The organism is Anaerovorax sp. IOR16 (assembly GCF_017168145.1).
Lineage (GTDB): Bacteria > Bacillota > Clostridia > Peptostreptococcales > Anaerovoracaceae > IOR16.
The window spans coordinates 1-115,343 of the sequence record NZ_JADQTL010000002.1; the positions used below are offsets into that span (position 1 = coordinate 1).

The following is a 115,343-nucleotide window of genomic DNA, read 5'->3' on the forward strand; positions in this document are numbered from 1 at the left end:
ATTCACCATGGTCTAAAATAGGTTCAGAGACGTGGATGCCCTCTGGGGAATTAGTTATAGTAATCGATATAGATTTTTCATTTCCCAGTATTTCATATGCTTGACTTTTTCCTGTAACTGAATGTTTTGATATGTTTTTATAAGTTACTTGTTGATTATTAAAAATATTTTGATAAAGCTTCATTGCAATTGGTGATATTTCATTCGTTATTTCTTTGCTGGTGAACGATTCCTCCGTTTTTATATCAGAATCATTTAAAACAGCAAAAGAGTTTTGTTGATTGATCATTTCTACAATTTCAAGTATTTTTTCTTCACTGCAGCGGTTGAATTCTTCAGCCGTACCCGAATATGCAATACTTCTTGATGGTTGCGCAGAAAGCGTTTGCAGCGAACGATCAGACGAAAGAGTTCCCTCTTGTACTATGCTTTTTTTAGGCATTTCACTCATATCATTTCTGTCTTTCTGAGTAATTGGTGTTTGATCATTTTCTGCAATCTTTTCATTTGTAATCGCTCCCAATGCCATTTCTTGCTTTATTTCATCTTCTTCTAATTCTTCTAAATTCTCTTCTTGAATAGTACCATATTTTTCATCAGCTTCTTCAAGTACTTGATCTGTTTCTTTATTATTATAATCCTTTAATGATAGATTTGCAGGCATAGCTAAGTTTCCGTCCTTTAAGAAGAGGACAGAAATGAACCCTACAAAGAATACTGCAGCAACTGCACTCCAGCGTTTCAAAACTGTAATCTTTTTTCTCTTTTTCTCAATTTGAAGCGCATGTTTCAATCTCGAATTAAATTCATCCGGTACAGGAATCGGAGGAAGATCATGAAGTAAGTCTATGATTTCATTTAACTGTTCATCCTGATTTTTTGAAAGAATTGATTCATCAAAATCATTTTTAATTGTCATTTTTATTCCTCCTTCCTTTTTCTTTTTATATGTATATTTAGACGAAATTTTTTTCATTATGTTCCATAATAACTTGTTTTAATCGTTTCCTTGCACGATTGATTCTTGATTTAACCGTTCCTATCGAGCAATCTAATATTTCCGTTAATTCCTGATACGAGAATCCTTGAATATCACGTAAGACAATAATTTCTTTTTGATCCGGATGTAACGTTTCGATACAATCGAGCAAAAACTGAGATTTTTCTTTACGCTCCAAAGCTTCCCATGGAGTCGGCCCGGGATCCGGTACCTTAACAATAGGTTCTTCTTCCTCTTTCTCATAGATTGTGGTCACAATTTTAAGATTGCTGTTTTTTCTTAACATATCATTGCATGTATTGACTACAATACGATAGACCCACGTATCAAAGCTACTTTCACCTTTAAATTTCCCTAAATGGCGAAAAACCTTAATAAAACTTTCCTGCAAGGCATCCAAAGCATCCTGCTCATTACGCATATATCGCCATGCAATATTATAAGCCTTTGTTTTGCAGCCCTCTATGAGCAATTCAAAACTCGTCTCATCGCCGGTCTTTGCCCGCGTAATTAGCTCCTTCTCCCTTTTGTCCACCTTTAAACTTCTCCATTTTCCCAATCAATTATTTAATAAAATCACAAGCTGCGTTTAATCCATATGCGGACTTTGCCGTTAAAACAGCTCGATTAATTGCTTTCGCCATAACCTCCGTTGCCAATGCCCCAACTGCATCCGGAAGTACTTCCACTTCACCCGTTGCCAATGCAAAGACGGTATCTCCATCGGCCATAGTATGAACTGGACGGATGGATCTTGCTAATCCATTTTGTGCAATTGAAGCCAGTTTATTTGTCTGTGACTTTGTTAATCTTGCATTTGTTACAATACATCCGATTGTTGTATTTCCGTTAAATATATTCCGGTTTTCTTCATATTGCGCATACATAATTTCTTCAGTATTTCCAATTGTCTTATGATCTTCACTTAAAATACCGGCCAATCGTTTGCCAGTATTCAAATCAATTATATCACCCAAAGCATTGACAGCTACAATAGCAGCAACCTGCAATCTTCCAATTTGAACAGCATAGGTACCGAGTCCGCTTTTCATCATATTCGCCGGTCCAAGGAATTTACCGACTGTAGCGCCAGTTCCTGCACCTACATTGCCTTCTTTCGGAGTATCTTTTGATGCATTTTTACATGCTTCATAGCCCATTGCCTTATCCGGTCTGCACTTTGGATCGCCAACGACTAAATCAAACAAGGAAGCACCACAAACAATCGGGACATACCCAACTTGTACATCAAAGCCCTTGCCCTGTTCTTCTAAATACTGCATCGCACCTCCTGCAGCATCCAGTCCATAAGCACTGCCCCCGCTCAACATGACTCCATGAATCTGTTCAATCATATTAATCGGTTTTAAGAGCTCCGTTTCTCTGGATGCCGGGCCTCCGCCTCTTACATCCACTCCGGCGTAAGCACCATCTTCACATAGAATAACAGTACATCCTGTCCCACCAGCTTCATTTTGCGCATGCCCTACTTTAATCCCTTTAATACTCGTTATGCTAATCTCATTCATTATTCCTTCCCTCGCAATGCATGTTTCAGTAAAACCATCGAAGTTACTGTGCCAACACCACCGGGAACCGGAGTAATCGCAGAAACGTACTCGTTTACTGATTCAAAATCCACATCACCACACATACCTTCTTGGGTAAAATTAATTCCAACATCAATGACCGTTGAATCACTCTTAAAATACTCTTTACCAAAAAATTTTGGTTTTCCAATACCTGTAATTACAATATCCGCTTGAGAAGTCATGCGAATCAAATCTTCTGTTTTTGAATGACAAATCGTAACGGTTGCATCTTCTTCTAAAAGCAGCAATGCTAATGGTTTACCAAGAACCATACTTCGATTTACAATCACAACATGTTTACTTTTTAGAGGAATGTCATAAAATTTTAAAAGTTCCATAACAGCTTCCGGTGTACAAGGAGCAATGCGTGTAAGATCACCCAAAAGTAGTTTTTTCAAATTTAAGGGATTCATACAGTCAATGTCTCTTTCCGCAGAAATCGCTTCACCTATAATACGTTCATCCAAGTGTTTTGGAAGAGGTCGAAAAATTAAGATTCCTAGAACGCTGTCCTGTTTATCGTAATGTGTGATTTCTTTTATAAAATCATCCTGCGTAATACTTTCCGCTAAAGAAACTACTTTCGTACCCAGCCCGATTTCCCTGCAATTTTTAAGAATCCTTTGTTCATAAGAAATATCATCCGGATTATTTCCAAGTCGAAATATAACAATTTTCGAATCTGAATTTTTTTGATTTAATTTTTTACATTGCTCACTTAAATCATTTTTAATTTGTGCTGCAGCTTTTGCTCCTTCTAATTTCATAGTCCCTCCTGCAATCGATTTTCTACATACATATAAATTTCATCTGCCAAAGAGGTCCCTTCTTCCACCAGATGGTTCATTTTATTTTTATATACTGCTTTTTTTTCTATATCATTAAGTAGGTTTAAATTAATTTGTACATTTAGCTTTGCACCTAAAATTGCTGCTCTCAAACAGGCAGCACCTACGCCGGCATCACTTAAAACCAATGCACTGCCTTTTAGTGCATATTCTTTCATTAGAACAAGTGCTTTATTTGCCTCTTCTAAAAGTTCCATTGGTGCTTCAATAGCAAAAATCAATGCCTCTTGAAGTTTCTTATTTTTAATTTCTTTTTCTACTTGTGTTCCAGCTGGCAAACCATATGCGTCAGCCAAAGGTGCAAATGCAGATGCATCTTTTTGTACTAAAAGTTCCAAGTGCTCTAACAATTCTTTGGAGGCGTTCAGCAATGACTTCATTTCTTCTTCTACCGCAGCATACTTTTGTTTTCCTACGGTAAGGTTACCAACCATCATTCCCAATGCCATACCAATGGATCCAACCAATGCGGAAGCGCCACCACCACCTGGCACTGGTTTTTTGGATGATAAATTTTCTATAAATTCTATACAACTGCTGTCTAACATGATGCCTCCTTATATTTAAAACAATCCGGTAATGGTTCCATCTGCACTGATATCAATACGTTCCGCTGCCGGACGTTTCGGAAGTCCAGGCATAGTCATAATATTTCCTGTTAAAACAACTAAAAAGCCAGCTCCAGCTGAAACTCGGACTTCTCTCACTGTAATATCAAAATCTTCTGGTCTGCCTAATTTTTTCGGATCATCCGATAATGAATATTGTGTCTTTGCAATACAAACAGGAAGTTTATCAAAACCAAATTTCTCAAGCTGCTCAATATTTTTTTGTGCATCTTCTGTAATGCAAATTCCTTTTGCTCCATAAACTTTTTTTGCAATCGCCTCAATCTTTTCTGATATAGAAGCATTTGCATCGTAAGCAAATTGAAAGTGATTTTCTTCCGTTTCCATCATAGAAAGAACTTCCTCTGCTAATGCAAGACCACCTTCTCCGCCTTTTGCCCATACCTCAGACAATACTGCTTTTACTCCAATTTTTTTACAATCTTCTTCTATACAAATCAATTCTTTCTCCGTATCGGTTGGGAAACGATTGATTGCAACTACCGCAGGTAAACCATAAACTTGCTTCATATTTTCTACGTGTTTTAAAAGGTTTTTAATTCCTGCTTTGAGTGCTGAAATATCTTCTTCATTTATATTTTCCTTAGGGCATCCGCCATGAAGCTTTAAAGCACGTGCCGTAGCAACAACAACAATTGCATCCGGATGAATTCCGCAGCTTCTACACTTGATATCCAAGAATTTTTCTGCTCCAAGGTCCGCACCAAATCCAGCCTCAGTAATTACATAGTCTCCAAGCTTTAAAGCTATTTTTGTTGCAATGACACTATTACATCCATGTGCAATGTTTGCAAACGGACCACCATGAACTAAAGTAGGCGTATGCTCTAGGGTCTGTACTAAATTTGGTAAAATAGCTTCCTTCATTAAAGCTGCAACCGCACCTTGACCATGTATTTGATTTACCGTAATCGGATTCCCGTCCATATCATATGCAACAAGAATTCGACCGACTCTTTCTTTAAAGTCTTCTAAATCTTCTGCTAAACATAAAATTGCCATAATCTCTGACGCGGCTGTAATATCAAAACCATCCGATCTAGGTACCCCATTCGCTTTACCGCCGAGCCCATCTTGTACATAACGAAGCTGACGATCATTCATATCCATGCATCTCTTCCAAACAACTCGATTGGAATCTATATTTAATTCATTTCCTTGATGAATGTGATTGTCTACTAATGCAGCAATTAAATTGTTCGCTGTTGTAACCGCATGAAGATCTCCTGTAAAATGCAAATTCAGCTCTTCCATAGGAACGACTTGCGCATAACCGCCGCCTGCAGCTCCGCCTTTGATTCCAAAAACAGGTCCCAAGGATGGCTCTCTTACTGCAATGACCGTTTTCTTTTCCATTCTTTGCAGCGCATCACCAAGACCCACTGTTGTAGTCGTTTTTCCTTCACCTGCAGAGGTTGGATTGATTGCAGTTACTAAAATCAATTTTCCATTCTGCTTATTCTTCGAAGCATTGATGCGATGGCAATCTAATTTTGCCTTATATTTACCATAACCCAGCAAATCATCTTCTGTAAGCTCTAGCTTTTTCGCAATTTCCGCTACAGGTTTCATTACTGCTTCCTGTGCAATTTCAAGATCACTTTTATAATTCATTTTCCCCTCCCATGCAATAACCATAATACATTTATTTTACAGTTTTTTGTCTTAAAAAGCAAAACAAAAAATAGAAAATCCCGAATGTGTCGTCAGGCCAATAATTCACGCCCTATCTCATGATAGGTGGGTTATCTGTTCCGAACCGCTGCCTTCCACTCAAAGGAGGCTTGACATTAGTATCGAAAACTCGAAGTCCCGTGAACAAATTGTAGGTTAAATTACATAACCTTAACGAACACCTCAGGATCCTACTTTTATTATATTTTATCTAAGAAAAATTATGCAGTTCATCTGAAATCTTTCTTGACTCTAGTATAGCAGATTTTGCGTGAAAATCAACTATTCCTAAAGAATTTAGCTGTCCAATTTCAGGTAAATTGGAAAAAATCACAACTTTCGTTATTTAATAAACTAACGTTATTCATATAAATCAATCGTACAATTTGTATAAACTTTTTGAACGTCATCATTGTCTTCTAATATGTCAATCATTTTTTTCAAATTTTTAATATCATGTTCTTCTGTTGGTGTTGCTTCAATAGATGGCACTAATTCAATATCCGCTTCTACAAATTCATATCCTGCATTTTTTAATGCATCACATACATCATTAAATGCATCGGTTGAAGTTTGAATCTCAAAACTGTCATCATAAGTAGCCATATCATCCATGCCTGCTTCTAATGCAGCTTCCATCAATTCATCTTCGTCAGTGGAGTCTGTTTTTTCAATGGTAATGATTCCTTTTCTGTCAAACATATAAGAAACGCAACCAGGAACACCCAAATTACCGCTGTATTTATCAAATGCGTGCTTAATTGCTGCTGTTGTTCTGTTTTTATTATCTGTCAAAACATCAACGATAACTGCAACACCACCTGCACCATATCCTTCAAAACTTCCGTTTTCATATGACTCTCCAGCCAATTCGCCGGTACCTTTTTTAATCGCTCTATTAATATTATCATTCGGCATATTAATGCTTTTTGCTTTTTCAATGGCATGCTTCAAAGAAACATTGTAATCAGGATCTCCTCCAGCCTTTGCTGCAACGGTAATTGCTCTTGCATATTTTGTAAAGACAGCAGCTCTCTTTGAATCCTGAGCGGCTTTTCTGCCTGCGATTGTTCCATGTCTACCCATGATCTTCCTCCTCTTTGGTTTTTCGCTACAGGACATTATACCACAAGCTTCCGTTAAAAAAAAATCAAAATTTATTTTTTTTAATGTTTTTTCTATCCAATACGTTCAATAGAGTTCTCATCCACCAAATCATCTTCTGTTTTTTCCATATTACGAAAAGCGGTTGCCATCATTAGCTTAATACGGTTCAACTGATTGACATCACTTGCTCCCGGATCATAATCAATTGCCGCTATGTTCGCCATCGGATGATAATTTCTCAATGCTTTCAACATGCCTTTTCCGGTCACATGATTTGGTAGACAAGCAAATGGCTGCAGGCAAACGATATTTTCTACTCCACTGTCGAGCAGTTCTACCATTTCCCCGGTAAGCAGCCAGCCCTCTCCGCATTGATTACCAAGAGATGTAATTTTTTGTGCTTTTTCTGCCATTTCTTTGATATACAATGGGCCATGAAAACGCCTGCTTGCATTTAAAATTTTTCGAGCAGGTGAACGTAACCATTCAATCAATTTAATACCAATCATTCCTAAAAGCATTGATTTATAAGAACCATTCAAGTAATGATAATTAAATTCTTTGCTGTACATACCATACAAGAAGAAATCAATCAAATCCAAAACGACAGCTTCGCCGCCTTCAGACTCAATAATACCTACAATATCATTGTTCGCCGTCGGATGATATTTTACTAAAATTTCTCCTACCACCCCTACCTTCGGTTTTTTCATATTATAAAGCGGAAGATTGTCAAATTCACTTACCATCATACTTAAATTTTTTCTAAACTTTGAAATGCTCCCTTTCACTATGTTTTCTTTCGCAATCTTAGACCATTTCTCATAAAGAGCATTTGCAGATCCTTTCACCTTTTCATAGGGTCTTGTTGCATAAAGAACACGCATCAATACATCTCCATAAACCAAACCCATTCCTGCACGCTTAAGAATGCCTGGAGTAAATTGAAATCCAGGATTTTTTTCCAGTCCGGAAATATTCGCAGATACCACCGGCACTTGTTCCATTTTTAAATCCAGCAATGCCTTTCTTAAAAGAGAGATATAATTGCTTGCACGACATTGCCCGCCAGTTTGGGAAAGAACCACTGCTGTTTTATTCAAATCATATTTTCCTGATTTTAAAGCATTAATAATTTGACCTAAGGTTACAATGGTTGGATAGCACGCATCATTATTTACATATTTTAATCCTTCCTCTACCGCATGCTTATCAACCGATGGAAGTAACTCCACCTTATAGCCACCATACCCCATAGCTTCTTCTAAAAATTGAAAATGAATCGGAGACATTTGAGGAAGTAAAATGGTATAATCTTTTTTCATAGATTTCGTAAATATTTTTCTCTCAAAAGCTTGTTCTTCCATACTATGTCTAATATGATTTTTTGTACGTTCCTCCATCGCTGCTTTCAAAGATCGTATACGTATTTTAGCAGCACCTAAATTTGTACCTTCATCAATTTTTAAAGCCGTATATAACTTATTTTTTATTTTTAAAAGTTCTTCCACTTCATCCGTCGTGACAGCATCCAATCCGCATCCAAAACTTGTAAGCTGAATCAATTCTATGTCATCGTTTCTTCCTGCAACCTCTGCGGCTTTATAAAGTCTCGAATGATACATCCATTGATCCAAAATTCGAATCGGGCGATAAAGGTTTGTAAAATGAGAAACAGAATCCTCTGTTAACACAGCCATACCAAAGGAAGTAATTAATTGATCAATTCCATGATTAATTTCAGGGTCCAAATGATAAGGTCGTCCTGCTAATATGATTGCTTTTTTATTATGAGATTTAATATATTTAATTGCATAGGCACCTTGCCGTTTGATATCATCCTTAAAACGTTTGTCTTCCTTTCTCGCTTCTTTCACTGCTTTTCGAATTTCCTCCATTCCCAAATTCAAATCTCTTAAAATGGTATAGAGTCTTCGAAGCAAACGTTCATCATTATCATACGGTAAAAATGGATGAGAAAAATATACACCTTTTTCTTTGAATATATCATCCATATTGTTTGCAATGACTTCTGGATAGGTTCCTACAATCGGACAATTATAGTGATTTGGCGCCTTTGGATCTTCATTTCGTTCATAATTAATATTCGGATAGAAAATCCATTTTACTCCTTGATTCACTAACCATTTTATATGACCATGAACCATTTTAGCAGGATAGCAAACGGTATCTGAAGAAATCGATTCCATACCCATCTCGTAAAGATGTTTTGAGGATTTTGGTGAAAGTACTACACTAAATCCTAACTGTGTAAAAAAAGTAAACCAAAACGGATAGTTCTCATGCATGTTTAGTACACGTGGAATTCCTACTGTTCCCCTTGGTGCATATTCCTCAGAAAGAGGCGTATATGAAAACAGCCTTTTATACTTATATTCAAAAAGGTTTGGAAGGCTGGAATGCTGCATCTCTTTTCCAGCGCCCTTCTCACAACGATTACCGGTTATGAATTTGGCACCGTCATTGAATTTATTTATGGTTAGCAGACAATTGTTTTCACATCCATTACAACGCGTATGAGTATTTGTTACAGTAAAACAATTCATTTGATCCAAGCCGATAATAGTAGATTCGGTACCTGCAACGTAATTTTCCTTTGCAATTAATGCAGCACCAAATGCTCCCATAAGTCCGGCAATGTCCGGCCGAACAACTTCTTTTCCCATTATCTTTTCAATGCTGCGAAGGACTGCATTGTTTAAGAAAGTACCACCCTGAACAACAATTTTATCGCCAGCTTCTTGTGTATCCCGCAGCTTAATTACTTTATATAATGCGTTCTTAATGACCGAGTACGAAAGTCCAGCTGAAATATCACCAATCGTAGCCCCTTCTTTTTGTGCTTGTTTCACCTTCGAATTCATAAAAACAGTACACCGAGTTCCCAAATCAACTGGTTCTTTTGCAAATAAAGCCTCATTAGCGAAAGATTCGACTTCCATATTTACCGATTTCGAATAAGTTTCAATGAAAGATCCACATCCTGAAGAACAAGCTTCATTTAACATAATATTATAAATGGCATTGTCCTTTATCTTCATGCATTTCATATCTTGGCCACCAATATCCAAGATAAATTCCACACCCGGCAAAAACTCCTGTGCCGCCTTATAATGCGCCATCGTTTCAATTTCGCCCATATCAATGCCAAAAGCAGCTTTTATCAGTCCCTCACCATATCCGGTAACGGTAGAGTTTGCAATGTAAGCACTGTCCGGAAGCTTCTCATAAATTTCACGCAGCAAACGCAACGTTGCTTCGAGAGGCTTTCCTTCATTATTCTTATAAAAAGAATAAAGCAGGTTTTTATCTTCATCAATCAAAGCTGCCTTCGTTGTGGTAGAACCAGCGTCAATTCCCAAATACAATCTTCCTCTTGCTTTTAAAAGATCTCTTCTTTTTATTTTATTTCGATCATGGCGTTCTTTAAACTCTTTAAAATCATTAAAATTCTTAAATAGCGGTGTTAAATGCTTGGTCTCTGACAAGCTATTTTGACCGTTTTTTTCCATTCGATTTAAAATAGCTTTTAAGGAAATCGTTTCATTTTTTGCAGACAAAATTGCAGCACCTATTGCAACATAATATTTTGAATCGTCCGGAAAAATAATATGCTCTTCTTTTAAGTTTAAAGTCTCAATAAAACGTCTTCGAAGCTCAGATAAGAAGGATAGAGGTCCGCCCAAAAAAGCAACGTTACCTTCAATGCTTCTTCCGCAGGCCAACCCGCCAATCGTTTGGTTTACAACGGCCTGGAAAATAGAAGCAGCCAAATCCTCTCGGCTTGCCCCTTCATTAATTAAAGGCTGAATGTCTGTCTTTGCAAAAACACCACAACGAGCTGCAATCGGATAAATCAGTTTATGATTCGTTGCAGCAGTATTTAAGCCTTGTGCATCGGTATTTAATAAAATAGCCATTTGATCTATAAATGCACCTGTCCCACCCGCACAAGTTCCATTCATGCGTTGCTCAGTGGTATTCCCATAAAATGTAATTTTTGCATCCTCACCACCGAGCTCAATTGCAACATCCGTTTCTGGAATAAAAGTTTCGACAGCTTTGCTGCAAGCAATCACCTCTTGCTCAAATGGAATACCAATCACATTTGCAAGTGCGAGACCTCCTGAACCGGTAATGCATACGGTTGGATGAATATCCGGCATTTCCTGATGTAAAAATCGCAAAAGTTCCTGTACCTTATCAAAGACATTCGACATATGTCTTTCATAACGGCGAAAGATAACATTCTTTTGCTCTCCTAATAGCACCACTTTTACGGTTGTGGATCCCACATCAATTCCCAATTTCATAAATGACTCCGTTCCTCCTATGTAAACCGCCATTTTGTCAGTAAATTTTAAAAAAGTATCAGTTTCTTCATATATATATATGATTGAGTATTATACCACAAACATGATTTAAAAAATAGCCATTCCTTTTCAACACTTTTTCTGAAAATGCAATTTTTCTTGTAAAAATAAGTAATTTCAAAAAGAATCGTTTCAAAACATGATACTTTGCTATATAATATTCTTATTATGAAAAGTACTATTAAAAGAAAAACTTATGCGGCAATTTATCGATTGCTTGATCGAGTCAGCCCCCTTTCCGAGGACTGCGGCACATTATGTCAAGCAGCCTGCTGTACCTGCGGTGGAGACAGCAGTACAGAAAATGGATTGGATTTTGATATGGGTATTTATCTGCTTCCTGGAGAAGAAAAGCTGTTTACTAGAAAGGAAACCTGGCTGAAATGGAGTGTAGAAAATGCAGAGGATTATGATTTCCCAGACTCATGGTATGGTAAAATATATTTTGTTCGTTGCAACTGTGCGCCACATTGTCCAAGAGAAAAGAGACCGCTTCAATGTCGTTTTTTTCCATTGGCACCTCATTTAACAGATGAAGATGAATTGGTACTTATCCATTCCGACGCAGAACTCCCATATACATGCCCACTCATTTCTAAAAACGTAGAGCTTACTCCTTCGTTTCTCAAGGCAACCTATACGGTTTGGAAACGATTGATTCAAGACCCTTTGATTTATGATTTAGTAAAATGGGATTCTTGTATAAGAGAAGAAATTTCTATTATGTATCAAAAATAAAAAGAATCTTAATCGACAACAAAATATGTTGTCGAAATAAAAATAGCATCAGGGAAGCCTGATGCTATTTTTCATAGTTATGTTTTTAATTTAATTCGTAATATTTAGCAATCGATGAATCGCACTTGCCGCTTCTGCACGAGTCATTGTGTTTTTTCCATTAAATTTTCCATGTTTATCACCTGATAGAATACCAAGTCCTTTGCATAAGGTTGCATATCCTCGGTAAGAATAATCTACCTTATCTTTAAAAACAGATTGGAATAACTCAGGATGTTCAGCCGCTTTTTCTAAACGAAGAAAACGAATCATAATCTTTGCAGCTTCCTGTCTGCTTAAATTTGCATTCGGATTTTCTTCTCCTTCTTTTAGAATACCATCGCGAATCAATTCTTCATATAATTCTTCATCTTCTAAGTTCCTATAGTATGGATATAAATAAATCAAAAAGTCTTTTTGGGTAATTTTATTATTAGGCAAAAATTCTTCCCCATCCAAATAAAATCCATTTTCCTTTAATTGATTGACTACGGATTCGCACCAATGCCCTTTTATATCCGAATATTCCGGAACACCCTTATCTTCTTTATATGGTTTCCCCATCCAATCTAAGCGTGTACCTGTTTCTGGTTGAATCAAACATTCTTCATCGACAAAATCAAAATTATAGACTAACAACGCTTTATTTTTCTCAACTTTTTCATAATTTAAAGAAAATGGAGATAATTTTTTATATGCTTGATAAGCTTGCTGCTCATCCATTGCTTTTTCGATTGACGGAAAAGCTACATTGTCGTACCATTCAGAATTATATCCAGTTATTTTTCCATTATCTCTGTTTACAGTAATCCAAACATAATTATCAAAAAAGTCAATGCCATTTACTTGGCGATAATATCTGATATTATAATAGGAACTTTCTTCGTTGTATTCATTTTCAGCTCTTTTTACTGAATCCAATTTATCCTTTGGTAAAATTTTAGAAAGTAAGGATTCTGCTTTAGAAAGTGCATTTTGTTCGTTAATTTTCAGATTACCCTTATAATTATTTACATCATAATAATAGTAGGATAAAATTTCCCCAGTCTTAGCATCAACGCTTCCATTTGCATTCTCATAGGATAAATTCCAGATATATTGCCCTTTATTTGGATTCCTATCAGCTACATGCAAACTAGATTTAAAAGTAGATGAATAACCAATATCTCCAAAAGTATTTTTTAAAATAGAATCAGCTTCTTCTTTTGATATTAAGCCAGAAATGTTATCTACTTGCTCCTGTTCTTTCGGAGTAAGTCCTGCATCATTTTTAAGTTCGGCATCTTCAGTGATTCCTGATCTACCATAATGTATTATCGGTAAATAAATCTTAACGGCCTTTCCAGTTTTCGCATCCAATGCTTGATTTTTTTTCGCCGTATTTACATAAGCCGGAAAAACATTTAATGTATCTTTTTTCCAGTCATAATAAGAATAATAGTTTAAATCCATTCCGAATTCTTTAAAGTAAGCCTGATCTGCTTCTTCTTTTGACAACATCCCCTCTTTTGAAGGAATTTTATCAATTTGAAATGGTTCAGAATCTCTAGAAAACGAAGTTACCTGACCGTAATATTTATCAATGATAATGGAGATATCAATAAAACGCAACGGTACATCATTTACATATGGCTGAAAAGTATAAAGCAAGTCATATGTTCGCATCTGATTCTCTATCTCATTAACCTGTCGAAAATCTTTTGCATATTGTGGAATCACTTTCTTTAAAAAAGCAAGTGCCGTTTTTTCCCCCGCTTGTCTTGTTATCTTCGACAACCCTTTTTCTTCTTTTTCTTCATAGAATCGATACCTTATAAAATTACCTTTATTATCTACAGAAGCATTTAAATGTCCAGTATCTTCCTTGTCACTCCAATTGAGATTCCATATTGTAACTGTCGTTTTATCCTCACGCTCCTCCTGATAGGATGACTGAGAAAATTCTGTAAAATCTTCTGGTATGTTTATAATCGATTTTACATAAAGAATAGCATTTTCCAATTCTTTACTTTCTGAATCTGCAGCAAATACCGAAATTGATGAAGTAAACAGTAATGATAAGGTTAATAATATACTCAAAGTTTTTTTCATTTTACACACTCCTTTTTAAATATGTCCTGTCTTCACTTCTATAAAATAAGACGACCTTTCTGGAAAAAAGTTCCCATAAAAAAAATATTTTTTTCAAAAAATATCTTCCCTTTTATAGTTTCTTGAAAGCATATTAAAAAAATGATATAATTTTATTTTAAAAACAAGAAAATGGAGTATTAACTATGAGTATAAAACAACACAATTTATTGCAAGAGATGAACCAAATTAAAGAAAACAAAATGGGAACCATGCCAGTTGGAAAACTTATGTTTTCAATGTCTTTGCCTGCCATGTTTTCTATGATGATTCAAGCATTATATAACATAATTGATAGCATTTTCGTTGCAATGATTGGAGAAAAAGCCTTAGCAGCAGTCAGTCTTGTATTTCCAATACAAATGCTCATTATTGCTGTTGGCGTTGGAACCGGCGTAGGCCTAAACTCTTTAATTTCCCGACGATTGGGCGAAAAACGATTTGAAGAAGCAAACAGTGCAGCTAGTCATGGTATTGTGATATCCTTTTTCAGTTGGTCGATGTTTGCCATTTTCGGCCTTTTCTTCTCCGGTTCATTTGTACGTTTCTTTACAGACAGCAGCCTTGTCGTCGATTATGGTATTTCCTATTGTACCATTGTCACTGTTTTTTCTCTTTTTATTTTTATACAAATTTCAGTAGAAAAAATTATGCAGGCAACCGGTAATATGCTATTCCCTATGATATGCATGCTAACCGGTGCCATAACTAATATCATTTTGGATCCAATTCTAATCTTTGGTCTATTTGGCATGCCAAGGTTGGAAATTACAGGCGCAGCTGTAGCAACTGTTTTCGCTCAATTTGTAAGTATGTCTTTGGGGTTAATCTTTCTTTTTACCAGAAAGTATGACGTCCATGTAAAAATAAAAGAATTTCGTATCGACTATAAAACTGTTAAAAATATCTATGCAGTAGGACTTCCTGCTATGATTATGCAAGCAATTGGGTCAGTTATGCTTGTTGGAATGAATGCGATTTTAATCACATTTTCTGAAGCAGCGGTAGCCGTACTCGGTATATATTTCAAACTACAATCCTTTATCTTTATGCCTGTATTCGGATTAAATCAAGGAACTATGCCTATCCTTGGTTATAACTATGGAGCAAAAAATCGTGAACGTTTAATTAAAGCCTTTAAACTTGCGTTATTGACTGCAATCAGTATCATGACTATGGGTACGATTATTTTTCAATTATTTCCAACACAGCTTATTATGTTGTTCAATGCAACGGAAGAGATGTTAGGTATTGGTGTACGTGCTTTACGTATTATCAGCCTCTGTTTTATCCCTGCTGCAATCGGAATCATAACTTCGACACTATTTCAAGCAATTGGTCATGGATTTTTAAGTCTATGGGTTTCGTTGCTCCGTCAATTGATTTTAATACTACCTCTAACTTGGTTTTTATCCCATTATTGGGGACTGAATTATGTTTGGTTTTCTTTTCCGCTCGCTGAAATTTTTTCCTTAGCCGCCAGTATTATTTTTTATATCAAGATTTATAATAAGGAAATTAAACCATTCAACGATTTAAACACTTGATTCCATCTATAAAGATATATCTAAGATTACTGGACAATGGTCACTTCCAAAAACATCCATACATAAAGTTACATCCCTTATCTTATCCTTCAAACGTTCTGAAGTTAAGAAATAATCGATTCTCCATCCAGCATTGTTTGCTCTTGCATTAAAACGGTAAGACCACCATGTATACATTTTTTCTTCTTTAGGATATAAATAACGATATGAATCGATAAAACCTGCATCCAGTAATTCTTGGAATTTTCCTCTCTCTTGATCAGAAAATCCTGCATTTCCACGATTTGATTTTGGATTTTTTAAATCAATTTCCTCATGTGCAACGTTCAAGTCTCCACATAGTATCACCGGCTTTTTCTTGTCCAATTTTTTTAGGTAAGCCCTTCTCGCATCTTCCCATTCCATCCGATAATCAATTCGTGCAAGCTTATCCTGTGCATTTGGAGTATATTCAGTCATTAAATAAAAATCATCAAATTCCAACGTTATTGCTCTTCCCTCAGTATCATGTCCATCCGTATCAATATGATATTGTACCGATAATGGCTTTTTTTTTGTAAAAATCGCAGTGCCAGAATAGCCCTTCTTTATTGCACTGTTCCAATACTGTTCATAATCCTTTAGTGGAACGTCAGCCTGTCCCTGTTGCATTTTTGTTTCTTGAACACATACCATATCAGGATTTTCTCTTTCAATGAATTCCAAAAATCCTTTCCCCATACATGCTCTTAATCCATTTACATTCCAAGTTATTATTTTCATATATAAATGATTCTCCTTTCATTCCATTAACTACTTCATTCTATCATAAGTGCAAACCGTTGCTCTGGTTTGCTTCAAAAGGATACAATAAATACATTTGGGGCAAAATCGTTTGATATTATTTGATTTTGTTACATTAATTCGTATTTATTATATCATACTTTAACTTTTTACCCATTTTTTCAATATTATATCTTTTAAATTTAAAAATGAAATCAAGTTCATATGTTGAACAGATATTTGTTTTCCTATATAATAGATTAAAATATTAATTTAAATAAAGTGGTGAATATTATGAATGAAAATAAAACAAGCAGCATCGAAAAATCTTTAATTATATTAGAAACCTTATCTTCTCCTCCTTACGAATACAAAGTACAAGAATTGGTTCAAAAAATTGGTCTTAATCGCTCCACGATTTACCGTATTCTATGCACTTTGGAGGAACACGCTCTTATTGTTTTTGATTCTCATACCAGCAGATATAAAATCGGCCCCGGTATGTATCACATCGGTTCTACCTATTTATACAATCACAATTATCATAGTAAGATTCAAGACATTCTCGCAGAGATTTCTGACATTACCAAAGAATCGGTAGGAATGGCTATTAAAGACGGGAATAAAATTATGTCTATCTTTGAAATTGAAGTGCACCAACCTATGAAATTAAACGATCTTCCCGGTAAATACTTTAATGTGAATAAAGGTTGTTATGGAAAATGTATTACAGCTTATCAGAATATGAACTACATCAACCAAATGATAGACAATCAGTCATTTGAAAAGACTTGTCCTAATACATTGACATCTAAGGAAGAATTATTAAAAGAATATGCCCTTATTCGTAAACAAGGATACGTTATGAGTATTGACGAGCTTGGCATTGATATTTTAGGTGTTGGCATCCCATTATTTGGCCGAGAAGGAAACATTAAAGCTTGTGTTGCAGTTGCTTTTTTTAGAGAGGATGGATGGGAAAAAAAGCTGGATAACTTTAAGGATATTTTACTTTCCTATCAAAATAAATTAGAATCAAATTTACCATAAAAAAGTGGCTTTGCCACTGCACTGGGGAACCTCATGGTTCCCTAGGAGAATCTATTGATATTTCCTACTATATAACTATATAAAATAGGCTCTTCTATTGATAGAAGAGCCTAATATATTTTAATACCCCTGAATTAGAATGGTCCATATCCAATCGAGTTTGCAATTACAACAAAAATTGCACCGATTAAATATTCAATTAAAATCAAAGGAAGTATCCATTTTGCCCATTTCTCCCAAGGTATTTTAGCTAATGCAAGTCCAGCCATAAAATATCCAGAAGTTGGTGTAAATATATTTGAAATTCCATCACCCATTTGGTATGCTAAGACAGCTGTTTGTCTTGTAACGCCAACCAAATCAGAAAGTGGTGCTAGAATCGGCATTGATAACGCTGCTTGTCCAGATCCGGATGGAACTAAGAAATTTAAGAAGCATTGAAATATATACATACCGACTGCTGCAACATTTGAAGATAATCCAGATACCGTGCCTGACGTATAGAATAAAATCGTATCAATAATTCCACCATCTGTTAATATAACTAAAATAGCACGTGCAAAACCTACAATTAGTGCTCCGCTCGCCAAGGTAGCCATTCCTTTGGTTAAATGCTCGGCAAAACTATTCAATCCAAGTCTTCCAACAATTGCGCTCAATACTGCCATAATTAAGAAAACTGCAGTTAATTCTTTCAGATACCATCCTAGTTTAATGACTCCATATGTAAACGTAATAATGGATCCGGCTACGATACATAAAACCATGACATGTTCTTTTGTCATTTGTTTTAAATTATTAAGATCAAGTTTATCCTCACGATTCTGATCGATCTCATGCATTAATGATAACTTCGGATTCTTTCTAACTCTACCCGCATACCAATATACAAATCCTGTCATAACGATACTCATTACAGCAAACAGTATGATACGAAGTGTCATACCAGATGCAATTGGCAATCCAACCAGTCCTTGTGCAACTCCTACAGTAAATGGATTTAAAAATGCACCTGCAAATCCAGCACTGCATCCTACCAATACCATAGCTGCACCTGTTATAGAGTCAAATCCCAAAGAGACAGCTAACGTAACCATGATCGGAATAAATGGAAGAGCTTCTTCGGCCATTCCAAAGGTTGCCCCAGCAATTGCAAAAGCAAACATGATAAAAGGAATGATCAATCTTTCTCTGCCAGCCATAGCACGAGTTACCTTACATAATACTGCCTCAATTGCTCCAGTTCCTTCAACAACTGCAAAAGATCCTCCCACAATAAACAAAAACATAATAATTTGCGCAGTTTCTACTAATCCAGTATGAAATGACGAAAAATATGCAAACAAATTCTGCGGTGTCTGCGCTTGAAATTGAAACGTTGTAGGATCAACGATTACTCTACCTGCTTCATTGGTAATTCTCTCATAGGAGCCTGCAGGAAGAAAATACGTTAAGAGCATACAGATAAAAGCAATGCCCATTATAATGATATATACATGGGGAACTTTAAATTTCTTTTTGTTTGTTATTTCCATATAGCACCTCTTTATTTTTTGTTACAAAAATTAACTGACGTAAGCGCGTAAGCTAAACATCCTTTTATTAGATGATCAACTGGTATATATTCCTCATTTGAATGACAACACGTAATTAATCCAGGACCCATAACTACTGTCGGTATACTTGCATAATTACTTAGTAATCCGCCATCTGTCCAAGCAGGAAAATAGGTCAGATTTATCTCTTTTTGCGTTGCTTCTTCAGACGCATCTTTAATAATAGATACAATTGGATGTTCGGGAGATATTTCCATTGCTTTATGAACATACCTTTCTTTCATTACACTTACATCCATGACTTTCATATTACATTTGAATTCTCTGTCCTCTTTTTCTAAAGAATGAATAATATCTTTGAACTCTTTTTCAATGTCTTCATAATTTTCATAAGGAAGAAATCTTCGATCGACTAAAAGTGTACATTCACCGGCTACTGTAGATAGCTGTGTTCCTCCATGAATTACACCATAATTTAGAGTAGCTTCTTCCAAAAGAGGATGTTTTTTTTCGTAAACTTTTGGTATCAAATCTTTTTCTAAAGCATTTATAAATTTAACCGCTTTTGCAATTGCATTGATTCCTTTACCTTGACTTCCTCCATGTACCGTTTTACCAATAAATTGAAATTCATACCATTCTAATCCTCTATGCGCAATACAAATTTGAAAGTCTGACGGTTCTCCTACAATCGCAGCATCTGCTTTGATTCCTTTTTCAATCAAATCAATAGTACCTATACTGCATTGCTCTTCATCTGCTACACCAGCAAAAATAATATCTCCATTCATTGTAATTCCTGACCTTTTGATGGCGATCATTGCACCCATCATAGATACCAATGGACCTTTCATATCCGAAGCACCTCTACCATATATTCTTTCTTCATAAATATATGGTTCCAATGCTTTTTCCATATCATATGGACAGACAGTATCTGTGTGACCATTTAACAAAAGTGTTCTTCCATCTCCGGAGCCTTTTAATCTGGCAATAACATTGCATCTTCCATTTTCAATTTCCTCTAACCGACACTCAATTCCCTCTTTGTCAAATACAGATTTCATGTAATTCGCAACACCAGTTTCCTGATTCTCTATACCTGTATAGGATGGTATCTGAATCATTTCCATGAGCATCTGTATCAGTTCCCTTTCAGATATAAATTCTAAAATAGTTTTTTTTAAGTTTTCCATTTTTCCTCCTTTATGTTTATTATATGAACAATATGTTCATATAATAAACATGTTAAACTATATCAAATCGAAAATCAAGTGTAATCTTTATAAATAATTCAAAATTATATAAAAAAAGCTCCTTATATTTATAAATATAAGGAACTCAGACAATAAACTCCATAACTATAAGATCTAACATCATTAATTAATCACACAGTTTATAATACCTTCATATCTTATTAAAAAAGTAATTGAAGGTGTAGTATGAAAAAAAATTTGGAACTGCTCTAAACTGTATTGATGGTAGAACTCAAATTCCTGTAACAAATTGGTTGAAAGAAAACTTTGATTTAGATTATGTTGATTTAATAACTGAACCTGGAATAGATATGGTGTAGGACATTTTGATTGCGCTGCAAATCCTGTTAGTGAATGTAAACATTTTCAAGATATAATAGTATCGACAAATATAGTAAAATCATGGTGTCTTCCAGTTTTAGTAGTGGGCTATGGGTTGATAAATATGGATATGTACATGTTGTCAATAAATAAAGACATGACTTTCTGCATAAAAAAACTCTAAATAGTGTGCAAATCTACCTAAAATTTAGATAAAAAGCCTTGTTCACTATTTAGAGATTGACATCTTGAAAACGTTGTATTTTCAAAGATTATAAGTTCTTAAATATGAGTAAGTCTATAAGCCGGGTTCTGTATTCGACAATCATCTATCTAGGCGCATTGTCGCCAATACGCTCATGCGACCTACCTTCCGGGAAGCGACGGGCCGCCGCCTTTCAGGCATTATACAGCCGAAGCTGCAATTACCTCCCTGCTTGGTCTTGCTCCAGGTGGGGTTTACATGGACGCAGGATGTTACCACCCTGCCGGTAAGCTCTTACCTCACCTTTTCACCCTTACCACAGTAACTGTGGCGGTATATCTCTGTTGCACTTTCCCTAAAGTCACCTTCGCCAGACGTTATCTGGCACCCTTGCCCTATGGAGCCCGGACTTTCCTCACGCAGCATACGCTACCTGCGACTGTCTGGCTTACTCATATCTTTTCTATTATATCATAAGTGCAAACCGTTGCTCCGGTTTGCTTCACAAGGATACAATAAATACATTTGAGACAAAATCATTTGATACTATTTGATTTTGTTATATAAATCGTATTTATTATATCATAAAATTGTATGGATTTAAATCTATTTTTGATTCAATAATAACAACACGTCCATTTGTTTTATCTCGAAGCTGTGCTGCCATATTTTTTCGGAACAAATGTTCCGTTCCAAAATGCCCTGCATCAATAAGACAAATACCCATTTCTTTTGCCATTTGCGCTTCATGATGCTTTACATCACCTGTAATATATACATCACATCCACATTGTGCAGCCCGTTCAATAAACTCGCCGGCTGCCCCTGTGCAAAGACCTACCTTTTGAATGATAGTTTCGGTATCGCCTGAAATTTTGATACCACCGCAATACTCTAAAGTTTTATCTAAAACTTCCGCAAGTTTTGAAAGAGACATTGGCTGTGGTAAATATCCCATTCTTCCCATTGCTCTTTCTTCTGTGTATTCTTCATTTTTCATTTGTGAAATATTCAAGAGACCAAGTCTTTTTGCAAGATCGTCATTATTTCCACCATCTGCTGTATCAAAGGCCGTATGAGAAGCATACACCGAAATGCCGGTAAAAATCAAGTCAATTAAATAATTACCTATAATGGTATTTTTATCTATTTTTTTTATACTATGAAATAAAAGTGGATGATGCGTTACAATTAAATCAGCGTTTTCTTCAATGGCTTCATTAACAATATCCTTAGTAATCTCTAAGCACACTAAAATACGTTCTACATATTCTCGACCCATATCGATTTGCATGCCGCAATTATCCCAAGATTCTTGCAACGACTCCGATGCAATTTCATTGAATATTTTTCGGCATTCACTCATTGATATACTCATCGTATCTATCCTCCCTAATCTGATTCCACTTCCATATGCTTCATTTTTTCTATCAGCAGGCAAATACGTCGATTGGCTTCTTTGCATCTCTGATGGGAAGCATCCCCTACCCCTGAAACAATCTCTTTTAAGATCGTCTGCTCAATTCTAATTTTATTTCTTATATAGGCAGGTAATAAAGGATCTCGTTTCTCAAAAAGTATGGGGTTGACTTCTAGCTCTAACATAGTTTCCATATAATCGATTTGTTCTTTGGACAATACATCTGCTGATTCTATTGGCTGTGCCACAATGATTTCACAAAGAAATCTTCCTTCTTCTACCAGAACTTCATCCGTAATTTGAAATCCATGAAGCAATAACCATTTTCTCAATTTTTCTGGTGCATTTCGAGGCTGAAGTACTAATTTACCATAGCTTTTTGTTTTTTGCAAGTCTTTTTGCAAAATTTCACACATAAGAAGTCCACCCATTCCAGCAATTACCACAACGTCCACTTCTCCAACCTTTAATGGTTCCAGTCCGCTTCCCAATCTTAGGTCAAAGGTCTGATTCTTTGTATATCGACTAATGTTCTCCCTTGCTTTTTCCAAGGGACCTTCATTAATATCAACTAGTACGACAAAAGGAGAAATTGCATTTTCATACAGAAAAATAGGCAACAAACCATGGTCTGTGCCTATATCTGCAACTTTCTCCCCTATGTGAACTTTTTCGGCTATTGTTTGTAGCCTTTTTGATAACTTCACCATAGGTACTCCTTTATTCTAAATAATCTTTTAATTTTTTGCTTCGGCTTGGATGACGTAATTTACGTAATGCCTTTGCTTCAATTTGTCGAATACGTTCACGTGTTACATCAAATCGACGACCAACTTCTTCTAAAGTTCTAGCACGTCCATCATCTAATCCAAATCGAAGTTTTAATACTTTCTGTTCACGATCGGTTAACGTATCTAGTACTTCAACCAATTGTTCTTTTAGCATAGAGAATGCTGCCGCTTCTGCCGGTGCGGGAACATCATCATCTGGAATAAAATCTCCCAAATGGCTGTCCTCTTCTTCTCCAATCGGAGTTTCCAAAGATACCGGTTCTTGCGCTATTTTCAATATTTCCCGAACCTTTTCCTCGGAAATATCCATTTCCACGGCAATTTCCTCCGGAGTTGGTTCTCGTCCATATTCTTGCAACAACTGTCTTGAAATACGGATAAGTTTATTAATTGTTTCAACCATATGCACAGGTATACGAATCGTTCTAGCTTGATCCGCTATGGATCTTGTAATGGCTTGTCGAATCCACCAGGTAGCATATGTACTGAATTTATATCCTTTTCTCCAGTCAAACTTATCTACCGCTTTTATAAGTCCTAAATTACCTTCCTGAATTAAATCCAGAAACAGCATTCCACGACCAACATATCTTTTTGCTATGCTTACAACCAATCTTAGGTTTGCTTCACATAATCTTTTTTTCGCTTCTTCATCCCCTTGCTCCATTCTTTTTGCCAAATTAATTTCTTCATCGGCAGAGAGCAAAGGTACTTTTCCAATTTCCTTTAGATACATTCGAACCGGATCATCTACAGCAATTCCCTTCGGCAACGTAGCTTCTAAATCCACTTCAGTTTCTTTACCCAAAACTTCGATATCCGGATCATCTTCCTGCTCAAGTGCCATAATTTCAAAATCATCTGGATCCGCTTCACTTACAATTTCGATGCCCATAGAAACCAGTGCATCGTATATATCATCCATCTGATTTTTATCAAGTTCTATGTGCTCCAACTGATCTGATATTTCCTGAAAAGAAATGGAACCTTTTCTTTTCGCTTTTTCAATCAACTCAGCGACTGTAGTAAAGTTTTTTTCATCATGGCTTTCTGTTTCATACCCCATAAATATACTCCTCTGCTCATTTATCTTTGCATTTTTTGTTTTTGTATTTCCATCAGTTCTCTAGTAAGTTGTTCAATCACACTAGAATCCATATCCTCATCAGCTAAAGAAAGAATTTGAATAATTTCCTTTTCTCTCTTATGTCGAATGCCATCCTCAATATGAGAAATACAGTCAGAAAAAACCGCCTCATCTCGATCAGCTAGATGGACATCCCTCCATATGGATATTAACATTTGATACTCATCCGGTTCTAAAGCATCTGCTAACTTCTTACGGTCAATTTCCTCATCGTCTGCATAAAGCGATTGAATCAATTCATAAATCCGTAAACAGAAAGGATTTTGAAAAATAGTTTCATATGGCTTTATCCTAGGAACGTAAGAACTTTTTAACAGCATAAGCTTTATCAAATTCTTTTCCAGAAGAAGCTTCGAATCATCCGACTTCTTCTCTGTTTTTTTGTCGTCCTCCTTACGTTCAAAAGAATCATTATCTCTTATCTTTGGATTTAAATTCTCCATATTGGTTCCATAAACCTCGAGACGAATGGCTCCTTCTGAAATCCGAGTTTCATTTGCAATTTTTTTAATATAAACATCGGCTTCGACAGGACTCAATTGTCTCAAGATCTTAGCCGTTTCCTGTAAAAACATTACACTTCCCTCGGTTGAGTGTAAATCATATTTTTGCTTCAATCGCTGAATTTTATAACTAGCAAAAGGAAGCGATTTTTTAATCAGCTGCAAAAAAGCATCTTTTCCATTTTTCTTTATAAACTCATCGGGGTCTTTTCCTTCAGGGATATGAAGTACCTTTACCTTACAGCCTATATGATGAAGGATATCCATTCCTCGTAATGTAGCAGCCTGTCCTGCTTCATCTGCGTCATAAGATAAAACGATATGATCTGTATAACGTTTGAGCATCGATGCTTGATTTTCCGTCAAAGCAGTGCCCAAAGAAGCTGAAACATTTTTTACCCCATTTTTATAAAGAGAAATAACATCCATGTAACCTTCTACTAAAATAGCATAGTCTTCTTTATTAATATCCTGTCGGGTTAAATTCAATCCATATAAATTATTTTTTTTATAAAATATAGGTGATTCTGGTGAATTCAAATATTTTGGTACATCATTACCAATCGCTCTTCCACCAAATCCAATTACTTTCCCACGTGTATTAATAATAGGGAACATAATTCGGTTTCGAAATTTGTCATAATAACGACCTTTCGATTGCGAAACCAAACCAAGCTCTAATAATAGTTTGACATCCGTCCCTTTTTCCATAAAATAGCGATAAAGGCTGTCCCACTTTTCATCTGCATATCCTATGCCAAACTTCTTAAGTGTAATTGGATCTAAGCCTCTCTTTTTCATATATTCAATTCCTGGATTTATAGAACGGGTGAATCTACGATAAAAAAAGGATGCGGCTTCTCTGTTTATTTCATAATAAATTGCTTTTTTTGATTCTTTATCATACTCATTCTTTTTTATTTCGATTCCATATTCTGCTGCTAATTTTTCTATGGCACCCTGAAAATCTAAATTATGATATCGTTTTACAAACTCAATCACATCTCCACTTGCGCCACAGCCAAAACATGTAAAAATTTGTTTTGCATCGGAAACAACAAAAGAAGGCGTCTTTTCATTGTGAAAAGGGCAAACCCCTTTGTAATTACTGCCAGCTCTTTTTAAAACCACATGGCGACCGATTACATCAACAATGCTGCACCTACTTTTAATTTCCTCTATCACATTTTCCTGAAATCCTGCACTCAATTCCGAAACAACTCCACTCTTTGGATGTATTGTCGTCAGCAATACAATATGATTTCTTAATCATATTCGACAAAAGAGATTGCTTTCCTTTTTTTTTATAAAACTTTTTTCTTTTTTTTTATAAAATTACTTCCAACCCTTTGGAACAAAAATCTCATTAAACATATTTACAGCATAACGATCAGTCATACCTGCAATGTGATCCTTGACAACTTCTGTCAAGTCAAACTCATCAACCATTTCTAATCGTTCTTTTGGGAGTTTATCCGGATTGTTCAAAAAATAATCATATAAAAAGAAAATCATATTACGAATTTTATCTAATTCCTCATCTTTTTTTACCACTTTACTATGATAAACATTTTCAAACATAAAATTACGAAGACGATTCATTAGATTTAATGAGGGTTCACTCATAATAACTTCATTTTTCCCGTCACTATTATGGATCAAATCACGTACTAAAGTATCGATACGCTTTCTATGATTATCACCTAATCCTACTATGCATTCGTTTGGCAAATCATCTTGAAATATAATTCCACCTCGAATTGCATCATCAATGTCATGGTTAATGTAAGCAATTCGGTCACTGAATTTTACCACCTGACCTTCTAAGGTAATTGGCTTATTGGATCCAGTGTGATTTAATATTCCATCTCTGACTTCAAACGTAAGATTCATCGCTCTTCCATGTCGATTCCGCTCAAGATAATCAACAACTCGAAGACTTTGCACATTATGTTGAAACCCTCCGGGATGTCGCTCATCTAAAAATGCTTCTCCATTGTGACCAAAAGGAGTATGCCCCAAATCATGTCCCATCGCGATGGCCTCCGTCAAATCCTCATTTAAACCGAGCCCTCTTGAAATGGTTCTTGCAATTTGAGCGACTTCGAGTGTATGCGTAAGACGAGTACGGAAATGGTCTCCCTCTGGTGCAAGAAATACCTGTGTCTTATGCATTAATCGCCGAAGTGATTTGGAATGAATAATGCGATCTCGATCTCTTTGATATTCAGTTCTTATTTCGCATTTTTCCTCTTCTTGGCTTCTTCCTTTTGTTTCAGCAGATTTTGCAGCGAAAACAGATAAAATATTTTGCTCTCTTTCTTCTAATTGTTCTCTTAAAACCACAGATATTCCTCCTTTTGTTTTTTCTCATTTTATCAAAATGTCAATCCCTTAGCAATTTGTTTCCCTAATGTATCATCTACCTTTTGCAAATGCATCACAACTGCCTGCTGAATATGATCATCTAAAAACATCATATCATCCATTATATTATCGATTAAATGCTGCTGCATGGTATTATCCATTGTTCGGAAGAAAACACCCGCTTGTAAAAAACAGCGTTTCAAACTAGAATCAACACTTATATTAGAATAGGACTCGGTGCTATAACAGTTCCAATTTTCTTCCTTATCTATCTGTGATTTTCGGATTTCTTCCTCATCCTGCCGAGCACTTCCCAGTCGATATCGTTCGGAATCCTTGCAGGCAAAATTAAGAATACGTAAAAGTGGCATATTGGAAAGTCGAATTCCGGGCACCACATTCCCCGGAGAAAATGAAATTTGTTCTACTTCTTTCTCATAATCTCTACAATTTCTTTGAAGCACTAATTTTCCAACTGCCATCTTCGGCGCCTCTTCCTCTGTCCATATACATGTAAGGTCCAATGGATTAAACGAAATTGCTCTTGTATTGATCGGCAAAAGCTGAACAAACAATTCATACTCAACCGTCTTTTCATCATCAAGTGTTTCAAACAAATCTCTTCGAGCTGCATCCACATCAAAGCCGCTTAAAAACTCTGCTTCCTGACGTGTAATATTCTTTATACCTGCTAGTGGTTTGAAATAATATTTCACTAAATATTTATCACCATTCTCATTAATCCATTCATATGGAAATACACTAAATCCTGCCATTTTTCGATAACTCTTTAAAGTTCCATAATCAGAATAAAGCCATAAAAGCTTATGAACGGATCTTGGTGTTTTTGCAATGAATTCCCAAAACTTACTTTTGTCTATTATGTTATTTTCTATTTGTGGTTTTATTGATTCTAAATAAGAAAAATAAACTTCTGGTTCACTAACAAATTCAACAGGAAGATGACTTCCTAAAAAATCATAATCACCTTGATTTGTATGAAACTTTATACAGAATCCTCGTGTATCTCTTGCGGTATCAGAAGACCCTCTCTGTCCGTTCATTGTAGAAAATCTTACAAACACAGGTGTTTCCTTTTCACTGCTTTGTAAAAAATCTGCTTTTGTATACTCTTTTAACGACATGTATGGCCGAAAATATCCATAAGCTCCTGCACCTTTTGCATGAAACAATCGTTCCGGTAATTTCTGTCGGTTTAATAGAGCGGCTTGATCAATAAAATCCAATTCACTAATTGTTTCATTCATAATAACCCCCCATTTATAACATATATTCCATTTCACAAGTTCTCTATGAAAATTGTGAGTCAACCAAATGATTGGAGACTCACTTTACAAGGATACTTATGATAGAAGAAATCGAACCTAAAATAATTCGAAGACTATATTATAATATATGTGAAAAAGGGGAATCCGTGCTATTGAATCTAACTTAGAAAAACCTAAATTCCTGTATGCCCAAAGCCACCATCGCCTCTCTTAGTTTCATCTAAGGCCTCAGTCTTTTCCCATTCAATTCTTTCATATCTGGCAACAACCAGCTGAGCAATGCGATCACCATCATTAATAGGAAACTCTTCCTTACCCATATTAATCAGTAAAACTTTAATTTCACCTCTATAATCACTATCAATGGTTCCAACACCATTAACCATTCCGATTCCATGCTTGATAGCCAGTCCGCTTCTTGCACGAACTTGACCTTCAAATCCAAAAGGAAGCTCAATAAATACTCCGGTTGGCACCAAAGTACGTTCTCCCGGTTTAAGAATCATTGCTTTATCTAAATGTGCCCTTAAATCCATTCCTGCAGAACCTTCCGTTTCATATTGCGGAAGCAGGCCACTTATACTTTTTATTTTTACTTTCATTCAAATACTCCTTTATATAAAAAGAGGTTAACAGAGTGTATTTTCTAAAACTTTCTTTAAGTCTACATCTTTTCTTCCCACTAAAACTGCCGAATACTGTCTTACATCTGAAATAAGCTCTGCAATGTTAAAAATCTGTTCCATCGTCACACCATCAATGTTTGACAATACTTCCTGCGGGGTGCGAACTTTACCTAGTAATAACGTATTCTTTCCGATGGTAAACATACGTCCATTTACATTTTCAAGTCCAAAAATATAGTTACTCTTTAACTGCTCTTTCGCAGTAGAGAATTCCTCCTGCGTAATACCATTCTTCTTAAGAAAATATAGTTCCTCAGCAATTGCCTGGATCGCATCGCTTACCTTATCATGACCAACACCTGCATAAATCGTATAACTTCCTAAATTTACATATGCGGCTGCCGAAGAATATACGGAATATGCCAATCCTTTTTCTTCTCGTATATTTTGAAACAATCTTGAGCTCATGCTTCCGCCCATTACATTGTTTAATAATGCCATAGCATAATAAAGCTCGTGTTCGAGTTCGATTCCCTTTAATCCAAGACAAATGTGCGACTGTTCAATATCCTTTGTTTTTGTAAGATAAGTTGGTTTATATTCTGCAAATTTTAGTTTTTTTGATTCTTTTTTTTCATTTAGAGACTGTAATTTCCCTTCAAAAAAATCACAAATCTTTTCTTCATCAAAATTACCTGCTAAAGAAATTACAATATTATCGCGAGTGTATTCTTTATTAATATAATCTTTAATATCTTCTCTTTGAATTCCCATGAGTGATTTTTCTGTACCAATGATAGGACTTTGTAAATCCGTTCCGTGGAATACAGCTTCACTGATTAAATCTTGAGCATATTCATCCGGAGAATCCTCAATCATTTTCATCTCCTCACAGATTACCATTCTTTCCTTTGCCATTTCTTCTGGATCAAACTTCGAATTTAAGAGCATATCAATTAATATCTCACAGCCTTTTTCTAAATTGGAGTCCAAGGTTTTGAGATAATAACAAGTTGCTTCTTTTCCTGTAAAAGCATTGATATGGCCTCCAATCTTATCTACATCGGAAGCAATTTGCTTTGCAGAACGAAGATTTGTTCCCTTAAATAACATGTGTTCAATAAAATGCGAAATACCTGAATTTATTTCATTTTCATCCGCAGAGCCTGCTTTTACCCAAATCCCTACTGAAGTAGATCGTACATAAGGAATTTTTTCCATAACGACACGAATGCCGCAATTTAAGGTTCTATTTATTAACATAAGTACACCACTTTCTTTTCATTTGTTTATGAGAACATACATATTATTATATCCAATTTTCAGTTATCTTGCAATGAATATTGTATTTCTAATACAAACCCAGTTCTCTTAGCGGAACAATTTGAATATTTTTTTGTTGAATCTCATCGATTAACTCTGGCAATGCTTTTGCAGTTTCCGGTTTTGGATGCATCAAAACAATGGCTCCTGAAAGCGACTTTTTTAGGATTCGTTCTTTAATTATATCTTTTGTAGAACCTGGCTTCCAATCTATGGTATCAGAAGACCAAAGAGAGATCTTATACTTCATCTCTCTGCATAAATCAACGGTTTCACTGTCATAATCACCGGAAGGCGGTGCATATACAATCGTATTTTCTCCGGTATAACGTAAAATAGCATCCGCTGTTTTTTCTATTTCTTCTTTTTCCATTTCCTTTGATATTTTCGTACTTAACTTATGAGAATATCCATGGCTTTGAATCTCATGACCTTCAACAAACATTCGTCGCAGAAGACTCGGATTTTTTTCCGCCCATCTTCCACATACAAAAAATGTAATTTTCACTTTCTTTTCTTTTAATGTATCCAACATTCCCGGTAAGACATCCTCGCCCCAATCAACATTACAAGTAAGAGTCAATTTCTGACTTTCTGCTGGTCCGCTTCGCATTACAATGTCTTCTTCTCCTTTTACTGCCGTTACCTCTTTTACCTTTCCGCAAGTACTTTCAATCGGTTCAAATAAAATTACTAGAAACGTACTTATTTGATAAATTCCAAATAAAACGGCAAGCATACCAGCAATAAGAAACATCCATTTTTTCCATTTCATCATAACACAACACCTCAAAGCAATGTATGTTTGAGGTGTTGTTTCTTATTCCATTTCCATGGATTTTTTTATTATGTAATTTTTATAATGTATTCTTACTGAGTCAGCATTTTACAAAGTACCGTAGCTGCCTCTGCTCTGGTTGCCACTCCCTGCGGGTCAAAATTCCCTTCCGGTCGTCCGCTCATTATTGAACCAGCAGCAATGGCCTGCACGGATTCCAGAGCCCATGGACTGATTAGTGCATTATCGGTAAATGTGGTATTCCCTTCCGTAGAAAGAGTGATGTTTGTTAATGTCGCATAATTTTTAAGCATGATTGCCATCTGCTCTCTTGTTATATTTGCATTTGGTGCAAAGGTCGTTGCATCCATACCTTTTACAATACCTTTTGAAACACCCCAGTTAACGTAACTATAATACCACTCTGTATCCAGAACATCGGTAAATCCACTTGCAGGAGCAGTTTGAACGTCTTCTTTAGAAGCAGCCGCAAGCATTGTTAAAAATTGAGCACGCGTCAACTGTGCATCCGGAAGGAAAGTGGTTTGATCCATTCCTTTCACGATTCCCTTGCCCGCTAATGTTTCAATAAAGTCCTTTGCCCAATGCTCTTGAATATCTTCAAAAGTAATTTTGGTTCCTCCAATTTGAACTGGAATGGATTTTGTTTTCTCACCATAGCTTACATAAATATAACCCCCTACCGCAGGCTGCTCTGTGGCAGTAAAAAGACCATTTTCATCAATTGTTCCAATGTTTTTATCGCAAGACCACTTAAACAAGGAATCCTTTGATTTTACAGGAGCAAATCCGAACTTAGCTATGACATTGATGTCTTTTGTTTCTTTTGGATCTATCATAAGACTGGTTACTGATGGCGTAAAAATAATGTCATCAACAACTTCGACCTTTGCAACAGCAGAAAGATTGCCAGAACGTGCCATAATTTCATCTGAACCGGTCTGCATTCCTGCTGTATATAAACCCGTATCATTAACTTCACCTTCACCCTTTGTTACTTCATAGGAAACGGATCCGGGTAAATTAGCCGGCTCATAATAGGAATCCGATGCATAAGTTTTTAGTTGTACATCTGCACCGGGCATGGCCAGAGTCATCGCAGAGTATACATGAAGATTTTCAGCCATACCATCACCCTGCCCTTGATAAACAAGGAATAATCCATTGCTTAGCTTCCGAAGGCTTCCTTCTGAAGGTGAATTAATGACCGATGCCTTATCCTTAATTCCTGGATATCGTACTGCAAAAGAAGTAGAACCTCCTCCATCCATATTCAAGACAGTTGTACACCCTTGAGCAATTAAATGCTTCGCCAAATCTACAAGACCAAGTCCTGCAGAAACGGAAGACTGTCTTCCATCCACGCCATAGATTATAATCGATCCATCACTTTTTATTCCGACAGCAGTTCTCGGGTTGATTGAATTGCTGGTGGCTGTCACCATACCATTTTCTGCAATCACATGGTATACACCAATGACTTCTTTCTTATCCGTTAAAGACCCATCATTATCGGTAACTGAAATATCAACCGTACTGCCTGGAGTTAACGTCGCAAGCATTGGAGCTGCGGCAGAGTCTGATACCGTAGATAGTACAAGCTGATTATCAGAAATAGCTGTGTTGCAAGTATTAGATGTAACAGATACAACTGTCGCAGTAATGGTTTCCCCAATTATCGGCTCTGTATTTTCTACACTTCCCGCATCCAATACCACTTCAACACAATTTCCCGTTGTCTTTGTATTTGATGCATACTGCCGATTAAATAAGTGTAATCCTTTTGCACCTCCATGCGGAACATTAAAGTAATTAATCTGCATCGGAACTTCACCATTAGCCGTCATTGCATTTAGATTATAAGTTAAGTTTACTGTAGCCAAAGATGCCGCACCGGATGCATCGAAGGCCAAAACACGATCTGGAGCATAACCAGAACTTTTTATTTTACCATTATGTATCGTCAGACCTTTTGGTGTGCCGGTTGCCGTATCATATAAATCTCCATTGATTCCTGCCACAACACGATAACCTGATTTTTCAATCCAATCAATCATACTGGTTAAGGTATATTTACCATTAATTTCTCCTGAGAACACGTAAGGTTGAATAAATCCATCAATTTCATCACTATTTACCATATACGCATGTTCTATGCCATTTTGAATATGTCCTGCAATTTGTTCTTTTATGTATGTTTGACGAGCAATTTCACGATTTGATTCATAATAAACATTCCCGATCCCATCTTGAAATGCATATCCGCTTAACACCGTGCATAACGTTAAGCTTAACGCAAGCATGGCTGCTAATTTCTTTTTTTCCATATCCCATTCTCCCTCTTTTGTCCATATTTCTTAACTGTTTCATTCTATAAAATTAATATATAAATATCAAGACACTGTTTCATTTCTTTTCTGTGACATTTCTGTTAAATCCGACCCATATTTTACTAATTAAAATATTTAATGGACACTATATTATTTTACAAAATCAAAACGCTATTTTCGCTATATAAAAACTAGGATACCCAATGCATTGGTTATCCTAGTTTTTCTACTTTTTATTTGCAATGAAAGACCAATTTCAATGCTTTACGCTTTAATAATTTCAATGTCTTCCAATCCTTTTCTCGTTAAATTGATTCGGTTTTGATTATCAATTTCAACAACTTTTACCGTTACAGTATCTCCAACATTCATAATATCTTCTACTTTTTCTACGCGTTCCTTCGCCATCTTTGAAATGTGAAGCAAGCCCTCTTTTCCAGGTAGAATTTCAATGAATGCACCAAATGCCATCAAACGCATTACCTTTCCTACGTAGGTTTCTCCTACCTCTACTTCTTTTACAAGAAGCTCTATAGATTTTACACCTGCATTTGCTGATTCCATATCTGGTGCTGCAATGTAAACAAGACCTTCGTCATTAATATCAATTTTAACTCCGGTTTCTGAGATAATACGGTTGATAGTTTTTCCTCCCGGTCCAATGATAGTACGGATCTTATCCGGATGAACCTGCATAGAGATGATTCTAGGTGCATAAGGAGAAAGCTGTTCTCTCGGAACCGTAATTTCCTGCATCATTTGATCCATAATATACATTCTTCCGTCATGTGCCTGCTTTAATGCATCCTGTAAAATCTGTTTGGATAAACCGTGTACCTTAATATCCATTTGAATTGCAGTTACACCCTTTTCAGTACCTGCAACTTTAAAGTCCATATCTCCAAGGAAATCTTCCATCCCTTGAATGTCAGAAAGAATCGCAATTTTGCTGGAACCATCTTCTTCTACTCTTTCAATCAATCCCATTGCAATACCTGCTACCGGTCTCTTAATTGGAACTCCAGCATCCATCAATGCCAAACAGCTTCCGCATACCGATGCCTGAGAGGTACTTCCATTTGAAGATAATACTTCAGAAACAACACGAATTGCATATGGAAACTCTTCTACAGAAGGCAATACCGGAATCAAAGCTCTTTCTGCTAACGCACCATGTCCAATTTCACGTCTTCCCGGACTTCTCATCGGTCTTGCCTCACCTACACTGTAAGGAGGGAAATTATAATGATGCATATAACGCTTCTGTACTTCATCACCGATTCCATCAATCGTCTGAGCATCACCCATAGCTCCTAATGTTGCAACGGATAATACTTGTGTTTGTCCTCTCTTAAACAGACCAGTTCCATGTGTTCTAGGCAAAACGCCAGTCTCACACCAAATTGGTCTGATTTCTGCTGTTTTACGATTATCCGGACGTACGCCATCATCTAGAATAAGACTTCTTACCTGCTCTTTTGTAATATTATATAGAACAGCAGAAATATCTTTCGCATTTTCCGGATAAATTTCTGCAAAGTACTCTTTTGTTTCTGTTTCGACTGCATCCATATTGTCTAAACGTTCCTGTTTATCATAGGTCTGAATGGCAGTTCTCATTTTTTCTACTGCATACTCTCGTACAGCAGCATCAATATCTTCCGGAATTGTATATAAATTTAGTTCTCTTTTTGGCTTTCCGATTTCTGCTACAATATCTTCGATAAAAGCAACCAATTTCTTGATTTCTTCATGACCAAGCATAATCGCTTCCAAGATGATATCTTCCGGTACCTCATTTGCTCCGGCTTCTACCATCATAATAGCATCCTTTGTTCCGGATACAACTAAATGCAAATTACTTTCTTCTCTTTCTGCTTTCGTTGGATTTATAATGAAACGATCATCAATTCTTCCAATCATAACAGACGCTGTCGGTCCATCAAACGGAATATCTGAAATAGATAATGCTACGGATGAACCAATCATTGCTACAATTTCCGGCGCACAATCACAATCCACACTCATAACGGTTGCTACAACCTGAACATCATTATAAAAGCCCTTTGGGAATAAAGGACGAATTGGACGGTCAATCAAACGTGAATTCAATATCGCTTTTTCAGAAGGTCTTCCTTCTCTTTTAATAAAACCACCGGGGATTTTTCCAGCAGCATACATTCTTTCCTCATAGTCTACACTGAGTGGGAAAAAATCAATATCTTGTCTTGGTGCTGCAGAGCAAGTAGCGGTTACATTGACAACGGTATCTCCGTAACGCATCATAACCTGTCCGCTTGCCATTTCGCAAACCTTTCCGATTTCCATTTGCAGGAGTCGTCCACCCAATGCAGTTTTGAATGTTCTGTAGTCTTCAAATCTCATGTACTAAAACCTTTCCTTTCAATTAATCAGGTCCGGCTTGACAAGTTAACCTATTGTTTTCCTCTTTCAATAAGTTAAGTTCTCAAGCCTGACCCGCACCCGATTTGAAAAAAAAGGCGAGGTTGATCCCCGCCTTTCATTTCTAATTATTTTCTTAATCCAAGACGTGCAATCAGACTTCTATATCTTTCAACATCCTTGGATTTTAAGTAGCCAAGAAGATTTCTTCTCTGTCCTACCATTTTTAAAAGACCTCTTCTGGAATGGAAGTCTTTCTTGTGAATTTTTAAATGTTCATTCAAATCATTGATTCTAAAAGTAAGAACCGCAACCTGAACCTCAGGAGATCCAGTATCTCCTTCATGAGTTTTGTACTCATTAATAATTTCTGCTTTTTTTGCTTGTGAAATCATAATTATTCTCCTTTTCTTATTCACCTGCAACCGGGTATTACGTCGGAGAGTCGTATTACTCAGCTGTAGGTATCATTTTTACACTATATAATATCATGTTTTTCAAAGGTTTGTAAAGAATTATTTTCCTGCATTTTTCTCATGAAACTGCCGCGCGGTTAGGCAATCCTTTTGAATTTGGTCACTTAAACTCTTCACATCTTCAAATTTATGTTCATTTCTTAATTTTTTCAAAAATTCTACGCGTATTTCTTTTCCGTATATTTCTTTATTAAAATCAAATAAATGTGTTTCAATATTTCTCTTTTCAACGCCTATCGTTGGTTTTAAACCTACATTCGTAATGCTGTGATAACACACACCATTATAGGTACAATTCGTAATGTATACACCATTTGCCGGCGTTACCATGGATTCATCAATGGTGATATTTGAGGTTGGAAATCCCATAGTTCTTCCTATTCGATTACCAACTACCACTGTTCCACCCACACTATAGTATCTGCCCATATAAGTCATGCATGTTTCAACATCCCCTACAGCAATTAAATTTCGAATCAAAGTGCTGCTTACTACATTATCATTGATTTTATATGGTTCAAGAACATGGATACCATAATCATATTTTAAACCCTGCTGCATTAGTATTTCCGGATTACCCGCTGCTTTATACCCAAAACGATGATTAAATCCACAATAAGCTTCTTTCATTTTAAATGTATTCACAAGTAATTCTTCAATAAATTCATTTGGACTCATACATTGAATGCGTTCATCAAAGTCAATGGAAAATAAATAATTCACACCTAACGCTTTCAGAATTTGAACTTTATCTTCAAAATATAAAATATTTTTGATTAAAGGGCTTCCTGAAAGTACATTTTTAGGATGATTCGTAAAAGTAAAAACCGCACTTTTCAATCCGGCAATCTTTGCACTTTTTACTGTGCGTCGTATCAGTTCTTGATGACCTTTGTGGATTCCGTCAAAATTACCTAAAGCAATCACCGTAGGCTGTATATTTTTAATGTCTTCTAATTTTGTAAATACTTTCATTTGTAAAACACCTTATCTGCAACGTATCTTTTGGTTATTGGCTGGTAAAATACTACCCCTAAAAATGTTTGACCCGAATAAACCTTATAAGCCAGATTATAGTTTTCTCGGATCTTTAAATGCTTCATTCGAAGCTTTACGCTTTCCAAATCATGCTTTTGAAATGGATTTTCCATGATTTGTACATCTTTTGCAATCAAGTAACCACCGTTTAAGAACCATTTTTCTCTTCCAGGAGATAATAAAAGACTCCCAAAATAATTTAAAGAAAAATCAGTTGGTAGTCGATAGTTATCTGCCTCATCTTCCTTTAATTCACCATCTTTTGAATCATTTTTCCAGTTTTGCAATTCCTCTATTGTAACAGCATTCTCTAAAGTAAAAGCACCGCTTTCCATTCTTAATAAAAAGCTCATTGCTGCACCACATCCAAGAGCCTCACCCAAATCCTGACAAATTGTTCTTATGTAAGTACCCTTAGAGCAAACTACTTCAATCATTACTCTACCGCTATTTTTACTATACGAAAGCAGCTTTATATCGGATATTACCACAGGGCGACTCTTAATCTCTACGGATTCTCCTGCTCTCGCATACTCATAGAGACGTTTCCCCTCTACACGAATCGCAGAATACTTCGGTGGTGTTTGCTGAATGCATCCTTGAAATTTATTCAACTCAAATTGAATTTGTTCTATTGTAACGGAAGCTGCTTTTTCCCAGTTTGATGCAATCACATTGCCCCAAATATCTTGCGTATCGGTTTCAATACCAAGCTGCATTTCACATCGATACCGCTTCTCATCCAAATCGAGATACTCATTGATTCTTGCAGCACTACCAATACACAAAGGTAAAACACCGACTGCAAAAGGATCTAATGTCCCTGTATGTCCAATTCTTTTAATCCCGGTTAAACGGCGAAGCACGGATACGCCATCATGGGAAGTCATACCAGCAGGTTTTAATAAATTGATGATTCCGTCTTTTATCATATAGAGCTTCCCTTCATTAATTCTTCTTCAATGGCTCCTATAATCATCTTTTTTGCATTGTCTAAAGAATCATGAATGGTACAGCCAGCTGCCTTAATATGCCCTCCGCCATGAAACTTCTGAGCAATATTTGCAACATTTCCATAGCTTTTCGCTCTCAGACTGACTTTAATAATTTCTTTTTCTTTTTCTTTTAAAAGTGCTGCAATTTCAATTCCTTCAATGCTTTTCAAAGTATCTATAATACCTTCCGTCTCTTCCATTGAAGTATGATTTACTTCTAGCATTTTTTGAGTTACACTAACCAATCCAGCACTTCCATCGCAAAAAAGCTGCATATCCTTTAAAGCATCCGCAGATAGCTTTACTCTTTCTCTTCGAACATTCTCATAAATTTCTACACATACTTTTGTATGATCCAAACCAGTATCATACAAATCTGCAACAATCAAATGTGTACGCTTTGTTGTATTTGAATATCGGAAATTTCCCGTATCGGTAGTAATTGCAGCATAAAGAGCATTTGCTATTTCTGCATTAAAATCACAATTCATAACCTTGAGCAGATCATAAATAATTTCTCCAGTAGCTGCGGCACTTGAGTCAATGTAATTAAAATCTGCAAAAACACCCGTTGTCATATGATGATCCAAGCAAATTGTAACATTTCCTTTAAAGTACCAGTCCTTTCGCTTCTCAAAACGCCCTACATCACTGCAATCAATTGCAATAGCTATATCAGCAGAATCAAAAGGTGGTTCCCCTTCCAAACAAAAATCACATGTTAGGAAAGAAAGAAATGCTGGCACTTCATCTTCCAATAAAACATAGACTTCTTTGCCTAGATTTCTTAAAGCTAAGCAAAGTGCCACTGCAGATCCATAAGCATCTCCATCAATCTGCATATGGGGAAACAGTAAAATACGATTCGCTGAAAGCAACTGTGATCCAATCTCTTTTAGTGTATTATTTTCCATAATTTCACCTATTCCAAATCTTCCGAACGATTCTCTTCCTGTTCTTCCATATTTTCATCGTCATGCTTAATGGCTAATTTCCCAATGATTTTTTCCATATAAAGTCCATATTCCATGGATGTATCAAATTTAAATATTAATTCCGGTATGTGTCGAAGTTTTACTTGACGACCGATTTCACTTCTAATTCGTCCTTTTGATTTACGAAATGCAAGCAATACATCTTCTTTCTCTTCTTCCGACAGCTCCTTATTGGGACCAAAATTCATTGCTGTAATATAAAGAGTGGCGTAACTGCCGTCGGAAGTAACATCAACAGCAGATACACTCACCATCCCTTTAAATCTGGGGTCTTTTAGTTCTTTCAACAGCATACCACTTACGATTCTGCGAATCTCTTCTCCGAGCCTTCCGGCTCGATAACCTTTCCCCATAACAACCTCTTACTTTCTTTCAATTTCCTCCATCTTGAAGGCTTCTATAATATCGCCCTCTTTAATATCATTGTAATTTTCAATACCGATACCACATTCATAGCCCGTAGCAACTTCTTTTGCATCGTCTTTAAATCGTTTCAACGAAGAAATTTTACCTTCATGAATAACAATTCCATCACGGACCAATCGAACTTCTGCATTTCTTTGTACTTTTCCTTCTAATACATAAGCTCCCGCAATAATACCAATCCCAGGGACTTTAAAAGTCTCTCTAACTTCTATTTTACCCAAAACTACTTCTTTAAATACTGGATCAAGCATACCCTTCATTGCCGATTCAATATCATCAATCACCTCGTAAATGATACGATAAGTTCGAATTTCAACACCTTCACGGTCTGCAATCATACTTACCGCAGTGCTAGGTCTTACATTAAATCCAATAATAATAGCATTGGAAGTATTTGCAAGCATAATATCTGATTCTGTAACCGTACCTACACCGGAGTGAATGATACGTACCTTTACATTCTCATTCTTTAATTTTTCTAAAGATGTAGTCAATGCACCTACAGAACCTTGTACGTCCGCCTTGATAATTAAGTTTAGTTCCTTAACTTCACCTTCTTCAATCTGGCTAAATAATTGTTCTAAAGTTACGCTGGAATTGCGAGCCATAACTTCTTCACGCATCTTACTTTTTCTGTTTTCTGCAATTTCTCTTGCTAGCTTATCCTGACGAACCGCATTAAATTCATCCCCAGCTTCAGGAACTTCTGTCAAACCAAGAATTTCTACTGCGGTTGCAGGACCTGCCTTAGCAATTGAGTCTCCTTTAAAGTTAGTCATTGCACGAATTCTACCACTGCAAGTCCCTGCAACAACAGACATTCCTGCTTTTAACGTACCATTCAATACCAATAAAGTCGCAACCGGACCTTTTGCCTTATCTAACCGAGCTTCAATAACAGTACCCATAGCCAAACGGTTTGGATTTGCTTTTAATTCCAAAACTTCCGCTTGAAGTAATACCATTTCCAGTAGATTTACAATTCCTTCTCCGGATTTTGCGGAAACTGGAACGCAAATGACGTCACCACCCCAATCTTCTACTAAAATACCATGCTCTGTTAAGTCTTGCTTTACTCGTTCTGGGTTAGCTCCAGGTTTATCCATTTTATTGATAGCTACAATAATTGGAACACCAGCTGCCTTTGCATGGCTTATAGATTCTATAGTCTGAGGTTTTACACTATCATCTGCTGCAACAACAAGAATTGCAATGTCAGTCGAATTTGCACCACGTGCACGCATCGCAGTAAACGCTTCGTGACCAGGTGTATCTAAGAAAACAATTTTATGTCCATTTAATACAACTTCTGAAGCACCAATATGTTGTGTGATACCACCAGCTTCTCTATCTGTGACACTGGTCTTTCGAATTGCATCCAATAAAGAAGTTTTTCCATGGTCAACATGGCCCATTACTGTAATAATCGGAGGTCTTGATTTTAAGTCTTCCGGTTTATCTTCAAATAGCTCTAATCCTTCTTCTACAGTTTCTTCATCCACTTTTCCAACTACAATATTAACGCCCAATTCTTCTCCTAAAAGAACGGCAGTATCCTCATCGATATTTTGATTGATATTCGCCATAATACCAAGCTTCATCAATGCCATAATGATTTGTGATGTTGTTTTTTCTATTTGTTCTGCTAAGCCCTTTACAGTAATTGGAACTGTAATAATCTTAGTACCAACTGGTAATTCTTCTACTTCAACGTTGTTTTCTTCTACCTGATTTGCTACCTTTTCCGCTTTGTTTTTCTTATGCTTTTTAGGTACAGCCTTTGTTAAATCCAATGGCTTTGAATTCTTATAATGTGAACCTTTGCTTGAATCTTTTTTATAATCATTTTTAAAATCATTTTGTTTTTTGCTTCTAGATGGCTTTGTTACTAAAACATCATTTGCTGGTTCGGGTTTATTAGAACGCTCCTTTGATGCATTCGTTCGTTCTTTTGGAGGACGATTGCTTCGATTGGAAGGATTATTTCTCTCTCCGCGATTATTTCTATCTGAACTTCTATCTGAATTTTTTTCTGAACGATTGTTTCTTGCAGAACCTGCGTCAGCATTCGTTTTATCATTTTTCACATTTCTATTATTGCTGCCATGATTTGGACGGTTTTGCGTGTTTCTTTGTCCATCCCGATCCCGATACGAGTTATTCCGTTTCGAGTCATATGGTTTCTTTTCAGTCTGTTGTTGTGCGGCCTTCTCAGCTTGTGCTTTTTGACGAGCCTCTCGCGCAGCTCTTTCTTCCGCTTCCTTTGCAAGGATTTGTTCATTGGTTTTAATAATCTTAAACTTTTGTGGTTCCGGTCTTCCCATAATTTGAGCAGCTGTTACCGGTACATCTTCTTTCGCTGATGTTTTTACATCATTTCTTATTTCTTTTTTTGCTTCCACTTTTTCTTCCATCTTTTCTTCTACAGCCATCGTTTGCGGTACAGTATTTTTAGGCATAGGTTTTCCTTGTAGCATTGTTTTTCCATTCGGCGCAATGACAGTCTTGGCCATGCTCCTATCTTGTGTAGCTTTGCTCGTTGACGCAGTGGTATCCTCCTTCACCGATGCTTTTTTCGTTGTCGATTTTTCTGCCATTTTATTATTTAGCTTCGATGTTGGTTTTATAGTCACCTTTACCTCTCCTTCTTCCTGCGATGCTTTCGTATTTCTTTCTACTGTTGTTTCTGATTTTTTCTTCCCATGTGTTATCGTATTCTTTATTGCCGTTGCGTCTATATCTTCTACGACGCTCATATGAGTTTTTACTTCTATACCCATGGACTTGATTCTATCTAACATTTCTTTGTTTGTCAGATTCAATTCCTTTGCCAGTTCGTATACTCTCTTTGACATAGAATACACCTCCTTCTTTTTTTTCAATCCATTTTGTTATCCAATTCCTTTCCAATAATTTGGGCAAAATGGCTATCTGTGATACCAAATATCCCTTTGTCTATTTCTCCGGTCAATTTTGAAAGTTGTTCCTTTGTTCCATAAATCTTCATAGGAATTTTTTCTGCTTTCGTCAATTCCATAAATTTTTTTTTGGTGTTGTCTGAAACATCTTCGGTAATTAATAACAGCTTCAACTTATTTTTTTGAGCTGCATAGATACAGGTATTATATCCTGTAATTAAGTTTCTTGATTTTTTTGCAAACCCCAAGTAAGTATCAATCTTTTGTTTCATAAATAGTAAGCTCCTCAAAAACACGATTTAATTCTTCTTCACTTACATTGATCCCTAAGTTTCTTCCAATCGCTTTTTTCTTACGTGCTAAAGCAAAGCAATCATGATTGGGGCACAAATAAACACCACGTCCATTTGCTTTTCCTGTGCTATCTATATGCAGAGAACTATCATCTTCTGCAACAATACGTATCAATTCACGTTTTGGCTTTGATACCATACAGCCAACGCATCTTCTCATTGGTATTTTTTTCGCTTTCATATGCACACACCTTCTTTATTCTTCTTGTGTCATATCTTCATCAACTGATTCGTCTAAAATAACAATGCCATCATCTTCTAGTTCATCAATACTATCTTCCATATCATCGTTATCAAATAGAACATCCTCTGTTTGCATGAACTGAGAATGACTTTTAATATCAATCTTCCATCCGCAAAGCTTTGCCGCCAGACGAACATTCTGTCCTTCTTTTCCAATAGCTAGCGATAACTGATAATCTGGAACTACAACCGTTGCTGATTTCTCATCTTCATTAATCATGACTCGTTCAACTTTTGCCGGACTTAATGCACTGCTAATCAGCTTTTCGGGATTTTCGCTCCAATTAATGATATCAATCTTTTCTCCGAATAGTTCATCAACAACGGATTGAACTCGAGTCCCTCTTGCACCGACACAAGCGCCAACCGGATCCACATTTTCATCGTTCGCAAATACTGCCATCTTTGTTCTGGAACCAGCTTCTCTTGAAATACTTTTAATTTCAACAATCCCTTCCTGAATTTCCGGAACTTCCAATTCAAACATTCTTTTTACTAATCCTGGGTGTGATCTTGAAAGATATACTTGAGGTCCTTTTGTCGTCTTTTTCACGTCCATAATAAATGCCTTAATGCGATGATTAACCTCGTAATGTTCTCCCTTCACCTGCTCTGTAAAGGCTAAGATACCTTCTGTTTTTCCCATATTAATAAAGACTGTGTCATTGCTGATTCTCTGTATAACACCATTTACGATTTCACTCTGTCGATTGATGTAATCGTCATAAATCATTCCACGTTCTGCTTCACGAATACGCTGTACAACTACCTGCTTTGCTGTCTGTGCTGCAATTCGGCCAAAATCTTTTGGAGTCACTTGATACTCAATTACATCACCAACTTCATAGTTCGGGTCAATTTCTTGCGCTTCATGTACATCAACCTCAACAAAAGGATCGTAAACTTCTTCTACAACATCCTTTCTCATAAAAACATCAATATCACCGGTTTCACGGTTTATATTCACACGGACATTTTGAGAGGTGCCATAATTTTTTTTATAAGCGGATACCAGTGCAGATTCGATTGCATCAATTAACAAATCCTTTGAAATCTGCTTTTCCTTCTCTAATTCTTCAACCGCAAGAATAAATTCCTTATTCATTTTTAATCTATTCCTCCTTAAAAAACAACTGCAAGTTTTGTTTTTGCTATTTTATCTAACGGTAATTCTATTTCATTATCAAGCTCATCTGACAAAATAAGTTTATCATCCAGCAGTGCAACCAGTTTTGCAGTAATAAGTTTTTTACCATCGACCGCCTCATATAAACTTACATCCACCAAAGAATTTTTGAAACGTTCATAATCCTTTTCTTTTAAAAGTGGACGATCCATCCCCGGCGAAGAAACTTCTAAATAATAATTTTGCTCAATTGGATCTAATTCATCCAAGCGTTCACTTAAAAAACGGCTTACAATCTCACAATCATCCGTTCCAATATTTTCATATTGACCATTGATACACTTTTCAATGAACACACGCAAAAACCAATCTCTTCCTTCTTTTAAAAATTCTACGTTAAAAAGTTCGTAATTATTTTTATCAAGAAAAGGTTGCAGTTCAGAAGCAATCAGCTCCGTGATTTTCTTTTTTGCCATTCTTACATTCCTTTCTTAAACTAATTTTCCCCAAGCAAAAGTGAAAGAGTGGGATTGCCCACTCTTTTGCTTTTACATATCAAGTACGTTTGTTCCCTAATAGGATACCACACTTTCCTTAAAATAGCAAGGAAAATACACAAATTGCCTTAAAATAAACTCATTTGATCCGATTCCGGCATTCCTTTTAATACCCCATGATTTTTCAGTGCTGCGATTGCAGTACGATTCAGTTTTGCTCTTGTACGTATTTCTTCAATTGAAAAATATGGCTGTGTCTCCCATTCTTCTACCAAACGCTTCGCTGCACTTTCACCCACACCGTTTAACGCTAAGAAAGGAATCAATACTTTGCCGTCGACTACATCAAACTTTAAGGCATTTGATTTTCCAAGTTCTGCAGGTAAAAACTCATAGCCTCTTGCATACATTTCGTAAGCTACTTCCAATACAGTAACCTCATCTACCTCTTTCTTTGTTGCTTCCTTTCCTTTATCTTCTATTTCCTGAATCCGATCCTGCACAGCCTGTATTCCGTTTAAAATAACTTCTGCATTAAATTCACTGATTTTCATCGTAAAAAAGACAGCATAGAACGCAGCAGGAAAATACACTTTGTAGTAAGCAATTCGATAAGACATCATTACATATGCCACTGCATGGGCTCTTGGAAACATGTACTTAATTCTGCGGCATGACTCAATGTACCACTCAGGTACATCGTTTGCTTCCATAATTTCAACTTGATCCGGTGTTAATCCTTTACCTTTTCGAACACATTCCATGATTTTAAAGGAAGCTTTTTTCGGAACCCCTTTTAAAATCAGGTAATTCATAATATCGTCACGAGTGGAAATGGCTTCGCTCATAGAAGCTTCTCCATTCTTGATAAATTCCTGTGCATTATTAATCCATACATCGGTTCCGTGAGAGAAACCTGAAATACGAACCAAATCCGCAAAACGTTTTGGGTGTGTATCATCTAGCATCTGACGTACAAATTTCGTCCCAAACTCTGGAATACCATAACTTCCATGCACATATTTGTAATCTTTTATCTTTATATCAAGTCCTTCAATTCCATTAAAAATCCCCATTGTTTTTGGATCATCCAAAGGTACATCTAAAGGATCCTCTCCTGTAATATCTTGCAATTGGCGTATCATGGATGGAACATCGTGACCGAGTATATCTAATTTTAACAAGTTTTCATCAATCGAGTGGTAATCAAAATGTGTTGTAATAATGTCGGTAGTCATATCATTTGCTGGATGCTGCACTGGGCAAAATTCATATATTTGATGTCCACGCGGTACAATGATGATACCTCCCGGATGCTGCCCGGTTGTTCTACGTACACCCGTGCATCCGGTAGCCAATCGTTCAATTTCCCACTTGTTCGCAACTTGTCCTCGTTCTTCAAAATATTTCAATACAAATCCAAACGCCGTTTTCATCGCCACGGTACCAATCGTTCCCGCACGAAATACATTTTCCTTTCCGAAAATTTCTTCAACAAATTTATGAGCAACTGGTTGATACTCTCCAGCAAAATTCAAGTCAATATCTGGTTCCTTATCTCCCTCAAAACCCAAAAATGTTTCAAATGGAATGGAAAATCCATCTTTTTTATAAGGTCGTCCACATTTCGGACAATTTTTATCAGGCATATCAACACCACAATCGTAGCTTCCATCTTCGATAAACTCTACATTTTTACATTCAGGATTTTGACAAATATAATGTGGCACCAAAGGGTTTACTTCAGTAATTCCTGCCATTGTTGCAGCAAAAGAGGATCCTACGGAACCTCTGGATCCTACCAAATAACCATCTTTTAAAGATTTTTGTACCAACATTTCCGCTGATACATACATAACGGCATACCCGTTTCCGATAATAGAATCCAATTCCTTTTCCAATCGACTTGAAACCAGTTCTGGCAAAGGCGTTCCATAAATTCCTTCTGCTGTTTCCATACAACGACTTCGTAAACGTTCTTCTGCACCATCAATTTTGGGTGGAAACTTTCCTTCTGGAACTGGAATCACGGGTTCTACCATATCAGCAATTTGATTTGGTGCATCGATAACAACTTCTTTTGCCAGTTCTTCTCCCAAATACTGAAACTCTGCTAACATTTCATCTGTCGTTCTAAGATATAATCCATCACCATCTTCGATATCTTTATATCCTTGTCCAGCCATTAAGATTTTTCGATAAATGGAATCTTCCTGATCTTTATAATGCGCATCGCATGTAGCAACAATCGGTTTTCCATATTTTTTCCCTATGGCAATGATTTTTCGATTAATTTCTTTTAGCTCTTCCTCATCTACCACTTTTCCTTTTTCAATAAGAAAATGATTGTTGCACAAAGGTTGAATTTCTAAATAATCGTATAAATCTACAATCTCTTTTATTTCCTGATCTGAACGCTTATTTAATACAGCTTGGTATACTTGACCTGCCTCGCAAGCAGATCCTATAATAATTCCCTCTCTATATTGCATCAAAACAGATTTAGGTATACGTGGCCTCTTATAAAAAAAGTTCAAATGGGATTGCGAAACTAATTCATATATATTTTTTAAACCAACTTGATTTTTTGCAAGCAGAATAATATGATTGGTTCCTTTTGTTTTATAATCAATCTCTTTTGTACCATTTACTTTTTCAATATCATTGAGATTGGTATATCCTGCTTCCTCCATCATTTCAAAGAGTTTTATCATAATCCCTGCCGCCGCTTTTGCATCATCTACCGCTCTATGATGATTCTCCAAAACGACTCCTAACGCGTTGGCAACCAAATTTAATTTATGACGTTTTAACTCTTTTAGCAAAGTTCTTGCCATATAAAGTGTATCCACTTTAGGATTTAAAAGTTCTCTGCCTCTCTTCGCACAAGCAACTCGAACAAAGGAAACATCAAAATCAGCATTGTGTGCAACCAAAGGTAATTCTCCAATAAACTCCATAAAAGGTTCAAAGACCGCATCCAATGTCGGCGCATCTTTTAGCATATCGTCTGTAATTCCTGTCAATTCTGTTATTTTTTCAGGGAGCTTAGTAATCGAAGGTTTGACAAAAGTCAAAAATTCATCAATGATGACTTTATTTTTTACTTTTACGGCACCAATTTCAATAATCTCATTTCTCGTTGGAGATAAGCCTGTTGTTTCCAAGTCAAATACTACATATTCATCCGAAGTATCATATCCTGCTGGCATTGCACTAGTGTTTCCCGAATCATCAAGCAAATATCCCTCTAATCCGAAAATCAACTTTAAATCCAATTTATTTTTCTTAACAGCCTTTGCTGCATCAGGGAACGCCTGCACTACACCATGGTCAGTAAGAGCCAAAGCTTTATGTCCCCATGCTCCTACCGTCTTTACCAAATCTCCAATTTCTATTAAACCGTCCATGGCGCTTGTTTTCGTATGTACATGAAGTTCAACACGCTTTTCTTCTGATTGATCTTTTCGCTTTTCTTTATGAATTTTTTCCATATCACGACCCATCATAACAATGGTGTTTTCATAGGTATCAAATTCTACATTTCCTCGAACGCGTATCTGTGTGCCCACTTTTATATGTTCATCAATTTCATCCCATTTTTGTTCATTGCAAAATATTTTTACACAAATGGAACTTGTCATATCAGTCACTAATAGCGTCACAAGCTGTCTCCCGCTTTTTAAGGCTCTTGCTTCTTTACGGAAAACGCCACCTTCTATAATGACCAAACCTGAATCTTTATGTAAAGATTTCACTGAAACGGACTCTCCTTCAATGTCTTCTCCCATAATACGATTTCCCTCTACTGGTGTGTATTTTTGACGAATTATTCTTGTACCTTTATTTAACCAAGGTTTGGAATCTCCGGGTCCGTTTGCTACATTTCCTCCAGCAATACCTCCGGTAAGTGTTGCATTCGCTTCCGCTTCTTTGATTGCATTATGTATTGTCTCTAGCTCTTCGGCATCCAGTTTTGCTTTTTCCTGCTCTTTTTGTATATAACTATCTTGATGATTCATAAATTGAAGCTCAAGCTCCAATCTAAAATCTCTAATTAGTATTTGTTCAAATAGTCGAGCTGTTTTTTGATTTAACTCAAAAACAGCTGCTTCACCTAATGCTTTGATTTGAAGCAAAGAATCTTTTAATGTATATTGATCTATGAAAATAGTCCGAGTTAAGTGTGCATAATCACCATTAATTTCGTCAATCATGTGGGGAAGTGCCAACTTAATGATTTCCTCTGTACTTAAGATAACTTCTTCATAAAAAAAATGAAATGCCACATCCGAAAGTTGCGGAAATTCTTTTTGCAACACTAACTTCAACTTCTGTACATCATCAAAAGGTATAATAAAATTTAATTTAATTTCTATGTTTAATTGGTTTGTATCTCGCTTTATGTATGCATTGCCTATTGAAAAAGTGTACTCCTGCTTTGCATGTTTTCCAATTTTTGACCAGCTGATGTAGCGTTCCATCAATGTTTTCATGTTCTATGTTCCTCTAATTTATTTTTTTTAAAAAAGCAGACGTTTTCGTCTGCTTTTTATATACTCATTTTTGTTTCTTTTATCTTATTCTACATTAGTGTCCTTAACTAGTTCCGTAATAGAAGTTGCAAGACCTGCAATTCCTTGAATGTTGGAAGGAATAATAATTTTAGTTGCTTTTCCATCTGCAGCAGCAGCAAACGAGTCGAGACTCTTAAGTGCTATAATTTTATCAGTTGGAGCAGATTCATTTAGCATTCGAATACCATCAGCGGTTGCTTTTTGTACCATTAATATAGCCTGAGATTCTCCTTCGGCTGCCTTAATTGCAGACTGCTTTTGTGCTTCTGCTTCTAAAATACGGGCTTCTTTCTTTCCTTCTGCAATCAAGACCGCTGATTTCTTTTCTCCTTCAGCTCTTAAAATTGCTTCACGGCGTTCACGTTCCGCACGCATTTGCTTTTCCATGGCATTTTGAATGTCTCTCGGTGGAATAATATTTTTTACTTCAACACGATTAATCTTAATACCCCAAGGATCCGTTGCTTCATCAAGTACCAAACGAATTTTAGTATTAATTAATTCTCTGCTGGTTAACGTTCCGTCCAGTTCCAATTCACCAATAATATTTCGAAGCGTCGTTGCTGTCAGATTCTCAATTGCCGCCATAGGATTTTCTACACCATAAGCATAGAGCTTTGGATCCGTAATTTGAAAATAGATTACTGTATCGATTTCCATTGTTACATTATCTTTCGTAATAACGGGCTGTGGCGGAAAGTCAATAACATGTTCTTTTAAGGAAACTTTTTTAGAAATTTTATCAATAAGCGGAATTTTAATATGCAGTCCCACCTGCCATGTATCACTATAAGCTCCTAAACGTTCTATAACATACGCTCTTGCTTGTGGTACAATTCGTATATTCGTTACAATTAATAAAATAGCAATAATTATCAATGCAATGATTGCAATGCCTGTAAAAATACCATCCATTTTTTTCTCCTCTTTCTTTTATTCTTCAATAACAATCAGTTTTACACCTTGTATCTTGGCAACAGTTACTTCCGTCCCAGCTTCAATGCTTACATCATTTGTCATTCCAACTGCTGTCCACACTTGCCCATCCATTTTTACTTGACCGGCTTGATATGGAGCAATACTGGTTAATACAATACCCTTTTTTCCAATCAGGGCATCTACATTGGTTTTTTCTTGTCCAATTCTTAATTTCTTCTCAGCCAAAGGCTTCGTAAAATAAAGCAAAACAACCGAAATTACCAAAAAAACAATGACCTGCATCAGCATAGGTGCATGTAACATAGAAGCCACTGCTGCACAAACTGCACCGGCACTGAACCAAATGGTAGTGAGCCCCATGGTCAATGCTTCTATTACAGCAAAAATAACTGCAATAAAAACCCATATAAGTGCGCTATGCATTATTACTCCAAATAATTCCATATTCCTCTCCTCCCTTTGCTATTTTACACCAAAAAATCCTTCAATACCAAGCTTTTGTTTGATCAATGCAAACAACTCCTCGGAAATCCGTTCTTCCGGTATGGTTTTAATGATTTCACCCTTTTGAATTAACACACCCTTTCCTTTGCCGCACGCAACACCAAAATCCGCCTCTCTTGCTTCGCCGGGACCATTAACCTCACATCCCATCACAGCAACGGTAATTCCTTGAATGTTTTGTTTTTCCATTTGTCTTTCAATCGAAACAATCTGCTTTTCTATCTCTTTTGTGATTTTTACAAGATCAACTCGAGTTCTTCCACAAGTTGGACAAGAAATAAGATTAATCGAATTTTTTCTAAGATTCAATGCTTTTAATATATCTTTCGCAAAGATAATCTCTTCCACCGGATCACCGGTTAAAGAGACACGCATAGTATCACCTATACCATCTAATAGCAACGCTCCGATTCCAATTGCAGATTTCACTTTTCCGCTTTGTGCAGTACCTGCTTCCGTAATTCCAATATGTAGGGGAAGCATTGTCCTTTCTGCAACTAAGCGATGTGCTTCCTGATTCAACCTGACGTCCGAAGATTTGATGGATAAAACTAATTCATCAAATCCCATATTCTGAACAAAATCAATGGTATTTAATGCACTTTCAGCCAAAGCCTGCGGTGTAACCCCTCCATATTTTTTTAAAATATTTTTTTCTAAAGAGCCGGAATTCACCCCAATTCGAATGGGAATATTTCTTTCTTTTGCAGCGTCAAGTATCTTTTTAATCTTCTCATTATCTCCAATATTTCCAGGATTAATACGAACCTTATCGGCTCCATTTGCAATTGCAGAAAGTGCAAGACGATAATCAAAATGAATGTCTGCAACTAAAGGAAGTCTTACCTTTGATTTTATCTTAGCAAATGCCTCTGCCGCTTCTTGATCCGGAATCGCGCATCTCACAATTTGACAACCTGCATCCTGCAATCTTTCAATTTGATTTACAGTTGCAGAAACATCCCGTGTATCTGTATTTGTCATAGATTGAATCGAAACGGCAGATCCGCCTCCAATTGGTACATTGCCACACATAACTTGTTTCGAACGTCTTCTCATTATATTTTCTCCATATTCATTCAGCTATATTATTTCTTTAATGCAAAATAAATCGATCCACATCCTGAATGACAATATAAAACATTAATGCAAACAAAACCAGCATTCCTGCATAATGAATCTTTGCTTCCAATTCATCACTTACCGCTTTTCCGGTTACAAAACGAATCACCAGAAAAAGAAGTCTTCCTCCATCCAATGCTGGGAATGGAAGCATATTAACAATCGCTAAATTCAAACTAATCAAAGCGGTTAAATTAACAATATATAATAGTCCTAACTTTGCCTGGTCATTGATAATGGAAACAATTCCTACTGGACCTACTAAATCATTCACAGAGCCTCTCCCAGTAAACAACTGCCCCAAATAATCAACCATTTGTTTTGCAATGGAACTTGTAGTGGAAATTCCTGTTTTAATTGCCATTCCCGGTGATTTTTTTATAAGCGATGTCACACCGATCATTCGACGTCCACTTTCATTTTCTAATACACCACTTACTAAATTTACTTTTTCTCCTTGGCGCTCTACCGTCAAAGTAAGGGAATCTCCTTCGCTTTCCGAAATAAGAGAAATGATATCATTCCATCCTTTTACTTCCTTCTGATTAATTCCAATAATGGTGTCTCCTTCCATTATCCCGGCCTGCTCCGCTGGAGAACCTTTCGAAACGTCTGCTATGGTATTCGTTTGCATACCCATAATGCCTGCCATTAAAGCAATGATAACAACTGTTGTTAAAAGATTCATAAACGAACCAGCTATGAGAACCAGTGCTTTTGCCCAAAATGGCTTATTATGAAACGCATTCACATCGTCAGATTCTTCATCTTCGCCTTCCATTCTGACAAAACCTCCAATTGGCAGCGCACGAAGAGAGTACTCTGTATCCCCTTTCTTTTTCTGCAAAAGAAGAGGTCCCATTCCTAATGAAAATTCGTTTACTTTTACACCAACTGCTTTGGCACACAAAAAATGCCCAAGCTCATGAACAAAAATAAGAAAGCAAAAGATTAATACTGCATAAAGAATTGTAGTCCACCCCATAAAAATCCCCCTATCTATTATTTCTTAATTAAAATTTCGGCTCTTGTTTCTGCATCAATCTGCAAAATATCATCCAATGTTAGATCATAAATCGGTTTATGTCTCTGCATTATCACTTCGAGTCGATTTTGAATATCAATAAATTTAATTTTTTTATCTAAAAATTCTTGCACCAACACCTCATTTGCTGCATTTAAAACCACAGGTAAACTTCCGCCAGCGTTTAATGCATCGTATGCAAGCCTTAAACAAGAAAACGTCTTACAATCAGCCTCTTCAAAGGTTAAAGTACCCAGTTTAAAGAAATCTACACTCTCAAATAAATTTTTTATACGTTTTGGATAACCAAATGCATAGCTGATTGGTCCTCTCATGTCCGGCATTCCCAGCTGTGCTAAAATCGAACGATCTTCAAATTCTACCATAGAATGAATCACACTTTGTGGATGCACGACTACTTGAATTTTTTCTGCTGGTACATTAAAAAGCCAATGAGCCTCAATCACTTCTAACCCTTTATTCATCAAACTAGCAGAATCAATTGTAATTTTGCTTCCCATTACCCATCTTGGATGGTTTAATGCCTGGTCTAAAGTAACTTTTTCTAACTCTTTTTTGGTATAACCGCGAAACGGGCCACCGGAAGCCGTCAGTAGAATACGATGAATAGGATTATTTCCATTTCCCTGCAAGCATTGAAAAATAGCGCTGTGTTCGCTATCTACCGGAAGAAGCTTTACTCCATATTTTTTCACAGCATCCATAATAATACCACCACCTGCTACTAAAGTTTCTTTATTTGCAAGAGCGACATCTTTACCAGCGCAAATCGCTTCATAAGTTGGTTTTAATCCCATCATTCCCATAAGAGAATTTAAAACCAAATCACAATTTGTTTTTGAAGCTGCTGTAATAATTCCCTGCAAACCATATGAAAATTCAATTCGAGGAAATTTTTTTTTTAATGCCATGGCATCTTCTTCGCTAGCAGTTACTGCAAACGATGGAGAATATTTTTTTAATTGTTTACAAAACAAATTTATATTTTTGCCACAAGTTAAACTTTCAACCTGAAACATCTCCGGATTTTTTTCTATGACATCTAACGCTTGTGTTCCAATGGATCCGGTTGAACCTAATATACTAATTTTTTTCATTTTTCCACCATTTTTGTTCATCTATTTTAAAACCAAGATTATATAATAATATACCATTGGAGCGGTAAATAGTACGCTATCAAAGCGATCCATGATGCCACCATGTCCAGGTATCAAATTCCCATAATCTTTTATTCCCATCTTTCTTTTAAAAATAGAAGCTGTCAAATCCCCAAATTGAGAAACAACACCACCCAGGGCTCCTATCACCATGCAATGCACCATAAACTGTGGCAAAATGAAATAACCGAATAATCCACAAAGTATAATGCTGCCTAGCGTACCTCCAATTGCACCTTCAATGGTTTTTTTCGGACTGATTTTAGGACAAAGCTTATGCTTTCCAAATAAATATCCTGAAAAATATGCCATAATATCCGTACCAAATGCAGTTAGAAATACCAGCCATATAAATTTTAATTGTATTGATGCAATTAGTTGAACGTGAAAGGAAAAATAAATAACATAAAATATTCCTGTAATGGTAACCAATGCATCTTCAAGCTTACGTTTTTCAATCTGAAATAAAGTAAGCAAAGAAAGTAAAATGACACCAAAAAACCAAAACATCATCCAATCCGTTTGCTTAAACGCATCAAACGATTGCAACAAATGAATGGCATACAATGATACAATTGCAATCAATGCTACCCAATGGTTTGCATGAATATCCAGGGTTTCAAAACCTTTATAAAATTCTCGAACTCCAAAGAAACCAACTAAAAAACAAGCAATCATTAACGGGTATCCGCCATAATAAAGCACGAGCAATAACGGAAGCATTGCCAGTGAAGAAAGAAATCTCGTTTTCATTAAACTCCTCCATAACGTCTTTTTCGATGCTGAAACGAAATAATTGCATCCTCTAAGTCTTTTGGTGTAAAATCAGGCCAAAGTACATCTGTATATACGAATTCACTGTAAGCAGATTGCCATAATAAATAGTTGCTCAGTCTCATTTCACCACTGGTTCGAATGACCAAATCCGGATCAGGCATCCCTTTTGTATATAATTTTGATTCAAAATTTTCCTTTGTAAACTCTGCTTCCGTAACCTTCCCCTCAGAAAAGTCCTTAGCAAGTAAATATGCAGCTCTTAAAATTTCTCTTCTGCCTCCGTAATTCAAGGCTATATTAAATTGAAGTCCTTCATTATTCTTTGTGGTCTCCAACGATTTTTCCAGCTTATTTAGTGCTTCCTTTGGGAGTTCTTTGTAATCTCCCAATATATTAACCTTTACATTATTATTATGAAGTTCTGCTAACTCCTTTTCAATATATAGAATTAACAGCTTAAAAATGCCCTTTACTTCTTCTTGCGGTCGTTTCCAATTTTCCGTAGAAAAAGCATAGACTGTTAAATGCTTAACTCCCAAAACCGAGGATGCCTTTACAATTTCCTTTAAAGCAATCATTCCCGCATTATGACCTGCTACTCTAGGCAAATTTCTTTTTCTTGCCCATCTTCCATTTCCATCCATAACAATTGCAATATGATTTGGTATATTATGCTTGTCCAACGTCTTTGGTATATCCATAATTAGCCTCATTTCCTTTTAAACATCAAAAGCAGGTCGGGCATTCGCCCGACCTTATTTCCGAAAAACATCAGGAACTTTACATACAATTAAATGACAAATTCCATCTTTATTTTTCTGGTTTATCACTCTTTGAATTCCTTCAAGAGCTTCTTTTTTTCTAGGTGCCGTTTCACTTACTTGGTAAGGAATATCCTTCTTTTTTAATAATTCAAGAGCTTCTTCCAGCACCATCCCAAGTAAATCCGGATAATCTATCAATACACGGTTCTCCTATACTTCCATTAACTCTTTTTCTTTATCAGCAACCATGTTATCTATGTCTTTCATGCATTTATCTGTTTGTTTTTGAATTTGATCCAATTGTTTTTTTGCATCATCTTCTGTTAAATCACCAGCTTTTTCTTCTTTTTTAATATGGTCATTCGCATCTCTTCGACTATTTCGAACTGCAATTTTTGCATCTTCACCAATCTTTTTAATTTGCTTTGCCAGTTCTTTTCTTCTTTCCTCCGTAAGTGGCGGAATAACCAAACGAATGACTTTTCCATCATTGGAAGGATTGATTCCTAAGTTAGCCATATTAATAGCTTTTTCAATATCCGAAACCACTTTTGGATCAAATGGAGTTATCATAAGGGTTCTTGGATCAGGCACTCCAATATTAGCAAGATTTTTTAGAGGTGTTGCCACACCATAATACTCAACTGTCACTTTGTCAAGTAATGCAGCATTTGCTCTACCTGCACGCACTGTGTTTAATTCTGCTTTTAAAACCCCCAGCGTTTTACTCATTTTGTCCGCTAAGTTTTCTTGGGTCGTACTCATAATAAATCCTCCTAAATGTATTATTTTATTATCGTTCCTATTTTTTCGCCGTATACGGCTTTTAAGACATTATTTTTTTCTGACAATCCAAATACATGAATTGGAATGTGATTGTCCATACAAAGCGAAGCTGCTGTAGAATCCATAACTCCTAGTCCCTTGTCCAACAGATCTTTATGAGTCAGCATATCAAAACGCTTTGCATCTGGATTTGTTTCTGGATCAGAATCATATACTGCATCTACTTTTTTCGCAAGCAAGATGATATCTGCTTCAATTTCTGCCGCACGAAGAGCCGCGGTGGTATCGGTTGAGAAAAATGGATTTCCGGTTCCTGCAGCGAATATAACAACGATATTCTTCGCTAGATGAGACATAGCTCTTCTTCGAATATACGGTTCAGCAATTTCACGCATTTCAATCGCTGTTTGTACTCTGGTAGGAATCCCCTGTGCTTCAAATGCATCCTGTAAAGCTAAGGAATTGATGACTGTAGCAAGCATTCCCATATAATCAGCTGTTGCTCGATCCATACTTTTGCTTGTTCTTCCACGCCAGAAATTTCCACCTCCAACAACAACTGCTACTTGTACACCGATTTCCAAAAGCCCTTTTACTTCTTTTGCTACGGAAATTAACATTTCATCATCTAATCCCGTTTTTTTATCTCCCGCAAGGGCTTCTCCACTAATTTTAAGTAATACTCTTTTATACTTTGGCTCCATTCTCATGTCCTTTCAATATTGTTTATTAACTCACTTAATTTCAACAAAAGGACACTATTGTCTATAGTGTCCCTTTATTATATCATATGCAATTATATTTTTCCATACTGGTCTTGTCAAAAAGTTTTTACTTCATAAACAATTCGATATCTGATTCAACATCTCCAATACCAGCAATGCCAAATTTCTCTACCAGTACCTTCGCAACATTTGGAGAAAGGAATCCAGGAAGTGTCGGTCCTAAATGAATATTTTTCACACCCAAGTACAGCAATGCAAGTAAAACGATCACAGCCTTTTGTTCATACCATGCAATATTATAAGCAATTGGAAGATCATTTACATTATCCAATCCAAATACCTCTTTGAGCTTCAATGCAATGACAGCCAAAGAATAAGAATCGTTGCATTGTCCTGCATCAAGCACTCTTGGAATCCCTCCAATATCTCCCAGATCCAATTTATTGTAACGATATTTCGCACAACCTGCAGTTAAAATCACAGTATCCTTTGGAAGCTTCTGCGCAAATTCCGTATAATATTCTCTTGATTTCATTCTACCATCGCAGCCTGCCATAACAAAGAATTTTTTGATTGCACCGGATTTTACCGCATCCACAACCTTATCTGCGAGTGCAATCACTTGATTGTGAGCAAAACCTCCGACAATACTTCCGGTTTCAATTTCATCCGGAGCAGGTAATGTTTTTGCAAGCTCAACAATCTTAGAGAAATCTTTCTTTCCGTTTTCATCTGCTGTAATATGTTTGCAACCAGGAAAACCAGCTGCACCGGTTGTAAAGATTCGACTTTGAACTTCTTTGCTTCTCGGTGGCACAATACAATTTGTTGTAAACAAAATCGGGCCATGGAAAGATTCGAATTCTTCAACTTGTTTCCACCAAGCATTTCCATAATTTCCAACAAAATGATTGTATTTTTTAAAATATGGATAATAGTGAGCCGGCAGCATTTCACCATGTGTATAAACATCCACACCAGTATCCTTAGTTTGTTCCAAAAGCTGTTCCAAATCCGTTAAATCATGGCCGGAGATTAAAATAGCAGGATTATTTTTTACCCCAATATCTACTGTTGTAATTTCAGGATGTCCGTATTTTGACGTATTTGCTTCATCCAACAACGCCATAACTTTTACGCCATATTCTCCAGTTTTTAAAGTAAGTGCAACCAATTCATCTGCCGTTAATGTGTCATCTAAAGTAGCAGCCATTGCATCATAGATAAATGTATAAATGTCCAGTTCTTCTTTTCCTAAATTTTTAGCATGTTCTGCATAAGCAGCCATTCCTTTTATACCGTAAATGATCATTTCACGAAGAGAACGAACATCTTCATCTTCTGTCGATAATACACCGACTGAAGCTGCTTTCTCAAACATGGAAGTTCTTGTATCGGCTTCAAAGGTCGCAGCATCATGCAAATTGTCTGTTTTTGCAACGTTTTTTAATTCGTTTCGAAGAGAAATCATCTTTTTAATTTGCTGCTCGATAGCAGCATCGTCAAAATTCGCATTTGTAATAGTCATAAACAAGCTATTCAACACTTCATGATTGACATCATTTATCGTTTCTGTATTTAAATTACCCTTTACAACTATTTGAGAAACTCCTTTTACCGTATAGATTAACAAATCCTGAAGTTTTGCAACCTCTTCGTTTTTTCCACATACTCCACGAATTTCACATCCAGTTCCCTTTGCGGTTTCCTGACATTGAAAACAAAACATACTCATAAATTTTACCTCCTAGATTTCACCTTAGTTTTAATAAGTTTAACGTATCTTATCTGATAAAAGTGTCCGATAAAAAATATGGCGTTAATGCACATTTCAGATGTACATTTTAAATAAATTGCTATCCCCATATTGTTTTTCGTATGTTTGATTATAACATCGTGTTAAGAATTGTATGTAACATATGTTACGTACTGTAAAATTCTTTTGAAATTACCGCAAAAGCTCCTTTCAATTTTATTACCTTATATTTTTACTGCTGATTTTTCCTTTTCTTGCAACAGTTTCGATGAAAAAATTTACCGTTGCAGGTTTGTCTGCAAACAATCTTAGTCGAGCCGCATACAGGACAATGATAATCCTCACTTCTAATAGATTCCAAATTTTCTAGACTTTCCATCCATTCCTTATCACAATCTATACACTGTACTTTGCAAATATTTTGTGTAAAATTTCCACCTTCAATATGAACCGTTTTGCCATTCACAAGACTGTCTGCAATTTTTTCTCTCGCCGATAACAGGATTCGCTGAAAGGTTGGTCTTGATACCTCCATCTTTTCAGCACATTCTTCCTGCTCAAGGCCTTCTAAATCTTTGAGTCGAATTGCCTCCAATTCTTCTATTTTTAAAATATTTCCAGGAATACTCTCTATCTTATCTTCTGATGGAACAAAACAGAAAATCGAAGGAATTTTTTCGATTTTTCTCCATTTTTTCGGCCTTGCCAAAATAGACACCTTCTTTACAAGTAATTTATTTTCAAATCGAATTTTGTTGATTTGAGTTTTAACTTGATTTTATAATCATTCCGAATACAAGTCAATGAAGATTGTACGTAAAAAAACCGTTTTTGAAGCCTCCTCTCAAAAACGGTTTTGATTGATTATTGTGAAACAGATGGCAAATTACTTAAATTATTTTCATCATTTCCATCAGGTAGAGATTTTAAATACTCGTTTCCATTTCTTACAGCAACACCCACTCCTTGAATGCCACCCTGCTTTGCAAGTTCCACGCCTTCATCTTTTCCAAGAATGCGTCCATCTGATAGTTTATATCCTGTTACACGGCCGCTTTCCTTAACTAATCCGACAATTTCCTTTGCATCTGCGTTCGGTGTTGGAATTTCCTCCATAGCCATCATCGGCAAGCTTGACAGATTTTTTTGATCATTAGCCATATTTTTATCCTCCAATTCATCAATTTGGCAGCTTTCTAGTTTATTTTTAAAAATAGTTTGCTAATAATACAAAAAAATATTCAAATTTCTAAATCACCTTTTCGTCACATTTAACACAATCAATGCAAGAATGATTTTTACTCCAAAGTTCATCTGCTACGGGTGCCCAATTCTGTGCTGCATTCAAACATTTATCACTCAGGTCACGTACATTCTCAGGTGACTGTAAGTCTGTGGAATGTGCATCTGAATTCTCAACCATATCTGTTAATCTACCCGGATTATCAAGAAGCGGGCAAGGTCGTAAATGATTTCCGTTAAACGGTTGGTTCTTCCGGTATTCCATAAACAAAGGGGAACGCAATGCATCCAGCAATGAATTTTCATGAATATTGGAATCGGAATAATGTATAAAAGCACATGGCTCAATATCACCATTCGCATTAATATGTAAATAATTTCTTCCACCAGCAATACAACCATTAATGTATTCACCATCGTTCCAAAAATCAATGGTAAAAAGCGGCTTTGTCTTACGGAAATTTCGAATTTGATGATACATATATTCACGTTGCTCTGCGGTAGCCATCAATTCCGGTACAGCATCTTTTCCAACCGGCATATAGGTGAAAAACCAGCAAAATTTTGCACCCCATTGAATCATCTGATCAAAATATGATTCGCTTCCAATAATTTCATAATTTTTGCTCGTATAACAACAAGAAATTCCAAACGGTAATTTTTTTCTTTTCAAAAGATCCATTGCACTTACAACTTTAGAAAATGTTCCTTCTCCACGACGGAAATCCGTATCTTTTTCAAACCCTTCTACACTAATTGCGGGAACAAAATTCTTAACACGAAGCATATCATCTGCAAATTCCTCATCAATCAGTGTGCCATTTGTAAATGCAGTGAAAACGCAGTCCGAATGTTTGCTGCAAAGATCAATAATATCTTTTTTACGAACTAATGGCTCACCTCCGGAATATAAGAACATATGAATGCCCAATTCTTTTGCTTGTTCAACAATGCTGTTTAACGTATCAATGCTCATGTTTAGCTTGTTTCCGTATTCTGCAGCCCAGCATCCGGTACATTGCAAATTACAAGCCGAAGTAGGATCCATCAAAATTGCCCATGGTACATTACAATCGTATTTTTCTTTAGAGGCTTTAATTTGCTGCGAACCGACTAAAGTAGCATTTAATACAAAATTCTCAAACAATGTTTTACGAACTTCATCGTCAATATCTGTATAAAGGCTATGAATCAACTGACACCAGTTACTATTTGGGTCGGAGATCACCTCACGGATTGCACGACGCTGCGTAGGATAAACATCTTTTTTTGAAAATTTATCAACCCATTCCATTAATTTGGGAAGATTTTTTTCCGGGTCCTTATCCAGATAATGAAAGGCCTGAACCAGACCAAAACGTTTTACACTTTCTGCAATGTTCATACAAAATCACTCCTTTTTCTACTTTTAATATAACGCTCCCATTCAAAAAAAATATAGACAATCGTCTCACCATGTTTAAATTTAGGACACGGCGTAATGATTGTCTATATTTTCAAACATCAAAATCTATAAAATTCAATTTCTTTACCCTCTTCCCCGCTGTTTACCTGCTTATTTCTTCGTACCCACTCCTTACATTCTACGTTTGTATTTCTACAATTATGCTTGCAAACAAAGATTTAGAAGGCTTATTATAGACAATTCGATTTTAAATATGATATACTCAAACCCTCCACTTTATCACCATACTTTATTTGTATGTTATTATCTCTAGATGGAGGTTAAAATGAATCATACTTATAGAACGGCTGAAGTTGCAAAGATAATTGGAATACATCCAAATACAGTTCGTCTTTATGAAGAGTTAGGACTTATTCCCAAACCAAAACGTCAAGACAACGGATATCGTATTTTTACTGATTTTCATATTGAACAATTCAAACTTGCCCGCATTGCTTTTCAAATAGAAATTCTGCAAAACGGTTTGCGAAAAAAAATTATTAAAATGATAAAAACATCTGCATCTCATGATTTTGACCAGGCACTTAAACTTGCAGAAGATTATTTATCCCAAGTACAGAAAGAGCAGCATAATGCAGAAGAAGCAATAGAAATCGTAAAGCAGCTTTTATACGGAGAAACGGAAAAAGATATTTTGTCATTGAAAAGAAAAGAAGTATCGGAATATCTGAAAGTCTCTATGGATTCGCTCAGAAATTGGGAGATGAATGGTTTATTATCAGTAAAACGTAAAGAAAATGGATATCGCATCTATACGAATGAAGATATGAAACGACTGAAAATTATTCGTTCACTTCGATGTGCAAATTATTCCCTTGAAGCAATTTTACGTATGCTCAATGAATTATCTTCGAATCCGAAAACCAATATAAAAAAAGCACTTAACACCCCCAAAAATAGTGATGATATTATATCCGTATGTGATAAGTTAATTTACTCACTGAAAGAGGCAGAAAGCAATGCAAAAATAATAATTGATAAACTGCAATTTATGAAAACTAAATTTTAACAACCCTACATTTTAACACCAGCCTTTTGGCTGGTGTTATTCTTTTTCATGTAAAAATGATATGTATTAAAGGAGGATTATAGTTTGGAAGAAGTAATTAAAGTAAATGAGCTATCTAAGTCTTACAATGGGCAGTGTGCAATAAAAAATATAAGCCTATCCGTAAAACGAGGTATGGTATTCGGCTTGCTCGGTGCAAACGGTGCAGGGAAAAGTACAACAATTGAATGCATCTTAGGCACCAAAAAATCCGATTATGGAACCGTATCTATTTTAGGAATGAATCCGCAGACGGAAAGAAAAAAAATATTTGAAAAAGTAGGTGTCCAGTTTCAAGAAGCTAATTATCAAGAAAAAATAACTGTAGGAGAACTATGCGAGGTTACGCAATCTCTTTATAAGTCGGCTGCAAATTATCATGATTTATTAAAGCAATTCGGAATTTACGATAAACTTAAAAGCTTTGTTTGTGAGCTTTCTGGAGGTCAACGACAACGATTGTTTATAATTCTTGCACTCATCCCAAATCCTGAAGTCGTTTTTTTAGATGAATTGACAACAGGACTTGACGCAAAAGCGAGACGTGATGTTTGGAAGTGCCTTTCCGATCTAAAAATAAAAGGTCTTACAATCTTTTTAACGTCACATTTTATGGACGAGGTTGAAGCCTTATGTGACAATATTTGTATATTAAAAAAGGGTCAAATCATTTTTTACGGAACCATACAGGAAGCAATTGCATCAAGCCCTTTTGAAAAATTTGAGGATGCTTATCTTTGGTATACAGACGAGGAGGAAGAAAATAATGAAAACATTTCGAACAATGCTTAAAACAGAAATAATGATATCATTAAGAGGAATGGATATGTTTATTTTTGCAATCTGTATGCCTCTTGTGGTGTTAATCATACTCGGTATTATTTATGGAAACAAACCCGCTTTTGATGGTGCAGAATATACTTTTTTACAGCAATCTTTCGGTGCACTTGTAACAATTTCAATATGTGCTGGGGGAGTAATGGGTCTTCCTTTAGTCATATCAGACTACCGGAGTAAAAAAATATTAAAACGATTTCAGGTAACCCCAATCAGCCCTGTAATCATTTTAACGGTTCAAGTGGTTATCTATACAATCTATGCCCTTTTATCTCTCTTGCTTATTTATATTACAGCAACGAATTTCTTTCATTATCAGTTAGAGGGTTCTTGGCTTCATTTTTTATTCGGCTACTTTTTAGTTATGCTGTCCATGTTTAGTATTGGAATGATGGTAGGTGGAATTGCACCTAATATTAAAATGGCAAGTATCATTGCAAGCATACTGTATTTCCCTATGCTGATTTTTTCAGGTGCAACATTGCCATACGAAGTTATGCCTCCCGCACTTCAAAAAATAGCGGATATTCTACCGCTAACGCACGGAATTAAGCTACTCAAAGGGGCATCGCTAGGGTTGCCGATAGACCATGTCTTAATGCCGATCATCATCATGATTGTGCTGGCTGTAATCTGCATTGGTATTTCAATCAGGTTTTTTAAATGGGAGTAATTTTGCCCTTTCGGGTTCGAATCCCACAAACTTTATTAAATAAAAAACTCACTCAAATGAGTGAGTTTTTTATTTGCGAGGTATCTCAAGAATGGATTACATTCAGATTAATAATTAGCTTGCCATCCTCATAAGAAAACATGGATTGATTGCCTTTGCCATGATTTGTTTTAGTCCCAAAAGAATAATCTCTAAAGATTTCTCCTGTGCGGAATACGGAAAGCATAAAGCCAATTAACGCAGCATTGATGAACAAGGCTGTATTTCCGTAAGAAATAAATGGCAACGACAGCGAAGAAACCAAACCATAGCCAAGATTATCGATAATATAAAAAACTGCTTGCAAAATAAAGGTTACTATAATTGTTAACGCAATAAGTGAGCCTAAAACACTCTTTTCTTTTAAAGACTTATGGATTCCTATCATAGCAAATATTACTATCAGTAGTGTGATGCAAAATAAAATCACATAACCAAACTGATGAATTAAATAAACAAGAGAGTAATCAGTGCTGATGTTGGGCAATGCTGTTATATCTCCAATATTTTGAGGAATAGCACCCTTGCCATAGAAAACGGCTTCAGATAAAAGATCTCTGATTACGCAATATAGATATCCTGTCCCTAACCTATCTTGCTCTGGGTTTAGAAAAACACTGAATCTATGCGATGTACGGCTTATTATGAAAATATACAATATAGAAAACATTACTACAGCAGGAATCAAAACCAGCATCAATCCTTGCTTTTTATTAACACCAAACCATCCACGGGAAATTGCAAAGCAGAGAACTGTTAAAGCTGTAATGGTATATAAAATCAAGCCTGATAGTGTCGGAATTACTGACAAAAAAACAGCAAGTGGCAAATAAGCAATACCACTCATCAAAATACCAACGATTCCTTTATTCCTCATGCTATAAACAAATAGTGCAAAAGCAATGGGAAAAATCAAAGAAAGGTACGACAATGATACAGAAAATCCCCCTATAAGCCATATCAATCTACCATTCACTCCTGTTCCTAACATAATTTCAATTATGGAAATAATCAAAATAAGACCATATATTTTATTTGCATGTTTTCCAAGCAAAGTAAAGTCAATGTAGTAGCAGCATATAAAAAGTCCGAATGCAAGAGCATATGGTAAAATACTAAATCTCCTGAGTGAAGCTGAAGCATCTATAAAATAATGAATAGACAATCCTGTTAGGATGAGAATTCCAGTTAGCACTATCATTAACCACTGGGATTTAGGCTTATGTGTTTTATCAAGTTCTTGACCTACAAACACAGCATCTCCCATCTGTGCAATGGCTTTTTGTGTGGCTAAATTTTCATCATCTCCACCTGACATATATGCATCTCTCTGGTCACACAGATGATGTTCAATTTCGGTAGAGATTATCGGCTTGGCTTTTTTCCAGCGAATTTGCTCGCTGACTTTGTTACAATATTCTTTTATTTGCTCAAATGGTTGCATAGTTTAAACCTCCATTCAAAACCTTATTTACAGCGTTTGAATAGTCAATCCATTCTTGATGCTTCTCTTTTAACAAGCTTTTGCCTTTTGTGGTTAAGTGATAATATTTTCGAGTTCGTTCGTTATCTGCTTTTTCCTCGTAGGATTCCACAAGCTCTTTTTTTTCAAGGTTGTGCAAAATCGGATAAAGTGTACCAGCTTTTAAATCAAAAGTGTGGTCAGACTTGTTTGAAAGTGTTTCAATCATCTCATAACCATACATATCTTTTTCTTCCAGTAGCTTTAAAATTAGTGTTGTTGTACTTCCAGTTAATAAACTCTTGTCAATAGACATATATTGGCCTCCTTTATATATCGATTATCTATATATAATATATCGGAAGTCTATATATGTCAAGCATTTTTCACTCTCGCTGCCCTTTCGGCTTCGAATCCCACAAGCTTTACCATACAAAAAAACTCACTCAAATGAGTGAGTTTCAGACTGTAGACAAGGATATCTCTATCTTTGCCTACAGTTTTTTTTACATAATGTAATACATTTTATTGTATTTATGGTAAAATATATGTATAAATACATGGAGGTATTTGCTTTATGATGGGTAAGAAAGATTTATTAGGTCGTGATCAATTTCAAATGGTAACCTTGAATTCTCTTGTTCCACAAGATCATATTATTCATAAGATAGATACTGCGATTAATCTCTCTTTCATTTATGACCTTGTAAAAGATTTGTATTCTGATGTGGGAAAAGAAAGCATCGATCCTGTTGTCTTAATTAAAATTACCCTCATTCAATATACCTTTGGTATTCGATCCATGAGACAGACCATTAAAGAAATTCAAACGAATGTAGCTTATCGATGGTATCTTGGTTATAGTTTAGAGGAAGAAATTCCTCACTTTTCTACCTTTGGTAAAAACTACTCTCGTCGGTTTCAAAATACTGACTTATTCGAACAAATCTTTCAAAGAGTCATTGCTGAAATCATGGAATATGAATTCATTAATTCAGAAAGCATTTTCATTGACGGTACACATATTAAAGCAAGTGCAAATAACCATAACAGTGAAAAAGAAACCGTTTTGGAATCCGTTAAATACTATGAAAAAGAACTAATGAAAGAAATTAACGAAGATCGCATTGAACGAGGAAAACAAGCTTGTAAAAAAAAACGGAAGCCAAAGAAAAGACAAAAGTAATCAAGAAAAGTACCGTAGATCCGGATTGCGGCGTATTTCATAAAGGAAAGCATAAGGTAGTATTTGCTTATGCTGCAAATGTAGCTTGCGATCGAAACAATTACATACTTGCTTTTCATACAAATCCAGGAAATGTACATGACTCAGTTGCATTCCCAAAGATTTATGAAAAAGTAAAAAGATATAAAGGTGTAAAAAATATTGTAATGGATTCCGGATATAAAACACCTGCAATTGCTAGAGAAATACTCAAAGATAAACGAATTCCTATCCTACCATACAAACGACCTATGACAAAAAATGGTTATTTTAAAAAACACGAATATGCTTATGATGAATACTATGATTGCTTTGTATGCCCAGAAAACCAAGTGTTAAACTATACTACAACAAATAGAGAAGGGTATCGGGAATATAAGAGTAAAGGAGAAATTTGCAAGAGTTGCCCTTCCTTATCAGAATGCACAGCAAGTAAAGACCATGTAAAAGTAGTCACACGTCATATATGGGAAAACTACATAGAGCAATGTGAGGACATTCGTCATACTCCAAAGTATCGAGATCTTTACAAACTACGGAGTCAAACCATTGAGCGAGTCTTTGCCGATGCAAAAGAAAAACATAATATGCGTTATACACAATATCGAGGGATTCAGAAGATAGAAATGGAACTGAATCTTCTTTTTGCGTCCATGAATCTAAAAAAACTAGCAACATGGATTCATAAATCTGAAAGAAGGAATCAAATGGCATAGAGATATCCTTTTATTTTTTCTTTTTTTAAAAGCTTTATAGAAAAAATAGAAAATACCTTGCAGAAATTATAAGAATATAAATTTAGCAAGGTATTTTGTCTACAGTCTGAAACTCACTCAAATGAGTGAGTTTTTTATTTGTGATATCTTGCATATAGGATATCACTAATTTTTTATCCAGACTTGAACTATCGTTTGGTGTTATGCCCATTTTGTTCAATTAAACTTCTATCTCTTGTCCACATGATAAGTAGAACATGTTAGGTATTTGTTGTGATAAGTATTGAAATGCTTCTATGCCTGTGCAGTGGCAGGTATAAAACCGAGTTTGAGTATAGATTTGCAATTCTTGAACAATAGCGTTTAATAAAGTGGTTGAAACAGTTTTCTTGGTTATTGGATTAATCAAGTGATAACCACCCACACAGATTAGCGGTTGATATATATTTGCTTTATTCATAATATTTACTATCCCTGCATGACCGCAACCCATAATAAGAGCTGTTTGATTTTCTGTGATAATCAAGCTTTGTTCGTGCGAAAATTTGTCTTTTCCGTCCCTATCATATAGAGTATCATTTACAGTGGAATAGCATTTATCTGTTTGACTTACGGTAAACAGATTTAATTCCTCATCAATTTGGTAATCTCCATTAATCAAAATTATTTGTGGATGTGTTTCAAGTTTGCTATCAATGCCAACATTAATCTTCATAAAAAATATTTTACTATAATGAGGTTCAAACGCTTTTCTTTGCACGAATATTTTTGCTGTTGAATTGATTTGTAAAAAACGATTTATGGCTCCACCGTGATCTATATGACCGTGTGAGACAATAACCGTATCAACCTTAGAAAGGTCGATACCTCGTATTTTTGCATTCTCAAATAGAGTATCATCCGAACCTAAATCAAACAGAATTTTATGCTTTTTAGTTTCTATATAGAGCGATAAGCCGTGTTTGGCTTTCAACTCACATTTAGTATGATTTTCTACTAAAACAGTAATCTTCATTTATTCCTCCAGACTGAGAAAGTAATATAAACAACCTTTATCTAACTAATTATAACATGGACAAGATAAAAAAAAGCACCCTAAAAGGATACTTTTTTGTTTTGGCGGAGAGTCAGGGATTTACACAGCTGCTCCGCACCTGCCGTCTTCATCCAAACACAGGATGAAGACCAGCTCGTTAAAAAGTATCCACGATACTTTTTTTCACTCTCGCTGCCCTTTCGGGTTCGAATCCCACAAACTTTATTAAACAAAAAAACTCACTCAAATGAGTGAGTTTCAGACTGTAGACAAGGATATCTCTATCTTTGCCTACAGTTTTTTTTACATAATGTAATACATTTTATTGTATTTATGGTAAAATATATGTATAAATACATGGAGGTATTTGCTTTATGATGGGTAAGAAAGATTTATTAGGTCGTGATCAATTTCAAATGGTAACCTTGAATTCTCTTGTTCCACAAGATCATATTATTCGTAAGATAGATACTGCGATTAATCTCTCTTTCATTTATGACCTTGTAAAAGATTTGTATTCTGATGTGGGAAAAGAAAGCATCGACCCTGTCGTCTTAATTAAAATTACCCTCATTCAATATACCTTTGGTATTCGATCCATGAGGCAGACCATTAAAGAAATTCAAACGAATGTAGCTTATCGATGGTATCTTGGTTATAGTTTAGAGGAAGAAATTCCTCACTTTTCTACCTTTGGTAAAAACTACTCTCGTCGGTTTCAAAATACTGACTTATTCGAACAAATCTTTCAAAGAGTCATTGCTGAAATTATGGAATATGAATTCATTAATTCAGAAAGCATTTTCATTGACGGTACACATATTAAAGCAAGTGCAAATAACCATAACAGTGAAAAAGAAACCGTTTTGGAATCCGTTAAATACTATGAAAAAGAACTAATGAAAGAAATTAACGAAGATCGCATTGAACGAGGAAAACAAGCTTGTAAAAAAAAACGGAAGCCAAAGAAAAGACAAAAGTAATCAAGAAAAGTACCGTAGATCCGGATTGCGGTGTATTTCATAAAGGAAAGCATAAGGTAGTATTTGCTTATGCTGCAAATGTAGCTTGCGATCGAAACAATTACATACTTGCTTTTCATACAAATCCAGGAAATGTACATGACTCAGTTGCATTCCCAAAGATTTATGAAAAAGTAAAAAGATATAAAGGTGTAAAAAATATTGTAATGGATTCCGGATATAAAACACCTGCAATTGCTAGAGAAATACTCAAAGATAAACGAATTCCTATCCTACCATACAAACGACCTATGACAAAAAATGGTTATTTTAAAAAACACGAATATGCTTATGATGAATACTATGATTGCTTTGTATGCCCAGAAAACCAAGTGTTAAACTATACTACAACAAATAGAGAAGGGTATCGGGAATATAAGAGTAAAGGAGAAATTTGCAAGAGTTGCCCTTCCTTATCAGAATGCACAGCAAGTAAAGACCATGTAAAAGTAGTCACACGTCATATATGGGAAAACTACATAGAGCAATGTGAGGACATTCGTCATACTCCAAAGTATCGAGATCTTTACAAACTACGGAGTCAAACCATTGAGCGAGTCTTTGCCGATGCAAAAGAAAAACATAATATGCGTTATACACAATATCGAGGGATTCAGAAGATAGAAATGGAACTGAATCTTCTTTTTGCGTCCATGAATCTAAAAAAACTAGCAACATGGATTCATAAATCTGAAAGAAGGAATCAAATGGCATAGAGATATCCTTTTATTTTTTCTTTTTTTAAAAGCTTTATAGAAAAAATAGAAAATACCTTGCAGAAATTATAAGAATATAAATTTAGCAAGGTATTTTGTCTACAGTCTGAAACTCACTCAAATGAGTGAGTTTTTTATTTGGCGGAGAGTCAGGGATTCGAACCCTGGGTCCGGTTAAGGACACGGCATTTCGAGTGCCGCACGATCGACCACTCTGACAACTCTCCACAGAATGATAAAAATTCAGAAAAAATGAGACGCATAAAATCGTCACATCTTAGAAATTATAGCATAGGGAGCATTTAATTGCAAGATACTTCTATTAATTCCAATCAGCATTTTAACAATATAAAGGATAACGTTTTTAGTATAAAACCCTTTTGATTTTCCAATAATTTGGGTATAATAAACGTTATAGACTTATAAATTTTCCAAGATATATATTATTTGGAAACAATGAAATAGATAAAGTGAGGTAAAAAAATGGATCAACGTATTAAAACATTAGCAAAGAATTTGGTCAATTATTCTTGCTCTGTACAAAAAGGAGAAAGAGTATTGATTTCTTACGAAGGAGCAAGTGTAAAGCCTTTGGCAAGACAACTCATCAAAGAAGTCTATGCTTCCGGAGGATATCCATACTTGGAAATCCGTGATTCTTCTGTGAATCGAGAAATATTGCTTCACTGCAAAGAAGAGCAAGTTGAATTTATGAAAGAATATCAATTAGCGCAAATGAAAGGCATGGATGCATTTATTGCCATTCGCGGAGCAGACAATACCTCTGAATATTCGGACATACCAAGCGATAAAATGAATCTCTACAGCAAAGTATTAAGACCAGTACAGGATTATCGTGTCAACCAAACAAAATGGGTGGTTCTCCGTTATCCAAACAATGCGATGGCACAATTAGCACATAGCAGCTTAGAGGCATTCGAAGATTTTTACTTTGACGTATGCAATCTGGATTATCAGAAAATGTCTGATGCAATGAATCCTTTGGTAGAATTAATGAACAAAACGGATAAAGTTCGTTTGGTAGGTCCTGGAACAGACTTAACGTTTTCCATCAAGGGTATAGGAGCAATTAAGTGTGACGGAGAAAGAAACATTCCTGACGGTGAAGTCTACACTGCCCCAGTCAAGGATTCCATGAATGGTAAAATTTCTTATAACACGCCTTCCGAAGAACAAGGTTTCACTTATCAAAACATTGTTTTTGAAGTAAAAGACGGAAAAATTATTAACGCTACGTCGAATAATACGGACCGCATCAATGAATTATTAGATACAGATGAAGGCGCACGTTATTTTGGAGAATTTGCAATTGGTGTAAACCCACATATTCTCCATCCGATGATGGATACCTTATTTGATGAAAAAATTGCTGGTAGCTTCCATCTAACACCAGGTTGTTCATATGAGGATGCTTTCAACGGCAATAAATCAGCTGTTCACTGGGATTTGGTTATGATCCAAAGAGCAGAGTATGGCGGTGGTGAAATCTATTTTGATGATGTACTCATTCGAAAAGACGGACTCTTTGTTCTACCAGAACTAAAAGGTTTAAATCCGGAGAATTTAAAATAAAATTTTATAATATAACAACAATTATGGGCAGAAACGAATTTCGTTTCTGCCCTTTTTAATCCTTCATATATTTAACAACAAAGCTTGCATCTTATACCAATTTATACATAATTCATCAATCAAAATTAAGCTTATTGTTCTTATTACATATATCATATTTTTTCATCTTCTTATATAAAGCACTTTTATGTATACCTAGTTCAAAAGAAGATAGTTCACAATTACCGCCATTCTTTTTTAAAGTGTCAATGATAATCTCCCTCTCGTATTCACCGACTAAATCAGGTAATTTTTTATTGACAGAAATGCATTCTTCTACCTTATGTCTTGAAACCATTTTTGATGGTAAATCACAAAGTTCAATAAAAAAACCGTCACAAATTGCATATGCCGCTTTAATTACGTTATCTAACTCACGAATGTTTCCTGGCCAAGCATATCCGGTAAAGCACCTTTTTACATCCTTAGACAAAGCAATGGTCTTATTATATTCTTTATTCAGTTCTTTCAGAAAATAATTAGCAAGCTCTAAAATATCTGTCTTTCGAGTTCTAAGTGGCTGCATATCAATGTTTATTACATTTATTCTGTAATATAAATCTTCACGAAATTCACCATTTTCTATCATTTCATTTAGATTCTTTCTTGTAGCTGAAATGACTCTTACATCTACAGGAATCGGTCCTAAACCACCGACAGGTTCGATTTCTTTCTCTTGAAGTACTCTTAAAATTTTCGCTTGCATATTTAAAGGCATATCCCCTATTTCATCAAGAAAAACGGTACCGCCATTTGCCATTAAAAACTTACCTTTCTTACCACCTTTCTTGGCTCCCGTAAATGCTCCTTCTTCATATCCAAAAAGTTCTGATTCCAAAAGATTAGCCGGAATAGCCGCACAATTAATACTTACCATTGGCTTATTCGCACGTGAACTGGCATTATGAATGGCTTGTGCAAAAATTTCTTTTCCTGTACCAGTTTCTCCTGTAAGTAAAATGGCAAAATCTGTTTTCGCTGCTTTTATAGCTGCTTTTTTCTTTTCTACGAATTCTGGACTGCTTCCAATTATATTATTAAAACAAAATTTCTTATGAGAAGTATTTTGCTGATAAGCCTCTTTATAAAATTCAAGTTCAGCATATTCATTCATAAGCCTTTTCGCAGAATCTAATGTCTGCAGACGGAATTTTACTTGTGCAACACCTGCAGCAATTTCATTATTCTCATCATAAACACAAGATCGGCTTACTAAAAGAAAGCTATCATCGCTTTCCTTTGTTTCCCCGCTTTCAAATTTATGAAGAGCAAGCTCTTCCCTATAACTTTTTTGGATGATATCCAACATTTTTGAATTGGAAATATTTTTCTTTATATTATACCCTATAATTTCTTCTTTTTTCTTTCCCAAAAAGTTACAGTACTGTTCATTGATATCCGTAACGATTCCATTTTGATCCACGACGATAAAACCATCATCTGTCATTCTTAAAATTTCATCAAAAATATACTTATATCTTGCAAAATCCTTGTCAGACATGATTTCCCCTCCTAAACTTTAATCATAGCTTATCTTTTGTTATATCTATGATATAAGAAAAAAAATATATCGACAAGCTTTTTTAAAATTCTTACATTTTTAATCAATATGAATATTATGGGCCGATTTGTTCTCACAATCGGCCCTTACCTTAAAGCAATTAAAAATCAAATTCTATTTTTTTATCAATGGCTTCAATCATTGCCGGAATAACTTCATAAAGATCACCGACGATTCCATAATTACATATTTTAAAAATCGGTGCATTTGGATCCTTATTAATTGCAATGATATATTTTGACTCACTCATTCCCGCAAGATGTTGAATTGCCCCGGAAATACCACATGCAATATATACTTCCGGTCTGACGGTTGTTCCGGTTTGTCCAACCTGATGCACATGGTCAATCCATCCAGAATCAACTGCAGCTCTAGAAGCACCGACTTCAGCACCAAGCTTATCTGCTAATTTACGTACCGTTTCAAAACCGACAGCTCCTTTTAATCCACGGCCTCCAGATACAATTATTTTTGCATCAATCAAATTCACAGCCTTTTTATCCGCTACAATCTTATCAATTAATTTTACACGAATATCCTTTTCTTCAAGATTTGGTTCAAAGATCTCTATCTCTCCTTTCGGATTTTCAATGTAAGATGCTTTTTGCATTACCCCTGGTCGAACGGTGGACATCTGCGGACGGTTTTTCGGGCAAATAATGGTAGCCATAAGATTGCCTCCAAAAGCAGGACGTGTCTGCAAGATTTTCCCATCCTCTGGATCAATGTCAAGAGACGTGCAATCAGCAACCAGTCCGGTTCCTATTTGTGCAGCAATTCTCGGTCCTACATCTCTTCCAATGGAAGTTGCCCCAACCAGAACAATTTCCGGCTTTCTTTCAAGAATCAGCTGAGAAGTTGCAATGGCATAACCATCTGTTGAAAACTCTTTCAGTAAAGGATGTTGAATGTAAATTATTTTATCAACACCATAATGAAGTAATTTTTTAACCTCTTCCTCTATATCATATCCTGCAACAACAGCAATTACCTTTTTTCCGATTTTATCTGCTAATTTTCTTCCTTCTCCAATTAACTCTACAGTTACAGGATGAATTTTCCCCTCTCTCTGCTCTCCAATAATCCATACATCATGATATTCTGCTAAATTAACATTTTGATTTACCTTTGCTCGTTTCATTATGTAACCTCCTTTTATATGAGTTTCAAATCACATAGCTTGTCTACAAGAGTTGCCGCTTTTTCTTTGTTATTAAAACCTTCGATTATCTCACTATTTTTTGATCTCACTGGAACAAATGACTTATATACATTTGTCGGAGAACCTTTTAGCCCTATTTGGGTTACATCCACATCCAAATCTTCTAACGTATATACTTTAATCTGATCCGGTCCGTCGTACACTTCAAAAATACCTCTGGCAGAAGGATATCTTGGCTTATTCAGCTCCTTAATTGCAGTAAAAACTACAGGAGGTTTTACTTCCAAGATATAATCACCGGTTTCCGTAAAACGGTTTACAATAATTTTTTCTCCGTCAACTTTTATTTCTTTGCAATATGTAACTTGCGGAAGATCAAGGAACTCAGCCATTTCCGGTCCTACTTGTGCAGTATCTCCATCAATAGCTTGTCTCCCGCAAAATACTAAATCATACCCTCCAACTTTTTCAACAGCTGCTGCTAAAATTGTCGCAGTTGCCCAAGTATCTGAACCTCCAAACGCTCGATCCGTTACCAGAACCGCTTCATCGGCTCCCATAGCCAAAGCTTCCTTTAGTGCTTCTTTTGCCTGCGGTGGACCCATACTGATTACAGAAACTTTTCCACCGTGTTCATCTTTCAATGCTAGCGCCTCTTCCAGAGCATTTCTGTCATCTGGATTTATAATACTCGGAACTCCATCTCGAATTAAAGTACCGGTCTCTTGATTGATTCTTACTTCATTTGTATTTGGAACTTGCTTTACGCATACAATTATATTCATACTTTTCCTCCTATCCAATCACCGCTCTGGAAATAACAACCTTGTGAATTTCTGATGTACCCTCATAAATTTCGGTTATTTTTGCATCTCGATACATTCTTTCTAAAGGATAATCTTTCATATAACCGTAACCGCCATGAATCTGCAGTGCGAGGTTTGTTACAAATCTTGCATTTTCAGAAGCATTCAATTTTGCCATTGCCGCTTCTTTTGTATATGGAAGACCTTCCTTCTTCAAATAAGCAGCTCGATACATCATCCACTTAGCACACTCGGTCTTTGTTGCCATATCCGCTATATACCATTGAATACCCTGAAGCTGCCCAATTGGTTTTCCAAATTGAACCCTTTCATGTACATATTTAATTGTTTCCTCCAAAGCTCCCTCCGCAATGCCAAGTGCCTGCGCGGCAACACCGACTCTTGCTCCATCAAGAGCTGACATTGCTATCTTAAATCCTTTTCCTTCCACACCAATCAGATTTTCTTTCGGTACACGACAATTATCAAAGATAAGTTCCGCTGTTTCGGATCCATGGATTCCCATTTTCTCTTCAATTTTTCCAATCGAGAATCCCGGTGTTCCTTTTTCTACAAGGATACAGGACATACCCTTTAATCCCTTTGACGGATCCGTTAGTGCAAAAATAGCAAGATATTGTGCTTGACCTCCTCCGGAAATAAAACATTTTGTTCCATTTAATACATATTCACCGCTGTCTTCATCAAGAATTGCAGTCGTTTTTGCACTCGCTGCATCACTTCCCGCATTTGGTTCAGTAAGGGCAAATGCGCCTAAGCAACCACCACTTGTTACTTTTGGAAGATATTTTTGTTTCTGCTCTTCGTTTCCAAATTTCTCTACGACTGCTGCAAAAATTGTATGTATGGATAAAATTGCTGCTGTTGCGGCACATTTTTTAGCAATTTCAGTTACCACGATAGCCTTATCGATATCATTACCGCCGCTTCCTCCAAATTCAACTGGAGTACCAATGCCAGTAAATCCTATTTTGGCCATTTTTTCAAAACTTTCTTTTGGAAAATACCCTAATTTATCCACCTCTGCTGCAATGGGGGCAATTTCTGTTTCCGCAAATTCCTTTGCAACTTTCTGCAGCATGATTTGTGCATCTGTAAATTTAAAATCCATAAATCTTCCTCCTTACATTTTGCTTATTTACTTACGGCTATAACTCCCTCTTGTATGAAATCTCCAATTTCATTCTCGGAATATCCAATTTCCTTTAATATTTCTTCTGAATGCTCACCGATTAATGGAGAAGTTCGGCTTAGATTTGCCTCTATATTTCCAAATTTAATCGGAGTCATTGCATAGATTGTTTTTGAACCATCACGGTTTGTATCTTCAACGACATATTTATTTTCCAATGCCTGAGGATCAGAGATAACATCCGAAAAATGCTGAATTCTTTCATGCGCAATGTCTGCAGAAGTCAATATTTGAATCATTTCCTCTTGGGTATGCTTCGCAAACTCTTTGTCAATTTCTGCGATCAATGCAGGAGCGTTCTTTTTTCCGGAAACAGCCGTAGCAAACCGTTCGTCATTGATCAGATCTTCTCTTCCTAAAACTCCACAAAGTGTTGGAAAATAGCGATCGTATTCAAGAATGCTTAAGAAAATCCATTTCCCGTCACTGCATTTATAAGAATTTATAACCGGAGAAACTGCATCTTTCCTTGTCTTTGGATATTCGTCTCCATATTGTGTGGATGCAATCAATGAGCTTGCATTCCAAATAGCCTGACCAAAAAGAGACACCATTACTTTTTGACCTTTCCCTGTTTTTGCCTGATGATATAAAGCTGCGCAAATTCCCCCTGCCAAACTGCAAGATGTAGTTGCATCTCCAAATCCAATAGGAGGATTAATCGGAGAAGTATCTTTTTCTGCGATATCAAGCATTGTTCCGCTTCGTGCCCAGAAAGCAACGGTATCAAAACCAGGATTGTCTTTTGCAGGACCGTAATCACCAAATCCGTTTACCTGTGCCCAAATAAGATGCGGATGACGTTCTGCTAAAGTTTCAAAATCAAGGCCCAATCTTTTCAAAGCTCCTGTTCGATAGCTTGAAACGAATACATTTGCTTGTGAAAGAAGCTTATCCATGATTTCAAGGCCGTGCTCACATTTAAGATTCACTGAAAATCCACGCTTATTGGCATTATAAGTCGTATAGAACGGATTAGCATCCTCTTCAATCGGCATCATCATCGTCGCTCCAGTTTTTCTTCCCGGATCACCGAAACTTGGTTCTACTTTAATTACATCTGCGCCCCAGTCCGCTAAGATTTTAGCGGTTCCAGGTCCTGCTACAAAATAAGTTAAATCGATTACTTTTACTCCTTCTAAAGGTTTATGCAACATAAGTTATTACCTCCTAAATCTTTTCTTTTATCATTTTTTATTCCTTTTATTTTTTTCTTATGGCCATGTCGGAAACAGCGTAAATAAAATTACACAAACGACTGAACCAACAATCGGCGTAAATACAGTAAGCCAAAAGATCGGTCTGTATGCATCTTTATGTGTTTCGTTGCAGAGTCCGTTTGTAACGGTAACAATATATCCGTTATGTGGAAGAGAATCCAATGCAGCTGAAGAGATGGACATTGTTCTCGAAATAGCTTCTGCTGCAACGCCTTTTGCGATATAAATCGGTCCCAATAACGGTGCGGCAATTCCCAATGCACCGGAGGCTGACCCGCATACGCCGGCAATAACGGTCGTTCCAACAGCAACACCAACAAGCTCAGGTCCCGGAATATCAATCATAGCATCAATGACAACCTGAAATGCCAATGCACTCTTTACAACGGAACCAAATGCAACGACTGCACAAGTATTACTGATTGATACAATTGCTGTTTTACAACCTTCCCCAACATGAAAAAGAAGCTCTTTATTTTGTTGGTATTTATTAAGAAGCAGCCATACCAAAACGGCACCAATGAATACACCGGTTTCCAACTGAACCAAAGGCTTGCCATCTTTTAAAGGTGCATTGATTAAAATAATTGTAACAATCAATGGGATTAACGCAATGAATGGATTTGGAAGTTTCGCTTCTTCATGGAAGGTATCCACGTCTTTAGCAACAAAGTGTTCTCCTTCTGCTTTTGCTTTCTTCACAAAACGAAACAGTAAAATAGAACCCATTAAAAACATAAATCCGCAGGAAATAAAACCAACTGTTGCACCTGCCATATAGGTAACTCCTAAGGCAGTTGAAGGAATGGCATTATGTATCTGTGGAGCACCCGGAGCTACCATTGCAAACGTAGAGCATCCAAATGTAAGCGCCGCAGGGATAAAACGCCTCGGCAAATCAGCTTCTCGAAATACTTCAAGTGCAATCGGAAAAACTGCAAAAGAACAAACAAAAACGCTGACACCTCCATATGCGAGAATCGCACAGGACAAGGGAATGGATATGAGTGCTTTCTCTTTACCCAAAGCTTTTACAATCAGCTTTGCAATTGCTTTTGCACCGTTTGTTACTTCCATCATTTTTCCCATGAGTACGCCAGTTAAAAAAATCAAATAATTGGCTTGGAAAAAACCAACAAACCCTCCAACAAAATCAGTTTTCATTGCATCATACATTGGAATTCCGCCTGTAATTGCAACAATAGCGGGACAGTTTCAAGTTTTGTGTAAACTCAAAAATCTGATATAAGATATGTGAATAGTTACTTAAGGGCAGAGTCAATTTTGGGATTCTACCCTTGTTTGCATTATACAATGATTTTTTTGCATGTCAATAAAACTTGCCGAACAAGTTGTTTTTTAGAAGTTGAGATTTTTTAGTCTTTCCTCAAAATAAATCTCTAACTGGGAATATATCCGTCCCCAGTCCCTACGATATCCTGTCCACTTTTTTGTGATATCTATCGTTGCCAGATATAGCATTTTTAAAAGGCTATCGTCAGAAGGAAAAATTGTCTTGCTTTTTGTTACTTTACGAAGTTGACGATTAAATCCCTCAATGGCATTTGTGGTATAAATAAGCCGCCTAACAGCTTCAGGATATTTAAAATAGGTTGCTAAAGTTGACCAATTATCATGCCAAGATTTATAGATTTTCGGATATTTTACATCCCATTTTTCTTGAAACAACTCCAATTCATTTAGGGCTAATTCTTCTGTTGGGGCAGTATAGACTCGCTTCAAATCAGCCATCAGAGCTTTCAAATCTTTGTAGGATACAAATTTAGTGGAGTTACGGATTTGATGAATAATGCACTGCTGTATCTCTGTTTCAGGATAGACTGCTTCAATTGCTTGTGGAAATCCACTTAGTCCATCAATACATGTTATTAAGATATCTTTTACACCACGATTTTTTAGCCCATTCAGTATAGAAAGCCAGAATTTAGCATTTTCATTTTCACCAACATACATACCTAAAACGTCCTTTCTACCATTCATATCAATTCCCAAAGCAATATACACAGCCTTTTTTCGTATTCTTCCTTCACTACGAACGTGGAAATGAATTGCATCCATAAAAACAACCGCATATACTTCTTCCAAAGGACGTTCCTGCCATTCCTTTACAATCGGTATAATTTTATCAGTAACTCGGCTAATCGTACTGTCAGAAATATCAATGTCATATAACTCACGCATATGGGATTCAATATCATTTGTAGTCATACCTTTTGCATACATGGAAAGTATCCTTTCTTCCATATCTTGCGTAACGGTATTTTGATATTTCTTGATAAGCTGGGGTTCATATTCTCCATTACGGTCACGAGGAATAGCAACATTCATATCTCCATAGTTTGTATGCATGATTTTAGAAGAATATCCATTCCGACTATTGTCGGTTTCCTTATTCCGATAGTCATATTTTGAGTATCCCAGTTCGTCTTCTAATTCTCCTTCCAGAGAACCCTCCAGTAATACAGACATCATATCACGCATAACAGAATTGACATCTGTACCATTTTTGATAGGAATATCATTCTCTTTTAAGTATTCCTGCATCATTTTTCTGATTGCTTGTTTTTGGGGTGATTCTTTTCTTCTTTTGGGCATAAATAAAACCTCCAAACTGATATATTTATCTTACATCAGTTTAGAGGTTTACACAAACTTTAGGATACTCCCACAATAGCGGCACTTATGAATGCTATGACGAATATATTTATACCGCGCATAATGAGGTACATTAGGACTCCCAATGCTACAAGAATACCAATCAAACTAACCAGTTCATTTATTGACATATACTTTCCTCCTTTATATTTTGCTAATTATTCCTATTGTCTAAAAGTCTATCTATTTTTAAATACTGGTTTTCTCTTTTCTATAAAAGCGTCCATGCCTTCCTGCTTGTCCTCAGTTGCAAAGGTAAGCCCTGCCGCGTCTTTTTCAAGCTCAAGGGCATTTAGGAGATCAAGATCAGTACCTTTATTAATAACAACTTTTGCATATTTTATTGCAATTGGCGCATTCTCTATAATCATTTTCATACACGCTTTTGCCTCGTCAATCAAAGCTTCCTCCGTAACAACTCGATTAACAAGACCCATAGAAAATGCTTCATCCGGCTTTATCTGTCTTGCAGTATAAATTAAATCTTTTGCCCTACCTGCACCAACCAATCTTGTAAGTCTCTGTGTTCCTCCAAAACAAGGAATAACGCCAAGTTTTACCTCCGGTTGTCCAAAAACGGCTTTTTCTGATGCAATTCTTAAATCACAGCACATTGCAAGTTCACAACCGCCTCCTAATGCATATCCATTTACTGCAGCGATTACTGGTTTTTCAAATGATTCAATTTTGTTAAATACATTCTGTGCATACCCTGCATAATCTCTGCCTTCTTCACTCTTGTAAGCCTGCATCTGAAGAATATCTGCGCCCGCTACAAATGCCTTTCCCGTACCGGTTATGATGATACCTTTTATTTCTTTGCTCTCATCAAATACCTCAAATATTTTTTCCAGTTCATCTAACGTCTTATCATTTAGTGCATTCAATGCTTTGGGGCGATTCATAATAACCAATGCAATGCCATCATCATATTCAACTTTGATGTTTTCCAGCATTTCCATCAATCTTACTAAACCATTGTTCATAAATTACCTCCTCTATTCTATGAAAGCTCTCAAGTTCCAGCTTGTGCGGCCGCATCACTAAAACTTATGTTTCTCCGGTTGAATTTTCCGGTTCACTTTATACTGATAGCAATTGCCATGCCAAATATTCATTATCATCTGAATTGTTAAAAAAATAATTTATAAATTGCGATATTTTTTACCATTTTTGTAATAAAACAATAAAATTTCTATTAATAATACGTTTAAGATGATATCTTGTTAATGTAATTCATAGATATATGTGTATTTTTCATAAAAAATCAGCTCTTTTTTCTCCATTTGGATATTTTAGTCTCCATTTGGAGAAAGCAAGTGACAGCGCTTCTGTTTTCAATGAAGTTATCAAACTATTTTTTTAACAATTTTATTTGTCAACTTATTTTTCTACGAATGGAGAATATAAAAAATGTGCAACAAAGCACAAAAGCTTCATTGCACATTTACGTTTCCTATTAAATTTTACAGCTCCATTCTAATACATGTTGATTCCTGGTATTAGTTTGGAAATCCCTATGCATTAAGATACACGTATATAATCGATTTGATTGTTTTGTTCTTGGATTTCGTACACTCCACTATCATTAATATTACTTTTCTGCAAAATATCAATAACCTGCTGTATCTGATTGGTTCGAACATAAAGTGCATATCCACAACTTTTTAACAGTTTAGGGGGTGTTTTTTTTAAGCTAGAACGAACCCGTTGATCTTGTAATTTCTCTTGTGCATAAGCAGCCTTGTAAAAGGACGAAAATGCAATGACATAATCTTTCATGAAATCCCTCTTTTCTGTCGTTGAATTTCGTTCCTCCACCTATACTATTGTATGGTTTTTAGCATTCGTATGTACATTTCCAAAAATCCTGCACGTTCCACATCCTCTTCAGCAAGCAGTGGATAAGATTTTATCTGTTTTTTATCTTTATATACCAAAAGAGTTCCGATTTCATCACCTTTCTTCACCGGCGCGGTAATCGATTTATTTAATTTAACTTCCGTAGTAATTCCTTCTTTTTGGCCTTTTTTGACAAGGAAACTTACCATTTCAGGACAAATGGCATTTACAACTTCAGTGCTTCCTTTTTGAACTGGAGCACTGCCCATTACTTCATTTTTTTCTGCAAGCTTAGCACTGTCATAAGTTGCAAAACCATAATCAAGCAAACGACTTGCCTCAGCAAAACGAATTTTGGAAGTTGTACATCCCATTACAACCGAGATTAAAGTAAGTTCTCCTTTCGTTGCTGATCCAGATAGACAATATCCCGCTTCTTGTGTAAACCCAGTTTTAATTCCGTTTGCACCAGGATATTGTTTAATCAAACGGTTTGTATTTGTAAGTCCTAATTCTGTTTGCTTTTTATCAGCTAATCCAACCGTTATTTTCGTTTGCCACGTATTAAACCACTCTTTTGTCTGTGGGTACTTTAAAAGTTCCTTTGACATTAGTCCTATATCATATGCACTTGTGTAATGATTGGCTACCGGTAAACCATTTGTGTTTACAAAGTTTGTATCTTTCATACCAAGTTCTTTTGCACGTTTATTCATATTTTCCACAAAAATTTCTTCTGTTCCGCCAACATATTCTGCCATTGCAACGCACGCATCGTTAGAAGCTTGTAATAAACCAATTTCATTTTTTACCTATAAAAATACTTAAAGATTCCATTGAATTATGATTTCTTTTTCTCCTCTCACCTTTGTGTTTTTTACGTAGATTACATCCACAAACTCTTCTATTATCTCCCGATTTAGTTGCGTCATATTCATGTACTTCTTAATGGCCTTTTTCTTCTCTTGAGCAAGGTCAATTTTCAGATTGTAGCTTTCAATCTCTTTTTCTAAGGTTTTTATCTGTTTTTTACACTTCACTTCCCGATCTGACAAACCATGATTTAAAGAGATAAACTGTTTTTCTGTAATCACTCCTTTTACTTTATCCATATATAAGTTTTCTAAAGCTAGTTGGGCATCTGTTAATTGCACCTGAACTGCTTGAAGCGTTGCCCTGGATTTTTCCATCTGTGCTGAAATTGTGGTTTCTCCCTGTATTAAGGTTTCCAAGTCTTGTTCTGAGCTATATTGGTGAATTAGCTTTTTTAATTCTGTAAATACGGTTTCTTCGATTAACTTATAAGAAACTGACACCCCAATCTGACAGACATCATATTTTTTCATGGGACAGATGAAATATCGCTTATTTCCATACCCATGGTGTTTAATTAATGCCGACTGACATGTAGCGCATTTAAGCTTGCCGACAAAAATATGACGCTTTCCAGTCTGTTCCGGTCTCGTTCTTGTTTTAGCTAACTCCTGCACCAATTCAAAGGTCTGACGGTCAACAATCGGCTCATGCGTATTTTCTACAATAACCCACTCTGATTTTGATTTTCTGATTTTTGCACTATTTTTATAACTAATTGTACCGCTTTTCCCCTGCACCATGTCACCAATATAGTCACGGTTTTTTAATATGACATTAACGGAGCTGCTACGCCATATTCGTCCCTGCTTTCCTCTCTGACGTGGAATGTAATTCAGCCCCTGCTGACGTTTATACTCCGCAGGGCAGGGATAGCCTAAGTCATTTAGTTTTTGGGCGATTCGAGTTAAACCGTAACCTTCTAGATATAGTTTAAATATCAAGCGGACTACCTTTGCCGCCGGTTCGTCGATAATAAAATGGTTTTTGTCTTTTGGATCCTTCAGGTATCCATAGGGGGCGAACGCACCTACAAACTTGCCCTGCTTCTTTTTTACTTCGAAGACAGCTTTTATATTTTCGGATAAATCTTCTACATACCATTCATTCACCAGACCGTTAATCTGGCGACTTTTTTTATTACCCTTAACATCTGTATCTGCACTGTCCACAATCGATACAAAACGTATCCCCCAAAGAGGAAATTTTTTATGAAGTATATTCTCTACGTACTCCATATCCCTTGTAAAACGAGACTGTGACTTCGCTAATACGATATTAACCTTACCCGCTTCTGCATCCTTCATTAATCTAGAAAACTCCGGACGTTCAATAGCTTCATCGGCTCCGGAAAAATCGTCATCTGAGTAAATATCATATATTTCCCATCCATTCTTTAAAGAATGGTTTATCAACATCGTTTTCTGATTTTGTATACTTTCAGAGTCATCTTCTTTGTTCTTCTTTTTTAAATCCTCATCTGACAGGCGACAATAAATTGCTACAATATTTCGTGGTACATGGTCCTGTTTCATGCTGATTTCCTCATTTCGTTCTTATGTATTTGATTATAGGAGTACTTTCCGTCCTGCAAATGACGTTGGCCAGCCCCGCTTGTACGCTCTGTTTACGTTCCTCCTCTTTTGACTTAAACAGATTCACTACATTACAACTATTTTTCGTTCTAATTGGTTGAGTTACATTTAACATAGTTATCTCCTCCTATTCTTATTAATTCATTACATCTTATGCCATACTTGTTCTCTCTATCCCTTTTTTATAATCAAGTGCTTCTTGCGAAACACAATGTAAACTTGCAATAAGAGGAGCTATATCTAGCCCATGATCTTCATAGCCCCTTTGAATAATTCCATAATACCGTCCTCCTGGTGTCGCCGGTCTTTCGTATTCTTTGCTCATCACGTAAGCCATCGCTTCAACAATGCCATACTGTGTTTTAACTTTTATTATTTGCTTTTTATATAGTCGTGGATACCCTTCATAAATATCCAAAACTTTCTCACAGCGTGATGTGATTATCCATAACACAATTGGTACCGTACTGCCATTTTCCCGCTGAATATTTGCGACACCCGACCCGGATCTATTCCCACAGAAAGTCAATCGGTAATCCTTTAGAGTACCAATACAAAGAACCTCAGCATAAGGGCAACGCATCGACATTTGTTCTAAATTCATATTGCTGCCATATGCAGCGTACAATATTGTATTATTAATCATTTGTACTCACGGCTCCTTCCCTTAAAGTCTCGTTTACAGATTCCTGATCTAACGAATCTAGTAAGCATGTAAGCCCTAATAAAAGTGGACAAAAGATAAATGTAAAAAAAATTCCCCATAAATTCATAGCAAAGCCTCCTTTTTAATTTTTCACTTGTAATATAAAAACAGCTTTGCTATAATGAACAAAAGCTGCTCTATAATTTAAGTAATTTAGAGTAGGAATTATGCGTAAAGGCTCACATCAACCCGCAAAGTTATCTGTGAGTCTTTTTTTATGCTATTAAATTAACAGCACATCGATACGGCGAAATTTCTTTCGCCGCATATAATCTGCTGTTAAGCAGTTTATATTTTTCTCTTATTCTCCTATTTGCCCCGCCCCCGGATTGGCTGATCAGCCAGGTACATCTTGATCCATCTCAGAACCTAATCGTTATTTTAATCTAAGCGTTTCATTTTAAATTATCATCGCAATAGGCAAAACCGTTATCATGCAGTGTTTATCGCTCTCCAACCTTAATTTTCTTACATATATAATAAGAAATCGATCACATTGACTTGCAGGTTGATCTTCGCGCCACTCATTTTTTACACCCTACAAGCAAGATATAAATTATTTGTCGCTCCAATTTCAAAACTTCACCTTTCAAGATGCAGCATATTTAATTGTCAAGGTTCAGCCTACCTGAGTTGAACGACCCAATTTTCCAACTGTATCTATTCAGAGCTTCTGATTGCCATATGTATTCCTACATATATCTTCAATCACAGAGCCGATTGCACAGCTCTGCGGTTCAGGATATATATTCACAACTCAAAGGGGACTTTGTCGTTATTTTTTTATGACATTTTTTTAATGCTGTGGTAAAATCAACATGACCAACATATTAAAAAAATCTTTATTTAGGAACAATGACAGGAAACAATTCTTCAACTGAACAATTTAATACCTTAGCTAAATTTAAAGCTGTATGAACATTTGGTATCCTTTCACCCGCCTCATAATTTTGATAGGTACGAACAGCAATATTCGCTTTATACGCAACTTCCACTTGCGTTAAACCTTTTTTATCTCTAATTTGTTTTAGACTTGTTAGCACTGTCATCATTCCTCCCAGGTATAAACACACTCATATGTGCGTGTTTCGTTTCTATAGTAGCATACTCATTTGTGCGTGTCAATACCCCCTATTAAATTTTGGAGGTACACATGTTTAATTTTGGCGAACATTTAAAAGCACTTCGTAAAGCTCAAAATATTACACAAAAGCAACTTGCTCAAGACATTAATGCCAGTGAGCGTGGTATTCAAAATTATGAATTAAATCTAAGAAAACCAACCTATGATATTCTAATTGCATTGGCTGACTATTTTGATGTATCCATAGACTATCTTGTCGGTCGGACGGATAATCCGGAAATTAATAAATAAAAAAGCAGTGTGTTGTACTTTAAATACTTCACACTGCAATTTGGTTGTATTTTTTTAATGATTATGATATTATAATCATATAATAAGTGCTACCGATAAGCGGTTAGCCTAGAATACGTTTAAAAAATAACCGTTTCCTTGGGCAGGGCGGTTATTTTTTATTACGTTCCAAACTTATAATTGACACAATTAACGTTGCCACAGCAACAATAATCATGAATTCTTCATATGTACTAATAATTTACCACCTCCCTATTCTGCGATTGACATTTCTCAGCCTTTTGCAGTAATAACGGATTGTGGCTAACCGCCTACCGTGTCTCTGGTAGCACAGTGCTATTATACCAAAATCTACTAACAGTGTGAAGTATTTACTTTTCAATGTTCATATATAGCTGTTACTTACTCGTAGTTGTCAAATAAATCGTCGTTGTAGTAATTTAATACTTTCTTTATTCGTTTACTGAGAAGATAGGAAGGGTTTCGGTGCCCACGTTCTATTTGATTATAAGAATTTCGTTTTATTCCACATAGTTCTGCAAGTACACTCTGCGAATATCCACAACGAATCCTTTGATCTTTTAAAACTTTTTTCATTTGCATCCCATCTAACCTTTCTTCCGTCTCAATAAAGGACATCTTAGCTTTTATTATAGTCTCATTTTAGGACACGTCAAGATATTTCTTGAAAATAGTCCTTTTTTGAGACTATTTATTGTTAATGTAAAATATTTCTATATAATCAAATTATCTATATATGGAGGTGTTTTATGAATTTTAGTGATAGATTAATAGAACTGAGAAGTGAACGTGGACTGACTCAACAAAAATTTGGAGATCTTTTAAATATCACTCGTTCAACAATTGCCAGCTATGAGAAAGAAAACAGAGAGCCCAAATATGATATACTAATTACTATCGCTAAATTCTTTAACGTTTCAATTGATTACCTTCTCGGCTATACTAACATTCGAAGCTATAATAACCCTACACCTTTTACCTCGACTTTATCTGAGAAACAAGACAAGCTTCTTGATCTATTTGATTCTTTGAACGAATCCAATCAAGGTGCGCTGATCGAACGAGCCACCATGCTTTTAGAAGACCAAGAAAAACAAGATATAGATTCGGGGATATATAAAAAGAACGCATAAAAGATGAAAATTTCGGAAAAGTAATTCCTTTAAAATATTTTTAAAGGAATTTTTTATCGGCAATTACAAGCAACAACTATTGTGCTAATAATTACATTAAGTGAAAGGGTATTTTTATGTCTCGTAAGTTTCAACTAGGCAATGTTTTCATTCGAATTAGTTTAATTCTCAGTGGACTTGTATGGTTCACCTTTGGATTTACCATTTTGGGAAGCCATATTATTTATCTAGATACACTAACTCCTCAAGAAAAGTTATTTGTTTTTCTCTTAACTCTAATCGGTATGCTTCTTACCTTCTTTACAATAAAAAAGAAGAAACCTTTTTATTATCAGTTTTTCAGAACCATATTTCTTTCAATTATTATAGGATTTTTTCTTTGCAAAATATTATTCTCAGGAGATTTAATCCTAAATAATCTTTCGGATGTTATTTCGGTTATCAGTTCTTGTTACCTTTTTTTATTTTTACCTTGCTATTTCTTGGCTATTTTGAAACGAAAATGGAAATCAGTAAAGAAAAACCTCTTTTCTCCAAAAAAATCGTTTTCTAAGGAAGCCAATTTATTAGACTATCTAAAAGTAATAGCAAAAAAGGTTGGGGTAAAAAATGAAAAAGAAATAAGTTTACTATCCATACAATATGACTCCATAAAAAATGTAGATCAAAGCAGTACTTTATCTTGTTATCTTAATAAAATACTTCTATTCAACAATACTGATGAACCAAAAAGACAACCTTACTTTCCTTTTGGCTTTAATGCAAGTCAAAAATCAGCTACAAAAAAAGCTTTACATAATCAGATCAGTGTTATTGAAGGCCCTCCGGGTACTGGTAAAACACAGACAATCTTAAATATTATTGCAAATGCTATCTTTTTAAATAAAACAGTAGCAGTTGTATCCAATAATAACTCTGCGACTGATAACGTATTGGAAAAGTTGGATAAGCAAGATTTATCTTTTATAGCTGCACCTTTAGGAAATGCCGAAAACCGCGAAAAATTTTTTGCAAATCAAAATCATAGATATCCAAATATGAATAATTGGCATCTAAGCTCTTTTCATATAAAAATTATTAAGTTTTATCTTACAGTATCCGGCATCTTCTTAGATGCTATGCTTTTAATCCAAAACAAGCTTGCTCATGCAGAGCAAACTCTCTCTAATCTATTAATTGAAAAACAATATTACAAGCAATATTATCAAACGCAGAAAACCGATTTTTCACCATTTTCTCCGCCCTTTTTCATTCCTTCAAATCGAATTCTTAAATTATGGGTGGCTTATCAATTTCAAATTGACAATGGAAAACCAATTCACAAGAATTTCTTAATGAAATTACTATTTTTGTGTGCTACATATTCAAAAGATTTTTTTTATGAAAAACCTAATTTAGTAATTACTCATTTACAGCATTTATATTATGTTCGTAAGGAAAAAGAATTGTCATTCTACACCAAATTATATAAACTAATTTTAAAAAATTTTTCATTCCTTAAATCTGCACAAGCTCACGAAAAAAGAGCAATGAAATTGCTTAAGGCAGGCCTCCGTGTGCGATGTTTAAAAATGCAACGTCCTGTCTTTTTTAAGGATACCTTTAAAAATGATTTTTCTAAATTTATTAAAGAATACCCTGTAATACTAAGTTCAACACATTCTTTGAAGAACTGCATTCCTAATAATTTCTTATTTGACTATGTAATTGTGGATGAAGCATCTCAAGTAGATTTAGTAACCGGTGCATTGGTGCTTTCTTGTGCAAAAAATATTATAATTGTAGGTGATACAAAACAATTGCCTAAGGTTCTTTCCTCTGATCTCTCGGATGAAATAAATGATATCTCTGAAGTATTTGATGTAAAAAATACAGCTTATGATTACGTAAAGCACAATTTGCTCTCTTCCATGACAGAACTTTTCCCAAAGATACCTAAAACGCTTCTAAGAGAGCACTATCGCTGCCATCCAAAAATCATAGAATTTTGTAACCAGAGATTCTATAATAATAATCTCATTATACTATCTAAAAGCAATGCAGAAAATCCAATTTCTTTATATATTACAACGGCCGGGCATCATGCCAGAGGACATAAAAACCAACGACAAATAGATGTTATATTAAATGAAATCATACCCACTTTACAAGCCACAACAAATAAAGAAACGCTTGGGGTTATTACACCCTACCGAGAACAAGCAGATACTCTTGAAACATTTTCTCATTACAATAATCTTGAAATAGCAACTGTACATAAATTTCAAGGTCGTGAAAAGGATATTATTATCCTATCAACTGTATCAAATCAGGTTAATGAATTTATCAGTAAGCCGGATTTATTAAATGTTGCCATTTCAAGAGCCATTAATAAGCTAATAGTTGTTATTGCTAAAGATAATAGCTTCTTTGAAGGTGATTCCATATTATCCGACTTGGTACGGTACATTAAATACAATAATTTTGAAATTATCGAAAGTGAACTCTATTCTGTTTTTGATTTGTTATACACCGAATACTCTATTAAGCTACGCCCATTACTTAAACGGTTGAAAAATGTTTCTAAATTTAAGTCTGAGAATATTATAAATACCGTAATAGAAGATGTCCTTTTATTAGATAAATTCTGCCACTTACGTCATGTGCTGCATGTTCCACTTAGGATTCTAATTCGAAATACATCATTATTAGGTTCAGCGGAGTTAGACTTTGTTTTACATCCGCAATCACATGTTGATTTCATCATTTTTTCTAAAATTGATAAACACCCAGTTTTAGCAATTGAAGTAGATGGATACGCTTTTCATGAATCTAATCCAGAGCAGTTACTCCGAGATAACAAAAAGGACGCTATATTGAAAAAATATGGCATCCCTATCATTCGCTTTTCAACGATCGAAAGTAATGAAAAAGAAAGGTTAATTGAAAAGTTAAAAGAAGTATGCTCTTAAGACTACCAAATAGTATACTTCTAATAATTCTAGTTTTTATCCTTAAAATATTTTAATTTGAAGATGATAATTTTAGTCCAATAATTCCTAATATTATAAAGCCAATAAAAATCACCTTGCTTATGTTCATTGTTTCTTTAAATAGGAATATCCCTAAAATAATTGTACCAACTGTACCAATTCCAGTCCAAATTGCATACGCAGTTCCCAATGGAAGGTATTTCAATGCTAATGATAGAAAATAGAAACTTGCTATCATCCCTAGAATTGTAAATATGCTTGGCACTAATCGTGTTAAGCCAAAAGAATATTTTAACCCTATAGCCCAAAGTACTTCAAAGCAACCAGCAACCAATAAAAAAAACCATTTCATAATATTGATCCTCCTCAAGTTAAATTTTTTTAATTCTACCTTTTGATAGGAATAAAAAAAGCCATGGTTGATATTTAAATATCTCCCAGGCTTTTTCCCTTCCGTGTATACAGCTAAACTGTACGCTTTATCTCGGACCAGACCAGTTTTATTAAACAGCGGAACCCTATAAAGCTTAATATTATATTTAAATTTATAATATCAACATTTCATAAAAAAGTCAAATTAATATTCTAACGTTTAGTGAGCTTATATATAGTCATAATGCTTAAAAATCAGCAATTTATTTTCATTAATAATTTACTAAAGTTAAATATCATACTTCTGTTTTTTCCGCATTAGTTTAGGTTGAGAAATATGAAGAAATTCTGCTGCCTTTCTTGTAGTACCAAATTTTTTTAAAGCATATTGTATCAGTTGTACTTCCTGTTGCTCTATAATTTTCTCAAAATCCAAGGAAGGTAAAGATTTCATATTACGCTTTAAATTTATTATTAAATCATCATATGTTTTTTCATTTAAAACTCCTTCAATATCATCTTCCGTAATTACATGACTTTTTACGCTAATTACAACTCGATGTATTAAATTTTCTAACTCTCTAACATTGCCAGGCCAATCATAATCAGTAAGTTTTATTAAAGCATTAGGAGCAAACTCCTTATCGATTTTATAGTGATTACAATATCTTCCAAGAAATGATACAGCCAAAGATACAATATCATCACGGCGATCCCGGAGTGGCGGAACAGTAATTATATAGATATTTAACCTGTAGTACAAATCCTCTCTAAATTTACCCTGCTCCACAAGCTGCCGTAAAGGTATATTATTTGCACAGATAACACGTACATTAATATTAATAGGTGACGTACCACCCACCTTATAAAACTGACTTTCCTGAAGAGCTCTTAGGAGTTTTGATTGAAGATTCAAGGAGAGAGCACCCACTTCATCTAAAAATAATATCCCCCCATTGGCAAGCTCGAAATACCCTTTCTTCCCTGTTGCTTGTGCTCCGGTAAAAGAACCTGCTACATATCCAAAAAATTCACTCTCAGCAAGATTTTCTTGGATAGTTGCGCAATTAATCTTGATACATGGTTTGCCCTTTCGAATACTATTTTTGTGTATCAAATCAAGAATTTTCTCTTTGCCAACACCAGTTTCTCCCTGAATGATAATATTACAATCATATTGGGCTACATTTAAAACTTCATCTACCAATGCTTTTGTTGAAGAACTGCTGAAAATGAAGTCAGCTATTTTTCCTTTTTTTTCTATTAAAGTGGCAATTTCTTTTTTTGTGGCCTGATGAAAAGCGATTGCCTGCGATTCATATAGTTTATTTATCCTGTCCAAATCTTTTGAAATCGATATTAGTAAATTAAATGTAAACTTCTCATATCCGATAATGAATTGGCCTAACACATACGTTTCAAGCTCTTTACTCATACTTTCTGCAATTAAGATGGATTGAGTATAACTATTTTTCAGACTTGTGAAATATAGTTTCCCTTTATGACGTGTAAGAATAACACTTAAAACTTCAGAACCCAAAAGATCTTCACAGTTAATTGTCATATCATATTCTTTTTCTTCTTTCAAAATCACTTTTAATGAGTTGACTGGTTGAGCAATATTAAGGATATAGGACGAATTAACCCAATGTGTCAGCTCATTTTCAACTTGCTTCGGAGTAAGCGTTCCTATTCCACCTTCGTCAAGAATTACTGTGATGTAGCAATCATCACCTACCGCTTTTTTGATCGAGCAAACATAAGTTATACTTGAAACTAAATCTTTCCCAATAATAAGATAGCGTTGGCCTTTGCGAGACACATTATGGATATTATATAAACTTGCAGCCTCATCAAAGGTAGCCATCGTATAATTTAACTGTAAAGTAGGAGGGATTATTGTTAATGGCGATCCGATGAAAACAATACCATAACCCATTACAGTGAGTTCTCCGTAATTGTAGTCAATCTTATGAATTTTATCAATATAAATTGGGTGCGCCGTCATCGTTGTCAGACAAAAAACATTATCCCCTATTTTATATCGTGAACTCTTTTTAAATTCACTTCCCATCTCCTCGATAGCACCATAAAATTGTCCGGCAGTATCCGTAAAAGGATTATGAAGTTTTCCTCGTCTATTTATTAAATCTAAAATCTTAGCAATAATTTTAGCTTCATCGAAGCTACATTCGCTGCACAATTGTTGAAAACAATCTCTTTCTAAGTGAATCAATTCTAAAGATATTCTGCACTCTAAAGGTGATATTTCCCTAGCATTATCCACCTTCCATGCAGTAACTGGAACAGCATCCTTTGGTTCTATTACACGGCTAAGTCCAAATGTATCATATATTAAATCCATTTTACTTCCTCCTTAACACATTATATATTCAATTTAAATAGATGTCTATCTTGAATCGATATTGAATCATTTGAACTAATGATGATTTAATATCAATTCAAATATTATTTGTCTAATTTATTTTATACGCTTTAGAAGCTTATATTTACACATTATAATTTACTATAACAATTGGCATAGAAATTGCTATTTGTATTAATGTCTAATTAATATAAGGAGAAAATATTATGCAAAAAAAAGTACGCGGTGAATTTATGTTAATTATAACGGCTTTGATATGGGGATCAGCCTTTGTAGCCCAAAGAGCTGGAATGGAATACATTGGTCCTTTCACTTTGAACGGAATAAGATGTTTAATTGGATCTCTTTCTCTGCTACCTGTTATAATTATAATGGATCACCAAAAGAAAAAAATACAATCAAATACGAATCAAAACGAAATAGAAACTATGAAAATTAAACTAAGAGATGAAAAAAAAAGTTTGATTATGGGGGGATTGTCTTGCGGTATTATTTTTTTCATATCCAGCTCATTGCAACAGTTTGGAATGATTTATACTACTGCCGGAAAAGCTGGATTTATCACAGCATTATACATTGTTATCGTACCCGTTTTAGGAATTTTTCTAAAACAAAAAATTCGTCCAATTCTATGGTTGTGTATATTATTAGCAACAGCGGGTTTATACTTGCTTTGTATTCAAGAAGGTTTTTCAATAAACAAAGGAGACTTCCTGATACTGATTTGTGCATTTGGATTTTCAATACACATTTTAATAATAGATTATTTTTCTCCAAAAACAGACAGTGTAAAGTTATCTTGCCTTCAATTCCTTGTTTGTGGGATTCTTTCAATGCCTTGTATGATTATTTTTGAAACCATTAACTGGACCGATATCATTAATTGCTGGCTACCAATTTTATATGCCGGTATTATGTCTTGTGGTGTTGCATATACCCTACAAGTTATTGCACAAAAATACACTGAGCCTACACTTACATCGCTCATTCTAAGCTTAGAGTCTGTGTTTGCTGTAATTGCAGGAATTATCATTTTAAAAGAACAAATTTCCATACGTGAATCTTTTGGATGCATTATAATGTTTACTGCAATACTTCTAGCACAGATTCCATCTAAAAGAAAAATAGCAGATAAATCAATGAAAAAAATTAAGACATTTGAAACATGATAAATAAGTTGAAAATTAAGTTAAAATATGAGCTTAATTTAAATAAAAACAAAGGAGAAGAAAAAAATGGGCAAATTTATAATTACTGATGATTTCTGGGACCTATTTCCCAAAGCAGAAATTGCTGTAGTGACAGCAAAGAAAATCACAAATACAGAACAATCTGTATCAGATGTAAGATCTGAAATTAATGAACTATTAAAACAGAGCAGTAAAGAGGCAACCAAATTTATAACGCAAGGAGTATTCAGCCAAAATGAAGTTATTTCTGTTTGGCGAGAAGCTTATAAACAATTTAAGACAAAAAAAGGAGTTCGATGTTCGATAGAAGCCTTATTAAAACGAATAGAAAAAGGTACCGGTATTTCACCGATAAATCCTTTGGTAGACATCTATAATGCAGTATCTCTAACCTACGGTCTTCCTTGCGGTGGTGAGGATATCGATACTTTTAAAGGAAATTTGTTTTTAACAAAGGCATCTGGCGGAGAACTTTTCCTTGCACTTGGTGATGAAGAATATGACAATGCCTTACCTGGGGAAATAGTATATAAAGACGACGATGGAGCCGTGTGCCGATGTTGGAATTGGCGCGACGGGCAAAGAACGATGCTAACGGAAAATACTAAAAATGCATTCCTAATTATTGAGTCCGTAGACCCGAACAGAAGTGATGACTTAAAAGCTGCTGCATTATTATTAGCGGAGCTTACTAAGAAATATCTTGGTGGTACTGTACAAATTACTCATATGAGTATTGCTGAACGTGAAATGAATTTGTAACTTGTTATGAAGGAGGTTATAGGGATGGATATGCGTAGATCAGATCGGCTTATGAGCAAAGAAGACACTTTGACGGTCTTAAAAGAAGGAGAATATGGAATCCTTGCATCAGTAGATGAGAAATTACAGCCTTATGGAGTGCCCTTAAATTATGTCTATGTGAATAACTCCATCTATTTTCATAGCACTAGTGCCGGCGGTAGCAAATATAACAACATAAAATATAACAATAAAGTCTGCTTTACAGTTATAGGAAAAACAAAAGTTTTACCTGATAAATTTGGAACTTTATATGAAAGTTCTATTGTCTACGGAGAAGCTAGCCTAGTTACTAATGAAGAGGAACGATTAATGATCTTCAGAGAATTCCTAAAAAAATATTGTACCCAATATATAACTGCTGGAGAAAATTATATTAAGGCTGCCGGACCGAAAGCAATGGTAATTAAAATCACAATAAAAAATCTTACTGGAAAACACCGCGTATAAAATAAACTCTGTAGCATTGTATGGTAAATTCGATTTAAAAAAGGTGCATTTTTCAAGCACCCGATTACGAAACCAAGATATTAAATTAATCCAGGCATTCAAGGGCACCTTTGAAAAAGGATGTCCTTCTTTCCCTATAGGACAAAGTCTAAAGGAGTACCTTGCCCTCAGATTGCAAATTCGCCGTAAATTTTATCCCAACCCCTTATCGGAATCCCCATTTTTTTGTAGCCTGGAGTGTAGAAAGATATAGTGCTTTCAACAAAGCCTTATCGCTTGGAAACACGCTTCTCTGGCGGTTAAGTTTTTTATAGGTGTTATTAAGGCTTTCGATCGCATTCGTGATATAGATAACTTTTCTGGTATTACTCGAAAATTTAATATCGAAGAAAGAAGATCCCAGTTCTGTTCCCAGCTCTTCATTACATGCTGATACTGCTCGTTCCACTTCTCTACAGTTAGCTGCATATTGCCGTATCCTTGCTGCTCATTAGGGGCCAAATAGATGGTTTTGAGATCTGCAGCAAATTTCTTTATGTATTTATATGAAACATATCTGAGTGTATTTCTAAGCTGATGGACAAAGCAGCGCTGGGAATACTTGTTAGAAAAAGTTACTCAAATAGCTTCTTTCATCCCGATGAGTCCGTTTGCACAAATGAGTATAATCTCCTTTACCCTGCGGGTTCAGATTGTTCAGGGTTCCAAGGTTTCATTTTCTCCAATCTAAAGGTTAATGACTTCCTTCTTACCGGACAACGTAATCGGGCAAGACTTGATTCGAAGTAGCCTATATACAAAAAATCAATGTACCGTTAAGGAATCGGTACATTGATAGTTTAGGCTATAGACTAAAATTAAATATCTTCCAAAACCTCAAGTAGAAGCTTCTATATTGAAAATATTGCCTTATAGTTCCTTATTTTTATTTAATTCACACATATATCCTGCTGTAATGATACCCGTTGGTAAAGCAACGATTGCAATACCCATAAAAGAAGATATCATCCCAAATACTTTTCCAGTAACACTGACTGGATAAATATCGCCATAACCTACAGTTGTCAAAGTTACTACGGCCCAATAAATTGCATCAAAAAAGGTATTAAAACTGTCTGGTTCTACTGAGAACATTATTAATGCAGATAAGAGTATGTATCCTCCTGCCAAGTAACATACTGCTAATAATGCTTGTTTCTCTTTTCTTATTACTGTAATGATTAAATTAAAACTCTTAGAATACCTTAAAATCTTTAATACTTTAATAGCTTTGTTCAACCTTAGTAACCTGAATAATTTAAAGCCCATATTCAAAGCAGTTAAAGAAGGTAAGATTGATAAAAAATCTATAATTGCAAATGCAGTGAAAGGATAGATGGCAAATGCCTTTTTGCCCCACTTTTGATATTTCAAATCCGCCGTTCCCCAGCGAAGTATGTAATCTATAATAAAAACAGTAACAGTTACCCTATCTATCCACAAAAATAATGTGGTTACTGTTTTAAAACATAGAGGGACAACACTTACAACTATCATAAATAGCATTACATAATCGTACATAGCACTCGTTTTATCCTTTTTAGTTGCTACTTCGATAATGTCATAGATTCTCTTTCTCATAACTTCAAATCCTTTAAAATAAATTTAGAAATTGGCTATAATATTATAATTGTAATCATAACAGTTTCTAATCACAATAGTCAAATCTTCATTCTTTTAAGGTATTAATTGAAAAAATCATAAGATATCGTCACAAAAAGTATACCTTTTGTGCTTCTATCCATTTACATCACAAAAATATACTTTTTATATTTTGTGATAGCACATAAATACAAATGGTGTTTTTGTGACACAAATGTTACTATTTATATTAAATACTAAAGAATTGGAGGGGTTTTATGTCAAAGATAGGTTATATCAGGGTATCTACGATTGAACAAAATACAGACCGTCAAGAAGTAACTCTAGGCGATATTGGAATGGATAAGATTTTTATAGAAAAAGCATCAGGTAAAAATACTAAAAGACCTGAATTAAAGAAAATGCTTGAATATATTAGAGAAGGCGATATTTTATATATCGAAAGTATTTCTAGGCTGGCCCGTAGTACAAAAGATTTACTTGCAATTGTACAGCAGCTTCAAGAAAAAAATGTTGAATTAATATCATCAAAAGAAAACATAGATACAACTACACCTCAAGGACGATTTATTTTGACTGTCTTTGCTGCACTATCAGAGCTGGAAAGAGAGAATACACTACAAAGACAAAAAGAAGGCATTGCTGCTGCACGAATCAAAGGTAAAAGATTTGGTCGGCCGAAAATTGAAAAACCGAAAAAATGGGATGAAGTTATTTCTCTATGGACAAACAATAGAATTACCGCTGTCGAAGCCATGCGTAGATTAAAAATGAATAGAGGGACCTTCTATCGAAGGGCTAAAGAATATAAAAAAATACAATAAAAAAACAGCATATCCGTATCAATGCTGTTAAATTCTATAAAAAGTAGAATTATTGGATGGGCGGTGTATCCATCATCCCAGGTACTCTTTCAAGTGTGTCGGGAACCATTTCCGACCTCAACAATTCTACTAAATTTAGTATCTTTATTTTAAAAGCTTATTTCTAATAACTTAGAATTTGTACACATAATACTATAATAATTATCTTTCTTATGCATTTCTCCAAACATTGCAATACGATAAGTGCCTTTATCTAAGTTCTTAATATTTGATGATAAATAGGAATAAACCATTTCACTAAACCAAATATCACAAACAAAAGCATCTTTTTCTGTATAAATTCGTAAATAATGTTTATTAGTCTTATCACTATACTTCCACTCTAAAAAATTCTTTCCATAAAATAATTTCCATATTTCTAAATCATTTTCTCGAATGTTCCGATTAAACCTTTTACGTGGTATTGCATATGTACTTCCTTTCCAGGCTAATTTCATTCCATTTTTAACTTCGTCTACATGTGAATTGCTATTATTATCGAGGTTATTTTTTTTAGTACCCTCAATCAACTGATTAATACAACGTTTTAATTTTAAATTAAGATTATCAATATTTCTACTGTCTTCAATATACTTTTTAAAACTACTACGAGGTATGTAATCACTTTTAGAGCTACAATCATTATCATGATTTCTTCCTGGCATTACCTTTAGGTGAGGATTCTTAAATCGATGAGATAAATGCAATGGTGGAACCTTACACTCTGGACAAAACAAAGCTTCTTTTATTCTTGCATACTCTTCAGGATCATTCATTGATAAGTACTCTATTTGGTCAACCGACAAGCAATCATCATATACCGTACAAAATGCTTCTTCAAATTTAGGATCTTTTTTTTTCATTTTATCACCATCCTTGATTACAAACCCAACATATTATGAAGTTTATATAAACTACTTTTAATCCCTCAATTTCCTATGACTCTCATCCATTTTTCAGCAATAATTAGCTAAAGTTTTTAGTTAAGATAATATCTAAATATATTACAGTTAAAACTCGTAGTCATATTAAAAAGCATGTATATAATTCCTCCATGCCAAATACTTACTCATCTAAATAACTTTTTAATAATTCTACAAGGAGATGAACCGTTGTGCCTGGATCGAACTCTGACGGTTTATCTCCCATTCTGAAATCGGACCTTCTTCGTTTTGCATTTTTGATTGCAGTATTTACCCCATCAAAAGAATCCAACATTAAATAGATATCTTCATAATTTTTCTGATATTTACCGCTGCCTAATTGATATTTCTTAAATAAATCATCTAACTTTGCATTCCAGTCATCACGATGTAATGCAGAATCACTATAATTAAAATGCAGATAAATCCAATATTCAAAAGACTGATTACTCCATGCTATCTTGTATCCTCTTTCTTCTCCATCTTCTATCGCTTTATCAAAATCTTTAAAATCGTCTTTATCAAATAACACCCAGACATTCTGATAAATAAACTTAGATTTACTTACAATTTCATCTGTCATTTCTATTAATTTACCCGTAGAACAACCTTGCCCATGAATATCAATCTCAACAACATCTACCCTGCCACCTATTTTATCTTGAATAAGTTTTTTAATTCCTTGAAAATAAAGCGGCTCAGTACGTTCACCTTCAGTAACTATAAGAAATGAATTTGTTTTTGGTTGTTTATATCCATATTTTCTTTGTTTTCTTTCTTCTCGTCGTTTCTTAAATAAATCATCCGTTCCCACTTATACACCCTCTTTCATATCAAAGTCCTTAATAAGTGGAATACCTCCATAAACACCAGCAAGATAGTCTTTTTCAAATGATGCATCAGACCTAACCTTGAAATCAGATAACGCGGATAATTCTGAATATCCATACTCATCTTTCTGAACAAACCAAATTTGATCCCTTCTAAAAAACCTCTTATCCATTAGTGTTGTGTCATGCGTAGTATAAATCAATTGTGCAGTTGAATTTTCTTTGTAAAATAAGTCTATAATAAATTTTAATAATAATGGATGCAATTTAATATTCAATTCATCTACAAAAATGGATCTATTATTAACGATTGCCGTTTTAGCATAAATAAAAATCATAATACTTTTTATCGTTCCCTCAGATTCACATTCCAAATTTAATGAATATTCTTTGCCATCTCTACCTAAATGAGTTGTATAAAAATTAATATCCTCTTTACTAACCTCAAAATAAATATCTTTAATACCTGTATCAATTGCATTTAGGAATTTAATCAAATTTTCTTTATCAACGTTAATAATTTTCGGCAAAAAAGTCTCTAGTACTCTTGTATCTTCACAAAAATCAGCTGGAACTACTAACGTATCAAAAATCTCTGAATATACATCAGTAAAAACTTTTGTTTTCATTTTAAGTTTATTAAAGAAAGACAAAGCCAATGTTTCTGCTGGAATTTGTTCCTTGTAGACTTCACATTCTTTTCTCACAGACGATCCAAATTTTACTGAATTAAATGTTCTTTCAAGGATAGTAGAAGTTCTATTTGTATTAATATTCTTCTTATAAAACCATTCACTCACAATACAATTTGCATTATATTCAAAGCCATATCTATATTCATTATTTTCATGACTCACTATAATTTGAAATTCAGAATTATCATTATTCCTTTCAAATGAAAATGGAACATAGTATTTATCAATCGCTGTTGGTTCATCACTTTTAACATTGTTTAGCGATTCCATAATAATCTGCTGAAAATAAGTCATTGCCAAATTTAAATTAGACTTACCACTTGCATTTGCACCATAAATTGCGGCTACCCTTAAAAATTTCTCTTTAGTTCCAATATCAATTAAGTTATATTCATGTTCCTTATATGCATTAATTGCTGTCATATCCAATGTTGTTTCATCCCTGAAAGATAAAACATTTTTCACCATAAATTGTATCAACATATAACACACCTCCTTAATATATAATATACTCATTTTAGGAATTTTAGTCAATGTTTTTGTGAATTTTTCGTATTTATGTTGACTTAATTTTATAATAGCGATATTATAAGTTAAAGGAAGATAGCACTCAATTTTTTTAAGTGCTATTTAAAGATAAAAAAAAGATGGTCCAAAAGACCACCCTTTCAAGATGAAAATGCTTGACGCAAATTCAAAGTCGCATTTGAATAATATCATAAGCCGTCAAGGATTTCAATCCCTTTGAAAGGTTTTATCTCTATTCCTAATAATAAAGGAAGGAGGAAACTCATATGAAATTCGATGGAGCTTTAATTAAAGAACAAGGTGTTACTTTTGCTATTGTAGTTGTAAAGCCGTATGTCCTACAGAGTTCATCCAAAGAATCAATCCGTGCAAGTTTTGTTCCCTTTTTAGGAAATGTCCCAATTATCTTAATGGCACAAAATTCTCGCGGTATTCCTACTTACGATGGAAGACGCGATATTGTACGTTTTCTTGCACACATAAACCCAGCAAGAATTCCTTGGAAACATTACACAGCTTCTTAAGCTGAGAAAGGACTTAATTATGCCAAATCAACATGTAGTTCCAAACAATGGAAAATGGCAGGTTAAACGCGAAAATTCAGACAGAGCAACCAAAAATTTTAACACTCAAAAAGAGGCTATCTCTTATGGTCGTAATATTGCAATTAACCAACAAAGTGAATTAATAATTCATAAGCGTAACGGAAAAATTCGTGATAAAGATAGTTATGGAAATGATCCTTGTCCTCCACGGGATACAAAGTATTAATGAAACGAGCAGTGACTTATTTTTTTAGTCACTGCTTTTTCTATTTTAATGATTTAATAAATAAATTAAGCTAATCCTATTCCCCCAGCTTCTTATGCAGTGGAACTCTTCCCTGCTTTTCAGCAGCTTCTTTAAATGAAACCAGTTCTTTTTCAATCAGTGCATCCAAGTCCTTTGTCTGTAAAAATCTCTGATATTCCCCATCTACCTTTTCCCATGCAGCAATCAAGCGATTCTTTTCCAGGGAATAGATAAAAGTTTCATCGCATTCTACACGGATCAGCTGCGGATCTCCATGAATATCATAATCCACTACCGGATCCGTATAGCTATAAGGAATTTTACCGATTCGCTCATCATAAATGATAATGCTCTCCTCAAACCCAGCATTTTCATCTTCCTCCGTATCAAGTAAACCATTTTCTATTTCTTCCGCGGTCATCACCCAAAGTCCAATATTTTTAGCAGCATTAATACGCAGATGCATCTCAGTTTCCGCAGAATCACAATCTAAATATTCTTTCCCACAAATTACGGCAGCCATTTCCTTAAAAGAATCTGTCTCATACATATTCTTATCTAAAGTTGCTATAAGAAATTTCCCTTCTTTTTCTTTTATTTCTTTCTGTCCATCATACACTAAGTTTATCATTATATCCCTCCTAAATTCGCTCACCATCTTTAACAAAATTAATTTCTAATTTTGCACCTAATATTTCAGCAATTTCCCGAAGTTCTTGCTCTGAGAAATTATCTCTTTTAAATTTATTGTATAAATTTTGCGGCGTTGTAGATTGAGCTTTTGCTAAATCTGCAACCGATAACTTATTTTTTATAAGCAATATTTTGATTTTTTCTGCCATCATCTATAATCACCTCTTCTAACGTAGAATATAACACGATTTAATTTTATTTGTCAACTATTTAGTTACATTTATCAATTTTATAGTTATCTATTAAACCATTCGTTTCTAACAAGTACCGATAATAGATGCTCTTTATCCTGTTTCCTAGAACAAACCGTATCCAATACATTCATAATCGCCTGATCAGATTGCCCGCTGTTTTGCTCATATTGATTAATAATCTCTCCACGTTTTCGATCTTCAGCTGTTACTTCAAAATTTTCACTTAAATGTATTCTTGAACGTTCCGCGGAGTTGATGAGTCCAGCAGCATACTTAATATTTGCTTGAATGATACCAGGGTTTAAAGTACCATTAAAGGCTCGAAATTCAATTGTTTTTTTAGCTCTAAAAGGGCGAATGTTAACACTCTGATATCTTCCCCTAGAAATCTGTTCCATAACATTTTGAAATATATGTGTTTCCCCTCCTTGTGGCATTCGTGTAGTTATTCCGTCTCGGTTCTGCTCTCTGGAAGAAGGTGCATAGCCGCCTCCACGAAATCTTCCCTGCTCGCCTCCGGAAAGTTTGAAATACACTTCTTCAAATCCAGCTGCCATTTTAAAAAAGCGTCTCCAACGCTGTCTTTTTCCATCTAATGTATGTTCTGCACCTATATGAACATGTCCTCCGGTTTTATAATTAACCTGTGCACCGTGTCGTTTTGCAACCTCACAAATTGTTTCAATCTGTCTCCATGTTTCCGGTGTGTCTTGCAATATTGGGGATATGATTTCTCCACCAAATCTTCCACTCGTAACGGAACCATCTCTTTCCACTTTCCACTTTCCGGGAATACTTTGAGAATGATATCGCTGCATTCGACGGCTGCTGCAAATTCCAAGCTGATATAACTCTGCTGCAATTGCATTACTATCACCATTTATAAATTCCAATTCCACACCAAAAGTAACGTCAGATCCATTTAACACATTTTCTCTATAATACGGAATTGGCTCTCTTGCCAAACGTTCCATATCCTGTCGAAATTGCTCCGGATTATCATTGTAAAAGAAAGCATCGTCTTGATGCTGTTGTTGGCGAATATTTATTTCTGATTGCTGTTCATGAGCCATATATTCCCCAATAACTTGATTGGGTGAAATAGCTTCATTTTGAAGATTTCCTGTCACTATGCCCTGGCTTACTTGCCCCTGCGCAATTTCTACAGCTTCTATGTGTCGGCATCTTGTATGGCGATGCTGATGATCCGGACAAGTGCAGCTACCGCTATCTATATCAACATGATAAGTATTTCCGCTTCCGGATCTGACGTTCGCACCGGAACCAAGGAAGGATACGTGTACGTTTTCTAATCCACGAGTTCGACTTTCCATGGTTACATCAACTTCCAAACCATCCAATCGGTTTTCCATTCGATCTCCCATTTCTTGCTCTTCATAAGTCGTAGTTTCTGAACGATTTCCAATGCTGTTATTTCTCGACTTTGGCATAATTAGATCCTCCTAAATTCATTGTTTCATACTCTTGTGTGTAAAAATCTATATTTCGTATCAATATTTGATTCTTTGTTAATTCTCCGGCACTTTCAGTCGGTTTTTCCGATAAAATTCCGCGTCGGCTTTGAATATAAGCTGTTTGATTTAATACTGAGATCCTATTTTTTCCGTTTCCCGCAGTTCGCAGCATCTGAAGCCGGCCCGGAGAAACCAAGCCAGCGATAATGACCTCTACGTCATCATCCAATTGACTGACTAAATAGGCAAATCCCATTAAATAATGTCTCCATGTATTTGAAGCTTTTGATTGTGTGCTGACTGTTTGAAAACTAAAAGCAATGGTTTTGATATGATTCCTTCGAATCTCTCGAATCCATTGATCCAAATCAATGCGGTTGTACCAAGAAATATCAGGAACGGCCGGAAGTCCTGCTTCCAGCATTTCATTATAAACAATGCTGCTTCGTTTGATATTGTACAAGTGGTCCATTCTAGGAGCATCTTCATAAACAGAAAAATTGGGCGCAATCACTGCAACCCAAGAAAACTCCAATAACTGTTTATATAATTCTTTTCGATTATCCCATAAGCCTTCTATCGTTCGATCCTTAACATAAAATTGCAACACCGATTTTGGATCGTTACTAAGATTTAAGGCCTCTTTTATGCCTTTTCTTCGGTAAACTCTTGCAACGTTTTCCCCGTTACTGGTAAGAAAATTACCTCCATGAATCCCAATTATTTCGCCCAAATTCATTGGCTCAGTCAAATGATCTGGAAGTATAGGAATATTGAAAGGCAAACACTTTGAATTATTTCCCGCTAGAGATAGTTCACCGCCTTTTATGCTTTGCAGCAAAGCGAAAGTAGCTCTTCTTTTCGGGCATAATGAAAAACATCGGTGACAATACTTACGGCAAAAAATTATTTCACATAAGGAGCAGCCTTGGCAATGTAATTGCCAAACGCATCGACTGCAATCTCGTTCACATAGACTCATAATTTACTTACTCCTTTTCTAAATCTTATAAATATTAAATTCCTTTTCCAAATTGCTTATAATTTCATTTACTTGCTTTCGATGCAACGAGGATAAGGGCATCCCACGCATGATTTTTAATTGCCGTTGTAAAATTCGAGCATTTCTTGTTAATTCTAATAATGCAATCTGTTCTATACTTTTTTCTTCTTTCATTTCTGCACTTCGACTCATACTACAAATACCTTTCTAGCCTTCTATTCTTGCTTGTGACGTTTGTTTTTTGTTTTTATGTAATTTCCTATTGCTTCTAAAAAACAAACTCTTAAAACGAATTTTAAATAATTCCAATAAAAAAATCATTCCCTCCTTCCGTCCATCAGTTCTCTATAGACTGAATGATGAATGACTATTATTAAAGTATCTTAGTATAATAACGTAATACTTAAGATATATATACTGTTTCTATTAAGACTGTTTCTATTAGTGTATTCATTTTCGATGTCTCGAAAACGAAGACATCGGGCAAATACACACTATATGCATCCTTCTAATCCATTGCTCTTAACAAAAAGTTCTCTTTTTGTCTTTAATTCGGAACGCTCTATCATTAATTTTTTGTGAGTGAGTTCATTTCCGGATAAAACAGCTTTTGACATTTCTTTAGAAAGTGAAATCAATTGATTATCCATTTCTTTTAAATCCGGATATGTATTATATAATTCCTGAATTTGTTTCTTATGTTTAGCAGCTGCTTCTTTTTCCCTTTCTTCCTCTTGTCTTTTCTTCTCAATTAAATTCTCAGCTTCTTGTTTTTTATTATTGATATCAAAAATACTATTCGCAATGCACGTTTGCAAGTACGCTTTTTTGTTTATAAAGCCTTTTTTATTGGCAGCGGCATTATGTGCCACTAATCGAATATGATCCGGTGTGAGACGATTTAAAAGCTCCTGAATGGCATCCTTTTTCTTGATTGCACCAGCAATGGTAATTTGTTCGCTGCTGTCCATATCTTCTATTGCCATAAATATTTCTTCAATCAGATCGGAATGTTCTGTTTCAGATTCTTTTAAACGATCAATCTCCAAACGTTCTCGCAATTCCTGAACACTTGATTTCTTTTTTACTTTTAAACGAGGAATTTTACTATGAGATCTATGTCCCGCTGATACTTCAGGATCTTTCGATGGCAACGCATCCAGTTTTTCTTTCTCTTGACACTCTTTCGCATCAGGAAGTGATACAATTGTATAAATATTTTTACTGTAAATATTGCAGCCAGCTTCCTTAGTGCGTTCTATACGAATATAGTCCAATTGAACTAATTGCTTAAAGTGTCTATAATAACGATTTGCCGATATCCCTAATTCTTCAAGAATTAAATTTCTATTCGGGAAAGCTTGATTCCCTCCACCAGCAAAAGAAGCCAAATAACTATAAATACATTTTGCTTCCGGAGTTAATCGTTTATCTCTCATTACAATTTTAGGGTTTATACCATATCCCTGGGCCATAATTCCTTCTACCCGCAGAATATTTACGATCTCATTTTCTTTCATTATAGAAACTCCTTTCAAAAAATAGAAAAGACTGAAGATGATTTTTCTTCAGCCTTTTCAAAGCTATGTAATATTCTTTAATTAAAAAATCTGTAAGCTAAATTAAAAATTAACGCCATCAATATACATATAGCCATTACAGAAAATTGATTTCCACCCATTATAAATTTCACATCCTTCCTCATTAAAAAGCACGGTGCAGCTGCCAGTAATCTTGCTTACTGTCTACGATCACTTTTACCGTATGTGTTTTCGTTATACCTCCACTATAAGTAGCTGTGAAGATAAAGGTCAGCTCCTTTGGTTTTTTTCTGCCCCATTTGTTAATCATGGTTTTATCCCATATCACACCACTGTATATGGTTTCATTCTGAGCATTCTTCTTTCCAGTGCTTTTCATGGCCGTTGCGTAAGATGAATATCCTTCAATTCTACAAGTAACCTTTGTCGGACTTCCGGCAACATCTGCATGCAGCATAAATTTTTCACCGGACCAAAAGACATTGGTTCCTCGTTTTCTAGTTTCCTTTAATTTTAGATAATCAGAGTAAGGAATCACCCGATTTACTTCATCTTTAAATCGTTTTAAATTATATTTCTTTCGGTTTTCATCCCAATTTTCCGTATGATACACCATGCCGGTGATTTTTCCATCGGAAACTACAGTAAAACGGTACGTTCCGATTCCGGCTCCGGTCTGATCTCTGACCGTGCATACGACTTCGTATCTTCCAGATTGTGCTTCTTTTTGAACGGTGTCAGTAGTGGTAAGTGGATAGATACCATTTGTTGCTGTTAAACCTGTTTTTCGATGGGTATAAATGAGCTTTTTATCTTTATATACTTCGGTTGTTAATCGCAATTCATCTTTTTCCATATCGTCCACACCAACTTGAATTTGAAAGGCTTGTCCTTCTTTGACTTTCGTCGGTACGGTCTTAATAGATGTAATCCAGGGTGCGGTTGCTCCCCCCTGAATGTAGAAGGTTAGACTTTCTATGTTTGATGCTTTATCATACAATGGATAACCGCCATTCTTACTACTTCTTGATGTGTCGTCTTCCTGCCAATGCTCTACGGTATATTTTCCATCCACATAAAAGCGTTGTATCGGTTGATTTAACACCTTATTTAAGTCTTGAGATGCTACATTTCCCTCCTCGTCTAAAACAGTAGCTGCGTCCGGATGCGCACCGTCATTGAATGGGGTATGAGTATAACGCCAGTATTGTTTCTTCGACGGATCACCTTCGTAATCGTAATAACTGATTCCATAAGCAACCAATTCGCCTTTTTTATAAACAAGCTTATCTTCCTCTTCTTTTTCTTTCGTTCCCTTTACTATACTTGCTTCAACTTCGTCTTTTTTCCAACTCTGAATACTGGATTCTGATTCAAATTCATTATTTAGTGCATATACCTTTTTTCCATTCTCATAGCTATATACCTTAAAATTCTTTAAATAATACGTTCCTTTTGGTAACGTTAATCCAATGGTCGCTTTTCCATTATAAATAGAGGTTTCTCCCAGTATTGTATTTTCATCTACCATTATCATTCGTTTATTTTTCACTATTTCATTTTCCTGATTGGATCGAATAAAGAATAGTTCAGAAAAGCTTCCATAGCGATTGTTTAAGAAATCATAATACGAAGAACCTGTTGGGATATAATTTTGCCTTGTTCCAATATGAGTACGAATTCTATTTCGAGGTCGATAACCACTATGACTATATAATCGAGCAGTTAAATATTTTAATTCTCTTAATGTCCCATTTATTTTATATTCACAGTAAAATTCCCCTCGATCTGTAGAACACCCATTTGAAGTTGCTCCAATAAAAGCAATTTTTTTATCATCTGATTGAAAACGATAGGTTGATCTATCACCGGATTGACTTATTACTTTAGCATAATCTAAAATGTTACCGTTTCCTCCATCGGCATCCGCTAACTTAATGTAATTGTTTGCTTTATAACTTGGCTGAAATTCATTCATGACACTTAAATATTCATTCGTATTTTTACGAATCGTTGTATTTCCCTTATTTAAAATAGGTTTTTCTTTGCTTATCACATCGACACGCAAATCATCAATCACAGTAAGGCAATCATAAGGTCTACCGTTACCAAGTACACTTAATGTAATTGTATGCTCTCCCTCATTTAATAAAATAGGATGCAGATAATTTCCACCATATCCTTCACAATTCATTACATCGGCATATATAAATTTACCGTCAATTTTAATCTGGGATTCTTGACTTTCAACATATTGTCCTCCAATTTGACCTGTCCAATCAAATGAAACCACACCTTTCTTACCATCAGGAATGGTGAATTTTATGGTTTCGGAATTGGTATACAATGTATTATCTTTGTTGCCGGAATAACCAAATAATTTACAAGCATAAACTGTACGATTAACCCATTTACTCCTTACATCATCTAAATCATCGCCTATGACATAATTCGATGTGCTTAATTTGAAAAATGGATCTATTTTATCTGCATGATTAAAGGTTTCATAATGGGAATCTACCACATACCAATTTTCCTTATCATAAGAAGCTCCTAACATACCCGTTTTATAGTCTTTTATTAAATAGTCGTCTGCTTTAGCTTCTGTTCCATCTTCTGCTTTTAATTCGTACTCACAGTAATATGTTTTATATGATTCTAAATTTAAATCTTGTGTAAAGCTTGCACCATCTTTTTTCGCAATTAATTTCAGCTCACCCGCAGCATCAGTACTTTTTATTAGTTCTTCTGCTATCTTAGAGAGCGCATCTTTAGAAGCGATACACAATCCATTCATAGCATCTTTAATTTGTGTACCATAGGAATCAACTTTATCCGTAATTTGTACAAACTGATAACCAAAGGATTTTAGCTTCTTAATTGTTGCTTCAAAGGCATCGTCCTTTACTTTGTTTTCCTCATCCAACAATGCAACTAACTTTATGTCACCTTTTTTCGATAGTTCGCTTTTTAAATTGCTTGAAATTAATGTATCCAAAGTTAAATATGGTTTCGAAATATAACTCTCATGATTTCTTCGCATGACTACATAACGATTGGACTGCTTACTATATCTTGAACCTGCATCTAAATTAAGTTCTGAAAGGGATGCATTATCTGCACTACTATTTTTAAAATCGAATTTTGCCATTCTTGTAATTTCTGTGTAACCACCCCCACCACCAATTGGGTAAGGAGTTGCAGGAGTTACAACATAGACAACATCATCATTTGTTTCAAATCCATACATTGCAATGTCCTCTGTGGCGTAACTGTTTCTTCGTTCATGGTCATATCCCAATGACTTCCCGTCGGAAACTCGGATACAATAAACATATATATGGTACCATTTACTGCCATGATTTCTTGTTACATAACTTACATAATTGCAAACCCCTTCTTGATTTACAATTGGCAATACATTTACATTTAATTTACGCAATTCCTCATAGGTTTTTAGTGTGCGTTTACTTAAAAATTGATTTTGACCGGAAAACATATGCAAATCCAAATTATATTCACCTACGTACTCAGCGTGACTATATATCGCTTTTGCAAATATCTTTCCTTCTGCATCTAAATATACTCCTTCATAGTTGTACTTCGTACCGTCCTCTCTATCGTCCGGTTCTTTTTCCAAATATTCGTACCTTGCTAGTTCGCTTTTCGGGTTGAAAATACCTCTCTTTGCCTTACCATTTTCAACGCTAAAAAAATGAATCTCTGACTCTATCTTACAAATGGCATCACCTGTTGAGTGTGTTTGGATTACTTTTTTAGTATCTCCGGTCTTTCGATTGATTCGATAAATACCATCATCTTTAAATGTATAAATATTGTCTCCTTCAATAAAGTTTTTTTTGCCTAGTGCAAAATTTAAGGTAGTAAGATAAGCTCCCGTTTCTCGATCTAAAAGTAATGTCTTTCCATTTCTAACAGCGTATACGTATTGATTTTCGGAATCAAACTGTAGAATCTCTTCTGTATTACCATTCCAGCTAAAGTTAATAGGAAATGTATCGTTGTCAAAGGTATATGACCACACATTTGCTTCCGTTTCCAAATCAATTGCTTTTAAAGTGTATGGCGGTAGAAATGTACATCTGCCATATTGATTTACAGTTAATCCACATTCAATCAAATAAAGATACTCTTCATCAACAGCGTAACCAACAATCTCAGCATCGGTATTTCCAATCGCACCACCCATACTTTCTTGATAAATATGTTTGTAATGAGATAAACCATCTTTATAAAATGGCTTTCCAAGCTTTCTTACGGTAATGTTTGCATCAATTGCATTTCCTAAAAAGTAGCTCTGCATGGTGTTAATACCATTTTTTAGCTTGTAATACTCTTCGGTATTCCCTGCAAGCAACAAGATGTCTGCTGTTCTTGGAGTCAGTGGCTTTAAACTAACTACAGGTGCAATATTATCCACCTTTGTGATTGCTGTGGTATCTGCTGTCAAATAGTCTGTATCGGTGATGTACTCCGGTAACGTTTCTTCTGTCCATACATCCTTTACATGAAGGCGCAGCCTTACCTTTCCAACTCCTATTTTATTTACGGAAATAATCTTCTTTGTTCCAAAAGAGTTGTCGATAAACCCTGCTTTCTTTTCTGCTTTTACTTCCGTTTCGCCCATGAAGCTTTCATCAACATTACTATCTTCTGTGATGTACCAGCTCCGTTCCAACTGATCGCCGTCGCTGCTGCTTACATCTTCCATTTCAATTCTTGCTGTATTGGTTCCCTTTTCACGAAAGAACGCATCCTGAACGGAAATCTTAGCATCCGGCGGTAAATCCGGCTGTACGGTAAATTCCTTTTCTACTTCATCCCATAACCCTCGACTGTCTTGAGCATAAACCTTATATCTGAATTTCTCCGGCTTCGTATTTTTCGTCAAAAATAGAAGCTGACAGTTTGTCCAGTATTGGTCAGACTCCAACTTTTCAATTGGTCTAGTTTTAATACCATCGGTATTATCTAGTTCATTTTCTTTTTCGTCTATGTTGTGATCCAAATGAACGGTTTCACCTGTCTCTAAATTTGTGACTTCTGCCCATACTCTCTTTAAAGGACTTTGTGGGTTCGTTGCCACTTGAATATTAAGTACCTGCTTTCGATTTTGTTTTTGTGTTCCTCCTAACCTTGCAAGAACGGTTGGTGTTTTTAACACTTCAATCGGTTTTACATCGTAAAGGCTTCCGCTGTTTTTCGGACTGATTTTTAATTGCACGTTATAATATCCCTTGTTTGGAAAAGTTGCTGTTGCATAAATCGGTGTGCTATTTTTTCGGATGCTGCCGGCTCCACTTTCTACGATAGAAAAACGGTTGCTTGCTTTTCCTTCTGCATAGGCTCTTGAAGCAGAGTAATCTTCCCCATCCACAACGTAAGTAGATTCATCTTCTGCTATAACCGGATGCCCTTCATAAGTGGTTTCTGGAAGAGATAAAATGGCAGTGGCGTCTACTACTGTTCCATCAATGATATTGATCGTTTTTATATCCGTATCCGATTCTCCACTTTCTAGGGTAACTGTAAGGCAATATTGTATCGAACCCTCTTGGGAAGATGAATCTGATACAGTGGAACCTAACTTACTTCCATTCCATCCCGGTACTGGCACCCATCCGCTGCCGTCGTTTCTTTCTAATGTGCTATTTTTAAATTTAGCACCGTCCGGCAAAACCGTTATATCTGATACTTGATAATTCTCACCTACTACGGCTTGTGTAGGTAGCTTTAATTTTGCATCAAGTTCCAATGGAGCTTCTACTTCTTCCTCTGTGTCGTATTGGATGACATAAGGCACAAAGTACAATTGCCCTTTAATCTTTTCACCAGGATCCGTTTCAAGAGCTTTTAAAAACGGTTCTAGTGCCGGCGAATCTCCGCATAAGTCACGAATCTTTTGTTCTTGGCCATTAATTAAGACCTCTTTTACATCATAAGTTTGTTGTGAATGTAATATTGCTTCCCAAGTGTAATTGATTCTTCCCGACGTTACTTTATATCCACTTTCTTTCGATATGGATACAGAAGCCGCATATGGCATGTAATTTATTCTATAGTCCTCGGCACTACTATAGTAATTCCCTTCAATGCTTTTATCGTTTAAATCAATGGTATACCTTCCATTTTTATAATATGGATAAACCTTTACATTGGTTGCATCTTTATCGATGGTGGCACTGGTTGACTTTGGATATTTTTCTCCTTCCGCAGCCGGTGACCAGTCTTTACCATCAAACCAAATAAAAACCACTGCTGTGATGAATTTAAAGTGTGTCACGGTTTGTTTCGTCGTTGCTGCATATCCCGGTAGTGGATAACAAAAAAGCCCTGTAAAAAACAGAGCGATAATAAGCAATGTAGATACGCTGCTTCGTAATATTTTATTGTGCATTGTTCTTCCTTTCTGCTATACTTTATGGTAAGGATTACCGTTTGGCGGTTAGTTACTCTCTGTAAAAGGGGGTGATTGTTATGATTACATATTCGGAGCTGTTTCAGCTTGGATTATTGATTGTAGCCATTGTTTCTTTGTGCTTGAACAGCAAGAAATAGTTGAAAACCGCCTAATCCTTTTGGTTTAGACGGTTTCGTTCACATTTATTATGGACTGACCGCCCTACCACAGGCGGTGATCCTTTTCTTAACTAATATATATCATAGTTTCCTTACTTATGCAACGTTCTTTTTACTTAAATGGATTTTCTACTAAAGTGATAATTCCACCATTAAACGGTACAATTAAAATGTAATCGACGGTAGAAATATCACCTTTATAATTTATTACATCAACATTGTCATAAAAACGTACATTTTTAAATACCGAAGATACTTTTCCGTCAGTAATTAAAGCAACATTATTTACATTTCCTAAAAGATCATCTACTTTTACCATTTCGATCCAATAGTAACCCATCTTATTTTTTAACTTCATCTGAAATGGAGATACATCTGTTACAATCTGATATCCATCATATTTAGGTGGTTCCATGTATACAATATCAAACATTTCTTTAAGGGTACTTGCATCAACCACTTCTGAAATATCTTTTCCGGCCTTAACAACATTTAATTTTACCTTTGTAGTATCTTCATCAGTGTTTTCTGTCACCGGTGTTCTCTTTTCCGGTTCAATGAAGCGGTAAATAACAAGTGACGATTCCGCACGGTTTAGCGTTCCATCCGGCTTAAAAGTCTGATCGGTATATCCGGAAAGAATACCCGTAGCATAGGATTTGATGATATGGTAATCATACTTTGTCTTACTATCAACGTCTTTTACGGTTTTCTCAATCTCTGAATAGTTTTCGATATCTAATTTTCCAAGTCCGTTACTTATGATAAGAGCCATATACTTTCTTGAAATTGGTTGGTTGAGCATACTCTTATCAATATCTGCTTCTTCGAATAGCTTTAATTCTAATGCTTTTTGATAATAGTTATATGCCCAGTGATGCGGTTTGTCTGCTACTGTCAGCTCTTCGCCCGTTACTGCTACGACCATCATTTTTATAAATTCGCCATAGGTTACTGTATTTTGGGGCCGGAAGCTTTTATCCGGATACCCTTTTATAATATCCTTGTCAGACATTGCCTTTACGGATTCATA

At 35.5% G+C, this 115,343-nt stretch carries 95 protein-coding genes, 1 tRNA gene, 2 other RNA genes, 5 pseudogenes and 1 riboswitch (1 of these 104 running past the window's edge); of the genes and pseudogenes, 20 read left to right on the plus strand and 83 right to left on the minus strand.

What is annotated here, in order from left to right:
* The 9 genes from I2490_RS00290 to I2490_RS00330 form a co-directional block, all read right to left on the minus strand.
* On the minus strand, window positions 1-919 hold a 919-nt coding region (locus tag I2490_RS00290), incomplete at its 3' end, for a hypothetical protein (RefSeq protein ID WP_206457792.1).
* A 37-nt stretch (window positions 920-956) separates the two neighbouring features.
* Window positions 957-1,535, minus strand: a complete 579-nt coding sequence (locus I2490_RS00295) for an RNA polymerase sigma factor (protein WP_206457793.1) — start codon at window positions 1,533-1,535, stop codon at window positions 957-959.
* A gap of 28 nt (window positions 1,536-1,563) precedes the next feature.
* Window positions 1,564-2,529: a P1 family peptidase gene (locus tag I2490_RS00300; protein WP_206457794.1), complete on the minus strand. Its 966-nt coding sequence runs from the start codon at window positions 2,527-2,529 to the stop codon at window positions 1,564-1,566.
* Complete coding sequence (locus I2490_RS00305; RefSeq protein WP_206457795.1) at window positions 2,529-3,359, minus strand: bifunctional 5,10-methylenetetrahydrofolate dehydrogenase/5,10-methenyltetrahydrofolate cyclohydrolase; 831 nt, start codon at window positions 3,357-3,359, stop codon at window positions 2,529-2,531. Before I2490_RS00305 ends, I2490_RS00300 begins: the two co-directional genes overlap by 1 nt.
* Window positions 3,356-3,988 (minus strand): cyclodeaminase/cyclohydrolase family protein, encoded by a 633-nt coding sequence (locus I2490_RS00310; RefSeq protein WP_206457796.1) that lies wholly within the window; start codon window positions 3,986-3,988, stop codon window positions 3,356-3,358. The genes I2490_RS00305 and I2490_RS00310 overlap by 4 nt, the downstream gene beginning before the upstream one ends.
* A 15-nt stretch (window positions 3,989-4,003) precedes the next feature.
* Window positions 4,004-5,683: a formate--tetrahydrofolate ligase gene (locus I2490_RS00315; RefSeq protein ID WP_206457797.1), complete on the minus strand. Its 1,680-nt coding sequence runs from the start codon at window positions 5,681-5,683 to the stop codon at window positions 4,004-4,006.
* Between the two features lie 73 nt (window positions 5,684-5,756).
* Window positions 5,757-5,936, minus strand: a non-coding RNA gene (ssrS, locus tag I2490_RS00320) — 6S RNA.
* Window positions 5,937-6,103: 167 nt separating this feature from the next.
* A complete protein-coding gene (locus I2490_RS00325; RefSeq protein ID WP_206457798.1) occupies window positions 6,104-6,829 on the minus strand; it encodes a YebC/PmpR family DNA-binding transcriptional regulator in 726 nt (241 codons plus the stop codon).
* Window positions 6,830-6,921: 92 nt separating this feature from the next.
* Window positions 6,922-11,184: a 2-hydroxyacyl-CoA dehydratase gene (locus tag I2490_RS00330; protein ID WP_206457799.1), complete on the minus strand. Its 4,263-nt coding sequence runs from the start codon at window positions 11,182-11,184 to the stop codon at window positions 6,922-6,924.
* 228 nt (window positions 11,185-11,412) lie between these two features.
* Here I2490_RS00330 and I2490_RS00335 point away from each other — a divergent pair, with 228 nt between their 5' ends.
* Window positions 11,413-11,982 (plus strand): hypothetical protein, encoded by a 570-nt coding sequence (locus I2490_RS00335; RefSeq protein ID WP_206457800.1) that lies wholly within the window; start codon window positions 11,413-11,415, stop codon window positions 11,980-11,982.
* 90 nt (window positions 11,983-12,072) lie between these two features.
* On the opposite strand, the gene I2490_RS00340 is transcribed toward I2490_RS00335, so the two are convergent.
* The gene (locus tag I2490_RS00340; RefSeq protein ID WP_206457801.1) at window positions 12,073-14,112 is read right to left on the minus strand and encodes a YcdB/YcdC domain-containing protein; all 2,040 of its coding nucleotides are present in this window, start codon (window positions 14,110-14,112) and stop codon (window positions 12,073-12,075) included.
* A gap of 185 nt (window positions 14,113-14,297) precedes the next feature.
* On the opposite strand from I2490_RS00340, the gene I2490_RS00345 reads away from it, so the two are divergent.
* Complete coding sequence (locus I2490_RS00345) at window positions 14,298-15,698, plus strand: MATE family efflux transporter (protein WP_245157034.1); 1,401 nt, start codon at window positions 14,298-14,300, stop codon at window positions 15,696-15,698.
* A 6-nt stretch (window positions 15,699-15,704) separates the two neighbouring features.
* Here I2490_RS00345 and I2490_RS00350 read toward each other — a convergent pair whose 3' ends face one another.
* Entirely contained in the window at window positions 15,705-16,460 is a 756-nt protein-coding gene (locus I2490_RS00350; protein ID WP_206457802.1) for an exodeoxyribonuclease III, read from the minus strand.
* 294 nt (window positions 16,461-16,754) lie between these two features.
* Here I2490_RS00350 and I2490_RS00355 point away from each other — a divergent pair, with 294 nt between their 5' ends.
* Complete coding sequence (locus tag I2490_RS00355) at window positions 16,755-17,510, plus strand: IclR family transcriptional regulator (RefSeq protein WP_206457803.1); 756 nt, start codon at window positions 16,755-16,757, stop codon at window positions 17,508-17,510.
* Window positions 17,511-17,644: 134 nt separating this feature from the next.
* Here the strand turns inward: I2490_RS00355 and I2490_RS00360 are convergent, their stop codons facing one another.
* Both I2490_RS00360 and I2490_RS00365 read right to left on the minus strand, forming a co-directional pair.
* Window positions 17,645-19,045, minus strand: coding sequence for a YfcC family protein (locus I2490_RS00360; RefSeq protein ID WP_206457804.1), 1,401 nt, complete (start codon window positions 19,043-19,045; stop codon window positions 17,645-17,647).
* A gap of 11 nt (window positions 19,046-19,056) precedes the next feature.
* Window positions 19,057-20,262 carry a M20 family metallopeptidase gene (locus I2490_RS00365; RefSeq protein WP_206457805.1) on the minus strand — a complete coding sequence of 402 codons (1,206 nt, stop codon included), beginning with the start codon at window positions 20,260-20,262 and terminating at the stop codon, window positions 19,057-19,059.
* A gap of 260 nt (window positions 20,263-20,522) precedes the next feature.
* Here I2490_RS00365 and I2490_RS17100 point away from each other — a divergent pair.
* Both I2490_RS17100 and I2490_RS17105 read left to right on the plus strand, forming a co-directional pair.
* Window positions 20,523-20,642, plus strand: a pseudogene (locus tag I2490_RS17100) (carbonic anhydrase); the annotation flags it as partial.
* 8 nt (window positions 20,643-20,650) lie between these two features.
* Window positions 20,651-20,827, plus strand: a pseudogene (locus I2490_RS17105) (hypothetical protein); the annotation flags it as partial.
* Window positions 20,828-20,928: 101 nt separating this feature from the next.
* Here I2490_RS17105 and rnpB read toward each other — a convergent pair.
* From rnpB to I2490_RS00550, 37 genes are all read right to left on the minus strand, one after another.
* Window positions 20,929-21,303, minus strand: an RNA gene (rnpB, locus tag I2490_RS00370) — RNase P RNA component class A.
* A gap of 122 nt (window positions 21,304-21,425) precedes the next feature.
* Entirely contained in the window at window positions 21,426-22,226 is an 801-nt protein-coding gene (locus I2490_RS00375; RefSeq protein WP_206457806.1) for a Nif3-like dinuclear metal center hexameric protein, read from the minus strand.
* 14 nt (window positions 22,227-22,240) lie between these two features.
* Complete coding sequence (locus I2490_RS00380) at window positions 22,241-22,978, minus strand: tRNA (adenine(22)-N(1))-methyltransferase (protein ID WP_206457807.1); 738 nt, start codon at window positions 22,976-22,978, stop codon at window positions 22,241-22,243.
* 10 nt (window positions 22,979-22,988) lie between these two features.
* Window positions 22,989-24,125 carry an RNA polymerase sigma factor RpoD gene (rpoD, locus tag I2490_RS00385; RefSeq protein WP_206457808.1) on the minus strand — a complete coding sequence of 379 codons (1,137 nt, stop codon included), beginning with the start codon at window positions 24,123-24,125 and terminating at the stop codon, window positions 22,989-22,991.
* Between the two features lie 20 nt (window positions 24,126-24,145).
* A complete protein-coding gene (dnaG, locus tag I2490_RS00390; RefSeq protein WP_206457809.1) occupies window positions 24,146-25,918 on the minus strand; it encodes a DNA primase in 1,773 nt (590 codons plus the stop codon).
* 126 nt (window positions 25,919-26,044) lie between these two features.
* The gene (locus I2490_RS00395; protein WP_206457810.1) at window positions 26,045-27,055 is read right to left on the minus strand and encodes a deoxyguanosinetriphosphate triphosphohydrolase; all 1,011 of its coding nucleotides are present in this window, start codon (window positions 27,053-27,055) and stop codon (window positions 26,045-26,047) included.
* 32 nt (window positions 27,056-27,087) lie between these two features.
* On the minus strand, window positions 27,088-28,344 hold the full coding sequence (locus I2490_RS00400) for a catalase (RefSeq protein ID WP_206457811.1): 1,257 nt from the start codon (window positions 28,342-28,344) through the stop codon (window positions 27,088-27,090).
* Between the two features lie 194 nt (window positions 28,345-28,538).
* Window positions 28,539-28,967, minus strand: coding sequence for a dUTP diphosphatase (gene dut / locus I2490_RS00405; protein ID WP_206457812.1), 429 nt, complete (start codon window positions 28,965-28,967; stop codon window positions 28,539-28,541).
* A gap of 27 nt (window positions 28,968-28,994) precedes the next feature.
* The gene (locus I2490_RS00410; RefSeq protein ID WP_206457813.1) at window positions 28,995-30,254 is read right to left on the minus strand and encodes a M16 family metallopeptidase; all 1,260 of its coding nucleotides are present in this window, start codon (window positions 30,252-30,254) and stop codon (window positions 28,995-28,997) included.
* An 88-nt stretch (window positions 30,255-30,342) separates the two neighbouring features.
* On the minus strand, window positions 30,343-31,092 hold the full coding sequence (locus tag I2490_RS00415; protein ID WP_206457814.1) for a polysaccharide deacetylase family protein: 750 nt from the start codon (window positions 31,090-31,092) through the stop codon (window positions 30,343-30,345).
* Between the two features lie 92 nt (window positions 31,093-31,184).
* On the minus strand, window positions 31,185-33,440 hold the full coding sequence (locus I2490_RS00420; RefSeq protein ID WP_206457815.1) for an S-layer homology domain-containing protein: 2,256 nt from the start codon (window positions 33,438-33,440) through the stop codon (window positions 31,185-31,187).
* A 267-nt stretch (window positions 33,441-33,707) separates the two neighbouring features.
* Window positions 33,708-35,828, minus strand: coding sequence for a polyribonucleotide nucleotidyltransferase (locus tag I2490_RS00425; RefSeq protein WP_206457816.1), 2,121 nt, complete (start codon window positions 35,826-35,828; stop codon window positions 33,708-33,710).
* A 146-nt stretch (window positions 35,829-35,974) separates the two neighbouring features.
* The gene (gene rpsO, locus I2490_RS00430) at window positions 35,975-36,241 is read right to left on the minus strand and encodes a 30S ribosomal protein S15 (protein WP_209010558.1); all 267 of its coding nucleotides are present in this window, start codon (window positions 36,239-36,241) and stop codon (window positions 35,975-35,977) included.
* 120 nt (window positions 36,242-36,361) lie between these two features.
* Window positions 36,362-37,297 (minus strand): bifunctional riboflavin kinase/FAD synthetase, encoded by a 936-nt coding sequence (locus tag I2490_RS00435; protein WP_206457817.1) that lies wholly within the window; start codon window positions 37,295-37,297, stop codon window positions 36,362-36,364.
* Window positions 37,294-38,292 carry a tRNA pseudouridine(55) synthase TruB gene (truB, locus tag I2490_RS00440; RefSeq protein ID WP_206457818.1) on the minus strand — a complete coding sequence of 333 codons (999 nt, stop codon included), beginning with the start codon at window positions 38,290-38,292 and terminating at the stop codon, window positions 37,294-37,296. Before truB ends, I2490_RS00435 begins: the two co-directional genes overlap by 4 nt.
* Complete coding sequence (locus I2490_RS00445; RefSeq protein ID WP_206457819.1) at window positions 38,289-39,269, minus strand: DHH family phosphoesterase; 981 nt, start codon at window positions 39,267-39,269, stop codon at window positions 38,289-38,291. Before I2490_RS00445 ends, truB begins: the two co-directional genes overlap by 4 nt.
* Before the next feature lie 8 nt (window positions 39,270-39,277).
* Window positions 39,278-39,703, minus strand: a complete 426-nt coding sequence (rbfA, locus tag I2490_RS00450; RefSeq protein ID WP_206457820.1) for a 30S ribosome-binding factor RbfA — start codon at window positions 39,701-39,703, stop codon at window positions 39,278-39,280.
* Window positions 39,704-39,712: 9 nt separating this feature from the next.
* On the minus strand, window positions 39,713-42,631 hold the full coding sequence (gene infB, locus I2490_RS00455) for a translation initiation factor IF-2 (RefSeq protein WP_206457821.1): 2,919 nt from the start codon (window positions 42,629-42,631) through the stop codon (window positions 39,713-39,715).
* A 23-nt stretch (window positions 42,632-42,654) separates the two neighbouring features.
* Entirely contained in the window at window positions 42,655-42,966 is a 312-nt protein-coding gene (locus I2490_RS00460; RefSeq protein ID WP_206457822.1) for a L7Ae/L30e/S12e/Gadd45 family ribosomal protein, read from the minus strand.
* Window positions 42,950-43,228 (minus strand): RNase P modulator RnpM, encoded by a 279-nt coding sequence (gene rnpM, locus I2490_RS00465; RefSeq protein ID WP_206457823.1) that lies wholly within the window; start codon window positions 43,226-43,228, stop codon window positions 42,950-42,952. The genes I2490_RS00460 and rnpM overlap by 17 nt, the downstream gene beginning before the upstream one ends.
* 15 nt (window positions 43,229-43,243) lie before the next feature.
* Complete coding sequence (gene nusA / locus I2490_RS00470; RefSeq protein WP_206457824.1) at window positions 43,244-44,395, minus strand: transcription termination factor NusA; 1,152 nt, start codon at window positions 44,393-44,395, stop codon at window positions 43,244-43,246.
* 17 nt (window positions 44,396-44,412) lie between these two features.
* A complete protein-coding gene (gene rimP, locus I2490_RS00475; protein ID WP_206457825.1) occupies window positions 44,413-44,892 on the minus strand; it encodes a ribosome maturation factor RimP in 480 nt (159 codons plus the stop codon).
* Window positions 44,893-45,041: 149 nt separating this feature from the next.
* Window positions 45,042-49,409, minus strand: coding sequence for a PolC-type DNA polymerase III (locus I2490_RS00480; protein ID WP_206457826.1), 4,368 nt, complete (start codon window positions 49,407-49,409; stop codon window positions 45,042-45,044).
* Window positions 49,410-49,493: 84 nt separating this feature from the next.
* Window positions 49,494-50,405, minus strand: a complete 912-nt coding sequence (locus I2490_RS00485; RefSeq protein ID WP_206457827.1) for an SPFH domain-containing protein — start codon at window positions 50,403-50,405, stop codon at window positions 49,494-49,496.
* An 18-nt stretch (window positions 50,406-50,423) separates the two neighbouring features.
* Window positions 50,424-50,873, minus strand: coding sequence for an NfeD family protein (locus I2490_RS00490; RefSeq protein WP_245157035.1), 450 nt, complete (start codon window positions 50,871-50,873; stop codon window positions 50,424-50,426).
* An 18-nt stretch (window positions 50,874-50,891) separates the two neighbouring features.
* Complete coding sequence (ispG, locus tag I2490_RS00495) at window positions 50,892-51,992, minus strand: flavodoxin-dependent (E)-4-hydroxy-3-methylbut-2-enyl-diphosphate synthase (RefSeq protein WP_209010559.1); 1,101 nt, start codon at window positions 51,990-51,992, stop codon at window positions 50,892-50,894.
* A 37-nt stretch (window positions 51,993-52,029) separates the two neighbouring features.
* The gene (rseP, locus tag I2490_RS00500; RefSeq protein ID WP_206457828.1) at window positions 52,030-53,040 is read right to left on the minus strand and encodes an RIP metalloprotease RseP; all 1,011 of its coding nucleotides are present in this window, start codon (window positions 53,038-53,040) and stop codon (window positions 52,030-52,032) included.
* Window positions 53,041-53,057: 17 nt separating this feature from the next.
* Window positions 53,058-54,197 carry a 1-deoxy-D-xylulose-5-phosphate reductoisomerase gene (locus I2490_RS00505; RefSeq protein WP_206457829.1) on the minus strand — a complete coding sequence of 380 codons (1,140 nt, stop codon included), beginning with the start codon at window positions 54,195-54,197 and terminating at the stop codon, window positions 53,058-53,060.
* Window positions 54,198-54,218: 21 nt separating this feature from the next.
* On the minus strand, window positions 54,219-55,010 hold the full coding sequence (locus tag I2490_RS00510; RefSeq protein WP_206457830.1) for a phosphatidate cytidylyltransferase: 792 nt from the start codon (window positions 55,008-55,010) through the stop codon (window positions 54,219-54,221).
* Complete coding sequence (locus I2490_RS00515) at window positions 55,010-55,735, minus strand: isoprenyl transferase (RefSeq protein WP_245157036.1); 726 nt, start codon at window positions 55,733-55,735, stop codon at window positions 55,010-55,012. Before I2490_RS00515 ends, I2490_RS00510 begins: the two co-directional genes overlap by 1 nt.
* A gap of 54 nt (window positions 55,736-55,789) precedes the next feature.
* Window positions 55,790-55,996 carry a hypothetical protein gene (locus I2490_RS00520; RefSeq protein ID WP_206457832.1) on the minus strand — a complete coding sequence of 69 codons (207 nt, stop codon included), beginning with the start codon at window positions 55,994-55,996 and terminating at the stop codon, window positions 55,790-55,792.
* A gap of 12 nt (window positions 55,997-56,008) precedes the next feature.
* Window positions 56,009-56,563, minus strand: a complete 555-nt coding sequence (gene frr, locus I2490_RS00525) for a ribosome recycling factor (protein WP_206457833.1) — start codon at window positions 56,561-56,563, stop codon at window positions 56,009-56,011.
* Window positions 56,564-56,583: 20 nt separating this feature from the next.
* Window positions 56,584-57,294: a UMP kinase gene (gene pyrH, locus I2490_RS00530; RefSeq protein ID WP_334300389.1), complete on the minus strand. Its 711-nt coding sequence runs from the start codon at window positions 57,292-57,294 to the stop codon at window positions 56,584-56,586.
* Window positions 57,295-57,415: 121 nt separating this feature from the next.
* Window positions 57,416-59,044: a hydroxylamine reductase gene (gene hcp / locus I2490_RS00535; protein ID WP_206457835.1), complete on the minus strand. Its 1,629-nt coding sequence runs from the start codon at window positions 59,042-59,044 to the stop codon at window positions 57,416-57,418.
* A gap of 253 nt (window positions 59,045-59,297) precedes the next feature.
* Window positions 59,298-59,774 (minus strand): DUF134 domain-containing protein, encoded by a 477-nt coding sequence (locus I2490_RS00540; protein WP_206457836.1) that lies wholly within the window; start codon window positions 59,772-59,774, stop codon window positions 59,298-59,300.
* 155 nt (window positions 59,775-59,929) lie between these two features.
* The gene (locus I2490_RS00545) at window positions 59,930-60,226 is read right to left on the minus strand and encodes a DUF3892 domain-containing protein (protein WP_206457837.1); all 297 of its coding nucleotides are present in this window, start codon (window positions 60,224-60,226) and stop codon (window positions 59,930-59,932) included.
* Between the two features lie 88 nt (window positions 60,227-60,314).
* Window positions 60,315-61,691 carry a radical SAM protein gene (locus tag I2490_RS00550; RefSeq protein WP_206457838.1) on the minus strand — a complete coding sequence of 459 codons (1,377 nt, stop codon included), beginning with the start codon at window positions 61,689-61,691 and terminating at the stop codon, window positions 60,315-60,317.
* Between the two features lie 346 nt (window positions 61,692-62,037).
* On the opposite strand from I2490_RS00550, the gene I2490_RS00555 reads away from it, so the two are divergent.
* From I2490_RS00555 to I2490_RS00565, 3 genes are all read left to right on the plus strand, one after another.
* Entirely contained in the window at window positions 62,038-62,781 is a 744-nt protein-coding gene (locus I2490_RS00555; RefSeq protein ID WP_206457839.1) for a MerR family transcriptional regulator, read from the plus strand.
* 84 nt (window positions 62,782-62,865) lie between these two features.
* Window positions 62,866-63,612, plus strand: coding sequence for an ABC transporter ATP-binding protein (locus I2490_RS00560; protein ID WP_206457840.1), 747 nt, complete (start codon window positions 62,866-62,868; stop codon window positions 63,610-63,612).
* Window positions 63,587-64,330 carry an ABC transporter permease gene (locus I2490_RS00565; RefSeq protein WP_206457841.1) on the plus strand — a complete coding sequence of 248 codons (744 nt, stop codon included), beginning with the start codon at window positions 63,587-63,589 and terminating at the stop codon, window positions 64,328-64,330. Before I2490_RS00560 ends, I2490_RS00565 begins: the two co-directional genes overlap by 26 nt.
* A gap of 85 nt (window positions 64,331-64,415) precedes the next feature.
* Here I2490_RS00565 and I2490_RS00570 read toward each other — a convergent pair whose 3' ends face one another.
* Both I2490_RS00570 and I2490_RS00575 read right to left on the minus strand, forming a co-directional pair.
* Window positions 64,416-65,813 carry an FtsW/RodA/SpoVE family cell cycle protein gene (locus I2490_RS00570; RefSeq protein WP_206457842.1) on the minus strand — a complete coding sequence of 466 codons (1,398 nt, stop codon included), beginning with the start codon at window positions 65,811-65,813 and terminating at the stop codon, window positions 64,416-64,418.
* Window positions 65,800-66,147 (minus strand): PadR family transcriptional regulator, encoded by a 348-nt coding sequence (locus I2490_RS00575; RefSeq protein WP_206457843.1) that lies wholly within the window; start codon window positions 66,145-66,147, stop codon window positions 65,800-65,802. The genes I2490_RS00570 and I2490_RS00575 overlap by 14 nt, the downstream gene beginning before the upstream one ends.
* A gap of 261 nt (window positions 66,148-66,408) precedes the next feature.
* Here I2490_RS00575 and I2490_RS00580 point away from each other — a divergent pair.
* Window positions 66,409-67,772 (plus strand): annotated as a pseudogene (locus tag I2490_RS00580) (IS1182 family transposase).
* A 220-nt stretch (window positions 67,773-67,992) separates the two neighbouring features.
* Here the strand turns inward: I2490_RS00580 and I2490_RS00585 are convergent.
* The gene (locus I2490_RS00585) at window positions 67,993-68,787 is read right to left on the minus strand and encodes an MBL fold metallo-hydrolase (RefSeq protein ID WP_206457844.1); all 795 of its coding nucleotides are present in this window, start codon (window positions 68,785-68,787) and stop codon (window positions 67,993-67,995) included.
* Window positions 68,788-69,182: 395 nt separating this feature from the next.
* Between I2490_RS00585 and I2490_RS00590 the strand changes: the two are divergent.
* Window positions 69,183-70,546: pseudogene (locus I2490_RS00590) on the plus strand (IS1182 family transposase).
* Between the two features lie 139 nt (window positions 70,547-70,685).
* On the opposite strand, the gene I2490_RS00595 reads toward I2490_RS00590, so the two are convergent.
* Window positions 70,686-70,773 (minus strand) — tRNA-Ser (locus I2490_RS00595).
* A gap of 256 nt (window positions 70,774-71,029) precedes the next feature.
* Here I2490_RS00595 and I2490_RS00600 point away from each other — a divergent pair.
* Window positions 71,030-72,139, plus strand: coding sequence for an aminopeptidase (locus tag I2490_RS00600; protein WP_206457845.1), 1,110 nt, complete (start codon window positions 71,030-71,032; stop codon window positions 72,137-72,139).
* 115 nt (window positions 72,140-72,254) lie between these two features.
* Here the strand turns inward: I2490_RS00600 and I2490_RS00605 are convergent, their stop codons facing one another.
* From I2490_RS00605 to I2490_RS00665, 13 genes are all read right to left on the minus strand, one after another.
* Window positions 72,255-73,679 carry a sigma-54 interaction domain-containing protein gene (locus I2490_RS00605; RefSeq protein WP_206457846.1) on the minus strand — a complete coding sequence of 475 codons (1,425 nt, stop codon included), beginning with the start codon at window positions 73,677-73,679 and terminating at the stop codon, window positions 72,255-72,257.
* Window positions 73,680-73,839: 160 nt separating this feature from the next.
* Entirely contained in the window at window positions 73,840-74,880 is a 1,041-nt protein-coding gene (locus tag I2490_RS00610) for an electron transfer flavoprotein subunit alpha/FixB family protein (protein WP_206457847.1), read from the minus strand.
* Between the two features lie 14 nt (window positions 74,881-74,894).
* Entirely contained in the window at window positions 74,895-75,686 is a 792-nt protein-coding gene (locus I2490_RS00615) for an electron transfer flavoprotein subunit beta/FixA family protein (protein WP_206457848.1), read from the minus strand.
* 10 nt (window positions 75,687-75,696) lie between these two features.
* Entirely contained in the window at window positions 75,697-76,839 is a 1,143-nt protein-coding gene (gene acrC, locus I2490_RS00620) for an acryloyl-CoA reductase (protein WP_206457849.1), read from the minus strand.
* A 23-nt stretch (window positions 76,840-76,862) separates the two neighbouring features.
* Window positions 76,863-78,077, minus strand: a complete 1,215-nt coding sequence (locus I2490_RS00625) for a CaiB/BaiF CoA transferase family protein (RefSeq protein WP_206457850.1) — start codon at window positions 78,075-78,077, stop codon at window positions 76,863-76,865.
* A gap of 57 nt (window positions 78,078-78,134) precedes the next feature.
* The gene (locus I2490_RS00630) at window positions 78,135-79,343 is read right to left on the minus strand and encodes a GntP family permease (RefSeq protein WP_330634512.1); all 1,209 of its coding nucleotides are present in this window, start codon (window positions 79,341-79,343) and stop codon (window positions 78,135-78,137) included.
* A gap of 156 nt (window positions 79,344-79,499) precedes the next feature.
* Entirely contained in the window at window positions 79,500-80,756 is a 1,257-nt protein-coding gene (locus I2490_RS00635) for an IS256 family transposase (protein ID WP_442859719.1), read from the minus strand.
* Window positions 80,757-80,995: 239 nt separating this feature from the next.
* Window positions 80,996-81,802, minus strand: coding sequence for an enoyl-CoA hydratase-related protein (locus I2490_RS00640; protein WP_206457852.1), 807 nt, complete (start codon window positions 81,800-81,802; stop codon window positions 80,996-80,998).
* 538 nt (window positions 81,803-82,340) lie between these two features.
* Complete coding sequence (locus I2490_RS00645) at window positions 82,341-82,598, minus strand: DUF3343 domain-containing protein (RefSeq protein WP_206457853.1); 258 nt, start codon at window positions 82,596-82,598, stop codon at window positions 82,341-82,343.
* A 44-nt stretch (window positions 82,599-82,642) separates the two neighbouring features.
* Window positions 82,643-83,458 (minus strand): D-alanyl-D-alanine carboxypeptidase family protein, encoded by an 816-nt coding sequence (locus tag I2490_RS16955; protein ID WP_330634513.1) that lies wholly within the window; start codon window positions 83,456-83,458, stop codon window positions 82,643-82,645.
* A gap of 24 nt (window positions 83,459-83,482) precedes the next feature.
* Window positions 83,483-85,066 (minus strand): recombinase family protein, encoded by a 1,584-nt coding sequence (locus tag I2490_RS00655; RefSeq protein ID WP_206457855.1) that lies wholly within the window; start codon window positions 85,064-85,066, stop codon window positions 83,483-83,485.
* 211 nt (window positions 85,067-85,277) lie between these two features.
* Complete coding sequence (locus I2490_RS00660) at window positions 85,278-85,772, minus strand: gamma-glutamylcyclotransferase family protein (RefSeq protein ID WP_206457856.1); 495 nt, start codon at window positions 85,770-85,772, stop codon at window positions 85,278-85,280.
* 902 nt (window positions 85,773-86,674) lie between these two features.
* On the minus strand, window positions 86,675-86,884 hold the full coding sequence (locus I2490_RS00665) for a helix-turn-helix transcriptional regulator (RefSeq protein WP_245157037.1): 210 nt from the start codon (window positions 86,882-86,884) through the stop codon (window positions 86,675-86,677).
* Between the two features lie 101 nt (window positions 86,885-86,985).
* On the opposite strand from I2490_RS00665, the gene I2490_RS00670 reads away from it, so the two are divergent.
* A complete protein-coding gene (locus tag I2490_RS00670) occupies window positions 86,986-87,207 on the plus strand; it encodes a helix-turn-helix domain-containing protein (protein WP_206457857.1) in 222 nt (73 codons plus the stop codon).
* Between the two features lie 402 nt (window positions 87,208-87,609).
* On the opposite strand, the gene I2490_RS00675 is transcribed toward I2490_RS00670, so the two are convergent.
* Complete coding sequence (locus I2490_RS00675; protein ID WP_206457858.1) at window positions 87,610-87,804, minus strand: helix-turn-helix transcriptional regulator; 195 nt, start codon at window positions 87,802-87,804, stop codon at window positions 87,610-87,612.
* Between the two features lie 173 nt (window positions 87,805-87,977).
* Between I2490_RS00675 and I2490_RS00680 the strand changes: the two genes are divergently transcribed.
* Window positions 87,978-88,361 (plus strand): helix-turn-helix domain-containing protein, encoded by a 384-nt coding sequence (locus I2490_RS00680; protein WP_206457859.1) that lies wholly within the window; start codon window positions 87,978-87,980, stop codon window positions 88,359-88,361.
* Window positions 88,362-88,567: 206 nt separating this feature from the next.
* Window positions 88,568-91,312 (plus strand): AAA domain-containing protein, encoded by a 2,745-nt coding sequence (locus I2490_RS00685; protein ID WP_206457860.1) that lies wholly within the window; start codon window positions 88,568-88,570, stop codon window positions 91,310-91,312.
* A gap of 52 nt (window positions 91,313-91,364) precedes the next feature.
* Here the strand turns inward: I2490_RS00685 and sugE are convergent, their stop codons facing one another.
* Both sugE and I2490_RS00695 read right to left on the minus strand, forming a co-directional pair.
* Window positions 91,365-91,685 carry a quaternary ammonium compound efflux SMR transporter SugE gene (gene sugE, locus I2490_RS00690; protein WP_206457861.1) on the minus strand — a complete coding sequence of 107 codons (321 nt, stop codon included), beginning with the start codon at window positions 91,683-91,685 and terminating at the stop codon, window positions 91,365-91,367.
* A gap of 80 nt (window positions 91,686-91,765) precedes the next feature.
* A riboswitch (guanidine-I (ykkC/yxkD leader) is annotated at window positions 91,766-91,866 on the minus strand.
* A gap of 128 nt (window positions 91,867-91,994) precedes the next feature.
* Window positions 91,995-94,070: a sigma-54 interaction domain-containing protein gene (locus I2490_RS00695; RefSeq protein ID WP_206457862.1), complete on the minus strand. Its 2,076-nt coding sequence runs from the start codon at window positions 94,068-94,070 to the stop codon at window positions 91,995-91,997.
* 227 nt (window positions 94,071-94,297) lie between these two features.
* Between I2490_RS00695 and I2490_RS00700 the strand changes: the two genes are divergently transcribed.
* The 3 genes from I2490_RS00700 (at window position 94,298) to I2490_RS00710 (ending at window position 96,532) form a co-directional block, all read left to right on the plus strand.
* Window positions 94,298-95,260 (plus strand): DMT family transporter, encoded by a 963-nt coding sequence (locus I2490_RS00700; protein WP_206457863.1) that lies wholly within the window; start codon window positions 94,298-94,300, stop codon window positions 95,258-95,260.
* 66 nt (window positions 95,261-95,326) lie between these two features.
* The gene (locus I2490_RS00705; RefSeq protein WP_206457864.1) at window positions 95,327-96,043 is read left to right on the plus strand and encodes a B3/B4 domain-containing protein; all 717 of its coding nucleotides are present in this window, start codon (window positions 95,327-95,329) and stop codon (window positions 96,041-96,043) included.
* Window positions 96,044-96,067: 24 nt separating this feature from the next.
* Window positions 96,068-96,532, plus strand: a complete 465-nt coding sequence (locus I2490_RS00710) for a pyridoxamine 5'-phosphate oxidase family protein (protein WP_206457865.1) — start codon at window positions 96,068-96,070, stop codon at window positions 96,530-96,532.
* Window positions 96,533-96,699: 167 nt separating this feature from the next.
* Here the strand turns inward: I2490_RS00710 and I2490_RS17110 are convergent.
* Window positions 96,700-97,297, minus strand: a pseudogene (locus I2490_RS17110) (IS256 family transposase); the annotation flags it as partial.
* A 144-nt stretch (window positions 97,298-97,441) separates the two neighbouring features.
* Window positions 97,442-98,152: an ion transporter gene (locus tag I2490_RS00725; protein WP_206457867.1), complete on the minus strand. Its 711-nt coding sequence runs from the start codon at window positions 98,150-98,152 to the stop codon at window positions 97,442-97,444.
* Window positions 98,153-98,430: 278 nt separating this feature from the next.
* Between I2490_RS00725 and I2490_RS00730 the strand changes: the two genes are divergently transcribed.
* The gene (locus I2490_RS00730) at window positions 98,431-98,997 is read left to right on the plus strand and encodes a recombinase family protein (protein WP_206457868.1); all 567 of its coding nucleotides are present in this window, start codon (window positions 98,431-98,433) and stop codon (window positions 98,995-98,997) included.
* A gap of 149 nt (window positions 98,998-99,146) precedes the next feature.
* On the opposite strand, the gene I2490_RS00735 is transcribed toward I2490_RS00730, so the two are convergent.
* The 3 genes from I2490_RS00735 to I2490_RS00745 form a co-directional block, all read right to left on the minus strand.
* Complete coding sequence (locus tag I2490_RS00735) at window positions 99,147-99,899, minus strand: hypothetical protein (RefSeq protein WP_206457869.1); 753 nt, start codon at window positions 99,897-99,899, stop codon at window positions 99,147-99,149.
* Between the two features lie 202 nt (window positions 99,900-100,101).
* A complete protein-coding gene (locus tag I2490_RS00740) occupies window positions 100,102-100,773 on the minus strand; it encodes an RloB family protein (protein WP_206457870.1) in 672 nt (223 codons plus the stop codon).
* A complete protein-coding gene (locus I2490_RS00745; RefSeq protein ID WP_206457871.1) occupies window positions 100,774-101,967 on the minus strand; it encodes an AAA family ATPase in 1,194 nt (397 codons plus the stop codon).
* A 311-nt stretch (window positions 101,968-102,278) separates the two neighbouring features.
* Between I2490_RS00745 and I2490_RS00750 the strand changes: the two genes are divergently transcribed.
* Together I2490_RS00750 and I2490_RS00755 are read left to right on the plus strand one after the other, a co-directional pair.
* Complete coding sequence (locus I2490_RS00750; RefSeq protein ID WP_206457872.1) at window positions 102,279-102,536, plus strand: hypothetical protein; 258 nt, start codon at window positions 102,279-102,281, stop codon at window positions 102,534-102,536.
* 19 nt (window positions 102,537-102,555) lie between these two features.
* Window positions 102,556-102,783, plus strand: a complete 228-nt coding sequence (locus I2490_RS00755) for a DUF2188 domain-containing protein (RefSeq protein ID WP_206457873.1) — start codon at window positions 102,556-102,558, stop codon at window positions 102,781-102,783.
* A 76-nt stretch (window positions 102,784-102,859) separates the two neighbouring features.
* On the opposite strand, the gene I2490_RS00760 is transcribed toward I2490_RS00755, so the two are convergent.
* The 8 genes from I2490_RS00760 to I2490_RS00795 all read right to left on the minus strand — a co-directional run.
* On the minus strand, window positions 102,860-103,435 hold the full coding sequence (locus I2490_RS00760; protein ID WP_206457874.1) for a hypothetical protein: 576 nt from the start codon (window positions 103,433-103,435) through the stop codon (window positions 102,860-102,862).
* Window positions 103,436-103,445: 10 nt separating this feature from the next.
* A complete protein-coding gene (locus I2490_RS00765; RefSeq protein WP_206457875.1) occupies window positions 103,446-103,649 on the minus strand; it encodes a transcriptional regulator in 204 nt (67 codons plus the stop codon).
* An 83-nt stretch (window positions 103,650-103,732) separates the two neighbouring features.
* Complete coding sequence (locus I2490_RS00770) at window positions 103,733-105,142, minus strand: amidoligase family protein (RefSeq protein ID WP_206457876.1); 1,410 nt, start codon at window positions 105,140-105,142, stop codon at window positions 103,733-103,735.
* Window positions 105,123-106,148 carry a DUF4417 domain-containing protein gene (locus tag I2490_RS00775; RefSeq protein ID WP_206457877.1) on the minus strand — a complete coding sequence of 342 codons (1,026 nt, stop codon included), beginning with the start codon at window positions 106,146-106,148 and terminating at the stop codon, window positions 105,123-105,125. Before I2490_RS00775 ends, I2490_RS00770 begins: the two co-directional genes overlap by 20 nt.
* A gap of 18 nt (window positions 106,149-106,166) precedes the next feature.
* Window positions 106,167-106,361, minus strand: coding sequence for a hypothetical protein (locus tag I2490_RS00780; protein ID WP_206457878.1), 195 nt, complete (start codon window positions 106,359-106,361; stop codon window positions 106,167-106,169).
* A 302-nt stretch (window positions 106,362-106,663) separates the two neighbouring features.
* Window positions 106,664-107,689 carry a helix-turn-helix domain-containing protein gene (locus tag I2490_RS00785; RefSeq protein WP_206457879.1) on the minus strand — a complete coding sequence of 342 codons (1,026 nt, stop codon included), beginning with the start codon at window positions 107,687-107,689 and terminating at the stop codon, window positions 106,664-106,666.
* A 184-nt stretch (window positions 107,690-107,873) separates the two neighbouring features.
* Window positions 107,874-114,128, minus strand: a complete 6,255-nt coding sequence (locus tag I2490_RS00790; RefSeq protein WP_206457880.1) for a hypothetical protein — start codon at window positions 114,126-114,128, stop codon at window positions 107,874-107,876.
* A 294-nt stretch (window positions 114,129-114,422) separates the two neighbouring features.
* On the minus strand, window positions 114,423-115,343 hold the 3' portion of the coding sequence (locus I2490_RS00795; RefSeq protein WP_206457881.1) for an S-layer homology domain-containing protein. The gene runs 111 nt beyond the window's last position; only the last 921 of its 1,032 coding nucleotides appear in the window; its start codon lies beyond the right edge, outside the window; it ends in the stop codon at window positions 114,423-114,425.

Bases quoted from the DNA above. Each gene is read 5' to 3' on its own strand.
- I2490_RS00790 (WP_206457880.1), bottom strand. From the start codon at position 114,128: ATGCACAATAAAATATTACGAAGCAGCGTATCTACATTGCTTATTATC.
- ispG (WP_209010559.1), bottom strand. From the start codon at position 51,992: ATGAGAAGACGTTCGAAACAAGTTATGTGTGGCAATGTACCAATTGGA.
- I2490_RS00770 (WP_206457876.1), bottom strand. From the start codon at position 105,142: ATGCCAAAGTCGAGAAATAACAGCATTGGAAATCGTTCAGAAACTACG.
- I2490_RS00610 (WP_206457847.1), bottom strand. From the start codon at position 74,880: ATGAAACGAGCAAAGGTAAATCAAAATGTTAATTTAGCAGAATATCAT.
- I2490_RS00480 (WP_206457826.1), bottom strand. From the start codon at position 49,409: ATGAAAACATTGATGGAACGCTACATCAGCTGGTCAAAAATTGGAAAA.
- I2490_RS00380 (WP_206457807.1), bottom strand. From the start codon at position 22,978: ATGGTGAAGTTATCAAAAAGGCTACAAACAATAGCCGAAAAAGTTCAC.
- I2490_RS00340 (WP_206457801.1), bottom strand. From the start codon at position 14,112: ATGAAAAAAACTTTGAGTATATTATTAACCTTATCATTACTGTTTACT.
- I2490_RS00615 (WP_206457848.1), bottom strand. From the start codon at position 75,686: ATGAATATAATTGTATGCGTAAAGCAAGTTCCAAATACAAATGAAGTA.
- I2490_RS00710 (WP_206457865.1), top strand. From the start codon at position 96,068: ATGGATATGCGTAGATCAGATCGGCTTATGAGCAAAGAAGACACTTTG.
- I2490_RS00785 (WP_206457879.1), bottom strand. From the start codon at position 107,689: ATGAAAGAAAATGAGATCGTAAATATTCTGCGGGTAGAAGGAATTATG.
- I2490_RS00510 (WP_206457830.1), bottom strand. From the start codon at position 55,010: ATGAAAACGAGATTTCTTTCTTCACTGGCAATGCTTCCGTTATTGCTC.
- I2490_RS00700 (WP_206457863.1), top strand. From the start codon at position 94,298: ATGCAAAAAAAAGTACGCGGTGAATTTATGTTAATTATAACGGCTTTG.
- pyrH (WP_334300389.1), bottom strand. From the start codon at position 57,294: ATGAGAATGGAGCCAAAGTATAAAAGAGTATTACTTAAAATTAGTGGA.
- I2490_RS00585 (WP_206457844.1), bottom strand. From the start codon at position 68,787: ATGAAGATTACTGTTTTAGTAGAAAATCATACTAAATGTGAGTTGAAA.
- I2490_RS00505 (WP_206457829.1), bottom strand. From the start codon at position 54,197: ATGAAAAAAATTAGTATATTAGGTTCAACCGGATCCATTGGAACACAA.
- I2490_RS00625 (WP_206457850.1), bottom strand. From the start codon at position 78,077: ATGTTGCATAAACCTTTAGAAGGAGTAAAAGTAATCGATTTAACTTAT.
- rimP (WP_206457825.1), bottom strand. From the start codon at position 44,892: ATGGCAAAAAAGAAAATCACGGAGCTGATTGCTTCTGAACTGCAACCT.
- I2490_RS00670 (WP_206457857.1), top strand. From the start codon at position 86,986: ATGTTTAATTTTGGCGAACATTTAAAAGCACTTCGTAAAGCTCAAAAT.
- I2490_RS00545 (WP_206457837.1), bottom strand. From the start codon at position 60,226: ATGGCTAATGATCAAAAAAATCTGTCAAGCTTGCCGATGATGGCTATG.
- I2490_RS00680 (WP_206457859.1), top strand. From the start codon at position 87,978: ATGAATTTTAGTGATAGATTAATAGAACTGAGAAGTGAACGTGGACTG.
- I2490_RS00665 (WP_245157037.1), bottom strand. From the start codon at position 86,884: ATGATGACAGTGCTAACAAGTCTAAAACAAATTAGAGATAAAAAAGGT.
- acrC (WP_206457849.1), bottom strand. From the start codon at position 76,839: ATGGATTTTAAATTTACAGATGCACAAATCATGCTGCAGAAAGTTGCA.
- I2490_RS00780 (WP_206457878.1), bottom strand. From the start codon at position 106,361: ATGAGTCGAAGTGCAGAAATGAAAGAAGAAAAAAGTATAGAACAGATT.
- nusA (WP_206457824.1), bottom strand. From the start codon at position 44,395: ATGAATAAGGAATTTATTCTTGCGGTTGAAGAATTAGAGAAGGAAAAG.
- I2490_RS00550 (WP_206457838.1), bottom strand. From the start codon at position 61,691: ATGAACATTGCAGAAAGTGTAAAACGTTTTGGTCTGGTTCAGGCCTTT.
- I2490_RS00310 (WP_206457796.1), bottom strand. From the start codon at position 3,988: ATGTTAGACAGCAGTTGTATAGAATTTATAGAAAATTTATCATCCAAA.
- I2490_RS00765 (WP_206457875.1), bottom strand. From the start codon at position 103,649: ATGATGGCAGAAAAAATCAAAATATTGCTTATAAAAAATAAGTTATCG.
- I2490_RS00565 (WP_206457841.1), top strand. From the start codon at position 63,587: ATGAAAACATTTCGAACAATGCTTAAAACAGAAATAATGATATCATTA.
- rpsO (WP_209010558.1), bottom strand. From the start codon at position 36,241: ATGATTTCACAAGCAAAAAAAGCAGAAATTATTAATGAGTACAAAACT.
- I2490_RS00570 (WP_206457842.1), bottom strand. From the start codon at position 65,813: ATGCAACCATTTGAGCAAATAAAAGAATATTGTAACAAAGTCAGCGAG.
- I2490_RS00605 (WP_206457846.1), bottom strand. From the start codon at position 73,679: ATGTCTGACAAGGATTTTGCAAGATATAAGTATATTTTTGATGAAATT.
- I2490_RS00365 (WP_206457805.1), bottom strand. From the start codon at position 20,262: ATGGAAAACTTAAAAAAAACTATTTTAGAATTTATATCTGAAAGGGAA.
- rbfA (WP_206457820.1), bottom strand. From the start codon at position 39,703: ATGGGGAAAGGTTATCGAGCCGGAAGGCTCGGAGAAGAGATTCGCAGA.
- I2490_RS00305 (WP_206457795.1), bottom strand. From the start codon at position 3,359: ATGAAATTAGAAGGAGCAAAAGCTGCAGCACAAATTAAAAATGATTTA.
- I2490_RS00655 (WP_206457855.1), bottom strand. From the start codon at position 85,066: ATGAAACAGGACCATGTACCACGAAATATTGTAGCAATTTATTGTCGC.
- I2490_RS00640 (WP_206457852.1), bottom strand. From the start codon at position 81,802: ATGAACAATGGTTTAGTAAGATTGATGGAAATGCTGGAAAACATCAAA.
- I2490_RS00645 (WP_206457853.1), bottom strand. From the start codon at position 82,598: ATGAAAGATTATGTCATTGCATTTTCGTCCTTTTACAAGGCTGCTTAT.
- I2490_RS00410 (WP_206457813.1), bottom strand. From the start codon at position 30,254: ATGTTAATAAATAGAACCTTAAATTGCGGCATTCGTGTCGTTATGGAA.
- I2490_RS00745 (WP_206457871.1), bottom strand. From the start codon at position 101,967: ATGTTGATACAATTTATGGTGAAAAATGTTTTATCTTTCAGGGATGAA.
- I2490_RS00635 (WP_442859719.1), bottom strand. From the start codon at position 80,756: ATGCCCAAAAGAAGAAAAGAATCACCCCAAAAACAAGCAATCAGAAAA.
- dut (WP_206457812.1), bottom strand. From the start codon at position 28,967: ATGAAAGTAAAAATAAAAAGTATAAGTGGCCTGCTTCCGCAATATGAA.
- I2490_RS00760 (WP_206457874.1), bottom strand. From the start codon at position 103,435: ATGATAAACTTAGTGTATGATGGACAGAAAGAAATAAAAGAAAAAGAA.
- I2490_RS00315 (WP_206457797.1), bottom strand. From the start codon at position 5,683: ATGAATTATAAAAGTGATCTTGAAATTGCACAGGAAGCAGTAATGAAA.
- I2490_RS00675 (WP_206457858.1), bottom strand. From the start codon at position 87,804: ATGAAAAAAGTTTTAAAAGATCAAAGGATTCGTTGTGGATATTCGCAG.
- I2490_RS00660 (WP_206457856.1), bottom strand. From the start codon at position 85,772: ATGATTAATAATACAATATTGTACGCTGCATATGGCAGCAATATGAAT.
- I2490_RS00755 (WP_206457873.1), top strand. From the start codon at position 102,556: ATGCCAAATCAACATGTAGTTCCAAACAATGGAAAATGGCAGGTTAAA.
- infB (WP_206457821.1), bottom strand. From the start codon at position 42,631: ATGTCAAAGAGAGTATACGAACTGGCAAAGGAATTGAATCTGACAAAC.
- I2490_RS00750 (WP_206457872.1), top strand. From the start codon at position 102,279: ATGAAATTCGATGGAGCTTTAATTAAAGAACAAGGTGTTACTTTTGCT.
- I2490_RS00300 (WP_206457794.1), bottom strand. From the start codon at position 2,529: ATGAATGAGATTAGCATAACGAGTATTAAAGGGATTAAAGTAGGGCAT.
- rpoD (WP_206457808.1), bottom strand. From the start codon at position 24,125: ATGGGGTATGAAACAGAAAGCCATGATGAAAAAAACTTTACTACAGTC.
- I2490_RS00330 (WP_206457799.1), bottom strand. From the start codon at position 11,184: ATGAAATTGGGAATTGATGTGGGATCCACAACCGTAAAAGTGGTGCTA.
- sugE (WP_206457861.1), bottom strand. From the start codon at position 91,685: ATGAAATGGTTTTTTTTATTGGTTGCTGGTTGCTTTGAAGTACTTTGG.
- hcp (WP_206457835.1), bottom strand. From the start codon at position 59,044: ATGAGTATGTTTTGTTTTCAATGTCAGGAAACCGCAAAGGGAACTGGA.
- I2490_RS00485 (WP_206457827.1), bottom strand. From the start codon at position 50,405: ATGGATGGTATTTTTACAGGCATTGCAATCATTGCATTGATAATTATT.
- I2490_RS00435 (WP_206457817.1), bottom strand. From the start codon at position 37,297: ATGAAAGTATTTACAAAATTAGAAGACATTAAAAATATACAGCCTACG.
- I2490_RS00575 (WP_206457843.1), bottom strand. From the start codon at position 66,147: ATGTCTATTGACAAGAGTTTATTAACTGGAAGTACAACAACACTAATT.
- I2490_RS00775 (WP_206457877.1), bottom strand. From the start codon at position 106,148: ATGAGTCTATGTGAACGAGATTGCAGTCGATGCGTTTGGCAATTACAT.
- frr (WP_206457833.1), bottom strand. From the start codon at position 56,563: ATGAGTACGACCCAAGAAAACTTAGCGGACAAAATGAGTAAAACGCTG.
- I2490_RS00335 (WP_206457800.1), top strand. From the start codon at position 11,413: ATGAAAAGTACTATTAAAAGAAAAACTTATGCGGCAATTTATCGATTG.
- I2490_RS00555 (WP_206457839.1), top strand. From the start codon at position 62,038: ATGAATCATACTTATAGAACGGCTGAAGTTGCAAAGATAATTGGAATA.
- I2490_RS00515 (WP_245157036.1), bottom strand. From the start codon at position 55,735: ATGGATATACCAAAGACGTTGGACAAGCATAATATACCAAATCATATT.
- I2490_RS00445 (WP_206457819.1), bottom strand. From the start codon at position 39,269: ATGGAAAATAATACACTAAAAGAGATTGGATCACAGTTGCTTTCAGCG.
- I2490_RS00460 (WP_206457822.1), bottom strand. From the start codon at position 42,966: ATGAAACAAAAGATTGATACTTACTTGGGGTTTGCAAAAAAATCAAGA.
- truB (WP_206457818.1), bottom strand. From the start codon at position 38,292: ATGATAAAAGACGGAATCATCAATTTATTAAAACCTGCTGGTATGACT.
- I2490_RS00345 (WP_245157034.1), top strand. From the start codon at position 14,298: ATGAGTATAAAACAACACAATTTATTGCAAGAGATGAACCAAATTAAA.
- I2490_RS00350 (WP_206457802.1), bottom strand. From the start codon at position 16,460: ATGAAAATAATAACTTGGAATGTAAATGGATTAAGAGCATGTATGGGG.
- I2490_RS00600 (WP_206457845.1), top strand. From the start codon at position 71,030: ATGGATCAACGTATTAAAACATTAGCAAAGAATTTGGTCAATTATTCT.
- I2490_RS00415 (WP_206457814.1), bottom strand. From the start codon at position 31,092: ATGATGAAATGGAAAAAATGGATGTTTCTTATTGCTGGTATGCTTGCC.
- I2490_RS00725 (WP_206457867.1), bottom strand. From the start codon at position 98,152: ATGAGAAAGAGAATCTATGACATTATCGAAGTAGCAACTAAAAAGGAT.
- I2490_RS00695 (WP_206457862.1), bottom strand. From the start codon at position 94,070: ATGGATTTAATATATGATACATTTGGACTTAGCCGTGTAATAGAACCA.
- I2490_RS00735 (WP_206457869.1), bottom strand. From the start codon at position 99,899: ATGAAAAAAAAAGATCCTAAATTTGAAGAAGCATTTTGTACGGTATAT.
- rseP (WP_206457828.1), bottom strand. From the start codon at position 53,040: ATGGGGTGGACTACAATTCTTTATGCAGTATTAATCTTTTGCTTTCTT.
- I2490_RS00420 (WP_206457815.1), bottom strand. From the start codon at position 33,440: ATGGAAAAAAAGAAATTAGCAGCCATGCTTGCGTTAAGCTTAACGTTA.
- I2490_RS00325 (WP_206457798.1), bottom strand. From the start codon at position 6,829: ATGGGTAGACATGGAACAATCGCAGGCAGAAAAGCCGCTCAGGATTCA.
- I2490_RS00400 (WP_206457811.1), bottom strand. From the start codon at position 28,344: ATGAATGAAACAATTAGTGAATTGGATTTTATTGATCAAGCCGCTCTA.
- I2490_RS00425 (WP_206457816.1), bottom strand. From the start codon at position 35,828: ATGAGATTTGAAGACTACAGAACATTCAAAACTGCATTGGGTGGACGA.
- I2490_RS00730 (WP_206457868.1), top strand. From the start codon at position 98,431: ATGTCAAAGATAGGTTATATCAGGGTATCTACGATTGAACAAAATACA.
- I2490_RS00360 (WP_206457804.1), bottom strand. From the start codon at position 19,045: ATGGAAATAACAAACAAAAAGAAATTTAAAGTTCCCCATGTATATATC.
- I2490_RS00490 (WP_245157035.1), bottom strand. From the start codon at position 50,873: ATGGAATTATTTGGAGTAATAATGCATAGCGCACTTATATGGGTTTTT.
- I2490_RS00355 (WP_206457803.1), top strand. From the start codon at position 16,755: ATGAATGAAAATAAAACAAGCAGCATCGAAAAATCTTTAATTATATTA.
- rnpM (WP_206457823.1), bottom strand. From the start codon at position 43,228: ATGAAAGCGAAAAAAATACCAATGAGAAGATGCGTTGGCTGTATGGTA.
- I2490_RS00705 (WP_206457864.1), top strand. From the start codon at position 95,327: ATGGGCAAATTTATAATTACTGATGATTTCTGGGACCTATTTCCCAAA.
- I2490_RS00375 (WP_206457806.1), bottom strand. From the start codon at position 22,226: ATGAGTATATCAATGAGTGAATGCCGAAAAATATTCAATGAAATTGCA.